The sequence below is a fragment of the Pseudomonas sediminis genome (assembly GCF_039555755.1).
Lineage (GTDB): Bacteria > Pseudomonadota > Gammaproteobacteria > Pseudomonadales > Pseudomonadaceae > Aquipseudomonas > Aquipseudomonas mendocina_D.
In genome coordinates, this window is sequence record NZ_CP154631.1 from 3,907,246 (window position 1) to 4,019,521 (window position 112,276).

General features: G+C 61.8%; 106 protein-coding genes, 1 tRNA gene and 3 pseudogenes (2 of these 110 running past the window's edge). 74 read left to right on the top strand and 36 right to left on the bottom strand.

Annotation, left to right across the window (positions count from 1 at the left end):
• The 5 genes and pseudogenes from AAEQ75_RS18350 to AAEQ75_RS22060 all read left to right on the top strand — a co-directional run.
• Positions 1 to 678 carry the 3' portion of a phosphatase PAP2 family protein gene (locus AAEQ75_RS18350; RefSeq protein ID WP_343350031.1) on the top strand. It extends 48 nt beyond the left edge of the window, so the window shows 678 of its 726 coding nt (coding positions 49-726); its start codon lies beyond the left edge, outside the window; the stop codon is at positions 676 to 678.
• The gene (locus AAEQ75_RS18355; protein ID WP_125836419.1) at positions 675 to 1,355 is read left to right on the top strand and encodes a dual specificity protein phosphatase family protein; all 681 of its coding nucleotides are present in this window, start codon (positions 675 to 677) and stop codon (positions 1,353 to 1,355) included. The genes AAEQ75_RS18350 and AAEQ75_RS18355 overlap by 4 nt, the downstream gene beginning before the upstream one ends.
• 4 nt (positions 1,356 to 1,359) lie before the next feature.
• Positions 1,360 to 1,710 (top strand): hypothetical protein, encoded by a 351-nt coding sequence (locus tag AAEQ75_RS18360; protein WP_125836418.1) that lies wholly within the window; start codon positions 1,360 to 1,362, stop codon positions 1,708 to 1,710.
• 135 nt (positions 1,711 to 1,845) lie between these two features.
• Positions 1,846 to 2,613 (top strand): annotated as a pseudogene (locus AAEQ75_RS22055) (MCP four helix bundle domain-containing protein); the annotation flags it as partial.
• Complete coding sequence (locus AAEQ75_RS22060; RefSeq protein ID WP_372237981.1) at positions 2,608 to 3,471, top strand: methyl-accepting chemotaxis protein; 864 nt, start codon at positions 2,608 to 2,610, stop codon at positions 3,469 to 3,471. The pseudogene AAEQ75_RS22055 and the gene AAEQ75_RS22060, both read left to right, overlap by 6 nt.
• 58 nt (positions 3,472 to 3,529) lie before the next feature.
• Here AAEQ75_RS22060 and fabB read toward each other — a convergent pair whose 3' ends face one another.
• The 3 genes from fabB to AAEQ75_RS18380 form a co-directional block, all read right to left on the bottom strand.
• On the bottom strand, positions 3,530 to 4,750 hold the full coding sequence (gene fabB, locus AAEQ75_RS18370) for a beta-ketoacyl-ACP synthase I (RefSeq protein ID WP_125836618.1): 1,221 nt from the start codon (positions 4,748 to 4,750) through the stop codon (positions 3,530 to 3,532).
• Between the two features lie 11 nt (positions 4,751 to 4,761).
• A complete protein-coding gene (gene fabA, locus AAEQ75_RS18375) occupies positions 4,762 to 5,277 on the bottom strand; it encodes a 3-hydroxyacyl-[acyl-carrier-protein] dehydratase FabA (RefSeq protein WP_106732153.1) in 516 nt (171 codons plus the stop codon).
• 484 nt (positions 5,278 to 5,761) lie between these two features.
• On the bottom strand, positions 5,762 to 7,660 hold the full coding sequence (locus AAEQ75_RS18380) for a response regulator (RefSeq protein WP_177432907.1): 1,899 nt from the start codon (positions 7,658 to 7,660) through the stop codon (positions 5,762 to 5,764).
• A gap of 282 nt (positions 7,661 to 7,942) precedes the next feature.
• Between AAEQ75_RS18380 and AAEQ75_RS18385 the strand changes: the two genes are divergently transcribed.
• The 11 genes from AAEQ75_RS18385 to AAEQ75_RS18435 all read left to right on the top strand — a co-directional run bounded on the left by AAEQ75_RS18385 (position 7,943) and on the right by AAEQ75_RS18435 (position 17,546).
• Positions 7,943 to 8,965 carry an NAD(P)H-dependent glycerol-3-phosphate dehydrogenase gene (locus AAEQ75_RS18385; RefSeq protein ID WP_125836616.1) on the top strand — a complete coding sequence of 341 codons (1,023 nt, stop codon included), beginning with the start codon at positions 7,943 to 7,945 and terminating at the stop codon, positions 8,963 to 8,965.
• 29 nt (positions 8,966 to 8,994) lie between these two features.
• Positions 8,995 to 9,342 carry a DUF4389 domain-containing protein gene (locus AAEQ75_RS18390; protein WP_106732157.1) on the top strand — a complete coding sequence of 116 codons (348 nt, stop codon included), beginning with the start codon at positions 8,995 to 8,997 and terminating at the stop codon, positions 9,340 to 9,342.
• Positions 9,339 to 9,797 carry a phosphohistidine phosphatase SixA gene (gene sixA / locus AAEQ75_RS18395; RefSeq protein ID WP_125836615.1) on the top strand — a complete coding sequence of 153 codons (459 nt, stop codon included), beginning with the start codon at positions 9,339 to 9,341 and terminating at the stop codon, positions 9,795 to 9,797. The genes AAEQ75_RS18390 and sixA overlap by 4 nt, the downstream gene beginning before the upstream one ends.
• 182 nt (positions 9,798 to 9,979) lie before the next feature.
• On the top strand, positions 9,980 to 11,647 hold the full coding sequence (locus AAEQ75_RS18400) for an AMP-binding protein (protein ID WP_125836614.1): 1,668 nt from the start codon (positions 9,980 to 9,982) through the stop codon (positions 11,645 to 11,647).
• A 53-nt stretch (positions 11,648 to 11,700) separates the two neighbouring features.
• Positions 11,701 to 12,144 (top strand): hotdog fold thioesterase, encoded by a 444-nt coding sequence (locus tag AAEQ75_RS18405; protein ID WP_099523817.1) that lies wholly within the window; start codon positions 11,701 to 11,703, stop codon positions 12,142 to 12,144.
• Positions 12,145 to 12,202: 58 nt separating this feature from the next.
• The gene (locus AAEQ75_RS18410) at positions 12,203 to 13,006 is read left to right on the top strand and encodes an AraC family transcriptional regulator (RefSeq protein ID WP_106732161.1); all 804 of its coding nucleotides are present in this window, start codon (positions 12,203 to 12,205) and stop codon (positions 13,004 to 13,006) included.
• Between the two features lie 41 nt (positions 13,007 to 13,047).
• Positions 13,048 to 13,680, top strand: coding sequence for a LysE family translocator (locus AAEQ75_RS18415; RefSeq protein WP_125836613.1), 633 nt, complete (start codon positions 13,048 to 13,050; stop codon positions 13,678 to 13,680).
• Positions 13,681 to 13,779: 99 nt separating this feature from the next.
• A complete protein-coding gene (locus tag AAEQ75_RS18420) occupies positions 13,780 to 14,583 on the top strand; it encodes an alpha/beta fold hydrolase (RefSeq protein ID WP_099523823.1) in 804 nt (267 codons plus the stop codon).
• Positions 14,580 to 15,443: an alpha/beta hydrolase gene (locus AAEQ75_RS18425; RefSeq protein WP_125879291.1), complete on the top strand. Its 864-nt coding sequence runs from the start codon at positions 14,580 to 14,582 to the stop codon at positions 15,441 to 15,443. The genes AAEQ75_RS18420 and AAEQ75_RS18425 overlap by 4 nt, the downstream gene beginning before the upstream one ends.
• Before the next feature lie 139 nt (positions 15,444 to 15,582).
• Positions 15,583 to 16,386 (top strand): DUF4892 domain-containing protein, encoded by an 804-nt coding sequence (locus tag AAEQ75_RS18430; RefSeq protein ID WP_343350034.1) that lies wholly within the window; start codon positions 15,583 to 15,585, stop codon positions 16,384 to 16,386.
• Between the two features lie 74 nt (positions 16,387 to 16,460).
• Positions 16,461 to 17,546: an AI-2E family transporter gene (locus AAEQ75_RS18435; protein WP_343350035.1), complete on the top strand. Its 1,086-nt coding sequence runs from the start codon at positions 16,461 to 16,463 to the stop codon at positions 17,544 to 17,546.
• On the opposite strand, the gene AAEQ75_RS18440 is transcribed toward AAEQ75_RS18435, so the two are convergent.
• Positions 17,547 to 18,557 carry a patatin-like phospholipase family protein gene (locus AAEQ75_RS18440; protein WP_179576450.1) on the bottom strand — a complete coding sequence of 337 codons (1,011 nt, stop codon included), beginning with the start codon at positions 18,555 to 18,557 and terminating at the stop codon, positions 17,547 to 17,549. It abuts the gene before it with no gap.
• Between the two features lie 233 nt (positions 18,558 to 18,790).
• Between AAEQ75_RS18440 and AAEQ75_RS18445 the strand changes: the two genes are divergently transcribed.
• From AAEQ75_RS18445 to AAEQ75_RS18480, 9 genes and pseudogenes are all read left to right on the top strand, one after another.
• A complete protein-coding gene (locus AAEQ75_RS18445) occupies positions 18,791 to 19,069 on the top strand; it encodes a hypothetical protein (RefSeq protein ID WP_099523833.1) in 279 nt (92 codons plus the stop codon).
• Entirely contained in the window at positions 19,069 to 19,674 is a 606-nt protein-coding gene (locus AAEQ75_RS18450; RefSeq protein WP_343350036.1) for a flavin reductase family protein, read from the top strand. Before AAEQ75_RS18445 ends, AAEQ75_RS18450 begins: the two co-directional genes overlap by 1 nt.
• Positions 19,675 to 20,906: 1,232 nt before the next feature.
• Positions 20,907 to 21,005: pseudogene (locus AAEQ75_RS22065) on the top strand (HAMP domain-containing protein); the annotation flags it as partial.
• A gap of 198 nt (positions 21,006 to 21,203) precedes the next feature.
• Entirely contained in the window at positions 21,204 to 21,911 is a 708-nt protein-coding gene (locus tag AAEQ75_RS22070; RefSeq protein ID WP_430523468.1) for a methyl-accepting chemotaxis protein, read from the top strand.
• Positions 21,912 to 22,006: 95 nt separating this feature from the next.
• Positions 22,007 to 22,924: an AAA family ATPase gene (locus AAEQ75_RS18460; RefSeq protein WP_003460516.1), complete on the top strand. Its 918-nt coding sequence runs from the start codon at positions 22,007 to 22,009 to the stop codon at positions 22,922 to 22,924.
• On the top strand, positions 22,924 to 23,880 hold the full coding sequence (locus tag AAEQ75_RS18465) for a DUF58 domain-containing protein (RefSeq protein WP_343350038.1): 957 nt from the start codon (positions 22,924 to 22,926) through the stop codon (positions 23,878 to 23,880). The genes AAEQ75_RS18460 and AAEQ75_RS18465 overlap by 1 nt, the downstream gene beginning before the upstream one ends.
• Positions 23,877 to 25,862: a transglutaminase TgpA family protein gene (locus AAEQ75_RS18470; RefSeq protein WP_343350040.1), complete on the top strand. Its 1,986-nt coding sequence runs from the start codon at positions 23,877 to 23,879 to the stop codon at positions 25,860 to 25,862. Before AAEQ75_RS18465 ends, AAEQ75_RS18470 begins: the two co-directional genes overlap by 4 nt.
• A 72-nt stretch (positions 25,863 to 25,934) precedes the next feature.
• Entirely contained in the window at positions 25,935 to 26,705 is a 771-nt protein-coding gene (locus AAEQ75_RS18475) for a CHAD domain-containing protein (RefSeq protein ID WP_343350041.1), read from the top strand.
• A gap of 106 nt (positions 26,706 to 26,811) precedes the next feature.
• On the top strand, positions 26,812 to 27,609 hold the full coding sequence (locus AAEQ75_RS18480; protein WP_343350042.1) for an acyl-CoA thioesterase: 798 nt from the start codon (positions 26,812 to 26,814) through the stop codon (positions 27,607 to 27,609).
• A gap of 149 nt (positions 27,610 to 27,758) precedes the next feature.
• On the opposite strand, the gene AAEQ75_RS18485 is transcribed toward AAEQ75_RS18480, so the two are convergent.
• Together AAEQ75_RS18485 and AAEQ75_RS18490 are read right to left on the bottom strand one after the other, a co-directional pair.
• Entirely contained in the window at positions 27,759 to 29,222 is a 1,464-nt protein-coding gene (locus tag AAEQ75_RS18485; RefSeq protein ID WP_343350043.1) for a methyl-accepting chemotaxis protein, read from the bottom strand.
• Between the two features lie 98 nt (positions 29,223 to 29,320).
• The gene (locus AAEQ75_RS18490) at positions 29,321 to 30,133 is read right to left on the bottom strand and encodes a TatD family hydrolase (protein WP_143507490.1); all 813 of its coding nucleotides are present in this window, start codon (positions 30,131 to 30,133) and stop codon (positions 29,321 to 29,323) included.
• A gap of 259 nt (positions 30,134 to 30,392) precedes the next feature.
• Here AAEQ75_RS18490 and AAEQ75_RS18495 point away from each other — a divergent pair, with 259 nt between their 5' ends.
• Positions 30,393 to 31,808, top strand: coding sequence for a transglycosylase SLT domain-containing protein (locus AAEQ75_RS18495; RefSeq protein ID WP_143507491.1), 1,416 nt, complete (start codon positions 30,393 to 30,395; stop codon positions 31,806 to 31,808).
• A 105-nt stretch (positions 31,809 to 31,913) separates the two neighbouring features.
• Positions 31,914 to 32,348, top strand: coding sequence for a DoxX family protein (locus tag AAEQ75_RS18500; protein ID WP_256837092.1), 435 nt, complete (start codon positions 31,914 to 31,916; stop codon positions 32,346 to 32,348).
• 63 nt (positions 32,349 to 32,411) lie between these two features.
• Here AAEQ75_RS18500 and AAEQ75_RS18505 read toward each other — a convergent pair whose 3' ends face one another.
• Positions 32,412 to 33,347, bottom strand: a complete 936-nt coding sequence (locus AAEQ75_RS18505) for a LysR family transcriptional regulator (protein ID WP_143507493.1) — start codon at positions 33,345 to 33,347, stop codon at positions 32,412 to 32,414.
• A 149-nt stretch (positions 33,348 to 33,496) separates the two neighbouring features.
• On the opposite strand from AAEQ75_RS18505, the gene AAEQ75_RS18510 reads away from it, so the two are divergent.
• Both AAEQ75_RS18510 and AAEQ75_RS18515 read left to right on the top strand, forming a co-directional pair.
• A complete protein-coding gene (locus AAEQ75_RS18510) occupies positions 33,497 to 34,726 on the top strand; it encodes an acyl-CoA dehydrogenase (RefSeq protein ID WP_343350046.1) in 1,230 nt (409 codons plus the stop codon).
• A gap of 108 nt (positions 34,727 to 34,834) precedes the next feature.
• Positions 34,835 to 35,113, top strand: a complete 279-nt coding sequence (locus AAEQ75_RS18515) for a hypothetical protein (protein WP_343352498.1) — start codon at positions 34,835 to 34,837, stop codon at positions 35,111 to 35,113.
• A gap of 33 nt (positions 35,114 to 35,146) precedes the next feature.
• Here the strand turns inward: AAEQ75_RS18515 and AAEQ75_RS18520 are convergent.
• Together AAEQ75_RS18520 and gltA are read right to left on the bottom strand one after the other, a co-directional pair.
• Positions 35,147 to 35,296: pseudogene (locus AAEQ75_RS18520) on the bottom strand (IS3 family transposase); the annotation flags it as partial.
• 103 nt (positions 35,297 to 35,399) lie between these two features.
• Positions 35,400 to 36,683: a citrate synthase gene (gene gltA / locus AAEQ75_RS18525; protein WP_037000858.1), complete on the bottom strand. Its 1,284-nt coding sequence runs from the start codon at positions 36,681 to 36,683 to the stop codon at positions 35,400 to 35,402.
• 363 nt (positions 36,684 to 37,046) lie between these two features.
• Between gltA and sdhC the strand changes: the two genes are divergently transcribed.
• From sdhC to sucD, 9 genes are all read left to right on the top strand, one after another.
• Positions 37,047 to 37,421: a succinate dehydrogenase, cytochrome b556 subunit gene (gene sdhC / locus AAEQ75_RS18530; protein ID WP_099524365.1), complete on the top strand. Its 375-nt coding sequence runs from the start codon at positions 37,047 to 37,049 to the stop codon at positions 37,419 to 37,421.
• Positions 37,415 to 37,783: a succinate dehydrogenase, hydrophobic membrane anchor protein gene (sdhD, locus tag AAEQ75_RS18535; protein WP_037000860.1), complete on the top strand. Its 369-nt coding sequence runs from the start codon at positions 37,415 to 37,417 to the stop codon at positions 37,781 to 37,783. Before sdhC ends, sdhD begins: the two co-directional genes overlap by 7 nt.
• 3 nt (positions 37,784 to 37,786) lie before the next feature.
• On the top strand, positions 37,787 to 39,559 hold the full coding sequence (sdhA, locus tag AAEQ75_RS18540) for a succinate dehydrogenase flavoprotein subunit (RefSeq protein ID WP_003459985.1): 1,773 nt from the start codon (positions 37,787 to 37,789) through the stop codon (positions 39,557 to 39,559).
• A gap of 11 nt (positions 39,560 to 39,570) precedes the next feature.
• The gene (locus AAEQ75_RS18545) at positions 39,571 to 40,278 is read left to right on the top strand and encodes a succinate dehydrogenase iron-sulfur subunit (protein ID WP_003459986.1); all 708 of its coding nucleotides are present in this window, start codon (positions 39,571 to 39,573) and stop codon (positions 40,276 to 40,278) included.
• Positions 40,279 to 40,526: 248 nt separating this feature from the next.
• Positions 40,527 to 43,358 carry a 2-oxoglutarate dehydrogenase E1 component gene (locus AAEQ75_RS18550; protein WP_125873749.1) on the top strand — a complete coding sequence of 944 codons (2,832 nt, stop codon included), beginning with the start codon at positions 40,527 to 40,529 and terminating at the stop codon, positions 43,356 to 43,358.
• A 64-nt stretch (positions 43,359 to 43,422) separates the two neighbouring features.
• A complete protein-coding gene (gene odhB / locus AAEQ75_RS18555; RefSeq protein WP_125873748.1) occupies positions 43,423 to 44,652 on the top strand; it encodes a 2-oxoglutarate dehydrogenase complex dihydrolipoyllysine-residue succinyltransferase in 1,230 nt (409 codons plus the stop codon).
• Between the two features lie 66 nt (positions 44,653 to 44,718).
• The gene (lpdA, locus tag AAEQ75_RS18560; RefSeq protein ID WP_125873747.1) at positions 44,719 to 46,155 is read left to right on the top strand and encodes a dihydrolipoyl dehydrogenase; all 1,437 of its coding nucleotides are present in this window, start codon (positions 44,719 to 44,721) and stop codon (positions 46,153 to 46,155) included.
• Positions 46,156 to 46,394: 239 nt separating this feature from the next.
• Complete coding sequence (gene sucC, locus AAEQ75_RS18565) at positions 46,395 to 47,561, top strand: ADP-forming succinate--CoA ligase subunit beta (RefSeq protein ID WP_125873746.1); 1,167 nt, start codon at positions 46,395 to 46,397, stop codon at positions 47,559 to 47,561.
• Positions 47,561 to 48,448: a succinate--CoA ligase subunit alpha gene (gene sucD / locus AAEQ75_RS18570; RefSeq protein ID WP_059392427.1), complete on the top strand. Its 888-nt coding sequence runs from the start codon at positions 47,561 to 47,563 to the stop codon at positions 48,446 to 48,448. The genes sucC and sucD overlap by 1 nt, the downstream gene beginning before the upstream one ends.
• A gap of 117 nt (positions 48,449 to 48,565) precedes the next feature.
• Here the strand turns inward: sucD and AAEQ75_RS18575 are convergent, their stop codons facing one another.
• Positions 48,566 to 50,665 (bottom strand): TonB-dependent receptor family protein, encoded by a 2,100-nt coding sequence (locus AAEQ75_RS18575; protein ID WP_343350048.1) that lies wholly within the window; start codon positions 50,663 to 50,665, stop codon positions 48,566 to 48,568.
• A gap of 196 nt (positions 50,666 to 50,861) precedes the next feature.
• Between AAEQ75_RS18575 and AAEQ75_RS18580 the strand changes: the two genes are divergently transcribed.
• From AAEQ75_RS18580 to AAEQ75_RS18595, 4 genes are all read left to right on the top strand, one after another.
• The gene (locus AAEQ75_RS18580; protein WP_343350049.1) at positions 50,862 to 51,983 is read left to right on the top strand and encodes a gluconokinase, GntK/IdnK-type; all 1,122 of its coding nucleotides are present in this window, start codon (positions 50,862 to 50,864) and stop codon (positions 51,981 to 51,983) included.
• 49 nt (positions 51,984 to 52,032) lie between these two features.
• Entirely contained in the window at positions 52,033 to 53,310 is a 1,278-nt protein-coding gene (locus AAEQ75_RS18585; protein ID WP_343350050.1) for a TRAP transporter large permease, read from the top strand.
• A 57-nt stretch (positions 53,311 to 53,367) separates the two neighbouring features.
• On the top strand, positions 53,368 to 54,381 hold the full coding sequence (locus AAEQ75_RS18590) for a TRAP transporter substrate-binding protein (RefSeq protein WP_343350051.1): 1,014 nt from the start codon (positions 53,368 to 53,370) through the stop codon (positions 54,379 to 54,381).
• 178 nt (positions 54,382 to 54,559) lie between these two features.
• On the top strand, positions 54,560 to 55,579 hold the full coding sequence (locus AAEQ75_RS18595) for a LacI family DNA-binding transcriptional regulator (protein WP_343350053.1): 1,020 nt from the start codon (positions 54,560 to 54,562) through the stop codon (positions 55,577 to 55,579).
• A 29-nt stretch (positions 55,580 to 55,608) separates the two neighbouring features.
• On the opposite strand, the gene AAEQ75_RS18600 is transcribed toward AAEQ75_RS18595, so the two are convergent.
• The gene (locus tag AAEQ75_RS18600; protein WP_343350054.1) at positions 55,609 to 56,613 is read right to left on the bottom strand and encodes a lipase secretion chaperone; all 1,005 of its coding nucleotides are present in this window, start codon (positions 56,611 to 56,613) and stop codon (positions 55,609 to 55,611) included.
• A gap of 84 nt (positions 56,614 to 56,697) precedes the next feature.
• Positions 56,698 to 57,651 (bottom strand): triacylglycerol lipase, encoded by a 954-nt coding sequence (locus tag AAEQ75_RS18605; protein WP_343350056.1) that lies wholly within the window; start codon positions 57,649 to 57,651, stop codon positions 56,698 to 56,700.
• A 513-nt stretch (positions 57,652 to 58,164) separates the two neighbouring features.
• Between AAEQ75_RS18605 and AAEQ75_RS18610 the strand changes: the two genes are divergently transcribed.
• Complete coding sequence (locus AAEQ75_RS18610) at positions 58,165 to 58,473, top strand: hypothetical protein (protein ID WP_017676783.1); 309 nt, start codon at positions 58,165 to 58,167, stop codon at positions 58,471 to 58,473.
• Between the two features lie 78 nt (positions 58,474 to 58,551).
• Here the strand turns inward: AAEQ75_RS18610 and greB are convergent, their stop codons facing one another.
• Genes greB through AAEQ75_RS18625 form a run of 3 tightly spaced genes read right to left on the bottom strand, consistent with a single transcriptional unit; the run spans position 58,552 to position 62,291 of the window.
• Positions 58,552 to 59,049 (bottom strand): transcription elongation factor GreB, encoded by a 498-nt coding sequence (gene greB, locus AAEQ75_RS18615; protein ID WP_343350057.1) that lies wholly within the window; start codon positions 59,047 to 59,049, stop codon positions 58,552 to 58,554.
• Positions 59,050 to 59,103: 54 nt separating this feature from the next.
• On the bottom strand, positions 59,104 to 61,608 hold the full coding sequence (locus AAEQ75_RS18620) for an ABC transporter permease (protein WP_343350058.1): 2,505 nt from the start codon (positions 61,606 to 61,608) through the stop codon (positions 59,104 to 59,106).
• On the bottom strand, positions 61,608 to 62,291 hold the full coding sequence (locus AAEQ75_RS18625) for an ABC transporter ATP-binding protein (protein WP_143507507.1): 684 nt from the start codon (positions 62,289 to 62,291) through the stop codon (positions 61,608 to 61,610). Before AAEQ75_RS18625 ends, AAEQ75_RS18620 begins: the two co-directional genes overlap by 1 nt.
• Before the next feature lie 11 nt (positions 62,292 to 62,302).
• Between AAEQ75_RS18625 and AAEQ75_RS18630 the strand changes: the two genes are divergently transcribed.
• The 3 genes from AAEQ75_RS18630 to AAEQ75_RS18640 all read left to right on the top strand — a co-directional run bounded on the left by AAEQ75_RS18630 (position 62,303) and on the right by AAEQ75_RS18640 (position 64,308).
• Positions 62,303 to 62,908, top strand: a complete 606-nt coding sequence (locus AAEQ75_RS18630; protein ID WP_343350059.1) for an arylesterase — start codon at positions 62,303 to 62,305, stop codon at positions 62,906 to 62,908.
• 90 nt (positions 62,909 to 62,998) lie between these two features.
• Complete coding sequence (locus tag AAEQ75_RS18635; protein WP_099524330.1) at positions 62,999 to 63,280, top strand: hypothetical protein; 282 nt, start codon at positions 62,999 to 63,001, stop codon at positions 63,278 to 63,280.
• A 71-nt stretch (positions 63,281 to 63,351) separates the two neighbouring features.
• Entirely contained in the window at positions 63,352 to 64,308 is a 957-nt protein-coding gene (locus tag AAEQ75_RS18640; RefSeq protein ID WP_343350060.1) for a L,D-transpeptidase family protein, read from the top strand.
• Positions 64,309 to 64,458: 150 nt separating this feature from the next.
• Here AAEQ75_RS18640 and oprI read toward each other — a convergent pair whose 3' ends face one another.
• Positions 64,459 to 64,710, bottom strand: coding sequence for an outer membrane lipoprotei OprI (gene oprI / locus AAEQ75_RS18645; protein ID WP_003239826.1), 252 nt, complete (start codon positions 64,708 to 64,710; stop codon positions 64,459 to 64,461).
• A gap of 270 nt (positions 64,711 to 64,980) precedes the next feature.
• Here oprI and AAEQ75_RS18650 point away from each other — a divergent pair, with 270 nt between their 5' ends.
• The gene (locus AAEQ75_RS18650; protein WP_343350061.1) at positions 64,981 to 66,354 is read left to right on the top strand and encodes a GntP family permease; all 1,374 of its coding nucleotides are present in this window, start codon (positions 64,981 to 64,983) and stop codon (positions 66,352 to 66,354) included.
• Positions 66,355 to 66,500: 146 nt separating this feature from the next.
• A complete protein-coding gene (locus AAEQ75_RS18655; RefSeq protein ID WP_099524325.1) occupies positions 66,501 to 66,773 on the top strand; it encodes a GNAT family N-acetyltransferase in 273 nt (90 codons plus the stop codon).
• Positions 66,774 to 67,035: 262 nt separating this feature from the next.
• On the opposite strand, the gene AAEQ75_RS18660 is transcribed toward AAEQ75_RS18655, so the two are convergent.
• Both AAEQ75_RS18660 and AAEQ75_RS18665 read right to left on the bottom strand, forming a co-directional pair.
• Entirely contained in the window at positions 67,036 to 68,112 is a 1,077-nt protein-coding gene (locus AAEQ75_RS18660) for a 3-deoxy-7-phosphoheptulonate synthase (protein WP_179576477.1), read from the bottom strand.
• Between the two features lie 195 nt (positions 68,113 to 68,307).
• The gene (locus tag AAEQ75_RS18665) at positions 68,308 to 68,721 is read right to left on the bottom strand and encodes a PilZ domain-containing protein (RefSeq protein WP_099524323.1); all 414 of its coding nucleotides are present in this window, start codon (positions 68,719 to 68,721) and stop codon (positions 68,308 to 68,310) included.
• On the opposite strand from AAEQ75_RS18665, the gene AAEQ75_RS18670 reads away from it, so the two are divergent.
• The 5 genes from AAEQ75_RS18670 to cysB all read left to right on the top strand — a co-directional run bounded on the left by AAEQ75_RS18670 (position 68,720) and on the right by cysB (position 72,675).
• Positions 68,720 to 69,106, top strand: coding sequence for a thioredoxin (locus AAEQ75_RS18670; RefSeq protein ID WP_343350062.1), 387 nt, complete (start codon positions 68,720 to 68,722; stop codon positions 69,104 to 69,106). The two genes, AAEQ75_RS18665 and AAEQ75_RS18670, sit on opposite strands and share 2 nt — an antisense overlap.
• Positions 69,106 to 70,062 carry a putative 2-dehydropantoate 2-reductase gene (locus AAEQ75_RS18675; protein WP_343350063.1) on the top strand — a complete coding sequence of 319 codons (957 nt, stop codon included), beginning with the start codon at positions 69,106 to 69,108 and terminating at the stop codon, positions 70,060 to 70,062. Before AAEQ75_RS18670 ends, AAEQ75_RS18675 begins: the two co-directional genes overlap by 1 nt.
• A 2-nt stretch (positions 70,063 to 70,064) precedes the next feature.
• Positions 70,065 to 70,970, top strand: coding sequence for a 5'-nucleotidase (locus AAEQ75_RS18680; protein ID WP_106732375.1), 906 nt, complete (start codon positions 70,065 to 70,067; stop codon positions 70,968 to 70,970).
• Positions 70,971 to 71,093: 123 nt separating this feature from the next.
• On the top strand, positions 71,094 to 71,594 hold the full coding sequence (locus AAEQ75_RS18685; protein WP_106732374.1) for a universal stress protein: 501 nt from the start codon (positions 71,094 to 71,096) through the stop codon (positions 71,592 to 71,594).
• Between the two features lie 106 nt (positions 71,595 to 71,700).
• Positions 71,701 to 72,675, top strand: coding sequence for an HTH-type transcriptional regulator CysB (gene cysB, locus AAEQ75_RS18690; RefSeq protein WP_037003999.1), 975 nt, complete (start codon positions 71,701 to 71,703; stop codon positions 72,673 to 72,675).
• Positions 72,676 to 72,738: 63 nt separating this feature from the next.
• Here cysB and AAEQ75_RS18695 read toward each other — a convergent pair whose 3' ends face one another.
• Positions 72,739 to 73,359, bottom strand: coding sequence for a phosphoadenosine phosphosulfate reductase family protein (locus tag AAEQ75_RS18695; protein ID WP_343350064.1), 621 nt, complete (start codon positions 73,357 to 73,359; stop codon positions 72,739 to 72,741).
• A gap of 175 nt (positions 73,360 to 73,534) precedes the next feature.
• On the opposite strand from AAEQ75_RS18695, the gene thrH reads away from it, so the two are divergent.
• Positions 73,535 to 74,152 (top strand): bifunctional phosphoserine phosphatase/homoserine phosphotransferase ThrH, encoded by a 618-nt coding sequence (thrH, locus tag AAEQ75_RS18700; RefSeq protein WP_106732373.1) that lies wholly within the window; start codon positions 73,535 to 73,537, stop codon positions 74,150 to 74,152.
• Between the two features lie 52 nt (positions 74,153 to 74,204).
• On the opposite strand, the gene pabB is transcribed toward thrH, so the two are convergent.
• The 4 genes from pabB to AAEQ75_RS18720 form a co-directional block, all read right to left on the bottom strand.
• Positions 74,205 to 75,563 carry an aminodeoxychorismate synthase component I gene (pabB, locus tag AAEQ75_RS18705; RefSeq protein WP_343350065.1) on the bottom strand — a complete coding sequence of 453 codons (1,359 nt, stop codon included), beginning with the start codon at positions 75,561 to 75,563 and terminating at the stop codon, positions 74,205 to 74,207.
• Between the two features lie 182 nt (positions 75,564 to 75,745).
• Positions 75,746 to 76,732, bottom strand: a complete 987-nt coding sequence (locus AAEQ75_RS18710) for an alpha-L-glutamate ligase-like protein (RefSeq protein WP_179576483.1) — start codon at positions 76,730 to 76,732, stop codon at positions 75,746 to 75,748.
• A 4-nt stretch (positions 76,733 to 76,736) separates the two neighbouring features.
• Complete coding sequence (locus AAEQ75_RS18715) at positions 76,737 to 78,263, bottom strand: inactive transglutaminase family protein (protein ID WP_343350066.1); 1,527 nt, start codon at positions 78,261 to 78,263, stop codon at positions 76,737 to 76,739.
• 5 nt (positions 78,264 to 78,268) lie between these two features.
• On the bottom strand, positions 78,269 to 78,802 hold the full coding sequence (locus tag AAEQ75_RS18720; protein ID WP_343350067.1) for an ATP-dependent zinc protease family protein: 534 nt from the start codon (positions 78,800 to 78,802) through the stop codon (positions 78,269 to 78,271).
• A 304-nt stretch (positions 78,803 to 79,106) separates the two neighbouring features.
• On the opposite strand from AAEQ75_RS18720, the gene AAEQ75_RS18725 reads away from it, so the two are divergent.
• From AAEQ75_RS18725 to prpF, 5 genes are all read left to right on the top strand, one after another.
• Positions 79,107 to 79,829, top strand: coding sequence for a GntR family transcriptional regulator (locus AAEQ75_RS18725; protein WP_343350068.1), 723 nt, complete (start codon positions 79,107 to 79,109; stop codon positions 79,827 to 79,829).
• Positions 79,826 to 80,713: a methylisocitrate lyase gene (gene prpB / locus AAEQ75_RS18730; RefSeq protein WP_106732368.1), complete on the top strand. Its 888-nt coding sequence runs from the start codon at positions 79,826 to 79,828 to the stop codon at positions 80,711 to 80,713. Before AAEQ75_RS18725 ends, prpB begins: the two co-directional genes overlap by 4 nt.
• Before the next feature lie 119 nt (positions 80,714 to 80,832).
• Positions 80,833 to 81,990 carry a bifunctional 2-methylcitrate synthase/citrate synthase gene (gene prpC, locus AAEQ75_RS18735; RefSeq protein ID WP_256836922.1) on the top strand — a complete coding sequence of 386 codons (1,158 nt, stop codon included), beginning with the start codon at positions 80,833 to 80,835 and terminating at the stop codon, positions 81,988 to 81,990.
• Between the two features lie 14 nt (positions 81,991 to 82,004).
• On the top strand, positions 82,005 to 84,614 hold the full coding sequence (acnD, locus tag AAEQ75_RS18740) for a Fe/S-dependent 2-methylisocitrate dehydratase AcnD (protein WP_343352429.1): 2,610 nt from the start codon (positions 82,005 to 82,007) through the stop codon (positions 84,612 to 84,614).
• Between the two features lie 177 nt (positions 84,615 to 84,791).
• Entirely contained in the window at positions 84,792 to 85,979 is a 1,188-nt protein-coding gene (gene prpF / locus AAEQ75_RS18745) for a 2-methylaconitate cis-trans isomerase PrpF (protein WP_343350070.1), read from the top strand.
• A gap of 66 nt (positions 85,980 to 86,045) precedes the next feature.
• On the opposite strand, the gene ppsR is transcribed toward prpF, so the two are convergent.
• Both ppsR and AAEQ75_RS18755 read right to left on the bottom strand, forming a co-directional pair.
• Positions 86,046 to 86,864, bottom strand: coding sequence for a posphoenolpyruvate synthetase regulatory kinase/phosphorylase PpsR (gene ppsR / locus AAEQ75_RS18750; protein WP_036999666.1), 819 nt, complete (start codon positions 86,862 to 86,864; stop codon positions 86,046 to 86,048).
• Positions 86,865 to 86,900: 36 nt separating this feature from the next.
• Positions 86,901 to 87,098, bottom strand: coding sequence for a hypothetical protein (locus AAEQ75_RS18755; RefSeq protein WP_143507629.1), 198 nt, complete (start codon positions 87,096 to 87,098; stop codon positions 86,901 to 86,903).
• Here AAEQ75_RS18755 and ppsA point away from each other — a divergent pair.
• From ppsA to AAEQ75_RS18795, 8 genes are all read left to right on the top strand, one after another.
• Positions 87,045 to 89,417, top strand: coding sequence for a phosphoenolpyruvate synthase (ppsA, locus tag AAEQ75_RS18760; RefSeq protein WP_343350072.1), 2,373 nt, complete (start codon positions 87,045 to 87,047; stop codon positions 89,415 to 89,417). The genes AAEQ75_RS18755 and ppsA overlap by 54 nt on opposite strands.
• Positions 89,418 to 89,570: 153 nt before the next feature.
• On the top strand, positions 89,571 to 90,560 hold the full coding sequence (locus AAEQ75_RS18765; RefSeq protein ID WP_343350074.1) for an alpha/beta fold hydrolase: 990 nt from the start codon (positions 89,571 to 89,573) through the stop codon (positions 90,558 to 90,560).
• A gap of 121 nt (positions 90,561 to 90,681) precedes the next feature.
• Positions 90,682 to 91,170: a ribonuclease E activity regulator RraA gene (gene rraA, locus AAEQ75_RS18770; RefSeq protein ID WP_343350075.1), complete on the top strand. Its 489-nt coding sequence runs from the start codon at positions 90,682 to 90,684 to the stop codon at positions 91,168 to 91,170.
• Positions 91,171 to 91,174: 4 nt separating this feature from the next.
• Entirely contained in the window at positions 91,175 to 92,161 is a 987-nt protein-coding gene (locus AAEQ75_RS18775) for a zinc transporter ZntB (RefSeq protein WP_343350076.1), read from the top strand.
• A 49-nt stretch (positions 92,162 to 92,210) separates the two neighbouring features.
• Positions 92,211 to 92,462 (top strand): CrfX protein, encoded by a 252-nt coding sequence (locus tag AAEQ75_RS18780; RefSeq protein WP_172825358.1) that lies wholly within the window; start codon positions 92,211 to 92,213, stop codon positions 92,460 to 92,462.
• 1 nt (position 92,463) lies between these two features.
• Entirely contained in the window at positions 92,464 to 93,288 is an 825-nt protein-coding gene (locus AAEQ75_RS18785) for a mechanosensitive ion channel family protein (RefSeq protein ID WP_024308380.1), read from the top strand.
• Between the two features lie 82 nt (positions 93,289 to 93,370).
• Positions 93,371 to 93,961 (top strand): RNA polymerase sigma factor SigX, encoded by a 591-nt coding sequence (gene sigX, locus AAEQ75_RS18790; RefSeq protein ID WP_013715733.1) that lies wholly within the window; start codon positions 93,371 to 93,373, stop codon positions 93,959 to 93,961.
• 108 nt (positions 93,962 to 94,069) lie between these two features.
• Positions 94,070 to 95,050, top strand: a complete 981-nt coding sequence (locus tag AAEQ75_RS18795) for an OmpA family protein (protein ID WP_099524260.1) — start codon at positions 94,070 to 94,072, stop codon at positions 95,048 to 95,050.
• A 114-nt stretch (positions 95,051 to 95,164) separates the two neighbouring features.
• On the opposite strand, the gene cobA is transcribed toward AAEQ75_RS18795, so the two are convergent.
• From cobA to AAEQ75_RS18845, 10 genes are all read right to left on the bottom strand, one after another.
• On the bottom strand, positions 95,165 to 95,908 hold the full coding sequence (gene cobA, locus AAEQ75_RS18800; RefSeq protein ID WP_343350078.1) for a uroporphyrinogen-III C-methyltransferase: 744 nt from the start codon (positions 95,906 to 95,908) through the stop codon (positions 95,165 to 95,167).
• Between the two features lie 81 nt (positions 95,909 to 95,989).
• A complete protein-coding gene (locus tag AAEQ75_RS18805; protein ID WP_343350080.1) occupies positions 95,990 to 98,707 on the bottom strand; it encodes a molybdopterin-dependent oxidoreductase in 2,718 nt (905 codons plus the stop codon).
• Between the two features lie 61 nt (positions 98,708 to 98,768).
• On the bottom strand, positions 98,769 to 99,095 hold the full coding sequence (gene nirD / locus AAEQ75_RS18810; RefSeq protein WP_343350081.1) for a nitrite reductase small subunit NirD: 327 nt from the start codon (positions 99,093 to 99,095) through the stop codon (positions 98,769 to 98,771).
• A complete protein-coding gene (gene nirB, locus AAEQ75_RS18815) occupies positions 99,092 to 101,548 on the bottom strand; it encodes a nitrite reductase large subunit NirB (protein WP_343350082.1) in 2,457 nt (818 codons plus the stop codon). Before nirB ends, nirD begins: the two co-directional genes overlap by 4 nt.
• A gap of 591 nt (positions 101,549 to 102,139) precedes the next feature.
• Positions 102,140 to 102,586 carry a thioesterase family protein gene (locus AAEQ75_RS18820; RefSeq protein ID WP_343350084.1) on the bottom strand — a complete coding sequence of 149 codons (447 nt, stop codon included), beginning with the start codon at positions 102,584 to 102,586 and terminating at the stop codon, positions 102,140 to 102,142.
• Between the two features lie 37 nt (positions 102,587 to 102,623).
• Positions 102,624 to 103,313: a polysaccharide lyase family 7 protein gene (locus tag AAEQ75_RS18825; RefSeq protein WP_343350085.1), complete on the bottom strand. Its 690-nt coding sequence runs from the start codon at positions 103,311 to 103,313 to the stop codon at positions 102,624 to 102,626.
• A gap of 97 nt (positions 103,314 to 103,410) precedes the next feature.
• A complete protein-coding gene (locus tag AAEQ75_RS18830) occupies positions 103,411 to 104,202 on the bottom strand; it encodes an ABC transporter ATP-binding protein (RefSeq protein WP_099524244.1) in 792 nt (263 codons plus the stop codon).
• 180 nt (positions 104,203 to 104,382) lie between these two features.
• Positions 104,383 to 105,234 (bottom strand): nitrate ABC transporter permease, encoded by an 852-nt coding sequence (gene ntrB, locus AAEQ75_RS18835; RefSeq protein WP_256836906.1) that lies wholly within the window; start codon positions 105,232 to 105,234, stop codon positions 104,383 to 104,385.
• Between the two features lie 12 nt (positions 105,235 to 105,246).
• Complete coding sequence (locus AAEQ75_RS18840; protein WP_343350086.1) at positions 105,247 to 106,530, bottom strand: CmpA/NrtA family ABC transporter substrate-binding protein; 1,284 nt, start codon at positions 106,528 to 106,530, stop codon at positions 105,247 to 105,249.
• Positions 106,531 to 106,907: 377 nt separating this feature from the next.
• Positions 106,908 to 107,222 (bottom strand): hypothetical protein, encoded by a 315-nt coding sequence (locus tag AAEQ75_RS18845; protein ID WP_012018520.1) that lies wholly within the window; start codon positions 107,220 to 107,222, stop codon positions 106,908 to 106,910.
• 147 nt (positions 107,223 to 107,369) lie between these two features.
• Here AAEQ75_RS18845 and AAEQ75_RS18850 point away from each other — a divergent pair, with 147 nt between their 5' ends.
• Positions 107,370 to 107,762, top strand: a complete 393-nt coding sequence (locus AAEQ75_RS18850) for a hypothetical protein (protein ID WP_099524235.1) — start codon at positions 107,370 to 107,372, stop codon at positions 107,760 to 107,762.
• Between the two features lie 120 nt (positions 107,763 to 107,882).
• On the opposite strand, the gene AAEQ75_RS18855 is transcribed toward AAEQ75_RS18850, so the two are convergent.
• Complete coding sequence (locus AAEQ75_RS18855; RefSeq protein ID WP_343350087.1) at positions 107,883 to 108,572, bottom strand: crotonase/enoyl-CoA hydratase family protein; 690 nt, start codon at positions 108,570 to 108,572, stop codon at positions 107,883 to 107,885.
• Between the two features lie 186 nt (positions 108,573 to 108,758).
• On the opposite strand from AAEQ75_RS18855, the gene AAEQ75_RS18860 reads away from it, so the two are divergent.
• The 6 genes from AAEQ75_RS18860 to galU form a co-directional block, all read left to right on the top strand.
• Positions 108,759 to 108,977, top strand: a complete 219-nt coding sequence (locus AAEQ75_RS18860) for a hypothetical protein (RefSeq protein WP_343350088.1) — start codon at positions 108,759 to 108,761, stop codon at positions 108,975 to 108,977.
• 90 nt (positions 108,978 to 109,067) lie between these two features.
• Positions 109,068 to 109,157, top strand: a tRNA-Ser gene (locus AAEQ75_RS18865).
• 301 nt (positions 109,158 to 109,458) lie between these two features.
• Positions 109,459 to 109,755, top strand: coding sequence for a type II toxin-antitoxin system MqsR family toxin (locus AAEQ75_RS18870; RefSeq protein ID WP_256835715.1), 297 nt, complete (start codon positions 109,459 to 109,461; stop codon positions 109,753 to 109,755).
• A 2-nt stretch (positions 109,756 to 109,757) separates the two neighbouring features.
• A complete protein-coding gene (locus AAEQ75_RS18875) occupies positions 109,758 to 110,159 on the top strand; it encodes a type II TA system antitoxin MqsA family protein (RefSeq protein ID WP_256835714.1) in 402 nt (133 codons plus the stop codon).
• 312 nt (positions 110,160 to 110,471) lie between these two features.
• Positions 110,472 to 111,833: a UDP-glucose dehydrogenase family protein gene (locus AAEQ75_RS18880; RefSeq protein ID WP_256835724.1), complete on the top strand. Its 1,362-nt coding sequence runs from the start codon at positions 110,472 to 110,474 to the stop codon at positions 111,831 to 111,833.
• A gap of 42 nt (positions 111,834 to 111,875) precedes the next feature.
• Positions 111,876 to 112,276, top strand: partial view of a UTP--glucose-1-phosphate uridylyltransferase GalU gene (gene galU, locus AAEQ75_RS18885; protein ID WP_179576505.1) — the 5' portion only. The gene runs 439 nt beyond the window's last position; only the first 401 of its 840 coding nucleotides appear in the window; its start codon is at positions 111,876 to 111,878; its stop codon lies beyond the right edge, outside the window.

Below are 112,276 nucleotides of genomic sequence, written 5' to 3' on the forward strand. Positions count from 1 at the left end.
CTGCTGATGGCGTTGCTACTGCTGGTCGACCCCAGCCCTGTGGATTTCGCCCTCGCTCATCTGTTCTACGAGCCCGGCCAGGGGTTCATCGGCCGTAGCAGCTTTTGGCTCGAAGACATCCTGCATGACCGCGCCAAGCAGGCGGTGATCGTGCTGGGTGTGCTGGCCATCGCCGGCTTTGCGCTCAGCCTGCTGCCGACGCGCTTGCGTGCCTGGCGCCGTCAGCTCGGTTATCTGGTGCTGGCATTGGGGCTGTCGACCTCGGTGGTTACGCCGCTGAAGACGCTGACCGGCATGCATTGCCCCTGGAGCCTGAGCGAGTTCGGTGGCCAGGAGCAGTTCACACCGCTGCTCGCTGAACGCGCGCCAACAGCCAACCCCGGGCGTTGCTGGCCAGGCGGACATGCCTCGGCCGGGTTCTCACTGCTAGCGCTGTTTTTCGCGCTGCGCGATCGCCGCCCACGCGCTGCGCGCATCGCGCTGGTCGTCGCGTTGGGGCTGGGCTCGCTGTTTTCTCTGGGGCGCATGTTGCAGGGCGCGCACTTTCTTTCGCACAACCTGTGGACGCTGCTGATCGACTGGGTGATCTGCGTGCTGACCTATCGCTGGCTACTTTACCGCGCTCCGCTGGCGCAACGTCCGTTTCAAGAAACCGTCTGGGGAGAAACCTGCCGATGAACAAACTCGTACAGGGCCTGCGCCTGACGCTGGCCGCACTGGTATTCGCGGGTGCATTGCTGGCGCTGCCACTGAGCATGGCCTGGGGTGCGACGACTTCGCCGGCACCCGTGCAGGGCGTACGCCCGGCCAACTGGGCACAACCCTTGGATACCCGTATCAACCTCTATCGCATGGCCCCCGATCTGTACCGCAGTGCGCTGCCGACGGCGAAAGACTGGCCGCAACTGCAGGCACTCGGTGTTACTACGGTGATCAACTTCTATCAGCATGGCGACGATCAATGGCTGGTCGACCCGCGCGTCCAGCAGGTTCATCTGCCGCTGCGCACGGACCGTATCGATGACACCGACGTCATCGAGGTGCTGCGCAGCATCCGCCAGGCACAGGGGCGCGGCACGGTGCTGATTCACTGTAAGCATGGGCAAAATCGCACCGGGTTGATCGCCGCGCTGTATCGCGTCATCTATCAGAACTGGAGCAAGGAACAGGCCCTGGCAGAAATGGCCGGCGGCGGCTTCGGTGGCGAGGAGCGTATGGGCGACGCCGAACGTTATCTGCGTGACGCCGATATTCCAGCGTTGCGTTCGGCCCTGGCCTCTGGCGCCTGCAGCACCAGCCCCTGGGCGATGTGTGCGCTCAAGGATCGCCTGCTGGGTGTGATCGAAGGAGCATGACGCCATGCGCCTCACACGCTTGCTGGTCTGCGTGCTTGCACTACTGAACCTGTTCGGTTGCCAAAGCCTGCGCGAACAGATGCTGGCGGCCAATTATCCGCCGGCCTTCGTCGACGGTTTCGAGGCCGGCTGCAGCAGTGGGCGTTCGGCAGTCGGACCGCTGGGTCAATTCGACAAGGACGTACCGCGTTATATGGCCGAGCCACTCTACACGCAGGGTTGGGATGACGGGTTTCGCCAGTGTGAGGACGTGCAGCGCATCGATGACTGGCAGGCGCGACGGGAGGAGCGGTGGCGCGATGATGAATGGCGTCAGCATGTCGACCAGGCGATGGCCAAGGCGCTGCGGCGCTAGATTTTTCGCTTGTCCTTATAAAGTGCGCGGAAATAAAGCCGATAAGCAACACGGGATCGGCGCAATCTCACCCGATTCCTAGCCAGGTATGGCCAGGGATGACTCGAATTCTGCGCGCAATAGGAGTTTCACGACATGTCGCTGCGTAATCTTTCAATCGCTCCACGGGCTGCTTTGGGGTTCGGCCTGGTGGCTTTGCTGGTGTTATTGCTCGGGGCATTTTCACTGTTCCAGATGACCGAGATGCGCAAGCAGTCCGAGGCCGTCGATCAGGACTGGCTGCCTAGCGTGATGGGGCTCGCCGATGTAAATCAGGACATCTTGCGTCTGCGTGCCATCACCCTGCGGTTGATGCTCAACCGTGAGCCTGATGAGCTGCAGAGGAACCTGCGCCTCGCTGATGAACTGCGTACCGAGTTGAGTGCGGCTGACTCCTCATACGAAAAGCTCATTTCCGGTAGCGAAGAGCGTGGTCTTTACGAAGGTTTTCGCCGTGCCGAAGTGGCCTACTTGCAGGAGCAGGGCAAGATTGTCGCCTTCGTTCGCCAAGGTAACTTCGACGATGCCATCGCCGTGACCCGTGGCACGCTCAATCAGCATGCCGATGACATGACGCGATCTCTCAGAGATCTTTCTGAGCTGAACCGTAAGGGCGCTACAGAGGCGGCTCGCGAAGCCGGGCGGGTGTTCGATTCGGCGCGTACCTGGGTGGTGGTGATGATGGTGTTGGCGGCGCTGGCCACCGTGGTTTTGGCGCTGTTGCTGACCCGCAGCATCGTCGCGCCGCTGACGGAAGCGGTGCGTCTGGCCGAGGTGGTGGCGTCGGGTGATCTGACCCAGAACATCCACGTCGAAGGTCGTGACGAGCCTGCACAGTTGCTCAATGCGCTGAAAAGCATGCAGCAGAGCCTGCGTACCACTATTCAAAGCATTTCCGACTCGTCCAACCAACTGGCTTCGGCCTCCGAGGAGCTGCATGCAGTGACCGAGGATTCCACTCGGGGCCTGCACCAGCAGAACACCGAGATCGAGCAGGCCGCTACTGCGGTGAACGAGATGACAGCAGCGGTCGAGGAGGTGGCGCGCAACGCCGTCAGCACGTCCGAGGCCTCGCGCGAATCGAACGTCACTGCGCAGCAAGGACGTGAGCAGGTGCGCCAGACCGTCGACTCCATTGGTCAACTGGCAGCTGATGTCACCACCACTTCAGGCGAGGTCGAGCAATTGGCTGAGCGTGTGCACGAGATCAGCAAGGTGCTCGATGTGATTCGCTCCATCGCCGAGCAAACCAACCTGCTGGCGCTCAACGCTGCTATCGAGGCCGCGCGGGCCGGCGACGCCGGGCGCGGTTTCGCCGTGGTTGCCGACGAGGTGAGGGCGCTGGCGCACCGTACGCAGCAATCCACCCAGGAAATCGAGCAGATGATCGGCGGCATCCAGAGCGGTACGGATCGCGCCGTCAGCGCCATGCAGAGCAGCAACGGCCGAGCCCGTTCCACGTTGGAGGTGGCCCAGGCTGCCGGTGTTGCGCTGGAGCAGATCACCCAGGCGATTTCCTCGATCAACGAGCGCAACCTGGTGATCGCCAGTGCGTCGGAGGAGCAGGCACAAGTGGCCCGCGAGGTGGATCGCAACCTGGTCAACATTCGCGACCTGTCGATGCAGACCTCGGCGGGGGCCAATCAGACCAGTGCGGCGAGTCAGGAACTGTCGCGCCTGGCGGTCGATTTGAACAATCTGGTGGCGCGCTTCAAGGTTTGAGGCGAGCCAGAAACGAAAACGGCGCCCGAGGGCGCCGTTTCCTTTACCGCAGCAGCAGTTACTTGCCGGTCCAGCGCTTGAGCACCAGGGTGGCGTTGGTGCCGCCGAAGCCGAAGCTGTTGCTCATCACGGTATCGAGCTTGGCGTTCTCAACGGTGCTGAGCTGGATCGGCATATCAGCCACTTCCGGGTCGAGTTCGTCGATGTTGGCCGACGCGGCGATGAAGTTACCTTCCATCATCAGCATGCAGTAGATCGCTTCCTGCACGCCGGCAGCGCCGAGGCTGTGACCGGACAGGCTCTTGGTCGAGCTGATGGCTGGGGCCTTGTCGCCGAACACAGCGCGCACGCCTTTGATTTCCGCAACGTCGCCAACCGGCGTCGAGGTGCCGTGGGTGTTCAGGTAATCGATCGGGGTGTCGACAGTGGCCAGCGCCTGCTGCATGCAGCGGATAGCACCTTCACCGCTTGGGGCGACCATGTCGTAGCCATCGGAGGTCGCGCCGTAGCCGACGATTTCCGCGTAGATCTTGGCGCCACGGGCCAGAGCGTGTTCCAGCTCCTCGACCACGACCATGCCGCCACCGCCGGCGATGACGAAACCGTCACGCTTGGCGTCGTAGGCGCGCGAGGCTTTTTCCGGGGTCTCGTTGTACTGGGTGGAGAGGGCGCCCATGGCGTCGAACAGGCAGCTTTGGCTCCAATGTTCTTCTTCACCGCCGCCGGCGAAGACCACGTCCTGCTTGCCCAGCTGGATCTGCTCCATGGCCTGGCCGATGCAGTGTGCGCTGGTGGCGCAGGCCGAGGAGATGGAGAAGTTGACGCCCTTGATCTTGAACGGAGTGGCCAGGCACGCGGATACGGTGCTGCCCATGGTGCGAGTTACACGGTATGGGCCGATGCGCTTGACGCCTTTCTCGCGCAGGGTATCGATGGCTTCCATCTGGTTGACGGTGGAAGCACCACCGGAACCGGCGATCAGACCGGTACGCGGGTTGGAAATCTGCTCTTCGCTGAGGCCGGAGTCCTTGATCGCCTGTTCCATGGACAGGTAGGCGTAAGCCGCAGCGTCGCCCATGAAGCGGAACAGTTTGCGGTCGATCAGCTCTTCCAGATTCAGGTTGACCGAACCGGAGACATGACTGCGCAGGCCCATTTCGGCGTACGAGGGGTTGAAACGGATGCCTGATTTGCCCGCGCGAAGGCTGCCGGCAACGGCTTCTTTGTCATTGCCCAGGCAGGAAACGATGCCCAGACCGGTGATCACTACACGACGCATGTGCAAGTCCTTCAGAAACTGTCGGTGGAGGTGAACAGGCCGACGCGCAGGCCTTCGGCGCTGTAGATCTCGCGCCCGTCGACGGCCACGGTGCCATCGGCGATGCCGAGGATCAGCGAGCGGCTGATGGTGCGCTTGATGTGAATGTTGTAGGTGACCTTCTTGGCGGTCGGCAGTACCTGACCGAAGAATTTCACTTCGCCGCTACCCAGGGCGCGGCCGCGGCCGGGGTTGCCTTGCCAGCCGAGGTAGAAGCCGACCAGTTGCCACATGGCGTCGAGACCGAGGCAGCCTGGCATTACCGGGTCGCCCTCGAAGTGGCACGCAAAGAACCACAGGTCCGGATTGATATCGAGCTCAGCGACGATTTCGCCCTTGCCGTACTTGCCGCCGGTTTCGCTGATGTGAGCGATACGATCGATCATCAGCATGTTTGGGGCGGGCAGTTGCGCGTTCCCCGGGCCGAACAGTTCGCCGCGGCTGCAGGCGAGCAGGTCTTCCCGGGTGTAGGCGTTTTGTCTTGTCATGCGAGCTCCTCAATTGTCCCCACGCTTCTAAGGCTGGGCGAATCGTCCTGGCCGGCGACGTCTTTCTAAATGTAGGCGTCTGCCGGCAGCCTAGTCATAGACTGTTGCGTTGTGGTGAAAGTCACAGCGCAGTGAGTACAGTTGTACTCTGCTGGTTCTGCATTGTCACATTAGGGTCTGCTCCCGTTTCATTCGCGAGCCGCGTTGCTGCGAGAAATGGCCCCCGGTTAGGCGCAGGACGCCGGTAATGGCCGCCCCTTGCCAAGTCCTGCAACAACAGCGGGGGCCATTTCCCGTGCAACCCGAAGGGCCGGGCCTGTTTTGTCGCGATGCGGCGTTACTCGATGGCTCATTTGGGCGACCAAACTTCGCATCTCGCGCCTTGCCTCGCGACAAAACAGGCTCCGGCGCGACCGCGAATGAAACCGGAGCAGACCCTCGCAGTTTCCCCTTGTAACGCCGGCTTGTCACGGGCGCTACTCGCCTATGGTCGGGGTGACAGCCAGCGCAACAGAATGCGTTGCAAGTCTGCTCGTTTGAACGGCTTTGCCAGGTAATCGTTCATTCCCGCTTCCAGGCAGGCTTCGCGGTCACCCTGCAGGGCATTGGCGGTCAGGGCGATGATCGGCACCTGTTGGCATTGCTGGAGTTGGCGGATCTGCCGCGTCGCCTCGTAACCGTCCATCAGCGGCAGTCTGCAATCCATCAGGATGGCGGCGTAGTCGTGCTGGCTGCAGTTTTGTACGGCCTGCTGACCATCGCCGACCAGACTGACCTGATAGCCCAGGCTGCGCAGCATGGCTTCGATGACCGTCTGGTTGACCGGGTTGTCTTCCACCAGCAGCACTGCCTGGCCGTCGCCGCTGCTCAGGCTCTGATTGTCACTGCTTTGTGCCTGCTCGCTGCGGGCCAGAAAGGGTAAAGGTATCTCCAGGGTGAACACCGAGCCTTCGCCCAGTCGGCTTTCCGCGCGCAAGGTGCCGCCCATGCGCTCGGCCAAGGTGCGAGCGATCGGCAGGCCGAGGCCGGTGCCGCCGTAACGGCGGGAAATCGAGGTGTCGGCCTGCTGAAAGGCGTCGAACATGTGTTCCAGGCGCTCGTCGTCGATGCCAATACCGCTGTCGCGCACGGCGCAGGTGAACCACAGCACTTGGTCGTCCAGCTGCTGCCAGCGGGTTTGCACACGAATCTGGCCTTCTTCGGTGAACTTCAGTGCGTTGCCGATCAGGTTGACCAGAATCTGCCGGATGCGAGTGGGGTCGCCTTGCATCTCCAACTGCTCCAGGCCTGGCTGGTTTTCCAGCAGCAGTTTCAGGCCGCGTTGCTGGGCGCTGTGCTGGAACACCTGAACCGAACCCTGCAGTAGCTCCAGCAGGCTGAAAGGGATGGCCTCGAGCTCCAGTGCGCCGCGTTCGATCCGCGAGAAATCGAGGATATCGTTGATCACCTTGAGCAGGTGTTCGGTGGATTCGGTGGCCAGGGCGGCGTATTCGGTTTGCTCGTCATTCAGGCTGGTGGTTTCCAGCAGTTGCAGCATGCCCAGTACGCCATTCATCGGCGTGCGCAGTTCGTGGCTCATCATCGCCAGGAAGTCGGATTTGGCGCGGTTGGCCTGCTCGGACTCCTCACGCGCCTGGATCAGCTCGGCAATCGCCTTTTGCTGCTCGTGACCGCTCTGCTCGAGGGCGCAGGCGAGGTTGTTGATGTGCCGGGCGAGGTCGGTTAGCTCGTCATTACCGCGCTCGATCAGCGAAGGTCGATAATCGCCGCTCTGGATGCGTTCCAGAGCTTGGCTCATGGCGCTCAACGGCTGCGCCAGACGCCTGGCCAGGCGCCTGGCGAGGAGAAAGGTCAGCAGCAACGCCAGCAGCGACAGAATCCCGGCCTTGAACAGTATCTCCTGCTGGCGCGTGTTGAAGGTGTCGTTGGACATGCCCACTACCACCCGGCCCAGGTAGCCGTCGCCGAGTGTCTTGCCCAAAGGTGGCAGCGCTTGCGTGCGGGCAGGCTGGCCTTGCAGGCGAATGGGGGCCTGGAACACCTCGACTTGCGGCGTGCTATGGCCTTGTTCCTTGGGGCGTTCGACATACACCAGGATATTGTCGTCACGGTCGCGCACTTCGGCGAAGCGCACGTCGGGGGTGCTCAGGATGGCACGCAGCAGGCTTTCCAGTGTGTTGAGGTTGTCGTTGAGCACGCCGTATTCGGTGGCCGGCGCCAGTTGATTGGCGATCAGCTGGCCGATATGGCCCTGCTCCAAGCGCAGGTCCTGCAGGCGGGTGAAGGTGAGGAAGCCGGTCAGCAGCAGGGTCAGCAGCAGGGCCGGGCCGACACTGATCAGCTGGGTGCGGGTGTGAATGTTCCAGCCGCGACGCTGGTTCATGGCTCTACCATCCTTGGAAAGCGGCGCTGCTGCCTGACGAGAGGTGCAGGGTGGGGGCAAGGGGCTGCCTGTGGGCACGAATCGTCCTTGGCAATTAACGTCGATCCAGCATGTTAACCGACCCCACGCGCTTTGCCAGCGCCAGGTGTCTGCACTCTGCGGTAATTCTCGTTTGCCCCACCTAACTGACGGCCAGCGCTGAACTTTTGCCCTGGCCGGGCACTCTCGGCTCCGTATAATGCACGCAGACCGCCATTACCAATGGCCTCATTCGGAAGACCTATGACACAGCTCCAACCCATTGCCGTACTCGGCGGCGGCAGCTTCGGCACCGCTCTGGCCAACCTGCTGGCAGAGAACGGCCAGCGCGTCCTGCAATGGATGCGTGACCCCGAGCAGGCCGAGCAGATGCGCCAGAGTGGCGAAAACCCGCGCTACCTGAAGGGGGTCAAGCTGCATAGCGGTATCGAGCCGACCAGTGACCTCAGTGGTGTACTGCAGCAGGCCGAGCTGGTGCTGGTCGCATTGCCTTCCAGCGCCTTGCGCGATGCCCTGCAACCGGTGGCGCCACTGCTGGCAGGCAAGATGCTGATCAGCACCACCAAGGGCATCGAAGCCAAGACCTTCAAGCTGATGAGCCAGATTCTCGAGGAGATCGCTCCCGAGGCGCGTATTGGCGTGCTGTCCGGGCCGAATCTGGCCAAGGAAGTGGCTGATCACGCGCTGACCGCGACAGTGATCGCCAGTGAAGACGAAGAGCTGTGCTCGCGCGTGCAGCAGGCCTTGCATGGCCGGACCTTCCGCGTCTATGCCAGTGCCGACCGTTTCGGCGTCGAGCTCGGCGGCGCGTTGAAGAACGTTTACGCCATCATGTCCGGCATGGCGGCGGCGCTGGGCATGGGTGAGAACACCAAAAGCATGCTGATTACCCGTGCCCTGGCGGAAATGACCCGTTTCGCGGTCAAGCTCGGCGCCAACCCGATGACCTTTCTCGGTCTGGCTGGCGTCGGCGACCTGATCGTCACCTGTTCGTCACCGAAAAGCCGCAACTATCAGGTCGGCTTCGCCCTGGGCGAAGGCCTCAGCCTGGACGACGCGGTGCAGCGCCTTGGCGAAGTCGCCGAAGGGGTCAATACGCTGAAGGTACTCAAGGCCCGTGCCGAAGAACTGGACGTCTACATGCCGCTGGTCGCTGGCCTGCATGCCATCCTCTTCGAGGGGCGTACGCTGGCTCAGGTCATCGAATTGCTGATGCTCGGTGAACCCAAGACCGACGTCGATTTCATCCCCACTGCAGGTTTCTGAACCCGATAGCCAATCAAGGAGAGTGACTCATGAGCGATGAAAAGCAGGAGTTGGCGCGTGAATCGATTCTGTTGCGCATTCTGTGGATGGTGATCTTTCTCATCATCTGGCAGTTGGCCGAATTGCTGCTCGGCGCCGTGGTGCTGCTGCAGCTTGGTTATCGTCTGTTCTACGACGCGCCGAACGCCAGCCTGCTTGGCTTTGGCGACAGCCTCAGCCAGTACCTGGCGCAGATCGGTCGTTTCGGCACCTTCAATACCGATGAAAAACCTTGGCCGTTCGCCGATTGGCCAACGCCGCGTGCGCCTGAAGGCGAAACCGCGCACAGCATTCCTCCTGCGCCGCATCCTGTGCGCGATGAGGAGCCAAAGCTGTGAGGTTATGGCTGCTGCGCCATGGTGAGGCCGAGCCACAGGCGGCCAGTGATGCTGCTCGCGAGCTCACCGCTCATGGTCGCAAGGAAGTGCAGCAGGCCGCGGCTCAGCTCGCCGGCCGGCCGTTGACGGCCATCGTCGCCAGCCCCTATGTGCGTGCCCAGCAGACTGCCGAGCTGGTACGCAGCGAACTGGGGTTCACTGGCAAGATAAACACCGTGACCTGGCTGACGCCCGATAGCGATCCCCGTGAAGCCCTGAAGTATCTCGATGAGCGTGAGCGCGCAGAGGTGCTGCTGGTCAGCCATCAACCGCTGATTGGCGCGCTGGGTGGGCTGCTGGTACACGGTCACCGGCAGGAACCGCTGCCCATACGCACCGCCAGCCTGGCTGAGCTGGAAGGTGATATCCCGGCTGCCGGGCTGATGGAGCTTCTGGCGCTGATCCACCCCCGTTGACCCTTCGTTCTGTGGCGCCGCTTGTGGCGTCACAGCTGCGTCGTGCCTGGCCTGTCGCTTCTTGGCGGCAAATGTTCCAGGCGAGAAACATTTCTTAACTTGCACCTCTTTTGTCTGCGTGGAATATTCAACCAAGCAAGTGCTTGGTTGATTCCTACAAAAACAACAAAGGAGGAAGCCCTGTGGCTGATGCAATCCGTTTGCCGCTCGAGCTGTTTTACGAACGTGAAGCAAGGCACCCGAACAAACGCTACATGGTGCAACCTTTGGGGGGCGGCCAGCTGCTGGAGCTGAGCTGGGCCGATGTCGGTGAGCAGGCTCGTCGCGCAGCCAGTTGGTTGCGCAGTCGCGAGCTGCCACAGGGTAGCCGCATCGCCATCATCTCCAAGAACTGCGCGCACTGGATCGTTGCCGATCTGGCGATCTGGATGGCGGGCCACGTTTCGGTACCGTTGTATCCCAACCTGACTGCCGACTCGATGCGCCAGGTGCTGGAACATTCAGAAGCTGCTCTGGCCTTCGTCGGCAAGCTCGATGATTGGGCGTCGATGGCGCCGGGCCTGCCGCAGGGGTTGCCGACAGTCAGCCTGCCGCTACATCCGCAGGGCAGCTTCGACTACAGCTGGGATGACCTGCAGCGCAGCGCGCCTATTCAGGATGACCCCAAGCCCGCAGCCAACCAGCTGGCCACCATTATCTACACCTCAGGCACCACTGGCACGCCCAAGGGCGTGATGCACAACTTCTCCAATTTCGGTTTTGCCGCCAGCAACGCCATCAAGCTGTTCGGTGTGGGCGAGGATGATCGGCTGATCTCCTATCTGCCGCTGTGTCACGTGGCCGAGCGCATGTTCGTCGAGTTAGCGTCCATCTACGCGGGGCAGACGATCTTCTTTGCCGAGAGCCTGGATACCTTTCTGGAGGATCTCAAGCGCGCGCGGCCGACCGTGATGTTCGGCGTGCCGCGTATCTGGACCAAGTTCCAGATGGGCGTGTACAGCAAGATGCCGGCGCAGAAGCTCGAGCGCCTGCTGCGGCTGCCAATCATCGGCCATTTCATCGGTCGTAAGGTACTCGCCGGCCTTGGCCTGGACGCCATTCGCTACGCGCTGTCCGGCGCTGCGCCAGTGCCTGAAACACTGCTCAACTGGTATCGCCGCCTGGGCATGGAGATCCAGGAGGTTTATGGCATGACCGAGAACTGTGGTTACTCCCACGTCTGTTTGCCAGGCAAGTTCAAACAGGGCTGGATTGGCCAGAACAACCCGGGTGTCGAGGTGCGCATTGCCGAGGATGGCGAAGTTCAGGTGCGCAGTGGCGCGACCATGCAGGGCTACTTCAAGGACCCGATGAAGACCGCCGAGACGCTGACTGACGACGGCTTTCTGCGTACCGGGGACAAGGGCGAGCAGGACGCCGAAGGTAACCTGCGTCTTACCGGGCGTATCAAGGAAATCTTCAAGACCAGCAAGGGCAAGTATGTCGCGCCGGCACCGATCGAAAATCGCATCGGTGAACACTCGCGTATCGAGCAGGTGTGCGTGGTCGGCGACGGCCTGCCGCAGCCCATCGCTCTATGCGTGCTCTCCGATGTAGGGCGCCAGGAGGCGGCCAATGACAGCCGCGATGAGCTTGAAAGCAGCCTCAAGGCCTTGCTCGCCGAGGTCAATGGTCGTCTCGATCATCATGAGCGGCTGCAAGGCCTGGTACTGGTCAAGGAGGTCTGGGCGGTGGAGAACGGTTTCCTCACCCCAACCCTGAAGATCAAGCGCGCGGTTATCGAAGGCACCTACGGCGAGCGTTTCGCCGAATGGCAGCAGCGCAGCGAAGCCGTGCTCTGGCACGATTGAGTATCAGTGGGCCGGGCTGACCGGCCCGGTTTCAACGCACAAGGGACACGCTCATGGGATTGTGGCAACGAACGCCCGATATCGATGCACTCAACGCGACCTTGAAAAATAGCATCGGCGAGGTGCTGGACATTCGTTTCGACGCCTTCGACGACGAATCGCTCAGCGCCAGCATGGTGATCGACTCGCGCACTCATCAGCCATACGGCCTGCTGCACGGTGGCGCCTCGGTGGTGCTGGCGGAAACCCTCGGCTCCACCGCCAGCTACCTGTGCATCGACAGCAGCCGTTTCTACTGCGTCGGCCTGGAGGTCAATGCCAACCATCTACGCGGTTTGCGCAGCGGGCGCGTGCATGCAGTGGCGCGGCCAGTGCATCTGGGCCGCACCACGCATGTCTGGGATATTCGCCTGAGTGGCGATGACGGCAAGGCCAGTTGCATCTCGCGGCTGACCATGGCCATCGTGCCTCTGGGTGAGCAACCGCCGAAACTATAATTTTCGGCCTGCAATTTCATCCAAGATTTGCCTGATCCATGGCGCTACAGTACGCGCCATGGATCACATCACTCACATTCAAAGCAGCTTGCCCGGCGTTCGTCTGATCGACGCCGAGTACCGCCGCTTCGCCTTTCCTCGGCATTTTCATCTGGAATACCACGTCGGCCTGCTGATCCAGGGGCAGCATCGCTACGCCTATGGCGGTGAGCGCCGGCATGTCGGGGCAGGGGACGTGTTGTTGATGGCGCCGGAAGGGATTCATGACGGCGCCTGCCTCGATGGCCAGAGTTACCGCATTCGGGTGATGGCGTTCGATCCCTCCTGGTTGGATGAAGCCAGTCGCACCCTGAGTGAGGGGCGTCAAGGCGCGCCGAGACTGATCACCAGCAGTTTGCGTCACCCCCTGTTATCGCTGCATCTGCAGCGCTTTCACGCGGCGATGCTGGACGGCTCGCAACTGGCCCAGGAAGAAGCGCTCTGGCAGGCGTTGGCCCATTTGCTGGAGATGGGTTCGACGTTGCGTGTCAGCGAGCCGCATCGCGTTTTCGATCCGCGCACCTGGCAGCGGCTGCGCGACTGGCTGGAAAGTCGTCTGGACGATCCGCCTTCGTTGGATGAAATCGCCGCTTTCTGCGCCATGAGTCCGTGGCAGGCGTTGCGGCGTTTCCGCGAGCACACCGGCCTGCCACCGCATCAGTGGCTGACGCAGCTGCGTTTGCAGCGGGCATTGCCGCTGGTGCTGGCCGGTGAGCCTCTGAGCGAGATCGCCTTGCGCCTGGGCTTCTACGACCAGGCGCATTTCTCACGCTTGTTCCGCCGCACCTACGGTCTGCCACCGGCGCGTCTGCGTCAGGGCTGAGCCACTCACACATCGCGTTTTTCATGTTCCTGGAGATCACCATGCAGGAGACGTCCGTCTTGCTGTCGCTGGCTGCCGTGTTCGCGGTGGCCCTTATCAGTCCCGGCCCGGATGTGGCGCTGGTGGTGCGCACCGCCCTGCATCAAGGGCAGCGTGCAGGTTTGCTTAGTGCGCTTGGGCTAGCGTGCGGCATTCTTCTGCATGGCACGCTGGTGCTCAGTGGCGTGGCTTTGCTGCTCAGTCGCACCGAATGGTTGTTCGACCTGGTGCAGGTCGGCGGCGCGCTTTATCTGGGGTGGCTGGGCATTGGTGCGGTGCGGGCCTGGTGGCGCGGCGGCGCCGGGCCAACACGGTTGGAGGGCGAACTGGCGCCTTCGCTGTTCGGTCCCTGGCTGCGCGGTGTATTCACCAACCTGGGCAACCCCAAGGCACTGGTGTTCTTCCTGGCGCTGCTCAGCAGTCTGGTGCCGGCGGACATGTCGCTGCCCGGCAAGGTGGCCTGTGCTGCTCTGTTGTTCGGCCTGAGCCTGTTCTGGTTTGGCCTGCTCGGTATGACCCTGAGCCGACCGCTGATGCGTCAGCGGCTGCTGCAGGTGGCGCCGACCATCGACTTCGTTTGCGGCCTGGTATTTCTGCTGGTGGCGGCCAGTATCGTCGGACGTCTGCTGCTGTAGCTCTTACCATTGCGCCGCCATCAATGGCCGTTACGGTCATTGCCACTGCTGCGTAGCTGCCGGAGAATCCAGGCATATTCGCCTTCTCGAGTTTGATGCATGCCGCAGCCGGTCTTTTTCGCTCATGCCAACGGCTTTCCGTCCGCCACCTACGGCAAACTTTTCGCCGCGCTGGCGCCGGATTTTCAGGTGCAGCACCTGGAGCAGCACGGTCATGACTCGCGTTTTCCGGTCAATGACAACTGGTCGAATCTGGTCGATGAGCTGATCCATCATCTTGAGGACGGCGGCGAGCCGGTTTGGGGCGTTGGCCATTCGCTCGGCGGCGTGCTGCACTATCACGCCGCTTTGCTTCGCCCCGAGCTATATCGTGGGGTAGTGATGCTCGATTCGCCGGTGCTGACGCTGGCTGACCGCATGGTGATTCGCGCCGCCAAGCGCTTTGGTTTCATCGATCGCATCACGCCTGCCGGCCGTACCCTGGGGCGCCGCGAAGCCTTTGCCGATCTTGTCGAGGCGCGCGATTACTTCGCCGGCAAGAGCCTGTTCCGCCGCTTCGATCCCGAGTGTCTGGATGCCTATGTCAGTCACGGTCTGCAACGGGCGGAGCAGGGGCTGCGCCTGAAATTCGACCCGGCCACCGAGATCAGCATCTATCGCAGCGTGCCGCATACCTCGCCGGGTAGGCCGCAGCAGCTGGCTGTGCCGCTGGCCTTGGTGCGTGGCCGCCACAGTAGAGTGGTATTACCGCATCATGCGCATCTGCTGCGGCGCATGCCGCGGGCCGAATATCACAACCTGCCGGGCGGACACATGTTCCCGCTGGAGCGCCCTCAGGCGACTGCCGACCTTTTGCGTCAGCTGTTCACCCGTTGGGCTGGTAGCCAGGAGCAACGTGCATGAGCATGGGTTTCGAGGAAGTTCGTCTGAGTTTGCCGCATATCGAGCTGGCCGCTCATCTCTACGGGCCGGAGGACGGTGTGCCGGTGCTGGCGCTGCACGGTTGGCTGGATAACGCGGCGAGCTTCGCGCGGCTGGCGCCGAAGCTCGAGGGGGTGCGCATCGTCGCCCTGGACTTCGCCGGTCATGGTCACTCCGAGCATCGTTCGGCTGGCGCCGGTTACGCGCTATGGGACTATGCCTTTGACGTCCTGCAGGTCGCCGAGCAGTTTGGCTGGGAGCGATTTTCCATCCTGGGTCACTCCATGGGCGCGATCACTGCGGTGTTGCTGGCAGGGGCGATGCCGGAGCGGATCGCGCGCTTGGCGCTGATTGACGGGCTGGTGCCTTATACCGGTGAGGCCGAACAGGCGCCGGAAAAGCTGGGTGAAGCGCTGCGCGCCAGGCAGGCGCTCACCGACAAGCGCAAGCCGGTGTATGCCGAGATGGCGCGTGCTGTCGAAGCTCGTATGAAGGGCGTGGGGGCGGTCAGTCGTGAGGCGGCCGAACTGCTTGCGCAGCGAGGGTTGATGCCGGTGCCGGGCGGTTACACCTGGCGTACCGATAGCCGCCTGACTCTGCCGTCGCCGCTGCGTCTGAGCTGGGCCCATGCCCAAGCGTTCGTTCGCGCGCTGCAATGCCCGGTCAGCCTGGTGTTGGCGGAGCAGGGCATGATGGGCGCGCAGTCGGCCGTGCGCAGCTTGCTGCAGGATCTGCCGTTCGAGGTGCACCGTCTGCCCGGCGGGCACCACCTGCATCTGGATGATGAAGCCGGCGCGCAGCTCGTAGCGGATTGTTTCAATCCATTCCTGCGCTTGCCTTGACTTGCCTGCAGTCGTGGGGAAAGGTGTGGCGGTCTGCCATGGAGGATCGCATGATCGACCCGTTAAACGTCGCCAATCGCTGCTCAGCAAGCCCGTCTGCCGCTTCCCTTCAACAGGTTTCCACTCGATGACGGGGCGCATGAAGCTGTTCTCGGCAGCGCTTGCCACCTTTTGCAGTGGGGCCGTGCTGGCAGCCGATCTGCCTGGCAGTCGCGACCTTGAGGTATTGCCGCGTTTCCCCGCCAGTCACATCGTCGCCTTCAAGGAAGCGTCCGATGTCGAGCGCATCTACCCGCAAGGCTCCATTCGCCGCATCAGCGGGCGGTTGCGCTATGAGCGTGAGGTCCTGGTGCAGGGCCAGCACAGTGCGGTGACCTACGAGCTGCCGCGCACCCATAGTGCCGATCAGGTCTTCACCGAAGCGCGGGAAACCCTGCTGGAGAAGGGCGCGGAACTGCTTTACTGGTGCCAAGGCCGTGAGTGTGGCGCGAGCAGCTTGTGGGCCAACTCGGTGTTCGGTAATGCCACGCTGTATGGCTCCGACGACCAGCAGGCGTATGCACTGTTGCGCCTGGCCGAGCCGAACCACGAGAGCTTGCTGGCGCTGTACAGCATCACCCGTGGAAATCGCCGCGCTTATCTGCATGCCGAGCAGCTGGATGCCGAAGCTCCTCTGGGGGTATTGCTGCCGACGCCCGCGACCTTGCTGCGTCAGTTGCGTACCGATGGGCAACTGAAACTGCCCGACGAAGCCAAGGCCGACAGCGCCTGGGTGGAAGTGCTGGCGCGCAGTCTCAACCTCGACAGCACCTTGCGCGTCAGCCTCGCCGGTAGCCACGCCGAAGCCTGGCGCGAGGCGTTGATCGAGCAGCGTGTGCGCGAAGCCCGCCTGGAGTTGGGTGAAAGTTCGGATGAAACACTGAGCGTGCGTTTGTTGCGTTAAGCTAGCACTCGCAATCGCCATAACAGAGCGCCCGTAAGGGCGCTTTGTCGTTTCGTCGAAGGGAGTTTCGCTTGATGGCCACTAATGATCGTCTGCTGGTGCAGATTCTTCTGCTCGGCCTGCTGGCCGCCAGCCTCTGGGTGCTGGCACCATTCTGGTCGGCGTTGTTCTGGGCCGCCGTGCTGGCCTTTGCCAGCTGGCCGCTGATGCGTCTGCTGACGCAGTTGCTCAATGGGCGCATGTCGCTGGCGGCGGGCATCCTGACCGGCGTCTGGGTGATCATGGTGGCGGTACCGCTGGTGTGGCTGGGGTTCAACCTGGCTGACCATATCAAGGATGCCAACGCGTTGGTCAAGGATCTGCAGGTCGAAGGTCTACCGCCACCGCCAAGCTGGCTGGGCAGTATTCCGCTGGTCGGTGATCGCCTGGTGGAGCTGTGGCGCACCATCGATCAGCAGGGCGCAGCCTTCTTCGACACGCTGCGGCCCTATCTGGGGCAGGTTGGCAACTGGCTGGTGGCACGTAGTGCGAAGATCGGTGCGGGCATGGTCGAGCTGGCCCTGAGCCTGGTGCTGGTGTTCTTCTTCTACCGTGACGGGCCGCGCCTGGCGGTGTTCGTGCACAGCCTGCTGGAACGACTGATCGGCGAGCGTGCCGATCATTATCTGGAGCTGGTCGCTGGCACCGTGCAGCGGGTGGTCAACGGCGTGATCGGTACCGCCGCCGCGCAAGCCGTGCTGGCTTACATCGGTTTCGTCATCGCCGGGGTGCCGGGCGCCCTGGTGCTGGGCCTGCTGACCTTCGCCTTCAGCTTCATCATGATCCCTCCGCTGATCTGGGGCCCTGCTGTGGCCTGGCTGGTGTGGGAGGGCGAGATCGGCATGGCGATCTTCCTGGGTATCTGGGGCTTTTTCATCATCAGTGGGGTGGACAACATCCTAAAACCCTACCTGATCAGCCGTGGCGGCAACCTGCCGCTGGTGGTGGTGCTGCTCGGCGTATTCGGCGGCATTCTGGCCTTCGGCTTCATGGGCCTGTTCCTCGGCCCGACCTTGCTGGCGGTGGCCTACAGCCTGCTCAGCGACTGGGTGGCGGACAAGGCGCCGCCGGCTGAAGCAGTGGTCGATAAACCACTGCCGGGCGAGGAAACACGCGGCTGATCAGCCGCGTTCGCTTTCGTATTTATCGAGGGTGTCGCGAGCGATCTGCCGACCCAGCATGATCAGCTCCGGCGCCTTGTAGAACTCGAAGAAGCGGCAGGCACGCTTGGGCACGTTGATCAGGATGTCCGGCGGGTAGCCGGCGATCTTGTACTGCGCCAATGAGGTCTGCATCACCTCGAAGCTCTGGTTGACCAGTTCCAGTAGTGACGCTGGCCCGCTGAATTCGGCTACGCGTGAGCCGCTGGCGGATTTTGGCGCGGGTTCATCGTCCTCTTTGCGACTAGGCGCCGCGGCCGGGCTGATGTCATCGGCAAGGCCCTGCTCCTCGGCGAGCAGCAGGGTTTCGTCCTCGCTCTTGCGGCGAAAACTGGGCAGACGCGAGCCGAGCGACGTCATCAACTGGTCGATGCGCCCCTTGAGAGCGGCAGGCCGTTCGATCACTGGCAACTGGTAGTGATTCTGGTTGGTGGCGTTGAGGTTGACCGCGATGATCAGGTCGCAGTGGCTGGACACCACCGGGACGATCGGCAACGGGTTGAGCAGGCCGCCGTCGACTAGCATGCGCTTGCCCTGGATGACCGGGGTGAACAAGCTCGGGATCGCCGCCGAGGCACGCATCGCCTGATGCAGGCAGCCTTCCTGGAACCAGATTTCCTGCTGGTTGGTGAGATCGGTGGCGACGGCGGTGAAGGGGATGGCGAGGTTTTCGATATCCACGTCGCCAACGATTTCCTGAATGCGCCCGAACACGCGCTCACCGCGAATCGCACCGAGACGGAAGCTGACATCGAGCAGGCGCAGCACGTCGAGATAATCCAGGCTTTCCGTCCATTCACGGTATTCGCGCAACTTGCCGGCAGCGAAAATACCGCCGACCACCGCGCCCATTGAGCAGCCGGCGATGCAGCCGATTTCATAACCGCGCGCTTGCAATTCCTCGATCACGCCGATGTGCGCATAGCCGCGCGCACCTCCCGAGCCCAGCACCAGCGCCACTTTCTTGCTCATCGATAACTTCCCTCTGTGAAGGCTCCGACCTTACTCGGGCGCTGAGGCTCAGCCAAGGGCGCGTTTGCTAGAATCTGTCGGCTGACGCTTCGCAGGGGCGATGGGCTCGCCATCCGTTCGTCGGCGCCGGTATGATCGGGCAAGCGAAGCGGCGGGCACCGGGCACTTTCCCCATGCCGCAGCGTCATAGTCTGGGCCAACCCGTAGTCATATCCGTTCGAGGAGTGTGGTCGATGAAACACTGGATCTGTTTGCCGCTGCTTGCGGTGACGCTCGTCGGCTGTGCCGGCAAGACCGTCTACCGTGAGACCTGCGCCAATCAGCTGGATGCCGCCTGGAAGGAACTGAGCATCGCCGAGGCCGAAGGCTTCGCCGGTACCGTGAGCTATTCCAAGGCATTCTCTCTGCTCACCGCTGCCAAGACCCAGCAGCAGTTCGAAGCCTACGCAGGCTGTACCAGCAAGGCCGAACGTGCGCGCTTCTACATTCGTGAATCGCGAGCGGGGCGTTGATGCAACTCGATTTCGCCGATCTGAGCCCGCTTGAGGCCTACCGCTGGCTGGCCTCCAGTGTCACCCCGCGGCCCATCGCCTGGGTTTCGACCCGTTCGGTCGACGGCGTGGCCAACCTGGCGCCGTTCAGTTTCTTTCAGGTGATCAGCGACAACCCCCCGACCTTGCTGGTCAATGTCAACACTCGCGATGACGGCAGCCTCAAGGACAGCCTGCGCAATGCCCAGGCCAGTGGCGAACTGGCGATCCAACTGGTCAGCTTCGCCCAGGCCGAGGCGATGAACGCCAGTGCTGCGATCCTGCCTCATGAGGTCAGCGAGTTCGCCCACTGTGGCATCGCCAGCCAGCCGTGCGAGCGCATCGACGTGCAGCGCGTCGTTGGCGCAGCGGTGACCTTCGAATGCCGCGTAGCGCAGATCCAGCCCTATCCGCCGCAACAGCCCAATTGCCACCTGATCTTCGCCGAAGTACTGCTGGCGCATATCGATGATGCGGTGCTCAACGAGCAGGGGCGTATCGACCCGCTCAAGCTCGATCTGGTCGGTCGCCTGGGGGGCAGCGCCTACTGCCGTACACGTGACCTTTTCCAGATGCAGCGGCCCTGAACCCGTTCTGAAAACGACGTCCAGTTAACTCTCCCGGCCATCTTGGCGTCTGCTGGCTTGTCGCCAGTAGCGCTGCGCTCCTATGTTCCAGAATCGTCAGGCCGTTGAAAAACGTAGGCGAGGCAGGCAAGACAAGGAAAAAACGGCCGAAAAAGCGCAGTTTACGAATTGTAAATGAGCATTTTGAGGCCGTTTTTGACGCCGTATTGCCAACGTAGGTAGTTTTTCAACAGCCTGTTTGGGCTGGCTGCAGTAGGCAGGGGGGTGTCATGGGTGGCTCATTGAGCAAGCGGCTGGCCAGTCTGAGCACGGCCAGCAAGTTGATGCTGGGTTTTGCTCTGGTATTGATTCTGACCGCTCTGGTGGCTGTTACTGGTCTGCTGGCGTTGCGTGAAGTCAGTGCTGGCGCCGAGCTGCAGCAACGCATGAGTGCGCTTGGCGAGCAGGTGCTGCGCATGCGCCAGAGCGAGCAGGCGTTCGCGCTGAGTGGCAACAGCCAGCACGCCGAGCGGCTGGCAGAGCAGGCTGAGAGCATTTTGCAGGCCGGACAGGCACTGCAAGGTGAGCTCGATAGCGACACGGCTGCCATTTTGGCGCAGGTCGAGCCTGCGCTGGCCGACTACCGCAGCGCTTTTGCCCGCTACGTTGAACTCACCGACAACATGCAGCTGTCCCTGCAAGCCGCTGACTGGCTGGTGGTCAGCGCGGCCAACAGTCTGGATCTGCTGCAGGAGGGGTTGGCCGAAGATGGCGCCGACCTGCTCAAGAGCACTCAGGGTGAGCGCGGTGGCGACTCGGTTGCGCAGGCTGGCAAGGTCAGCAAGATCCATCAGTTGCTGCTGCAGGCGTTGGATCAGGCACGCCAGCGTCTGGAGGCCAGTCGGCGCAGCGATAGCAGTGAGCAGGCGGAAATTGCCCAGGCCGGCGAGGCGCAAGCCCTGGCTGCCGAGTTGCGCGATGCGCTGGATGATCCCGGCTATGCCGCGGTGCTTGGTGAGGTGGTGGTCAATGTCGACTCCTTCAATGAGCGCCTGAAGGAATACGCCACCCAGTTGCAGCAACAAAAACAGGTATACGGGCAACTGGTTGCTCAGGTCGAGCAGTTGCTGCAGCGGGTCGAGCTGGCCCTGGAAACCCAGCGTCAGGCCATGCACGCCGAGCGTCAGGCCAGCAGTGGCCTGATCATCGCGGCGGCGGCCCTGGCGCTGCTTTTTGGCCTCAGCGCGGCAATCATGATCAGCCTGGCCATCGTGCGTCCGCTCAAGCGAGTGATCGGCCTCGCTGAATCCATCGCCGCTGGTGATCTCAGTGTGCGCATCGAACAGGATCGTCGTGACGAGATCGGTCAGTTACTCGCTGCCATGCAAGGAATGTCCGCCAACCTGCGCGATATGGTTGGTCGCCTTCAGGGGGGCGTGGCGCAGATTTCCAGTTCTGCCCAGACCCTCTCGACAACTGCCGAACAGACGCGCCAGGGCGTCAATGGCCAGAAGCTGGAGACCGACCAGGTTGCTACCGCCATGAGCCAGATGACTGCCACGGTGTATGAGGTGGCGCGCAATGCCGAAGCGGCAGCGGCTTCCACCGAGCAGGCTGACCAGCGAGTCGGTGCAGGCAGCCAGGTGGTGCGTCAGACCCTGCAGCGTATCGAGCAATTGGCTCGCGCCATGGGCGCCACTACCGAGAGCATTCAGCGTCTGAGCCAGGACACTCAGCGTATAGATGCCGTACTCGAGGTGATCAAGAGCGTGGCCGAGCAGACCAACCTGTTGGCGCTCAACGCAGCCATCGAAGCGGCGCGTGCCGGAGAACAGGGGCGTGGTTTTGCCGTGGTTGCCGATGAGGTACGAGCGTTGGCAAAACGCACTCAGCAATCCACGGCGGAAATCGAGTCGCTGATAGCGGCCTTGCGCGGGGGCAGCCGCCGCGCGGTGACCGACATGGAGCAGAGCGCCAGCCTGGTGAACCTCACGGTTGGCGACGCTAGCCAGACCGAAGGCGCCCTGACTGCCATTGCCGAGGCGGTGAGCCTGATCTCGGAGATGAACCAGCAGATCGCTGCTGCAGCGGAGCAGCAAACCGCCGTGGCCGAGGAAATCAACCGCAGCGTCACCTCGATCCGCGATATTGCCGATCAGTCAGCTACGGCCATGGACGAAACCGCTGCGTCGAGCATCCAGCTGGCTGAGCTGGGGCGGGAGCTGCAGGGCATGGCAGGGCACTTTCGCCTGACATAGCGTCTGCCCTCACAGTTTCGTGAGCAAACTTTGCATAGAGCTATGCCACGCCTTGGCGCCCCAGTAGCATCGGTGCTCTGCATAAGGAGCCAACGATGCGAACCAAACTCGATGCCTGTCTCGACTCGGTCAATCAGGTATTGCTGGGCAAAGAGGCGCAGGTGCGCCTGGCCCTGACCTGCCTGCTGGCGCGTGGTCACCTGCTGATCGAAGACCTGCCGGGCATGGGCAAGACGACCCTCAGCCATGCCCTGGCGCGCGTGCTGGGGCTGAGCTTTCAGCGTATCCAGTTCACCTCTGACCTGCTGCCGGGCGACATTCTTGGTACCTCGGTATTCGACAAGGACAGCGGGCAGTTCGTCTTTCATCCCGGGCCGATCTTTGCTGAGCTGGTGCTGGCGGACGAGATCAACCGCGCTACACCGAAGAGCCAGAGTGCGTTACTCGAAGCCATGGAAGAAGGGCAGGTGACCATCGAGGGCGCGACCCGGCCGCTGCCCGAGCCGTTCTTCGTCATCGCCACGCAGAACCCGGTCAGCAGCGGCGGCACCTTCGCCTTGCCCGAATCCCAACTCGATCGCTTTCTCATGCGTCTGTCACTGGGCTATCCGGCGCAAGCGGCGGAGCGGGCTTTGCTGCTGGGCGATGCCCGGCGTGATCTGTTGCCGCGTATGGAATCCATTCTCGACCATGCCGAACTGGCCCGTCTGCAGGCGCAAGTGCCCAAGGTGCGTGCCAGTGATGCGCTGATCGACTATGTGCTGCGCCTGGTCGAGGCGACGCGCAGTCAGCCGCAGTTCGCCTGGGGTTTGTCACCGCGCGCCAGTCTGGCGTTGTTGGCTGCAGCGCGGGCCTGGGCGCTGCTGGCCGAACGTGATTACGTGATTCCCGAAGATGTGCAAGCGGTGCTGCCGTCGGTAGTGGGGCACCGTCTGCGCGAGCGCGCCGACCCTACCGGTCATGGTGGCGGCAGTCTGGTGCAATGGTTGCTGCGCGAAGTGCCGGCGCTCTGATGCGTGCAGCGCTGAAGCCGCTCTGGCGGCGCTGGTTGGCCAGGCGTATTCCGCCAGCGGCCAGCGTGCGTTTGAATCAGCGGCGCATTTTCATTCTGCCCAGCCGGGTCGGGGCTGTGTTTGCCGTGGCACTTCTACTGATGCTGCTGGTGGGCATCAATTATCAGAACAGCCTGGCCTATGGCCTGACCTTCCTGCTGGTATCGGTGTTCGTCGTCACCATCCTGCATACCTACCGCAATCTGGCCGGGCTGGTGCTCAAGGCTGGTGGTGGCGGGGCAGTGTTCGTCGGCGAGCAGGCGCGCTTTCGCGTGCGTCTTGAGAGCCCTGAGCGCGAGCACCAGGCCGTGGCGCTGGGCTGGCCACCGTCTGAGCTGGTGGTGCGCGATGTGCCGCGCCAGGGGCAGACCGAAGTGGATTTGAGCCAGCCAGCCGTGCGGCGTGGCTGGCTGCGACCCGAGCGTCTGAGGGTGGAAAGCCGTTTTCCGTTGGGCTTGCTGGTGGCCTGGAGCTGGGTCGATCTGGATCAGGCTGTGCTGGTCTACCCGCGGCCGTTGGAGGGGGAGCTGCCGTTGTCGGCGGGCCTGGGCGAAGAGGAGGAGGAAGAGGGCATGCGCGCGCGCGGCCAGGGCGCCGACGACTTCCAGGGCCTGCGCGAGTATCAGCCGGGCGATTCGAAACGGCGTCTGGACTGGAAGGCCTATTCACGTGGTCAGGGCCTGCTGGTCAAGGATTTCGGCATGCTCAGCGGCCGCGATCTATGGCTGGACTTCGACAGTCTGGGTGGCGACAGCGAAATGCGTTTGTCGCTGCTCTGCTACTGGGTGCTGCAGTTCACCGAGCGGCAACAGGCATTCGGCTTGCAACTGCCTGGGCAGGTAATCGCCCCTGATTATGGTGAGGGGCATCGCGATGCTTGCCTGCGCGCCCTGGCGTTGTTCGGAGTGCGCGCATGAGCAGCCTGCCGGGTATTCCGAGGGTCGCTCTGACCTGGTTGCTGATCGCCCAGGCGCTGGTGATCATGCCGCATCTGGTGCATTTACCGCTGTGGATGATCGCGCTTTGGCTTGGCGCTGCCGCTTGGCGTGTGCAGATCTTTCGCATGCGTGCGCGCTATCCCAATGGTTGGGCCAAGGGCGGCCTGGTGCTGCTGGTGTTGGCTGGCATCCTGCTTTCGCGCGGCACGCTGGTGGGGCTGGATGCCGCGTCGGTGCTGCTGATCGCCACCTTCACCCTCAAGCTGCTGGAGATGCGCACGCGGCGTGATGCGCTGGTGCTGATCTTCCTCGGTTTCTTCTGCGTGGTGACCGCCTATCTGTTCGAGGACGGCATTCTTGCCGCGCTCTACAGCCTGCTGCCGGTTACGGCGCTACTGACCGCGCTGGTCGGCCTGCAGCACAGTGGTTTTGCCGAGCGCCCCTGGCCACCCCTGCGCTTGGCGGGTGGCTTGGTGCTGCAAGCGATACCGCTCATGCTGTTGCTGTTCGTGTTCTTTCCGCGCATGGGGCCGTTGTGGTCGCTGCCAATGCCCAGCGACAAGGGCGTCACTGGACTGTCGGACAGCATGGAGCCGGCAGATATCGCCGAGCTCAGTCGTTCCTCGGCACTGGCCTTTCGCGCCAGCTTCGAGGGTGAGGTGCCGGCGAGAGGGCAGCTGTATTGGCGTGCTTTGACGCTGGAGCGTTTCGATGGCAGACGCTGGTCGCAATCCAGTTACGCTGATGTACCCGTCACGCCGCAGTGGAGCAAGGCTGGCGAGTCGCTCGATTACAGCATCATCATGCAGCCCAGCGGCAAGCGTTGGCTGTACGCCCTGGATGTTGGTGAGATGGCGCAGGACAGCGGGCGGATGATGAACGACTTCCGTTGGCAGAGGCTGCGTCCGGTAGATCGGCCCCTGCTGTACCAGGTGCGTTCCTGGCCTGAGGCAGCACGTGAAGCATCGGCCGAGCCACCCGGTTTGCGCCAGGCACTGCAACTGCCCGAGCAGGGCGACCCGCGCAGTCGCGTCTGGGCGGCTGAGCTGAAGGCAAAGTACCCGCAGAGCGATGCGCTGGTGGCCGCAGTGCTGCAGCATTTCAACCGTGAACCCTACGTCTACACGCTGCGCCCGCAGCCGCTGGGCAGCGACAGCATCGACGATTTCCTGTTCAACACCCGGCGTGGTTTCTGCGCGCACTATGCCGGCGCCATGACCTTCGTTCTGCGTGCCGCGGGTATCCCCGCGCGGGTGGTCGCCGGTTATCAAGGCGGCGAGCTCAATCCCAATGGCAACTACATTCAGGTACGCCAGTTCGATGCCCATGCCTGGGTCGAGTACTGGCAGCCGGGCCGTGGCTGGCGCAGCGTCGATCCGACTTTTCAGGTAGCGCCGGAACGTATCGAGCAAGGGTTGGAAGAGGCCTTGGCCGAAGAGGATGGTTTTCTTGACGATCAACCCTTCTCGCCACTGCGCTACCGCGAGCTGGCCTGGCTCAATCAGCTGCGCATGAGTTGGGAGAGTCTCAATTACGGCTGGCAGCGCTGGGTGCTGGGTTACCAGGGTGAACAGCAGCTGAAACTGCTGCAGAACTGGTTCGGCAGCCTCGATTGGCAGCGTCTGGCGATCGCTCTGGTGGGCACTGGCGCGCTTTTGATTGGCCTGCTGGCGCTGTGGCTGCTCAAACCCTGGCAACAGCGGCCTGATCCGCAACGCCAGGCGTTTCGCAAGTTCGAGCGGCTGTTGGCGCGCCATGACGTGCGCCGGGAAGCGGGTGAGGGCGCACGCTCCTTCGCGTTGCGCGCGGCGCGGCACTTGCCCGAGCAGGCGGAGCAGATCGAGACATTTGCCCGATGCTTCGAGCAGCAGCGCTATGCCGGCGGGCCAGCGTCACGTGATGCTTTGCGGCAAGCACTGAGTGATTTGCACAGAGCATTACCCTGGCGCTTGTCGCGTTAGCGACCAATGGCCACTTGCTTGAGTGGGTGGTGGGGCTGTTAGCTTGATGCATCTTCGTTTGGAGGAGCGAGCATGAGCGATTTCATCGAGCATTGCCTGGGCCGCGTCCTGGCTCTGCAAGTGCGGTTGTATGCCTGCCAGGCACGGCTGGCCGACTGTACCGACACCGAGGCATTGCACGATTTACGCATCGCCCTGCGGCAATTGCGCAGCCTGTTGCGTCCGTTACGCGGTTTGCCGGCTATAGATGTTCTGGAGCAGGGAGCAGCGGTGCTGGGCCGCCTCAGCGGGCCACTGCGTGATCGCGAAGTCCTGGTCGCCGAGTTGGCGCGCATGGGACTTGCCCATCTGGCGCCTGTCGATGAGGCGCAGCGCGCCGCAGGCTACGCTGCCATTGCCAGTAGTCGCGAGTTGGCGGACCTGATGCTTTTGCTCGACGGCTGGCCGGCGAATTGGCGTGAGGCCGCCAGACAAGGCCAGTTGAGCGATATAGACAAGCTCATCCGGCGTCGCCTGCGCCGTCAGCAACGACAACTGGCCCGTGCGTTGCGCGATCCGGCGCATGATCGCCACCGCCTGCGCCTGTTGATCAAGCGCGTGCGTTACGCCGCTGAAACCTACCCCGCACAAAGTCGTTTGAGCAAGGCGGCGCAGCTCAGGCTCAAGCGTGCGCAAAGCGCGCTGGGCGACTGGCACGATCGGCTGCAGTGGCTGGCACAGGCCGATGCGATGGTGTCCCTGGAACCTTGCCGGGCCATCTGGCTGCAGGCTCTGCTGACTGCAGAGGGGCGCGCCGATGATGCCTTGCTGGCGCTGTATGGCGACCTGCCGAACGCAGACTAAGGTGTCATTCTCGCCGCAAATATGACCGAATAGGCATCCTTGCCGACTATCGTTTAATCGTCAGCATCCCCTAAGATCGTCGCCATCGATGAATGCCGAGGTGCATATGATCTTTTCCGAAATGCTTGAGGCGGTGCGCCGCGATCCCGATGCCGTGGTGATCCCGGCTGAGTGGGGGCAGGGCCGCGCCAGTTTCGGCGGCCTGGTGGCGGCTCTGGCGTTCGAGGCCATGCGCGCCAAGGTGCCGCAGGGTCGTCCGGTGCGCTCGCTGGCTATCACCTTCGTCGGCCCCGTGGCGCCGGATGTTCCCGTCAGTTTTCAGGCCGAGGTGCTGCGCGAGGGCAAGGCGGTCAGCCAGATGTTCCTGCGCGCGGTTCAGGACGGGCAGGTGGTGACCGTGGTGCAGGGCAGCTTTGGCGCGTCGCGCCCTTCGGCGATTGCCGTGGAGGCGCTTGCCGCGCCGCAGATCACGCCGGTGGAGCAGTGCCAGGAGTTGCCCTATGTGCGCAACGTCACGCCGGAGTTCACGCGCTTTCTGGCCATGCGCTGGGGAATTGGCGGCATGCCTTTCAGCAACACGCCATCGCGGCAGATGGGCGGCTGGGTGCGTTTGCGTGGTGAGCGCGAGCCGCAGCCGCTCAGCGAGGCGCACTTGCTGGCACTGGTCGATGCCTGGCCGCCTGCGGTGCTGCCCTATCTGAAAAGCCCGGCGCCGGGCAGCTCGCTGACCTGGACCATCGAGTTCGTCCAGCCGCTACGCACTCTCAGCAGCGAAGACTGGTGCCTGTATCGCGCAGACATCGAATATGCCCGCGATGGTTACGGGCACGTAGCGGCGGCGATGTGGACCCCCGCAGGTGAGCTGATCGCCCTGAGCCGGCAGACCGTCACCGTCTTTGGTTGAATCAGTGGCGTCAGGCAGCGCTTCAGTAACAGGCGCTTCAGGGCAGCGCCCCTGTTGGTGAGAGGCTCTGCGGGCTCGGCCGTGGGCTTGCCGCACCAGGGAGGTTTCCAGCAGGCACGAGCCGCATATGCGATTGCCTGGCAGGGTCTTTACAGGCGTAACTGGCCGATAGCCTTGTTCAGCTCGCCCGCCAGCTGTGCCAGTTGCTGACTGGTGGCGGCCGATTCGAGGGTCTGGCCGACGGTCTGCTCGGTCACGTCACGGATGCCCACCACCGAGCGGCTCATTTCTTCGGCCACCTGGCTCTGCTGCGTGGCAGCCACGGCAATCTGCGTGTTGCTGTCGCGCATCAGGGCCACGGCGGCAGTGATGGCGGCCAGCGATTCCCCGGCCTCCTGCGCCAGTTGCACGCAGTAATTGGCGTTTTCCGAACTTTCGCGCATGAATTCGACAGCGTCGCGGGTGCCACCCTGCAGGTTGCCGATCATCTGGGTGATTTCGTCGGTTGAGTCCTGCACGCGCTTGGCCAGGTTGCGCACCTCGTCGGCGACCACGGTGAAGCCGCGGCCCATTTCACCGGCGCGGGCGGCCTCGATGGCGGCATTGAGGGCGAGCAGGTTGGTTTGCTCGGCGATGCCGTGAATCACGCCGACCACGCGACTGATGTGCTGACTGTCTTCGGCCAGGCGCTCGATGCTGCCGGCGCTCTGGCGCACGCCTTGCGACAGCGCTGCGATGGATTGCTCGACACGTTCGACCACCTGCTGACCAGCGCGTGCAAGCTGATCGGCATTAAGCGACTGGTCGCGAGTGGTGCCGGCGTGGTCGGCAATATGTTGAACGGTGGCCGACATTTCGTTGATTGCGGTAGCAGCCTGGTCAGTCTCGCTCTGCTGGCTGAGCATGCCCTGGCGCACGGCCCCCATGCGCTCGGCCATAGCGCGGGTGCTGCTGTCCAGCTCGCAGGCCACCTGGCCGACGGTGCCAACCACGCGCTGGTAGCCGGCTTGCATGGCGTTGAAGGCAGCGGCCATCTGGCCGACCTCGTCACGGCTGTCCAGCGGCACGCGCAGGGACAGATCCCCGCTGCGTTCGGCTTGCAGCATCACATCCTTGAGGGTGTTGAGGTGACTGAGCAGAAAGCGTATCAACAACTGCGAGGCAGCCAGCAGTAACAGCATCAGCACGGCGACGGCGATGGCATAGGTCAGCGCGTGCTGGGTGAACAGGTCGAGCAGGCTGGGTGCGCGCACCATGATCACCAGATCACGTCCATCGCCGAGGGTGATGCGCTGTGCACCGACCACCGGCGAATCACCGAATAGGGCGTCATGCGACAGTGCCTGCCAGCCGCTGGCGTCAGGAGCTCCCTGAGCGCCCGGCAGGCTGCCTTGCAACACCTGGATATTGGCTGCGTTGGGCAAGGTGGCCTGCTCTGGCCACTGCTGCAGCACGCGCGCTTGGGACACGGCTGCCTGGCGCGCATCGGCGCTGCGCGCCTGCTGCTCGATGTGCAAGGCGAATAGCACCAGGATCAGGCTGATGACGAGGACAACGGCGTTGACCGCCCAGAATTTGTACTTAAGAGAAAGATCGCTGATCCAGGCGCTCATGTTGTTGTTATCCGTCTCGCTGCGTTCTATTGGCCAAGTGCCAGTAGTATGCCTTGACTGGCAGCCAGAACCTTGACGTCAATCAATGCTCTGGTGCCTTAGTCTTCCACTATGGCTGGCATACCGAAGAACGCTCGCGCACAGGTTGTGGTCTGTGCTGCCAGGGTTTCCTCGCTTTGCCCGCGGTGCAGCGCCACCTCGCGCAGCACCTCGCCGAGAAAGGCGGGCTCGTTACGCCCGCTCTTGGGTTTGGGGCGCAGGCTGCGCGGCAGCAGGAAGGGCGCATCGGTCTCCAGCATCAGGCGCTCGCCGGGGATGTCCCTAAGCAGCGGGTGCAGATGCGTGCCGCGACGTTCGTCACAAACCCAGCCGGTGATGCCGATATGCAGGTCTAGATCGAGATAGGCATAGAGTGCACGGCGCTCGCCAGTGAAGCAGTGCACCACCGCTGCCGGCAGCTGATCACGATAGCCACGCAGTATCTCCAGCAGACGCTGGCTGGCTTCGCGCTCATGCAGAAACACCGGCATTTGCAGTTCGACGGCCAGGGCCAACTGTTCTTCCAGGGCTTTTTCCTGCGCCGGACGCGGCGAGAAGTCGCGATCGAAGTCCAGGCCGCATTCACCCACAGCGCGTACTTGCGGCTGCGCCAGCAGCGCCTTGAGAGTATTACTGCTGGCGCTGTTCCACGAGCTGGCATCATGCGGGTGAACCCCGGCGGTACTGAACAGACGTTGGCCACTGCTATCCAGCTGTCGGCAAAGTGCGAGGCTCGCCTCGCTTTCATTCAGACTGGTGCCGGTCAGCACCAGCTGACACACGCCGGCTGCGTAGGCACGTTCGAGCAGCGCCTCGGCCTGCACAGCGAGGCTGGGGTGGGTGAGATTGACGGCAATATCGATGAGTTGCATGGTGCCACCTGTTGAACGCGAAAGGGCAGAATAGCAGAAGCCGTCCATTCGTCAGGAAGTCGATTTAAAACAATAACTTGTTCGCCATTTTTAAGGTTGATGCAAGGTTTTGGGGTGGCGCTGTGACGCTTGGCTGTGCCAATCTCCGCGCCCCTGCCAGCTTTGGGAACTTGTTCGGCGGGCGTAAGGTCTGTCGCGCATCGGCGAGCAGCAGGCCACCAAGAGGCTGCGGCGGCCAACCGCCTTCCCTGGAGAATCGATGTCGCGATTGCTGCTGATCCTGTGTCTGTTGGCCATGCTGCCGCTGCCGGTCAGCGCACGCCTGGCTGGCCCGCCCGAGGTTGGCAGCCAGACTCGCAGTACCCGCGATCTGCCGGCGATTCGTAGCAGCGGTGAGTTGCGTGTGCTGGTCAATCAGAGCCGCAACAGCTCGGGCTCGGTCAAGGGCCAGAGCATCGGCGTGGAGTACCACCGCCTGCGTGCGTTCGAGCAGTACCTCAATCGCAATTCCCGTGATGGCCGCAACCTCAGGCTGAAGATCATCCCCAAGGCCAAGGATCAGTTACTCGGCGCCCTGCAGCGCGGCGAGGGCGATGTGGTCGCGCCCGGCGAATTGCTCAATGTGCGCACCGGGCATGATGTCAGTGCCAGCACGGCGATTCGCCGTGAGGTACCACTGGTGTTGGTCTCCAAGCAGGGCAATCGGCATTACCGCAGCCTTGAACAATTGGCCGGGCGTAGCCTCTCGTTACCGGCGGGTAGCGCCGTGGGCGAAGCGCTGAGGTTGATCAACCAGCAACTGGCAGATCGCAAACTGCCGCCCATCGTGGTCGAGTGGGTCGACCCCAGTCTGGCCGTCGAAGATGTACTGGAAATGGTCCAGGCCGGCATCTTCGAACGTACTGCGGTAGAACTGCCGATCGCCGAACGTTGGGCCAAGGTGATGCCCAAGTTGCGCGTCGACAAGCATTTGATCCTGGCGCGCGATGGCGACATGAAATGGTTCGTGCGCCCCGATGCGCCGATGCTGCGTGCCAGCATCGACCGTTTCTTCAGCAGCTATCAGAGCCCGGCCGACCAGGATGCGGCGTTTCAACGTGTCTATCGCCGCCTGTACAAGGTGCATTCACCGCTGGGACGCGCCGAGCGACAGCGGCTGGAGAAGGTGCGTCCGGTGTTGCAGCAGCATGCCGAGCAGCAGGGCTTCGATTGGCTGATGCTGGCCGCGCTGGCATTCAAGGAGTCGACGTTGAACCCGTCGGCGCGCGGTGCCAGTGGCGCAACCGGTCTGATGCAGATCACCCCGGCGGCAGCGCGCAGTGTCGGGGTAGGCAGCATTCAGAGCATCAACGACAACGTTCAGGCCAGCAGCAAGTACCTGGCGATGATTCGCCGCAATTTCTTCAATAGCCCGCAGCTCAACGAGCGCGAGCGTATGGCATTCGTGCTGGCCGGATACAACCTGGGCCCGCAACGGGTGCAGAGTCTGCGTGCCGAGGCGCGCAGGCGGGGCCTGAATCCCAATCAATGGTTCTTTCAGGTCGAACGTGTGGCTATGGAACAGATGGGCATGGGTGTGGTGAGTTATGTGAACGCGGTGAATAAGTACTACCTTGCTTATGACCGTGAACGCTATTTGCTCGAACCGCAGGGACGGCGTCTGACGGCCAAATAGATATCTATTTATTCGATTTTTATAAGCGGTATTTTGCTATTTTTTAATCGAATAAATTGGATATTCTGTGCGCCATCCAACCCACACACCAAAGGAAGCCTTGCAATGAACAACCTGATCAAAAGCATTACCGACAGCCAGGCCGGTTTGGGTATCACCATCCTGCGCATCGTCGCCGGCATTACCTTCGCCGCCCACGGCTCGCAGAAACTGTTCGGCTGGTTTGGTGGTTATGGTCTGGCGGGTGTTGCGCAGTGGATGGAGAGCATCGGTCTGGCTCCGGGCTACCTGATGGCGCTGATGGCCGGTAGCGCCGAGTTCTTCGGCGGCGTGGCGCTGATCATCGGCCTGCTGGTGCGCCCGGCGGCGGCGGTGCTGGCGGTAACCATGCTGGTAGCGATCTTCACCGTGCATCTGGCCAATGGCTTCTTCATGAGCAATAACGGCTATGAGTTCGCCCTGGCGCTGCTGGCCATCAGCGTGGCGCTGGTATTCGAAGGTGCCGGCAAGCTGTCGGTCGATGGCAAGCTAGCGCGCTGATTCAGCCCGGCAGCAAACGAGAAGGTCCGCCAATGCGGGCCTTGTTGCGTTTGTCTTTAACGATCAGGCCGTAGCAGCCTGCTCGGCTTTCTTCTCCTGGGCGACCACCTGTTGCGCTAGCTCGATCATCTGTTCACGCATCCAGCGGTTAGCCGGATCCTGGTCGGTGCTTTCATGCCAGTACAGGTGGGTTTCCAGCGTCGGCACGTCGCCGACCGGCAAGGTCACGTGGTGCAGGTTATGGCGACGGGCAAAGCGCTCCGGCACGGTCATCACCATGTCGGTCTGCTGCATCACGCTGCTGGCCATAAGATAGTGTTGCGAGCGCAGGGCAATCTTGCGCTGGATGCCCATCTTGCCCAGCGCCAGGTCGACGTATCCGAGGCCGCTGCGGCGGCTGGAGATGTGGATGTGGGTGAGCGACAGGTATTCGTCGAGGCTGATCTTTTCCTTGGCCAGCGGGTGGCCAGGGCGCATGGCGCAGACGTAGCGATCATCGAGCAGCTTGACGTGACGAACCTGCGGGTCGGTGTTCAATGGCGCGTCGACGGCGAAGTCGAGCCGGCCGGCTGCCAACTCCTTGGTGGTTTCGCGGCGCTTGGCCAGGAAGCTCTCGATGCACACGCTCGGCGCCAGGCGACGCAGGCGCTGGAATAGCGGCGGCAGAAGAATCTGCTCGGATAGGTCGGTCATGCTGATGCGGTAAGTCTTGCCGGCCTGCTGTGGGTTGAAGGTGCGGCTTTCCTGCACTGAAACGCGCAGCAGCTGCAGGGCGTTACGCACCGAACCGATAATGTTCTGCGCCATGGGTGTCGGCACCATACCTTGGGCGGTGCGCACGAACAGCGGGTCGTTGAAGGTTTCGCGCAGGCGGGCGAGGGCATTGGACACCGCCGGCTGGGTGATGCCGACGATCTGTCCGGCACGGGTCAGATTGGCCTCGGTGTAGATAGCGTCGAAGACGATGAAGAGATTCAGATCCACCTTGGTCAGGTTCATGCCGGCAGTGCTCCAGGGGCGTCGATATCAGTCGATCATATATCGGTTATGAATGTTCATACACGCTGAAAATAGGTTCGATAAATCTTATGCGCTGTTCTAGCATCATTTCCACAACCTCTCACCCTTTGTCACAAACAGGTAACCCCATGGATTTCGCCTATTCCCCGAAGGTTCAAGAGTTGCGTGAACGTGTCAGCGCATTCATGGAGGCGCACGTTTATCCGGCCGAAGCGGTATTCGAGCAGCAGGTTGCAGAAGGCGATCGCTGGCAGCCGACCGCGATCATGGAAGAGTTGAAGAACAAGGCTAAAGCCGAAGGTCTGTGGAACCTGTTCCTGCCCGAGTCCGACTATGGCGCGGGGCTGACCAACACCGAATACGCGCCGCTGGCCGAGATCATGGGGCGCTCGCTGATCGGCCCGGAGCCGTTCAACTGCGCCGCGCCGGACACCGGCAACATGGAGGTGCTAGTGCGCTACGGCAATGAGGCGCAGAAGCGGCAGTGGCTGGAGCCGTTGCTGTCTGGCGAGATTCGCTCCGCCTTCGCCATGACCGAGCCGGGCGTGGCTTCCAGCGACGCCACCAACATGCAGGCCAATGCCCGTCGCGAAGGTGACGAGTGGGTGATCAATGGCCGCAAATGGTGGACCTCCGGTGCCTGCGACCCGCGCTGCAAGGTGATGATCTTCATGGGCCTGACCAACCCGGATGCGCCGCGTCACCAGCAGCACTCGATGATTCTGGTGCCGATGGATGCGCCGGGCGTCACCGTGCTGCGGCCGCTGCCGGTGTTCGGCTACGACGATGCGCCGCACGGCCACGCCGAAGTGCTGTTCGAGAACGTCCGTGTACCTTACGAGAGCGTGCTGCTCGGTGAGGGGCGTGGCTTCGAAATCGCCCAGGGCCGCCTAGGCCCAGGCCGTATCCACCACTGCATGCGTTCGATCGGCATGGCCGAGCGTGCGCTGGAACTGATGTGCAAGCGTGCCGTAAGCCGTACCGCTTTCGGCAAGCCGCTGGCACGCCTGGGCGGCAACATTGACCACATCGCCGATTCGCGCATGGAGATCAACCAGGCGCGCCTGCTGACCCTCAACGCGGCTTACATGATGGATACGGTCGGCAACAAGATCGCCGCCAGCGAAATCGCTCAGATCAAGGTGGTGGCGCCAAACGTCGCGCTCAAGGTAATCGACCGGGCGATCCAGATGCACGGCGGTGCCGGTGTCTCCAACGACTTCCCGCTGGCTTACTGGTACGCCATGCAGCGCACTCTGCGTCTGGCCGACGGCCCGGACGAGGTGCACCGTGCGGCCATCGGTAAGTACGAGATCGGCAAGTACGTGCCGCGTGACGTGATGAAAGCCAGCCGCTGATGCAGTGGCGTGTCTAGTCTTGAAATAGATTTACACCGTTTTGACTAGATTTGCGGTACCTAGAACGCCCGATGCATCGCATCGGGCGTTTTGTATTGTGCGCCCAGCATGGGCGCACTCCTGCGGGGCAAGTCCCGCCGTAAGTTGATCACAGCGAACGAGGTGAATCGCAACTGCGTGAGGGTGAGCGAGCGTGGGGAGGAAGCGTGGAGCGTAATCTGCGAGCCGATGAACAAGAACCGGAGAGAAGGCGCTATGGAGCAGGGCGAGCGGGCAATGAACCGCAAAGCTCTGGTGATCAAGGCGAAGTGGCGTAGATCCGGCGGTTGTGCAGAGAAGGAGTACGTTCTTACCTGGGGAGATCTCGCCTCGATCCTGAAAGGGTAACGGCATCGAGCCGGAGCGAGAAGTCAGCATATGTAACCATACCAAAACAGTGGACCGGCCTTGGATACCATACCGTTCCTGGGCCTGCTGATAGGTCAGCTCGCCTTTTTCAACCTGATCGACCGCCGCCAATTTAAAAGTCAGCGAGTAAACACGCTGCGTACGCTTAACACCTTGCACCATCGAGATCTCCAGCCCCTCGGGACGAAGGTGTAAGCCTTATTCAGGACGGGACACGGGCAATAAAAAGGCTGCCATTGGCAGCCTTTTCCGTTTCGCGGTGCTATCAGTCGCGGTTAGCCGGCAGATCACGCTGCTCGTAGCCGGTGTACAGCTGGCGCGGACGGCCGATCTTGTAAGGACCCGAAAGCATTTCCTTCCAGTGCGAGATCCAGCCCACGGTACGTGCCAGGGCGAAGATAACGGTGAACATCGAGGTCGGAATGCCGATGGCCTTGAGGATGATGCCCGAGTAGAAGTCCACGTTCGGGTACAGGTTGCGCTCTTTGAAGTACGGATCGGTCAGGGCGATCTCTTCCAAGCGCATGGCCAGTTCCAGCTGCGGGTCATTGGTGATGCCCAGCTCGCCGAGGACTTCGTCGCAGGTCTGCTTCATCACGGTGGCGCGCGGGTCGCGGTTCTTGTAAACGCGATGACCGAAGCCCATCAGCTTGAACGGGTCGTTCTTGTCCTTGGCCTTGGCGATGAACTTGTCGATGTTGGAAACGTCACCGATCTCGTCGAGCATGGCCAGTACGGCTTCGTTGGCGCCGCCGTGTGCCGGGCCCCACAGCGCAGCGATACCGGCTGCGATACAGGCGAACGGGTTGGCACCCGAGGAGCCAGCCAGACGTACGGTGGAGGTGGAGGCGTTCTGCTCATGGTCGGCGTGGAGGATGAAGATCTTGTCCATCGCCTTGGCCAGCACCGGGCTGATCGGTTTGATCTCGCACGGGGTGTTGAACATCATGTGCAGGAAGTTTTCCGCGTAATTCAGGTCATTGCGCGGGTACATCATGGGCTGGCCCATGGAGTACTTGTAGGTCATGGCGGCTATGGTCGGCATCTTGGCCACCAGGCGCATGGCCGACACTTCGCGGTGCTGCGGGTTATTGATGTCCAGCGAGTCATGATAGAACGCGGACAGGGCGCCAACTACGCCACACATGATGGCCATTGGGTGGGCATCGCGGCGGAAGCCGTTGAAGAAGGTCTTCAGTTGCTCATGAACCATGGTGTGGTTCTTGATGGTGCTGACGAACTGGGCCTTTTCTTCCTTGCTCGGCAGTTCGCCATTGAGCAGCAGGTAGCAGGTTTCCAAGTAGTCGGATTGCTCGGCGAGCTGCTCGATGGGGTAGCCGCGATGCAGCAGGATCCCTTGGTCGCCGTCGATATAGGTGATCTTCGACTCGCAAGAGGCGGTCGACATGAAACCAGGATCAAATGTGAACCGACCCGTGGCGGTCAGGCTCCGCACATCGATTACATCGGGACCAACAGTGCCGGTCAGAACGGGCAGTTCGACGGGGGCATTGCCCTCGATGATCAACTGCGCTTTTTTGTCAGCCATATGTGGCCTCCTAGTTATGCTTGAAATCATCAGACAGCCCCCCACGCAGGGCCCGCACCACTATAGTGGGATAAATCCGAAAGTCAATTTGCGAGAACCCAGGCAGTAGAAGGGTTTGAGCGCTATTTTCAGCGAAAAAAGGCCGCTATTTACGCCATTTGTTTAAAGGCTGCAATGCGCTTTTTGGGGGAGGGCATTGCATTGTCATTAGTCTGCTAACTGTCTATACTCTGCGGCCGACCGCCACAGGCTTTAGGGCCGTGTCATGGCGGTTGTCACTCATTGGGTGATGGGTACCTTGCCAGTGCACTTCCCAACAACTTTGCCCTGATCGTTAGGGGCTCTCAGTGTGATAATAAAGCCGTGAATAGCCAACGACCTGTAAACCTAGACCTTCGGACTATCAAGCTTCCGATCACCGCTTACACGTCCATTCTTCACCGTATCTCCGGTGTCATCCTCTTTGTCGGTATCGCCATTCTGCTGTTTGGCCTCGACAAGTCGCTGACCTCCGAAGAGGGCTTCGCCCAGGTGAAAGAATGCCTGACCAGCCCGCTGGCCAAGTTCGTGATCTGGGGTCTGTTGTCCGCTCTGCTGTACCACCTGGTGGCCGGTGTACGCCACTTGATCATGGACATGGGCATCGGTGAGACGCTGGAAGGCGGCAAGCTGGGCTCGAAAATCGTCGTCGTAGTGGCGGCGGTAGTGATCGTGCTGCTGGGGGTGTGGATATGGTAACTAATGTCACGAATTTCTCGCGTTCGGGCCTCTATGACTGGATGGCTCAGCGCGTTTCTGCGGTCGTTCTCGCGGCTTACACGCTGTTTCTGCTGGGCTATGTGATCTGTAATCCAGGTATGGGCTACGCCGAATGGCATGGCCTGTTCTCGCATACCGCAATGCGCATCTTCAGCCTGCTGGCCCTCGTTGCACTGAGCGTGCACGCCTGGGTTGGCATGTGGACCATTTCCACCGACTACCTGACGCCGATGGCGCTGGGCAAGTGGGCGACTGGTGTGCGTTTCCTGTTCCAGGCCGTGTGTGGCATCGCCATGTTCACGATGTTCGTCTGGGGCGTGCAGATTCTGTGGGGTTTCTGATTCATGGCTAGCATCCGTACTCTTTCCTATGACGCCATCATCGTTGGTGGTGGCGGCGCTGGCATGCGTGCCGCGCTGCAACTGGCTCAGGGCGGTCACAAGACTGCCGTGGTCACCAAGGTGTTCCCGACTCGTTCGCACACCGTTTCCGCTCAGGGTGGCATCACCTGCGCCATCGCTTCGGCCGACCCGAACGATGATTGGCGCTGGCACATGTACGATACCGTCAAGGGTTCCGACTACATCGGTGACCAGGACGCTATCGAATACATGTGCTCCGTCGGCCCGGAAGCGGTGTTCGAGCTTGAGCACATGGGGCTGCCGTTCTCCCGCACCGAGCAGGGCCGCATCTATCAGCGTCCGTTCGGTGGTCAGTCCAAGGGCCCGGATAACCCGACTCAGGCTGCCCGTACCTGCGCCGCTGCTGACCGTACCGGTCACGCCCTGTTGCACACCCTGTACCAGGCCAACCTGAAAGCCGGCACCTCGTTCCTCAACGAGTGGTACGCAGTCGATCTGGTGAAGAACCAGGACGGCGCCATCGTCGGCGTCATCGCCATCTGCATCGAAACTGGCGAAACCGTCTACATTCGCTCCAAGGCCGTGGTTCTGGCCACTGGTGGTGCTGGCCGTATCTACGCCTCCACCACCAACGCCCTGATCAACACCGGTGACGGCGTGGGCATGGCCCTGCGTGCCGGCGTGCCGGTGCAGGACATCGAAATGTGGCAGTTCCACCCGACCGGTATCGCCGGCGCTGGTGTACTGGTTACCGAAGGCTGTCGTGGTGAAGGTGGTTACCTGATCAACGCCCATGGCGAGCGTTTCATGGAGCGTTATGCGCCGAACGCCAAAGACCTGGCTGGTCGCGACGTGGTTGCTCGCTCCATGGTCAAGGAAGTCATCGCCGGCAACGGCTGTGGCCCGGACAAGGACCACGTACTGCTGAAGCTCGATCACCTGGGCGAGGAAGTGCTGCACAGCCGCCTGCCGGGTATCTGCGAACTGTCCAAGACCTTCGCCCACGTCGACCCAGTAGTCGCTCCGGTACCGGTCATCCCGACCTGCCACTACATGATGGGCGGCGTGCCGACCAACATTCATGGTCAGGCCATTACTCAGGACGCCAACGGCAACGACAAGATCATCGAAGGTCTGTTCGCTGTAGGTGAAGTGGCGTGCGTGTCGGTGCACGGTGCCAACCGTCTGGGCGGCAACTCGTTGCTCGACCTGGTGGTATTCGGCCGCGCCGCTGGCCTGCATCTGGAAAAAGCGCTGAAAGAAGGCGTGGAAGTCCGTGGCGCCAGCGAAACCGACATCGAGCAGTCGCTGTCGCGTCTGGCTGGCGTCAACGAGCGCAGCACTGGCGAAGACGTCGCCCCGCTGCGTAAAGAGCTGCAACAGTGCATGCAAAACTACTTCGGTGTATTCCGTACTGGCGAATACATGCAGAAGGGCATCCAACAACTGGCCGACCTGCGTGAGCGCATCGCGAAAGTCAAAATCGCGGACAAGAGCCAGGCGTTCAACACTGCGCGTATCGAAGCGCTGGAACTGCAAAACCTGCTCGAAGTTGCTGAAGCGACCGCGGTCGCGGCCGAGGCTCGTAAAGAGTCCCGTGGCGCCCACGCTCGTGAAGACTTCGAGGAGCGCGACGATCAGAACTGGCTGTGCCATTCGCTCTACTTCCCGGGCGAGAAGCGCGTAGCCAAGCGTGACGTGAACTTCGCGCCGAAGACCGTTCCGGCATTTGAACCCAAGGTTCGGACTTATTAAGGGTGACTGATATGTTGCAAGTCAGTGTTTATCGCTACAACCCGGAGAAGGACGCTGCTCCGTTCATGCAGGACTTCCAGGTCGACACCGGCGGTAAGGACATCATGGTCCTCGACGTGCTGGCGCTGATCAAGGAGCAGGACGAGGGCTTCTCCTACCGTCGTTCCTGCCGTGAAGGCGTATGCGGCTCCGACGGCATGAACATCAACGGCAAGAACGGCCTCGCGTGCATTACGCCGATCTCCGCTGCTGGCCTCAAGGGCGGCAAGCTGGTGATTCGTCCGTTGCCAGGCCTGCCGGTCATTCGTGACCTGGTCGTCGATATGAGCATCTTCTACAAGCAGTACGAGAAGGTGCAGCCGTTCCTGCAGAACGATACGCCGGCTCCGGCCATCGAGCGACTGCAGACTCCGGAAGAGCGCGAGAAGCTCGACGGTCTGTACGAGTGCATTCTGTGCGCATGCTGCTCGACCAGCTGCCCGTCGTTCTGGTGGAACCCGGACAAGTTCCTCGGTCCCGCTGCACTGCTGCAGGCCTACCGCTTCCTGGCCGACAGCCGTGACACCAAGACCGCCGAGCGTCTGGCTTCGTTGGACGATCCGTTCAGCGTGTTCCGTTGCCGTGGCATCATGAACTGCGTGAACGTCTGCCCCAAGGGTCTGAACCCGACCAAGGCGATCGGTCACGTGCGTAACATGCTGCTGCAGAGCGGTACCTGATTCGCAAGTTGCTATACCTGTAACACCTGCGAGTCCGGCATGAGTCGGCCTCGCAGTAAAGCCAGAGCCGCAGCCCACAAAGCTGCGGCTCATACTCGAAAAATATGACGACCAGCAGGGGCATCCGGGCTGGTACCCGGACTATCTGCGGAACCCAAGTGGCTTCATCCGAGTCGCAGCATCATGACTTTGATTAAGGCTATGCGGTATTCACGCCGGTGGTGTCCCCTTACCGAGGGTGACCAAGCATGCAAGAAAGCGTGATGCAGCGCATGTGGGACAGTGCCCACCTATCCGGTGGCAACGCTGCCTACGTGGAAGAGCTCTACGAGCTCTACCTGCACGATCCCAACGCTGTGCCAGAAGAGTGGCGCACTTACTTCCAGAAGTTGCCGACCGACGGCAGCGCTGCAACGGACGTATCGCATTCGACCATTCGCGATCATTTCGTCCTGCTCGCCAAGAATTCGCGTCGTGCCCAGCCGGTTTCCGCCGGGGCCGTCAGCAGCGAGCACGAAAAGAAGCAGGTGGAAGTGCTGCGCTTGATCCAGGCCTACCGCATGCGTGGCCATCAGGCCGCCCAGCTTGACCCTCTGGGTCTGTGGGTGCGCACTGCGCCGTCTGACCTGTCGATCAATCACTACGGCCTGACCGACGCTGATCTGGACACCACATTCCGCACTGGCGAGCTGTATATCGGCAAGGAAGAGGCAACGCTACGCGAAATTCGCGATGCGCTGCAGCAGACATATTGTCGCACCATCGGTGCCGAGTTCACCCACATCGTCGACTCCGGTCAGCGCAACTGGTTCGCCCAGCGCCTGGAAAGCGTGCGCGGTCGTCCGCAGTTTTCCGCCGAAGTGCAGGCGCATGTGCTTGAGCGCGTCACCGCTGCCGAAGGTCTGGAAAAATACCTGGGCACCAAGTACCCGGGCACCAAGCGTTTCGGTCTGGAGGGTGGCGAAAGCCTGATCCCGCTGCTGGACGAAATCATCCAGCGTTCCGGCTCCTACGGCACCAAGGAAGTGGTCATCGGTATGGCCCACCGCGGCCGTCTGAACGTCCTGGTCAACACCTTCGGCAAGAACCCGCGCGACCTGTTCGACGAGTTCGAAGGCAAGAAGACCGAAGGTCTGTCGTCCGGTGACGTGAAGTACCACCAGGGCTTCTCCTCCAACGTCATGACCGCAGGTGGCGAAGTGCACCTGGCGCTGGCGTTCAACCCTTCGCACCTGGAGATCGTTTCTCCGGTGGTCGAGGGTTCGGTGCGTGCTCGTCAGGATCGTCGCAGTGATGCCACTGGCGACAAGGTACTGCCGATTTCCATCCACGGTGACGCGGCTTTCGCCGGTCAGGGTGTGGTCATGGAAACCTTCCAGATGTCGCAGACCCGCGGCTACAAGACTGGCGGCACCATCCACATCGTGATCAACAACCAGGTCGGCTTCACCATCAGCAACCCGCTGGATGCGCGCTCCACCGAGTACGCGACCGACGTGGCCAAGATGATCCAGGCGCCGATCTTCCATGTGAACGGCGATGATCCGGAAGCCGTGTTGTTCGTTACGCAGCTGGCTGTCGACTACCGCATGCAGTACAAGCGTGACGTGGTCATCGACCTAGTCTGCTACCGTCGTCGTGGTCACAACGAGGCCGACGAGCCGAACGGTACCCAGCCGCTGATGTACCAGCAGATCGCCAAGCAGCGCACCACCCGTGAGCTGTACGCCGATGCACTGATTGCCGCCGGCGTGCAGAGCAGCGACGACGTGCAGGCCAAGATCGACGAGTACCGCACTGCACTGGACAACGGTCAGCACGTGGTCAAGAGCCTGGTCAAGGAGCCGAACAAGGAGCTGTTCGTCGACTGGCGTCCTTACCTGGGTCATGCCTGGACCGCGCGTCATGACACCCGTTTCGATCTGAAGACCCTGCAGGATCTGTCTGCCAAACTGCTGGAAATCCCTGAGGGCTTCCTGGTTCAGCGCCAGGTGGCGAAGATCCTCGAAGACCGTCAGAAGATGGGCGCAGGCGGCTTGCCGATCAACTGGGGCTTCGCTGAGACCATGGCCTATGCCACGCTGCTGGTCGAAGGTCACCCGATCCGCATGACCGGCCAGGACATCGGCCGTGGCACCTTCTCCCACCGTCATGCGGTGCTGCACAACCAGAAGGACGCCTCGACCTACGTTCCGCTGAAGAACCTGTACGAGGGCCAGCCGAAGTTCGAGCTGTACGACTCCTACCTCTCCGAGGAAGCGGTGCTGGCCTTCGAATACGGCTACGCCACCACCACGCCGAACGCGCTGGTGATCTGGGAAGCCCAGTTCGGCGACTTCGCCAACGGCGCTCAGGTGGTATTCGACCAGTTCATCTCCAGCGGTGAAACCAAGTGGGGCCGCCTCTGCGGTCTGACCGTTCTGCTGCCGCACGGCTATGAAGGGCAGGGGCCTGAGCACAGCTCGGCGCGTCTGGAGCGTTACCTGCAACTGTGCGCCGAGCACAACATGCAGGTCTGCGTACCGACCACCCCGGCGCAGGTCTACCACATGCTGCGTCGCCAGGTGATCCGCCCGCTGCGCAAGCCGCTGGTGGTGCTGACGCCGAAGTCGCTGCTGCGCCACAAGCTGGCCATCTCGACCCTGGAAGATCTGGCCGAAGGCTCCTTCCAGACCGTGATCGGCGAGATCGACGCGCTGGATCCGAAAAAGGTCGAGCGTCTGATCCTCTGCAGCGGCAAGGTCTACTACGACCTGCTGGAGAAGCGTCGTGCCGAGGGGCGCGACGATACCGCCATCGTGCGTATCGAGCAGCTCTATCCGTTCCCGGAAGACGATCTGGCCGAAGCGCTGGCGCCGTACAAGAACCTCAAGCACATCGTCTGGTGTCAGGAAGAGCCGATGAACCAGGGCGCCTGGTATTGCAGCCAGCACCACATGCGTCGCGTCGCTACTGCACACAAGAAGTCGCTGCTCCTGGAGTACGCCGGTCGTGATGCCTCGGCTGCGCCAGCTTGTGGTTATGCGTCGATGCACGCCGAGCAGCAGGAAAAACTGCTGCAGGACGCCTTTACTGTTTAACGCCTTCATCCGGCAGGTGGCGAGTGCCACCTGCCGGTAAACCGAATTTAAGGAAACGCATACAATGGCTATCGAGATCAAAGCCCCAACCTTCCCGGAATCGGTTGCCGACGGCACCGTGGCCACCTGGCACAAGAAGCCGGGCGAAGCGGTCAAGCGCGATGAGCTGATCGTCGACATCGAAACTGACAAGGTCGTGATCGAAGTACTGGCCGAGGCCGATGGTGTCCTGGCTGAAATCATCAAGAACGAAGGCGATACCGTTCTCTCCAACGAGCTGCTGGGCAAACTGACCGAAGGTGGCGCTGCCGCCGTCGCTCCGGCTGCTGCACCGGCCGCTGCCGCTGCGCCGGCCCAGGCTGCTGCTCCGGCTGCTGTTGCTGGTGACGACGCCATCCTCTCGCCCGCCGCGCGTAAGCTGGCCGAAGAGAACGGCATCGACCCGAACAGCATTGCCGGCACCGGTAAAGGTGGCCGTGTGACCAAGGAAGACGTGGTCGCTGCCGTCGAAGCCAAGAAGAACGCCCCGGCTGCCGCTGCCAAGCCTGCCGCTGCCCCGGCTGCTGCCGCTGCTGTCGTCGCCACTGGCGACCGCACCGAGAAGCGTGTGCCGATGACCCGTCTGCGCGCCAAGATCGCCGAGCGTCTGGTCGAAGCCCAGTCCACCATGGCCATGCTGACCACCTTCAACGAAGTAGACATGACCGAAGTCATGGCCCTGCGTTCGAAGTACAAGGACCTGTTCGAGAAGTCCCACAACGGCGTGCGTCTGGGCTTCATGTCGTTCTTCGTCAAGGCAGCTACCGAAGCGCTGAAGCGTTTCCCGGCAGTCAACGCCTCGATCGACGGCAACGACATCGTTTATCACGGCTACGCCGACATCGGTGTTGCCGTGTCCAGCGACCGTGGCCTGGTGGTGCCGGTATTGCGTAACGCCGAGCAAATGAGCCTGGCTGAAATCGAGAGCGGCATCGCCACCTTCGGCAAGAAAGCCAAAGACGGCAAGCTGTCGATCGAAGAAATGACTGGCGGCACCTTCACCATTACCAACGGTGGTACCTTCGGTTCGATGATGTCGACCCCGATCGTCAACCCGCCGCAGGCTGCGATCCTGGGTATGCACAACATCGTTCAGCGCCCGATGGCGATCAACGGCCAGGTGGTGATCCGTCCAATGATGTACCTGGCGCTGTCTTACGACCACCGCCTGATCGATGGTAAGGAAGCCGTGACCTTCCTGGTAACCATCAAGAACCTGCTTGAAGACCCGGCTCGCCTGCTGCTGGAAATCTAAAAGCCAGTCTCCTCCACGGCGGCCCTGTTCTCAGGGCCGTCCGGTTTATTCGAGAAGGAATACGTTATGACCCAGAAATTCGACGTGGTAGTCATCGGTGCCGGCCCTGGTGGCTATGTAGCCGCCATCAAAGCAGCGCAACTCGGTCTGAAGACCGCCTGCATCGAGAAGTACCAGGGCCAGGACGGCAAGGTCGCTCTCGGCGGCACTTGCCTGAACGTCGGTTGCATTCCGTCTAAGGCGCTGCTGGACAGCTCCTGGAAGTACCACGAAGCGAAAGACGGCTTCGCCGTGCATGGTATCGAAGCCAAGGGCGTGACCATCGATGTCCCGGCCATGGTGGCGCGCAAGAACACCATCATCAAGAACCTCACCGGCGGTGTTGCCGGCCTGTTCAAGGCTAATGGCGTGACCCTGCTCGAAGGCCACGGCAAGCTGCTGGCTGGCAAGCAAGTCGAAGTGACCGGCACCGACGGCAAAAGCCAGGTGGTTGAAGCTGCTCACGTGATCATTGCCTCCGGCTCCAAGCCGGTCGAGATCCCGCCGGCTCCGGTCGATCAGGACGTGATCGTCGACTCCACTGGCGCCCTGGAATTCCAGAGCGTACCGAAGAAGCTGGGCGTCATCGGCGCTGGCGTGATCGGTCTGGAGCTGGGCTCGGTATGGGCTCGCCTGGGTGCGGAAGTGACCGTTCTGGAAGCCATGGACAAGTTCCTCGCGGCCGCCGATGAGCAGATCGCCAAGGAAGCCCAGAAGACCCTGACCAAGCAGGGCCTGGACATCCGTCTGGGTGCTCGCGTTACCGGTACCGAGGTCAAGAAGAAGCAGGTTACCGTCACCTTCACTGACGCCAATGGCGAGCAGAAGATTGTGTTCGACAAGCTGATTGTGGCCGTGGGCCGTCGCCCGGTGACCACCGATCTGCTGGCTGCCGACAGCGGCGTGACCCTGGACGAGCGCGGCTACATCTTCGTCAACGACCAGTGCGAAACCAGCGTTCCGGGCGTATACGCCATCGGTGACGTCGTGCGTGGTGCCATGCTCGCGCACAAGGCCTCGGAAGAGGGCGTGATGGTTGCCGAGCGCATCGCTGGCCACAAGGCGCAGATGAACTACGATCTGATCCCGTCCGTGATTTACACCCACCCGGAAATCGCATGGGTCGGCAAGACCGAGCAGCAACTGAAGGCCGAAGGCGTTGCAGTCAACGTCGGTACCTTCCCGTTCGCTGCTAGCGGTCGTGCCATGGCGGCCAACGACACTGGCGGTTTCGTCAAGGTTATTGCTGACGCCAACACCGACCGCGTGCTGGGTGTTCACGTGATCGGCCCAAGCGCTGCCGAGCTGGTACAGCAAGGCGCGATCGGCATGGAATTCGGCACCAGCGCCGAAGACCTGGGCATGATGGTCTTCTCCCACCCGACCCTGTCCGAAGCGCTGCATGAAGCGGCCCTGGCAGTGAACGGCGGCGCGATTCACATCGCCAATCGCAAGAAACGCTAAGCGTTAGTGGCCGACTCGTTCGGCCACTCGAGTTGTTGTAAGCCGCCGTGGTAGGCGGGGCGTCGTGTAATCGCCCCATCGCTACGGCGGTGTTTGCAAGCAGAACCACGTCGCGTGGCCCGCGTCGAGTCCAACTCGCAGCGCAAGCCCCCGACGGACTGCTTCGGCAGTCACAGGTGGCGCGGTATCACAAGTACAGCGCCGAATGCGCAATACCTAAACGAAGACGGTAGACAAGCATGAATCTTCACGAGTATCAGGGTAAGCAGCTGTTCGCTGAATACGGCCTGCCCGTATCCAAGGGTTTCGCGGTAGACACCCCGGAAGAAGCCGCAGAAGCCTGCGAAAAAATCGGCGGCAGCGAGTGGGTCGTCAAAGCTCAGGTCCACGCTGGTGGCCGCGGTAAAGCCGGTGGCGTAAAGCTGGTCAAGAGCAAAGAAGACGCCAAGGCCTTCGCCGCCAACTGGCTGGGCAAGCGTCTGGTGACCTACCAGACTGACGCCAACGGTCAGCCGGTCAGCAAAATCCTGGTCGAATCCTGCACCGACATCGCCAAGGAACTGTACCTGGGCGCTGTAGTGGACCGCTCCAGCCGTCGCATCGTGTTCATGGCTTCCACCGAAGGTGGCGTGGACATCGAGAAAGTGGCCCACGAAACTCCTGAGAAGATCCTCAAGGCCACCGTTGATCCGCTGGTTGGCGCGCAGCCGTTCCAGGGCCGCGAGCTGGCTTTTCAGCTGGGTCTGGAAGGCAAGCAAGTCGCTCAGTTCGCCAAGATCTTCGTAGGTCTGGCCAAGCTGTTCAAGGATCACGATCTGGCTCTGCTGGAAGTCAACCCGCTGGTCATCAAGGCCGACGGCGACCTGCACTGCCTGGACGCGAAGATCAACATCGACGCTAACGCCATGTACCGTCAGCCGAAGCTGAAGACCTTCCACGATCCGTCGCAAGACGATCCTCGTGAAGCCCACGCTGCCAGCTTCGAGCTGAACTACGTGGCCCTGGAAGGCAACATCGGCTGCATGGTCAACGGTGCCGGTCTGGCCATGGGTACCATGGACATCGTCAACCTGCACGGCGGCAAGCCAGCCAACTTCCTCGACGTAGGTGGCGGCGCAACCAAAGAGCGCGTGACCGAAGCCTTCAAGATCATCCTGTCCGACAGCAACGTTGCTGCCGTTCTGGTGAACATCTTCGGCGGTATCGTTCGTTGCGACATGATTGCCGAAGGCATCATCGGCGCAGTGAAAGAAGTCGGCGTTAAAATCCCGGTGGTCGTCCGCCTGGAAGGTAACAACGCTGAGCTGGGCGCCAAGGTCCTGGCTGAAAGCGGCCTGAACATCATCGCGGCAACCAGCCTGACCGACGCTGCTCAGCAAGTCGTCAAAGCTGCGGAGGGCAAGTAATGAGCGTCCTGATCAATAAAGACACCAAAGTCATCTGCCAGGGCTTCACCGGCTCGCAGGGTACTTTCCACTCCGAACAAGCCATCGCCTACGGCACCAAGATGGTTGGCGGCGTGACTCCGGGCAAGGGCGGCACCACTCACCTGGGCCTGCCGGTGTTCAACACCGTGAAAGAAGCCGTTGAAGCCACTGGCGCTGACGCTTCGGTCATCTACGTTCCGGCTCCGTTCTGCAAAGACTCGATCCTGGAAGCTGCATTCGGCGGCATCAAGCTGATCGTCTGCATCACCGAAGGCATTCCTACCCTGGACATGCTGGATGCCAAAGTCATCTGCGACGAGCTGGGCATTACCCTGATCGGCCCGAACTGCCCGGGCGTGATCACTCCCGGCGAGTGCAAGATCGGCATCATGCCGGGTCACATCCACCTGCCAGGCAAAGTCGGCATCGTGTCCCGTTCGGGCACCCTGACCTATGAAGCCGTGAAGCAGACCACCGACGCCGGTTTCGGCCAGTCCACCTGCGTGGGCATCGGCGGCGACCCCATCCCGGGCTCCAACTTCATCGATATCCTGAAGCTGTTCCAGGAAGACCCGAAGACCGAAGCGATCGTCATGATCGGTGAGATCGGCGGTTCGGCTGAAGAAGAAGCGGCTGCCTACATCAAGGCCAACGTCACCAAGCCTGTAGTTTCCTACATCGCTGGTGTGACCGCTCCTCCCGGCAAGCGCATGGGCCACGCTGGCGCCATCATCTCCGGTGGCAAGGGCACTGCAGACGAGAAATTCGCTGCACTGCAGGACGCTGGTGTGAAAACCGTGCGTTCCCTGGCTGACATCGGCAAGGCTCTGGCCGAGCTGACCGGTTGGGAAGTCAAGAAGGCCTAAGCCTTCGCTGACTGCACGCAAAAGGCCACCTTCGGGTGGCCTTTTCTGTTTTTGAGCTGTATTTGCTGGCGTCCTATCCCGCAAGAGGGGTGGAGACGCGAGCCTCAGTTGCCAGCCTCATTCGAACTGGTACTGCATGCCAGCGCCGACATGCCAGGCGCGCTCCGGGCCTGGTTCGTAGTAGCGGCCGTTGCTGTCGCCGACGATCACCGAGCCGATGTATTCGCGATCCAGCAGGTTGTCGATGCGCAGCACCTGGTTGAAGGTCATTGCACCAACTTTCTGTTCGAAGCGTGCCTGCCAGTTGAACAGTGCGTAGCTGGGCGCGGTCTTGGCTGTGTTGCTGTCTTCGACATACAGCTGGCTGCGGTACAGGCCTTCGATGGCGGTGCTGAACCAGTCCAGCGGTTGCCAGGCCAGCTCGCCAAACAGCGTGCGCGCGGGAATGCCTGGCAGGCGATTGCCCGACTCGATCAATCGGCCGTTGCTGGTGAAATTCTTGCTGTAGGTGGCGTCGATCTGCGTATAGGCGAGGTTGGCGCGCAAGGTGTCGCTCAGGCGGCTTTCCAGGGCCAGTTCGACGCCGCGGCGGCTAGTCTGGGCGGCGTTCTGGAAGCGTGATCGGCCGCCGCTGGCTGATTCGACCACCAACTCGTCGTCGGTATCGATCTGAAACAGCGCCACTTGCAGGCTGGTGGCCTCGGCCAGGCGTGCCTTGAGGCCGACTTCTACCTGTTCGCTGGTGGCCGGTTGCAGGTCGAAGCCGAAGCTGTTGTCGGGGCCGGAGTAGGACAACTCGTTCAGCGTCGGCGTCTCCACGCCCTTGCCCCAGCTGGTGTAAACATTCAGTCCTGGCAGCAGGGCGTAACTGGCGCCCAGGGTCGGCGTCAGTTCGCGGTAGGTCACCGAGCCACTATCGTCGCCATTGCTCAGGAAGCGGTCGTCCACGTCAAATTCCACCTGGCTGTGACGCAGGCCGGCCTGCAGCTCTAGCTTGCCCAGTTGCCAAGCGGCCTGGACGTAGGGCGACAGGCTGGTGACCTCGTTGTGCTCGTCGCGGCGCAGGTTGCCTTTTACGCCCAGGGTGCCGCCGGCGAAGTTTTCAAAACCCTGGCGGTCGTCTCGCGAATAGTCGTAATCCAGGCCGGTGGTGACGGTCATCAGGCTGTTGCCCAGGTCGAACGACTGAATCCAGCGGTTGCCGATGCCGTGAAAGCGGCGCTCGAAATCGATAACACCGCCCGAGTGCTTTTGGTCAGGATCTCTTGGTGGCAGTTGGGCGAGTCTTGGAATCGACTGGTACTGAATCACCCGTCGCGTACCGCTATATAGCGTGCTTTGCCAGGTGCCGGCGGCAAAGCTGCGCTCGTAGTTGAGCGCAAACTGACGATGATCGACGGCCTTGCGTGTATCAAACTCCATTGCGCTGGGCGCGGCGCTGCGGCGGTCGCTCTGCACCTGAGCCCAAGTCAGACCTTGCGGGTCTTGCGTGTCGTTCTGATCCAGCTCGCTGAAGCTGAGGCTGAGCTTGCTGACATCGTCCGGATACAGGATCAGCTTGGCGAAGGTCTTGTCGAGGATGGCGCCGCTATGGTCGCGGTAGCCGTCGGTCTCGAAGTGCGAGCGGTTGATGATGAAACCAGCCTTGTCGTTGCCACCTTCGGCTGCGACGCGGGTGCGACTGGTGCCGTAGGCGGCTTGCGAGGTGTCGAGTGACAGCTTGGGTGGACCTTCGCCATCACGCGAGAACAACTGGATGACCCCGCCAGAATTGCTGCCGTAAACGCTGGCGAAGGGGCCGCGCAGCACCTCGATACGTTCCAGGGTGTCGAGGTCGAAGGTCGCGGCCTGGCCTTGACCGTCGGGGTTGGACAGCGGCACACCGTCAGCCAGCAGCTTGATACCGCGAATGCCGAAGGCCGAGCGGGCGCCGAAGCCGCGCGAGGATATCTGCAGGTCCTGCGCATAGTTCTGCCGGTTCTGCACCACCAGCCCCGGCACGCTGCCGAGCGCCTCGGACAGGTTGACGCCTGGTTTGCCGAGGGTGGCCTGTTCGGCATCAATGCGGTTGACGGAGAAGGGCAGTTGCCAGCCACTGGCCTGATAGCGGCTGCCGGTGACCACCAGCGGGTCGGCTTGGTAGGTGGCGTCTTCGGCCTGCGCAGTGAGTGACAAGAATAATGGAGGCAACCAGAAGCAGGGGCTCAGCCGATACATAAGCGAAATGTCTCTCTTGGGGCCGGTAGGCGATCTTGAACGTGTCAGCCAGCAGCGGGCCATAGCTGAACGATCGTCATTAATGAAAATGCTCTACGAAATGTTGCCAGGGGAGGGTTGTCGAACGATTTGGATAGCGCTAACATTCGGCTCAAACAATGAGCGGTACCACCTTGATGGTGCCCATGGAGTTCCCATGCAACAGCAGCCTCCCGCACTGCCTGCCCGTACCACCCTGGTGGTCATGGGGGTCAGTGGCTCCGGCAAGAGCGAGATCAGCCAGGCAGTCGCCACTGCCCTCGGTTGGCGTCATATCGAAGCCGATCATTTCCACCCCCCTGAGAACGTAGAGCGCATGCGCGCGGGCACCCCGCTGAGCGACGAAGACCGTCGCCACTGGCTGGATGCACTGTGCGAGCAGATGCTGGCCGCGCAGGCCGCCGGTGAGTGCTTCGTGCTGGCCTGCTCGGCGCTCAAGCGCGCTTACCGCGAGCGCTTGCGTCAGGCGGTCCCGGGGTTGCAGTTCGTGCACCTGGATATCGATCACGCGACCGCTGTGCAGCGCGTGGGTGCTCGGCCCAGCCATTTCATGCCGACTTCGCTGGTTGACAGCCAGTTCGCCACTCTCGAAAGCCCGGCAGGTGAACCATACGTACGTGTCGTCGATGCGCAGCAGTCGCGACAAGCGTTGGTGGCCGAGATCCAGACCTGGGTACGTCGCGAGGCGGCGGAGGCCGTGTCGAGCCAGGCTCAGGATATGCTCGACAGCGAAATTGATAGCGCTAACCAAGCGGCTCAGCTAGGTGCCGAACCGATTTATGAAGGGCGCATCGCGCGTATGTTCGATCGCCTGACCGATGGAATGATGGCGGTGCTGATGGCCTTCATGGTGGTGGCGGTGTTCACCAACGTGGTGCTGCGCTACGCATTCGGCACGGGTTGGCCTGGCGCAGAAGAGTTGTCGCGGCTGGCCTTCGTCTGGCTGGTATTCGTCGGCGTGGCCTCTGGGATGCGGCGGGGTGAGCTGATGACATTCCGCATGGTTCGCGACCGCTTCCCGTTATTGGCGCAGCGACTGGTGGATTCACTGAGCTGGATTCTCGTGGCAGGAGCGAGCCTGCTCTCGGCCTTGGGCGCCTGGAATCAGGTGCAGTTCGGTTGGGGCAACGTCAGTACGGTGGTTGGTTACCCAGTGGTGCTGGCGATGCTACCGGTGCTGGCGAGCATGCTGGTGCTGGCGATTCTCGCCGTGGTGCAGTTGATCAACCTCTGGCGGCGTACGCCGCAGCCGGCCCTGAGTCAGGCGCACGTCGAATGATGCTGGCTCCATTCCAACAAGACGGGCACTGCCCACCGAGGACCTGCCGATGACTGTCGCGGTATTTCTTTCTTCCCTGCTGGGGTTCATGGCATTCGGCATGCCCATCGCCTTTGCCCTGATCCTTACCGCGGCCGTACTGATGTGGTACCTGGATTTCTGGGACGTGCAGCTGCTGGCGCAGAACCTGCTGGCCGGCGCTGACAGCTTCCCGCTGCTGGCGGTACCTTTCTTCATTCTGGCCGGCGAGCTGATGAACGCCGGCGGCATTTCCCGGCGCATCATCGCCATGGCCCAGGCCTACTTTGGCCACCTGCGCGGAGGCCTCGGTTACGTTGCCATCGCCGCTGCCGTGCTGCTGGCCAGTATGTCCGGTTCGGCATTGGCCGATACTGCGGCGCTGGCCACCTTGCTGTTGCCGATGATGCGCCAGCGCGGTTATCCCGTGCATTCCTCGGCTGGCCTGGTAGCCGCTGGCGGCATCATCGCGCCGATCATTCCGCCGTCGATGCCGTTCGTGATTTACGGTGTGGTCACCAACACCTCCATCAGCCAGCTGTTCATGGCGGGGCTGGTGCCGGGGCTGATCATGGGCGCAGGCCTGATCGTCGCCTGGACGCTGATCGCCCGCGGTTTCACCGAGCCCACGCCGCCCAAGGCCACCGCTGCCGAGCGTCGCCGTGTGCTGGTCGATGGCGCTGCTGCCTTGATGTTGCCGGTGATCATCGTTGGCGGTCTGCGCTTCGGCATCTTCACGCCCACCGAAGCGGCGGTTGTCGCTGCGGTGTATGCCCTGGCCGTTTCCACCTTGCTCTACCGTGAGCTGAGCTGGAGCGACCTGATGGAGACCCTGACCCGCGCCAGCCGCACCACGGCGTCGGTGATGTTCCTCTGTGCTGCGGCCACGGTGTCCGCCTACATGATCACCCTGGCCCAGCTGCCGGACGAGATCGGCGCCATGCTCGGGCCACTGGCTGATCATCCAAGACTGCTGGTACTGGCGATCATGTTGCTGATGATCGCGGTAGGCATGGTGCTCGACCTGACGCCGACCATCCTGATTCTGGCACCGGTACTGGCGCCCATCGCGATCAAGGCCGGTGTCGATCCGGTGTACTTCGGCGTGATGTTCGTACTGATCGGCTCCATCGGCCTGATCACCCCGCCAGTCGGCACGGTACTCAACGTCGTTGGCGGTATCGGCAAGTTGCGTATGGAAGTGCTGGTACGCGGCGTCATGCCGTTCTTCCTGATCTATCTGATCATCGTCGCGCTGCTGGTGGCATTCCCGTCCATCGTCACCGTGCCGTTGGCCTGGTTGCGCTGAGTTGACCCAGCGGCGCTGGCGCGCCGTCATCATTCACAACAATAAGAGGTAGTCCCGATGAAACGTCCACTGCTCGCCATCCTCACTGCTGCCATGCTGTGCAGCCCGCTCGCCAGTTTCACCGCCCATGCCGATGACGTGCGTTCGCGCATGATCCGCTTCGGTTACGGTCTCAACGAGAACAGCAATCAGGGCCGTGCGGCCAAGCTGTTCGCCGAAGAGGTGGCCAAGGCTTCCGACGGCAAACTCAAGGTGCGCACCTTCGGCGCCGCTAGCCTGGGTTCCGATGACCAGATGCAGAGCGCACTGATCGGTGGCGCGCAGGAAATGATGGTCGGTTCGACCGCGACTCTGGTGGGTATCACCAAGGAAATGGCGGTGTGGGACACGCCGTTCCTGTTCAGCAGCGCCGAGCAGGCCGATGCCGTGCTCGACGGCCCGGTGGGCCGCCAGGTCATGGACAAGCTGGAAGAGAAAGGCCTGGTCGGCTTGGTGTACTGGGAAAACGGCTTCCGTAACCTGACCAACAACAGTCGCCCGATCAGCAAGCTGGAGGACTTCTCCGGGGTCAAGTTGCGCGTGATGCCCAACCCGGTGTTTCTCGAGACCTTCAAGCTGATGGGCGCCAACGCGGTGCCACTGCCGTTCTCCGAGCTGTTCACCGCGCTGGAGACCAAGGCCGTCGACGGCCAGGAAAACCCCTTCAACACCATTCTTTCCTCGAAATTCTACGAAGTGCAGAAGTACCTGACCGTGACCAACCACGTGTATAGCCCGTGGATCGTCACCGTGTCCAAGCGCTGGTGGGATGGTCTGTCACAAACCGAGCAGAACATTCTGCTGGAGGCGGCGAAGAAGGCGCGTGACTTCGAGCGTAAGGACACCCGCGAGGAAGCAGCCCGTGCCCTGGCCGAGCTGAAAGACAAGGGTATGCAGATCAACGAAGTGGAAGCGGCGCAAGTGCAGCGCATGCGTGAGCAGGCTGCACCGGCGATCCAGAAGGTCGTCGACACAGTCGGTCAGCAACTGTTCGATCAGGTGCAGACTGAGGCCGAAAAGGCCGCTCTATAAGGGCTTGCCCAGAATTGGCGCGTTCAGTGCGCCGCTGATTTTGGGTGGGTTCGCAGTTTCGCGGGGCACGCAGGTGGTATCGCTCCTTGCATGGTGACGTTACCCCGGGCGGCGTGTCCCGCGCTTTATTCACCGGCGGGGCTGGTAGAATCGCCCACTGGTAAACAATGGAGGCGCTATGACTCAACGCCGTCGCCGGTCCGCCGAACGCGTCACCCTGTCCGATGTGGCCAAGGCAGCAGGCTGTTCGCTGATGTCTGCCTCGCGCGCCCTGTCGCAGCCGGGGCGGGTTTCCGATGCGCTGCGCGAGCAGGTGATGCGCGCGGCCCAGTCGCTGGGCTACGTGCCCAACCCTGCCGCGCGGGCGCTGGCCAGTTCGCGTTCGAACCTGGTGGCGGTGGTGATTCCGTCGCTGTCCAACTCGGTGTTCGTCGATACCGTCGAGGCCATCCAGCGTGTGCTGATGCCTGCCGGCTTCGAGATGATGATTGGCGTCAGCCACTATCGGGTGGAGGAGGACGAGCGTCTGCTGCGCTCCTACCTGGCGCACCAGCCAGCTGGCCTCTTGCTTACGGGGTTCGAGCGCAGCGATGCGGCGCGGGAAATCCTCGGCGTCAGCAGTTGCCCGTTGGTAACGCTGATGGAGCTGAGCGAGGAGCCGGAGGACTACTGCGTCGGTTTCTCTCAGGTAGACGCTGGCGCCGCCATGACCCGTGCCCTGGTGCAGCGTGGTTACCGCCATATCGCCTTCGCCGCGGCGCAGCTCGATCCGCGTACCTTGCAGCGTGCCGAGGGCTATCGCCAGGTGATGCAGTACCTCAATCGCCACGACCCGGCGCTGGAGCTGCTGACACCGCAGTTGTCATCCATCGGCCTGGGCGCCGAACTGCTCGACCGCCTGCTGGCGCAGCAGCCGCAGATCGATGCGGTGTTCTTCAACAACGACGACCTGGCCATGGGTGCGCTGTTCCGCGCCCGGCAACTGGGGTTGGATGTGCCTGGGCGTCTGGCTATCGCCGGCTTCAACGACCTGCCTGCGGCGGCCTGGATGCATCCGGCCTTGAGCACGGTGCGTACCACCCGGGGGCGTATCGGCGAGCTGGCGGCGAACATGCTGTTGGCGCTGATGCGTGGCGAAATGCCGGAACAGCACTGCATTGACGTCGGTTTCGAACTGGTGATGCGCGACAGCGCCTGACGCTACTGCTTCTCGCTGGCGGCTGCCAATTACTCGGCGGCATCCAGGCGCAGGCGTTCACGCTCATCGAAACGTTCGGCGGCCAGTGCCTCGATGGCCGCACGTTTGTCACCCGCGCTGAGGCCTTCGCTGGCATCGATTCGCGCTTTCTCTGCGAGATAGCCATCCAGGCGTTTCTGCCAGTTCTGCCGCTGGCTATCCAGCGCCTCCAGACGCGTGGTGGCTTCGGCGCCGACCAGTTGCTGACGCATCTGGCGGATCTGCGCGGCGCTGGCGCCCTCGGCCTGCAGTCGGGCCGTGTTCTGCCGCAGTTCCTGTTGCAGTTGTGGCAATACGGCATCCTGCAGCTCTTCCGGCAGGGAGGTGCGCAGGCGGTCGACGGCAACGCCTTTTTCCTCTGCGCTCATTTTGCCGTCGTGCTGGATAGCCAGGCGTTCCAGGGTGAAGCGGTTGTAGCTTTCCTCACGGGCGAAGAAGGCCAGGTGTGTCTCGTTGTCGAACAGACGCGCACGCAGCGCTTGTACGGCAGTTTCGCGCTGGCGCATGGCATCCAGGTTGGCCATTTGCGGCAGGTCGCGCTCCAGCATCACTAGCTCGCGCTTGTAGCTCAGGTATTGCTCCAGCAGCGTCTGTGCGCGGGTTCGCGCCGGTTCCTGCAATTGGCTGTCGATGTAGCTGCGCAGGCGTGAAACGCTGGCATCCAGGCTTTCTTCGCCGATGCTGGCAAGGAAGTAATCGAAGATCCGCCGGATATCTTCGCTGATGATCAGGTTGCCGGTGGCATCCACGCGAAAGCGGCCGTCGACTTCGGTGCCTACGAAGGAGCTGGGCAGGGCCAGCTTGCTGATCTTCTTCTGCTTCTGCGCGTCCTCGACGCTCGGGGCCATTGCCTGGGCAGTCGGCTGCGGCGCGGGCGGCCTAGCCGTGGCGGCGGGAGGGGTGAGGTGGGTGGTTTGGTGTCCGGGTTGCAGGTAGAGCATCAACGCCAGGCTGGCGGCGATCAGTAGAGGTAGGATGAACAGGGCTTTCTTCACAGCAGCTTCCAGTAAGGTGTCGGACCGGGATTAGAGCTGATGCCTCGTAGGGTGCGACGTACACACCCTACGAGGCTTGGCTGTTTAGAGCCCGGCGTTCTTCAGGCGGTTGGCGTGCTGGCGGTAGACCGTCACCGGGTCGGTCTCGAACAGGCTGGTCAGGCCCAGGGTCTGGTTGACCTCGTCGAGGTGGTTCATCCGGTAGTTGTCACGAATTACCTGGCCCATGCGCGAGCTGCAGCGGCCGACCAGGCCGTCGTTGGCTTCGTTGCCGAAGGTCAGCGAGGAGGCGCCCATCAGCAGGTCGCTTGGGTCGAGCAGGTTGGTCAGCGGGCTGGTGCCGCTCCAGGAGTAGTAACGCACGCCATTGACGCTGTAGGCGCCTTCGCCGCAGGCGCTGGTGGGAATGCCTTGCGGAAACTTGGCATTGAAGCGCGCTGCGCCCTGGCTGTTGAGCGATTCCAGTGAGCCCAGTGCATTCTGTGGCGTGGTGCTGGAGCTGCTGGAAAGGAAGTTGATCAGCGTCCCCAGGCCGTTGACGATACCCACCAGCAGCGGCGTGGCGACCGGGCCGGCGGGGCCATCGCTGATGCCCTTGAGGAAGTCGGCGGCGGCCGAACCCTTGTGCGGCGCGCCGACGCTGGTAACCGATGCGACCAGGTCCGGGCGTACGGCTGCGACGTAGCGGGTGGTCGGGCCACCGTGGCTGTGGCCGATCAGATTGACCTTGCCCTTGCCGCTGATGGCGACGATATCCTCGACCTGCTGCAGTAATTGCTCGCCGCGTGCTTCGGAGGTGTCCAGCTGGCTGACTTCGGTGACATAGACGCTGGCGCCATCGCGGCGCAGAGCGGCCGGGATACCGTACCAGTAGTCGACGCCGAGGATGCTGTCGAAACCGAGCATGCCGTGCCCGAGGACGATGGGGTATTTGGTCTGGGTATAGCCGGATGAACCGAACCAGAAAGCCTGGGTCTGGCCGCTGGCGAGCAGGCCGGTACCGAGGCAGAGGGCGAGCAGGGTTTTATTGTTTTTCATGGGCGCTCTCGATGGATTTTGTTGAGGCAGTCAGCTGCTTCCAGCAACACAGATCACGCCCATCCCGTGGCGCGTACGGCGCAAGAACGATAGCAGGAAGCATGCCAGCGTCGCTGAATCACAAGCGAGGCCTCTAACTCGGGACTTTTGTTGATATTGGTGCGAACTGGCGGCGATATCGCTGGCTAAGTTCTGTTACGTGTCGACACGCAAGATCATGCGAAAAGCCTCGACTCATCTATTCATCGTGTGATTTTTGAGGCGGTGGCGGGGTGGTTTAGAAGGGGGATAGTGGGCCGATTAGCCACCGCCCAATCGAAGGTTGGGGGTAACGCTGGGTGCGCCTTGACAGTTTGCCGTGGGCTTCTCTAGGATGCGCGCTGCGCCGATTTAAACAGCTACTTGCGGGGCGCCACAGGGTGTTGTCATCAGCGCCTGAAATTCCGCTAAAGCGCTGGTTCGGTGTCGCCTCTCACCGCTGCCCAGCGGGATTCTCGAGGCGGAGACGCGACCATGATCTGTCCCCAACCCCTTATTCGCCTGGCGCCCATCACTTCGGGCCTGCTGCTGCGCAATCCGCGCGTGCTGCTTGGCGGCAGTCACCAACCTACCTTGCTTCGCTATCTCGAAGGCTGGCCCAAGCGCTGGGCCGGGTCACGTGCCTTTCGCATTCAGTTCGTGCAGAACGGTGAGTCGTTGAGTCGCTTCGCGCGGGATAGTTTTGACCTGGCGGTGATCCAGGCGCCGAGCGCCGAGGACCTGGCGCAAACCGTCGGTGAGCTGGTGCGTGTGGCGCGCCAGGGGCTGATCACCCGGCGGTAGTCGGGTTGCGAAGCCGGCCATCTGCGTAGGAGCGAGCCCTGCTCGCGAAGCGCTTCAAGCACCAGTGTTCGCGAGCACCTAGAGGTAATCGATCTCGACTATGTAGCAGGTCTTCTCGCCACTAGGGCTGTGCACGCGAACCTCGGCATCCAGTTCCTTGCCAACCAGGGCGCGGGCCAGTGGCGAGTCGATGCTGATCAGGCCTAGCTTCAAATCCAGTTCGTCGGGACCAACGATACGGTAGCGCGACTGCTCGCCGTCCTCGTCCTCGATGGTGACCCAGGCGCCGAAGTACACCTTGTTCGGATCGGACGGCTTGTCGCTGACGACCTTGAGCTTCTCAAGGCGCTTGGTGAGAAAGCGCACGCGGCTGTCGATCTCGCGCAGCATCTTCTTGCCGTAGGTGTATTCGGCGTTCTCCGAGCGATCGCCCTGGGCCGCGGCCTCGCTGACTGACTGCGTCACCTGTGGCCTGCGCACATGCCACAACTCATGAAGTTCGGCGCGCAGACGCGCTTCGCCTTCGGGCGTGATCAGTGGTGTACCGGCAGGGCGAGGGGGGCGATAGCGGCTCATGGTGTTCAGGATCTGAAGAGGGGCGCCAAGTCTAGCAAACCCCTCTCAGGGTTCTCAGCTTTCACGTAGCACGCTCAGCGGGCTGGCATTGAGTGCGCGCCGGGTGCCGAGAACACCGGCCAGACCGATCAGTAGAGCGCCGATTACAGGCAGCAGAAGCAGCCAGGGGTGCGGTTGCCAGCTCATATCGAAGGCGTAGCGGTAGAGCAGGAAACTCACCAGCTCACAGCCCAGCGCGGCGAGCAGGCCGGCGGCTGCGCCGAGCAGGCCGAACTCGGCACGTCGGGCGCTGATCAGCAACTTGCGCTCGGCGCCCAGAGCACGCAGCAGTGCACCCTGACGAATACGTTCATCCAGGGTCGCCTGCAGTCCGGCCAGGAGCACGGTAATGCCGGCGGCGAGCACGAACAGCAGCACGTACTCAATGGCCAGGGTGACCTGGGCGAGTATGCTGCGCAGCTGTGCAAGCAGGGCATCGACCTGCAGCAAGGTGACGCTGGGGAAAGCGCGGCTGAGCTTGATCAGTTCTGCATCCTGGCCAGGTGGCAGGTAGAAGCTGGTCAGGTAGGTGGCAGGTAGATCCTGCAGGGTCTGCGGCTCGAAGATCATGTAGAAGTTCGGCTGGAAGCTATCCCAGTCCACCTGGCGCAGGCTGCTGACCTGCGCCTCGCGCTCGATGCCGCCGACGTTGAAGCGCAAGCGGTCGCCGAGCTTCAGCTGCAGACTTTCGGCCAGCTCGGCCTCGACGGAGACGCCAGGCAGATCGCTGGTATGCTCGGCCTTCCACCAACTGCCGGCGGTGATCTGGTTGTCAGGCGGCAGCTGCTCCGCCCAGGTCAGGCTCAGGTCGCGTTGGATGGCGCGTTCGCCGCGGCTTTCCTTGGTCACCAGTTGGCGTACTGGTTCGTCGTTGATCATGATCAGGCGACCCGGTACCACCGGATACAGCGGCGCTGGGTGTGGCGACAGTTCGGCCAGGCGCGCGGCGAAGGCATCGCGCTCGGCCGGCAACACGTTGAGCGCGAAGTGGTTGGGCGCATCTTCCGGCAACTGGTCCTGCCAGGTGTCGAGCAGCTCGCCGCGCAGCAGGGCGATCAGCGCCATGGCCAGCAGGATCAGGCCGAAGGCCAGCGATTGCCCTGCTGCGGCGAGCGGGTGGCGCAGCAGTTGGCCGAGGCCCAGGCGCCAGGGCAGGGAGGCACGCTGCAGCAGGCGGCGCAGGCTTTGCAGACCGAGCAGTAGCAGACCGCCGAGCAGCAATGCGGCGAGTAGACCGCCACCCAACAGTGCCAGCGTCAGTTTCAGATCCAGGCTCAGGCGCCACATGATCAGGCCCAGCGCAACCAGCGCCGCGCCATAGACCAGCCAGGAACTGGCCGGTACCGGCAGCATGTCGCGGCGCAGGACGCGTAGCGGCGGCACGCGGCCGAGCGCAGCCAGCGGCGGCAGGGCGAAACCGGCCAGTGCCACCAGCCCGGTGGCCATCCCGGCCAATGCAGGCCACAGATTGGCAGGTGGCAGGTCATCAGGAATCAGGCCACGCAGCAGATAGAACAGCACGTGCTGGCCAGCCCAGCCCAGCAGCGCGCCGATCACGCAGGCAACCAGCCCGAGCAGCGCCAGTTGCAGGCCGAACAGTGCCAGCGCTTCGCGTCGCGACAGCCCGAGGCAGCGCAGCAGGGCGCTGGCGTCGAAGCGCCGTGCGGCGAAGCGTGCCGCCGACAGTGCCACCGCGACGCCGGCGAGCAGCACCGCCGCCAGACTGGCCAGGTTCAGATAGCGTTCGGCACGGCCGAGGGCGCCACCTACCTGGCGATTACCGTCGCGGGCGTCGTCCAGGCGCTGATTGGGCTCCAGACCGGCTTCTACGGCCTGGCGGTAGGCGGCCAGGGCGTCGGCATCGCCGCGCCAGAGTTCGCGGAAGCGCACGCGACTGCCAGGCTGCACCACCTCGGTGGCGGCAAGGTCGTCCAGGTGCATCAGCACGCGCGGCGTCAGGCTGTAGAAATCGCCAGCGGTGTCGGGGTCATAGGTCAGCACTCGGCTCAAGCGCAGGGTCTTGGACCCTATTTCCAGTTCATCGCCAATCTTCAGGTTCAGCGCGACCATCAGGCGTGCTTCGGCCCAGACTTCACCGGGGTGCGGGCTGGAACCCGCTTCCTCTGGTGCGTAGGGTTCGGCTGCGCTCCTCAGTTCACCACGCAGCGGATAAAGGCTATTGGCTGCCTTGACGCTGGCCAACTGAATGCCATCCGCAGCGGCAACCACACTGGAAAACTCCACCGCCTGGGCGTGATCAAGACCCAGCTTGAGTCCTGCGTCTATCTGTTCCTGGCTGGCGGGTGAGCTACCGCTGAGGCGTAGATCCGCGGCGAGAAACTCGCTGGCGCGCAGCAGCATGGCGTCATTCAGGCGTGCGCTGAAATAGCCAATGGCGCTGCTCGCTGCCACCGCGACCAGCAAGGCGAAGAACAGCACCCGCAACTCGCCAGCACGGGCATCGCGTAGCAATTGGCGGGCAGCGAGCGAAAACAGGCGAGTCAAGGGCACGCGCTTCATCAGGGCTCCACGCGGTCGATCAGGTGTCCGGCTTCCAGACGGATCAGGCGCTGGCAGCGGTGCGCCAGGCGCTCGTCATGGGTGACCAGCACCAAGGTGGTGCTGCGTTCCTGGTTGAGCTGAAAGAGCAGGTCGCTGATACGTTCGCCAGTGTGGCTGTCGAGGTTACCAGTGGGTTCGTCGGCGAACAGCACGTCGGGCTCGGCGGCGAAGGCCCGCGCGATGGCCACGCGCTGTTGTTCGCCGCCAGAAAGCTGGCGCGGGTAGTGGGTCAGGCGCTGGCCCAGGCCGACGCGTTCGAGCAGGGCTCGGGCGCGCTGGCGGGCATCGGCGTGACCTTCCAGCTCCAGCGGTAGCATCACGTTTTCCAGCGCGTTGAGGCTGTCGAGCAACTGGAACGACTGGAAGACGAAACCCACGTGCTCGGCGCGCAGGCGTGCACGCTGGTCCTCGTCGAGCTCGCTGAGGTTGTTGCCGGCCAGCAATACGGCGCCGCCGCTGGGCAGGTCGAGGCCAGCCAGCAGGCCGAGCAGGGTGGATTTTCCGGAGCCAGAGCTGCCGACGATGGCCAGGCTATCGCCTTTGTTCAGGTCGAGGTCGAGGTCATGAAGGATTGTCAGCTCGCCTTCCGTGCTGCTGACCACTTTGCTAAGGTTCCGCGCAGCGAGAATGCTCGAAGTCATGGAGATTCCAAATGCGTGCATGGTGGCTGAGTGGTGCCTTGGCCCTGATGTTCTGGGCTCAGGGAGCGGTTGCAGGCACCCTGCTTGTGGTCGGCGATAGTATCAGCGCCGCTTTTGGCCTGGATAGCCGCGTAGGGTGGGTTGCTTTGCTGGAAAAACGCCTTCAGGAGGAGGGTTTCGAGCACGCCGTGGTCAACGCGTCGATCAGCGGCGATACCAGCGCAGGCGGCGCCGCGCGGCTCTCTGCGCTGATCGCGGAGCATAAGCCGGAACTGGTCATCATCGAGTTGGGTGGCAACGATGGCCTGCGCGGGCAGCCTCCTGCGCAATTGCAACAGAATCTTTTTGAAATGGTTCGGCAGTCTCAGGAAGCAGGCGCCAAGGTGCTCATTTTGGGGATGCGTCTGCCGCCAAACTACGGGGCGCGCTACACCACGGCTTTCGCCCAGGTGTTTGCTGATTTGGCGGAGCAGAAGAAGGTGCCGCTGGTGCCGTTTTTCCTCGAGGGCGTTGGTGGCGTGCCGGGAATGATGCAGGCCGACGGCATTCACCCGACCGAGTCTGCGCAGGCGGTGCTGCTGGACAACGTCTGGCCGACTTTGAAACCCATGCTTTGAGCGCCTGTGGATGTCGGAAAACTGAGTAGGCAGAGGCTTTTCCGCCTCAGGCCTTTCGGCTAATGTGGCCGGCCTGTCACGGAGCCCCAGATGCCGCGTCCCGCCTGGTCCCTTTATGCCTACCAACTGATCGAGCCGGATGAGCAGCTGGATCTGTTCGCCTGTCGTGAGGTGCGTGTGCACCTGGTGGCTCGTCAGTTGCGCCTGGGTGGGCATGCTGATCGCACATTGTGTGGCGGTTTGTTGCCGGCACAGCCGCGTTGGCGGACCTTGGAAAAGGCCTGGCTGCGTGATCGTCGCTTGTGCCCAGCCTGCCTAGCGACATTCGAGGCCCAGCGTCAGGGACTGTGCTCGAATTGGGCAGATGGCTGACGCCTGCCCGGCTTGCAAATCGCGGTGTACAATCGCCGTAATATCATTCAACTCTTCAAGGGACATCCCGGATGTTGTCGCGCTTTTCTGCGGTCAACCGCTGCCTGACTCTGGTCGCACTGTGCTCCAGTGCCGCAGTGCAGGCTCTCGAACTTCCACTGCCGCCGCCAGGCGAGGATGTGGTGGGCCAGGTACAGGTGATCAAGGCCAAGTACGAGGACACCTTTGCCGATCTGGGAACGGCAAACGACCTCGGCTATCTGGAAATGGTCGCAGCCAACCCGGGCGTCGACCCCTGGCTGCCGGGCGAGGGCACCGAAGTCATCCTGCCGACACGGTACGTGCTGCCACCGGGCCCGCGTGAAGGCATCGTGATCAACCTGGCCGAGTATCGTCTGTACTACTTCCCGAAAGGGCAGAACGTTGTGCATACCTTCCCACTGGGCATCGGTCGTGAAGGCTGGGGGTCACCACTGGGTGTCGGCCGGGTAACGGTAAAGACGCCGAACCCGGCCTGGTATCCGCCCCAATCGATCCGTGATGAGCACGCTGCTGACGGCGATATTCTGCCCACTGTTGTGCCGCCAGGCCCGGACAATCCACTGGGCCCATACAAGATGACACTGTCGTTCCCGGGTTACCTGATCCATGGTTCGAACAAGAAGTTCGGTATCGGCATGCGCGTCAGCCATGGCTGCTTCCGCATGCTCAATCACAACGTGCTGGAGTTGGCGGGCATGGTGCCTGTCGGCACTCCCGTGCGCATTCTGAACGAGCCGTACAAGTTCGGCGTCAGCGGTGGCAAGGTCTATCTGGAAGCGCATGCGCCGCTGGATGATGAGGGTGATCCATCCGTCGTCGACAAGCACACGGCGGTGATCAACGCACTGCTCAAGCGTGACGAACTCAGCGGCCTGCGTCTTGACTGGGAGATGGTTCGTGAAGTGGTTGCTGCCGAGGACGGCATGCCGGTGCCCATCGCGGCACAGACCGAGAGCGTGGTGGCGAGCAGCGACAACCCGTTCTGATCTCTCCAGTTGCAAAAGCCCGCCTGCACGCGTGTACGCGGGTTTTTTATTGCCTGCTAATCGAGCTGTTCTGAGGGTGGCAGGTCATTAGCGGGTAATAAAAAAGCCGCACCAGTTGCCTGGGACGGCTTTCGAAAAAACGAGTCGCAATTACTTGCGGCTGGCTTTTTCCAGCATGCGCAGAGCGCGCTCGTTGGCTTCGTCAGCAGTTTGCTGAGCTTTCTGAGCGGCGGCCAGAGCTTCATCAGCCTTGCGGTAGGCTTCGTCAGCACGGGCTTGAGCGCGAGCTGCTGCGTCTTCGGTAGCAGTCAGACGAGCTTCGGTTTCTTTGGACATGCTGCTGCAACCGGTAGCCAGAACTGCGGCCAGAGCCAGAGCAGAGAATTTCAGAACGTTGTTCATCGTGTTCCCCTTGAGGTGGAGTTTTCCATAAAGAGCAATTCCCCAACTGCGGGAAATTAGCCGGCGTACATACTACCTATTACTTTTAGTAAGTAAACGGAGCCAGGGCAAGAGTTGCAGGTTTTTTTTCTTCGAGCTGGGCGCTGAAGGGTAGAGCCTGCGCGGGCTGGCTAAAAAACAGCCAGTTACGTAATCCATACAGTGTCGCGATTGTTCGAACTGTTATAACTGTCCCGACGTTGAAACTAAAACAATAAAGAGGGGATGCAGATGCTTGGGAATTTGGGGCTCTTGCTGGGCTTGGCGCTGCTTATCTTCATGGCGTTGCGCGGGGTGAACATATTCATCGCCGCATTGCTCTGTTCGATTTTGGTGGCACTGAGCAATGGCGTCGCCGTACCAGGTGCGCTGCTCGAGCACTTTCCATTCGGCCCCTTGGGTGCATTCACCTTTGCCGGCAAGTTCTTCGTGTTATTTCTCTGCGGGGCGATCTTCGGCAAGGTCATGGCTGCCAGTCAGGCGGCCAGCAGTATTGCTCAGGCCATCACCCGCGGCCTGGGTACGCAGCGCACGCTCTGGGTGGCGATGCTGGTGTGTGCGGTTCTCACCTATGGCGGGGTGGTGGTATTCGTGGTGATCTTCACCATGTATCCGTTGGGTATTACCTTGATGCGCGAGGCCAATCTACCCAAACGATTGTTCTGCGCAGCCACGGCGCTGGGTGCGGGAACCTTCACCATGACGGCCTTGCCTGGCTCACCGTCGATTCACAACGTGATCGCCGCCAGTGCGCTGGGCACCGATCTTTTCGCAGGTGCCTGGATTGGTCTGCTCGCCTCGCTGGTAATGATCGTGTTGGGTATGGCCTATCTGCAGCGCGAATGGCGTCTGGCGCGCGAGCGCGGTGAAGGGTTCGAGCCTAACGCGCAGGACGAGCGTATGCAGCAGTTGGCCGGTGCGCCGGGTAGCGGGCCGCATTGGGGGATGGCGCTGGTGCCGATCATCCTGGTGCTGGGAATCATCCTGCTGCCGCGCCTGCTCGCTCTGTCTGGTGCGGTTGTACCGGGTGAGGGGGCTCTAGGTGGATTGTTGGCCCTCAGTCAGTCGCAGCCGATTCTCTGGCCCAGTCTGGCCTTGGTGATCGCTACCGGTGTAGCGGTGGTGATGTTTTCGGCGTTGCGTCGTAATACCCTCGGCCTGCTGGGGCAGGGGGCGGATGATGCGATCATGCCGCTGCTCAATACCGCTGCGGTGATCGGCTTTGGCGGTGTGGTTACCCAGACCGCAGGTTTCGCTCAGTTCGCCCAGTGGATACTGGGGGTGGATCTGCCGCCGCTGTTGTCGGTGTTCGCATCGGTCAGCGTGGTCTCGGGGATCGTCGGTTCTTCGTCTGGTGGCCTGCAGATCTTCATGCAGACCCTGGCGCCGCGTTACCTGGAGATGGGGGTGGACCCCGAGGTGTTGCACCGGATCGCCAATATCACCGCTGGTGGTCTCGATTCGCTACCGCATTGTGGTGCAGTGATTGCGATGCTGATGATCATGGGCCTGACTCACAAGCAGGCGTACAAGGACATCTTCGTCATCACAGTACTGATCCCCGTGATTGCGGCTTTGCTCTCTATCGCAGTGTTGAGCTTCTGATTGCTCGTGGCTGGGCGCTTCGCCGACTGATAAGCTTGGCCAACTGTATAGGTCGGCAGTGGCATCAAAATTTGCGCTTTTGCCGCAGCACCGGTATGAAGTAAAAATAGATGCGCCGCTAATGGTTGGCGGCTAGAGGAGTGAAGATGAGCGAGGGTTTGTCCATCCACCATGACCAGACGAGTCACCAGTTCGTGACGACCGTCGATGGTGATCGTGCCTATCTGGCCTATATGGATCTGGGCAAGCAGACGCTGGACATCTATCGCACCTTCGTGCCCAACGGTCTGCGTGGCCGTGGCATCGCCGCCGCGTTGACCGAGCATGCCCTGCAGTACGCCGAAGGCAAGGGTTACACGGTGATTCCGTCGTGCTCGTATGTCGAACGCTACATGGAGCGACGTGCGCGTCACCAGTAGGATCGATTTGGAGACTTACAGCCCGCGCTGAGCGTCATGGTGAGCTGAAGCCCACCCTACGTGAATGCGGATACGAAAACGCCGGGCATTGCCCGGCGTTTTCATTGCTGCTGCGATCCTAGAGGGTGTTTACAAGATAGGCGAACGAAGGCAAGACAAGGCGAAAACGATCGAGAAAGCGGAGTTTACGTGCTGTAAATGAGCATTTCGAGATCGTTTTCAACGCAGTATTGCCAAGTGCAGCCATTTTGTAGACAGCCTCTTAGCCGCGAGGGCGCTTGGGCAGTACGTCCTTGAGTTTGGCGTGCATGCTGCGCAGGCTTTTCTCGGTGGTATCCCAGTCGATACAGGCATCGGTGATGGATACGCCGTACTTGAGGTCGCCGAGATCCTTCGGAATCGACTGGCTGCCCCAGCCCAGGTGACTCTCGACCATCAGGCCAACGATGGAGTTGTTGCCTTCGAGAATCTGGTTGGCCACGTTCTCCAGAACCAGTGGCTGCAGGGCCGGGTCCTTGTTGGAGTTGGCGTGGCTGCAATCGACCATGATGTTCGGGCGAATGCCGGCTTTTGTCAGTTCCTGTTCACAAATGGCAACGCTGACCGAATCGTAGTTGGGCTTGCCGTTGCCGCCGCGCAGTACCACATGGCCATAGGCATTGCCCTTGGTGGTTACGATGGATACGCCACCTTCCTGGTTGATGCCGAGGAAGCGGTGCGGGCTGGAAACCGATTGCAGGGCGTTGATGGCCACGGTCAGACCGCCGTCCGTGCCGTTCTTGAAGCCAACGGCCGAGGACAGGCCCGAGGCCATTTCGCGGTGGGTCTGGGATTCGGTGGTGCGTGCACCGATGGCCGACCAGCTGATCAAGTCCTGCAGGTACTGCGGGGAGATCGGGTCGAGCGCCTCGGTGGCGGTGGGCAGGCCCATTTCTGCCAGGTCGCGCAGCAGCTTGCGGCCGATGTGCAGACCGTCCTGGATCTTGAACGAGTCATCCAGGTAGGGGTCGTTGATGAGGCCTTTCCAGCCGACCGTGGTACGCGGCTTCTCGAAGTACACGCGCATGACCAGGAACAGGCTATCGGACAGCTCGGCAGCTAGTACCTTGAGGCGCTCGGCATATTCGTGAGCGGCCTTGATGTCGTGGATGGAGCAAGGGCCGACGACCACGAACAGGCGATGATCCTTGCCGTCGAGGATGTCACGTACCACCTGGCGACCATGGGCAACGGTCTTCAGTGCAGCATCGGTCAGGGGGATTTCGCGTTTGAGCTGATCGGGGGTGATCAGCGTTTCGTTGGAGGCGACGTTGAGGTCGTCGATCGGTAAATCAGCCATCGTGCTATTCATCGGGTCAGGTCGTCAGGTCACGGGTGCCGGCCGCCAGCGATCCCCTATGGCGGTGCACAGCTAGTTGGTGCAGGGGGAGCCGAACCTTAGCGCGTACGGGGCTGCGCGACAATGGGCGTGAAGTCCAATTAGCCTCATAGATTGGCAGTATGAGGTGGCGTTTTGCCCCTGCAGAGGGTTTATTCAGGCGAGATAGGGAAACTCCGCAGCATGCTTGGCGATCCAGTCCTGAGCGCATTGCTCGATGGCCATGGGCTGGCCTGACTCATGTTCGAGTTGTTGCCGGTAATGCTGGATCTGGCAGACCTGCTCGACCATACGCGCACGAAACAAGGTGTCTTCATCGATGAAGGCGATGCCCACCAGATAATCGCCCTCCTGCCGCCGACACCAGGCCACGACGCCGGGATAGCGGGCCTGGTCGCCTAGTAGGGGAATACGTAGCTCCACCGAGGTACCGCGACGAAACCCCCGCGACGAGTTGCACGCGACGCCGCCGAGGCTGATATTGTTCAGCCGTTGCCGGGGAATGCAGGCTTGTTTGCGCAGTACCAGTTCTACCGGCATGTCGCTTGGATGACGCAGAAACTTACGCATGAACACCGACCTTCAATGCAGGCAAACTGACATCATTGAATTCAGTATAGCGACGCAATTGGAATTGACCGATCTGGATGCTGATCGCCGCCTGCTCGACCTTCCCGGTGCGTCGCTGCTGGTGTTCACAAGCACGGGCTGTGCCAGCTGCCGCTGGGCACGTCAGGCCTTGCCTGGCATGCCGCTACCAATAGAGCGACTGTGCTGGGTCGATGCAGGGCATAACGCCGGATTGGTGACGCGCTACGAGGTATTTCACTTGCCGGCGCTGTTTCTGGTCAAGGACGGTCATTTCTTTGGCGCGCTGCACACACGTCTTACCCTTTCCGATCTGGTTACCGCCTTGGGCGAGGCCTTGCTTCGCCCGGCTGAGGAGCTTCCCTGATGTCTCAACCCCCCACGCCGCGTATTGGCATTATCGGCACCGGTGCCATTGGCGGTTTCTACGGAACGATGCTGGCTCGCGCTGGCCATGACGTGCACTTTCTGCTGCGCAGCGAGTATGGCGCGGTGGTCGAGCGAGGCCTACAGTTGAACAGTGCGGTACATGGTGCACTGAACCTGGCTCCGGTACAGGCCTACCAACATGTCGACGACATGCCACCTTGCGACTGGTTGCTGGTGGGCACCAAGACCACCGCGAATGTCGAGCTGGCGCCGCTGATTACCAACGCTGCAGGGGCAGGCGCCAAGGTGGTACTGCTGCAAAATGGCCTGGCAGTGGAAGATGAGCTGCGCCCACTGTTGCCCGACGACCTGCACCTGCTGGGCGGGCTTTGCTACATCTGCGTTCATCGTAGTGCCCCGGGCGTGATCGAACATCAGGCGCTGGGGGCGATCAACCTGGCCTATCACTCGGGCCCTCTGGCCGACGACGAAGCGCGCCTGGCGCTGGCCGAGGAGGGCGCCAGCCTGCTGCGCAGCACCGGCCTGGATTCCGCGGCGATGCGCGATCTGGCGCAAACGCGCTGGCAGAAGCTGGTGTGGAATATCCCTTATAACGGTCTGTCGGTGTTGCTCGATGCCGACACGCAGCGCCTGATGGGCAATCCCGACAGTCGTGCGTTGATCGCTGACATGATGCAGGAGGTGGTGCAGGCCGCTCAGGCGCTGGGCTACAGCATGCCGGACAGCTACGCCGACAAATTGCTGGCCGCCACTCAGCGCATGCCCGATTACCTGCCGAGCATGTACCACGATTTCGCTCAGGGCCGCGTGGCGGAACTGCATGCCATCTACGAGGCGCCATTGGCGGCTGCGGACGCAGTGGGTTTCGATATGCCCAAGGTGCGCGCTCTGTATCAGGCGCTGCGGTTCATTCAGGCTCGCCAGGAGGCCTAAATATGGGTAAGGGGCTGGGGGACAAACTGGTGCTGGCGATCTCTTCGCGGGCGCTTTTCGATCTGAGCGAAAGCCACCAGATCTACGAAAGCGAAGGCGTGGAGGCCTATCGCCGCTATCAGATAGAGCATGAAGACGAAGTGCTGATGCCGGGCGACGCCTTTCCCCTGGTGGAGAAGCTGCTGGGGCTCAATACGCGTCTCAGCGAGCAGCGCGTGGAAGTCATCCTGGTGTCGCGCAACAGTGCCGATACCGGGTTGCGTGCGTTCAACTCGATCCAGCACTACGGCCTCGGCATTTCCCGCGCGGCTTTTGTGGGTGGTCGTAGCCCTGATCCCTATCTGGCTGCCTTTGGCTGTCATCTGTTTCTGTCTACTCATGCCGACGATGTGCGTAATGCACTGAAGGCCGGTTTCGGCGCAGCCACGCTGCTTTCCGGTGGCGCGCGGCGGGCGAACAGCAACGAACTGCGCATCGCCTTCGATGGCGATGCCGTGCTGTTCTCCGACGATTCCGAGCGCGTCTACCAGAGTGGCGGTCTCAACGCCTTCCAGGATCATGAGCGCGAAGCCGCAAGGCAGGCGCTGCTGGGTGGGCCTTTCAAACCCTTCCTGGCGGCACTGCACAGCCTGCAGCAGGAGTTTCCCGAGGCAGACTGCCCGATCCGTACCGCGTTGGTCACCGCGCGTTCGGCGCCGGCGCATGAGCGGGTGATTCGCACCCTGCGGGAATGGAACATTCGTCTGGACGAATCCTTCTTCCTCGGTGGGCTGGACAAGTCGGCGGTGCTCGAAGCCTTCGCCGCCGACGTATTCTTCGACGATCAGACCGGACACTGCGAAAAGGCGCGCCAAGTGGTCGCCACTGGTCATGTCCCGCATGGGGTGAGCAATGAGTTGCTGCCCTGAGCCGATGCAGGCGCTCAAACGCCTGCATATAGCCATTCGTCCTAAATAACGCTGCCAATCTTGCTTTGTCTGATGCGCTGCTAAGCTCAATAAAGGGCCTGCGCCAGCAGTCGAGGAGGCCGCGTGATCCGTTCGATACTCTATGCCACCGATCTGGGGCTTTATGCTTCCTATGTGCTGCAGCACGCCCTTGCCATGAGCCGTAGCTTCAAGGCTGATCTGTATGTGGTGCATGCGGTTGAACCCATGGGGTTGTTCGCTGAGTCCGTACTCCAGACCTACCTGGATGAAGAAACCCTCGGGGAGCTTCGTCGCAATGGGTTGAGCACGGTCATGGCCAGCATCGAGCAGCGTGTGCTGGAGGGATTTCGCGACGAGTTGGGTGATGCTCAGCAGGATCTCGAACTGATTCGTGCTGTGCGGGTGTTGCAGGGGGACCCGCCGGCGATGATTCTTGAGGAGGCGCAGAAACTTGGGGTGGATCTGCTGGTCGTAGGCAGTCATAGCCATGGTGCGGACTTGGCCGTGCCGCTAGGTCGCACCGCCGCACGGATCGTGCAATTGTCGGAAGCACCGGTGTATCTGGTGCCCATGCTGCAACACCGTGGGCATGGGGATTTGTAAGAAGGGGTAAATAATAAAACGTTCTAGGCTGTTCTATTAAACCAATAATATGGTTATATACGGCGTTGGCGGCTGTTGGCCTGCCTTACTGCTCCGAGGGAAACATATGAAGCTTCAGCAATTGCGCTACATCTGGGAAGTTGCGCACCACGACCTCAACGTATCGGCTACCGCTCAGAGCCTGTACACCTCGCAACCAGGGATCAGCAAGCAGATTCGCTTGCTCGAGGATGAGCTGGGCGTGGAAGTTTTCGCCCGCAGCGGCAAGCACCTGACCCGCGTGACCCCAGCCGGGGAGCGCATCATCACAACGGCCGGCGAGATTCTGCGCAAGGTCGAGAGCATCAAGCAGATTGCCCAGGAGTTCTCCAACGAGAAGAAGGGCACCTTGTCCATCGCCACCACCCACACCCAGGCGCGTTATGCCCTGCCGCCGGTGATCAGCGCGTTCATCAAGCAGTACCCGGATGTCGCTCTGCATATGCACCAGGGCACGCCGACGCAGATCGCCGAGATGGCGGCCGACGGCAGCGTGGATTTCGCCATCGCCACCGAAGGCCTGGAGATGTTCAACGACCTGATCATGATGCCTTGCTATCGCTGGAACCGCTGCGTGGTGGTGCCGCAGGGGCATCCGCTGACCAAGCTGCCGAAGCTGACCCTCGAAGCGCTGGCCGAGCACCCCATCGTCACTTACGTATTCGGCTTCACCGGTCGTTCGAAACTGGACGAGGCCTTCAGCCATCGCGGCCTGACGCCCAAGGTGGTGTTCACCGCAGCCGATGCCGACGTGATCAAGACCTATGTGCGCCTGAACCTGGGTGTGGGCATCGTGGCCAAGATGGCAGTGGACGCCAAGCTCGATCCGGATCTGGTGGTGCTCGATGCCGATGACCTGTTCGAGCCCAGCGTGACCAAGATCGGTTTCCGTCGCGGTACCTTCCTGCGGGGGTTTATGTGCGACTTCATCGAGCGTTTCGCCCCGCACCTGACCCGCGACATGCTGGCCAAAGCCGTGCAGTGCCACAATAAGTCCGAGCTGGAAGAGTTGTTCAGCGGCGTCGAACTGCCGATGCACTGAAGCCTGCTCTGAAACGAAAAATGGCGCTCAATTGGCGCCATTTTCGTTTCTGCACGAGCGTGATCAGTGGCTCAGGTGCAGGCCGCACTCGCGATTGTCTTCGCCCTTGGTTGGGTCGAAGTAATCGAATTCGTTCGGCAGGTCATGGGCGACCAGGTACTGATACAGATCCTTGGACGACCAGTGCAGCAACGGAGCAACCTTGATCAGACCGTCCGGATTGATGCTGATCGGGTCCATCTGCGCGCGCACTGCGGTGTCGGTCGCACGCAGGGCGGTGAACCATACGCTCGGAGCGGTCTCGCGTAGGGCGCGGGCGAACGGCTCGAGTTTCACCTCTTCGGTGAACGCGGCGTGGCGCGGATCATCCAGGGCGGGTACCGGGCCATCGATGGCTTCGCGATGCGCACGCGAACGCTTGGGCAGGTAGGTGATGAGGTTGAGGTTGAGCTTGCGTGTCACTTCATCGGCGAAGCGGTAGGTGGCCTCGGTGTTGTAGCCACTGTCCATCCAGACCACCGGGATATCCGGTTTGACCTGGCTGACCATATGCAGGATCACCGCTTCGAAGGGGCGGAAGTTGGTGGTGCAGATGGCGGGTTTGCCCAGTCCGATGGCCCATTGAACCAGCTTTTCTGGCTGGTTGCCGAATTCGGCGTTGAGCGCGTCCAGGTCGAGTTCCATGGTGAGGACTCCAGATCGTGTGCGTGAGGGCGCGATGGTAGCAAAGGCAGGTTATGCGGCTAAATAACTAAGGCGCTTGATGTCCTTCATTCCAGTTATAAGCAGGTCGCATTGCGCCAACCAAGCCCAGCGGCTAGAGTGCCGGCTCCTTTTTGGCTCAACCGAGGAGTGGCCTGTGGAAATCGCGTGTCTCGACCTGGAAGGTGTTCTGGTTCCGGAAATCTGGATCGCCTTTGCGGAAAAAACCGGCATCGAGTCGCTCAAGGCGACCACCCGCGACATCCCCGATTATGACGTGCTGATGCAGCAGCGCCTGCGCATTCTCGACGAGCACGGCCTGAAGCTCAAAGACATCCAGGACGTCATCGCTACCCTGAAGCCGCTCGATGGCGCCGTGGAGTTCGTCGACTGGCTGCGTGAGCGTTTCCAGGTGGTGATTCTCTCGGACACCTTCTATGAGTTCTCCCAGCCGCTGATGCGTCAGCTGGGCTTCCCGACGCTGTTGTGCCACCGCCTGATCACCGACGAGAGCGATCGTGTGGTCAGCTACCAACTGCGCCAGAAGGACCCCAAACGCCAATCCGTTCTCGCCTTCAAGAGCCTCTACTATCGTGTGATCGCGGCCGGTGACTCGTACAACGACACCACCATGCTCAGCGAAGCCCATGCCGGCATCCTGTTCCATGCGCCGGAAAACGTGATTCGCGAGTTCCCGCAATTCCCAGCCGTGCACACCTTCGAGGCGCTCAAGCAAGAGTTCCTCAAGGCGTCGAATCGCAAGCTGAGTCTGTAACACCGATGCATGATAAACGCCGCGAAATCGCGGCGTTTATTATTTGGGGTACTTATTCGGTTGTGGCTGGCAGGCCTTCCAGCGTTTCCAGCAGCACCTTCACCTTGGTGATGGACTCCTGATACTCGGCCTGCCAGTTGGAGTCGGCGACGATGCCGCCACCGCCCCAGCAGCTGATCTTGCCGTCCTTGACCAGCAGGCTGCGAATGGCAATGGAACTGTCCATCTCGCCGCGCACGTCGAGATACAGGAGCGAGCCGCAGTAGAGCCCGCGCCGGGTCGGCTCAAGCTCATCGATGATCTGCATGGCGCGGATCTTCGGCGCCCCGGTGATGGAGCCGCCGGGGAAGCTGCAGGCGATCAGGTCCAGCGCATCCTTGCCAGGCGCAAGCTCGGCGGTGACGCAACTGACCAGGTGATGCACGTTGGGATAGCTCTCCAGGGCGAACAGCTCCGGCACTTTCACCGAACCGATGCGGCAACTGCGGCCGAGATCGTTGCGCAGCAGGTCGACGATCATCAGGTTCTCGGCGCGATCCTTGCGGCTTTCCAGCAGCTCCTGTGCCTGCGCCTGATCGTCCTCAGCGTCATTGCCGCGGCGCCGCGTGCCTTTGATCGGGCGGGTTTCCACCTGACCGTCGCTGACCTTGAGAAAGCGCTCGGGCGACAGGCTGAGAATGGCATCACCATTGCCCAGACTCTGGAATCCAGAGAAGGGGGTTGGGCAGGCCTGACGCAGTGCCAGGTAAGCGCCCCAGGGATCGCCTGCGCAGGGCGCCTGAAAGCGCTGGGCGAAGTTCACCTGATAGCAATCGCCAGCGAGGATGTAGCCCTGGATGCGATCGATCGCCTGGCGATAACGGTGCTGGTCGATAGCGGCCTGGAACGGCTGGGTCAGGTGGAAGGGCGCAGGCGCTTCGCTATGCGCTGTTTCGAACAGCTTCTGCAGGCGTTGGCGCTCTGCCTCTGGCAGTGCCGGGTGAAACAGCAGGGCGCTGGTCTCCAGCTGATGATCGCTGATCAGCGCCCAGGCGTAGAGGCCGAAGCGCGCATCTTCAAGGTCGAGATCATCGACGCTGTGCTCGGGTAGCACTTCCAGGCGGCGGCCGAAGTCATAAGACAGGTAACCGATCAAACCACCGACGAATGGCAGCTCCTGTTGCGCGGGTGCTTCGGCGGCCCCGAGGCTCTGTAATGCGCCGCGCAGGCGTTGCAGAAAATCGTTGGCCGATTCGTCGGACATGGGCGCCAGTTCTGCCAATGGCCAGGCGCTCATAAGGTCATAGCGCCCACGCTTGGCACTCGGTCGCCCGGCATCCAGCAGTACGGCACCGGGGGCCTGGCGAATGCGCTGGAAGTAGTCGCAGGGATCGGTGCGGTAGGGAAGAGGGTGCAGAGAGCAGCTGGGCATGCGTGGCAGTCGAAAGAGGCAGATGCGCGATTGTAGTCCGCAGCCTGCATTCATCCTAGGGCTTTGCCTGGCATGAAGAGGCGATTTTCAGAAGGCATGAGGTTGGGTTGAGAGGACTTGAATCAGCAGCAGCCTGGACGAACGCAGGCTGCTGCTGAGTGATGGGCTGGGCTGTTGGTCGGTCAGACTTCCTTGCTGGCGACGTGACCGAACAGCTCCTGGGAGAAGCGCACGCGCTCTTCGGCGTCTTCCTGAATGCCTTTGGCTTTCAGCTCTTCCAGACGCGCTTCCACAGCGTGGGCGCGGTGGGTCAGGCCACAGTCGTTGGCAATCTGGATGTTCAGCCCGGGGCGGGCGTTGAGCTCGAGAATCAGCGGGCCCTTGTCCTGATCCAGCACCATGTCCACACCGATGTAACCCAGGCCGCACAACTCATAGCAGCCGGCGGCGAGCTTCATGAAGCCGTCCCAGTTAGGCAGTTGCACACCGTCTACTGCGTTGGTGGTGTCCGGGTGCTTGCTGATCTTGTTGTTCAGCCAGGTACCACGCAGGGTAATGCCAGTGGCCAGATCGACACCGACACCAATGGCGCCCTGGTGCAGGTTGGCCTTGCCATTGGACTGGCGTGTAGGCAGGCGCAGCATGGCCATCACCGGGTAGCCCATCAGCACGATGATGCGGATGTCCGGCACGCCTTCGTAGCTGATGCTCTTGAAGATGGTGTCCGGGGTGACCCGGTATTCGATCAGCGCACGGTCACGGTGACCACCGAGCGAATACAAACCGGAGAGGATGCTGGAGATCTGCTGCTCCAGCTCCTCGTGGCTGACGATCTTGCCGGACACCGTCTTGAAACGATCCTCGAAGCGGTCGGCGATAACGGTGATGCCATCACCGCCAGCGCCTTGCGCCGGCTTGATCACGAAGTCATTGCGCCCGGCAATGATCTGATCGAGCTTGTCGATATCCTTCTCGGTCTCGATGACGCCGTACATTTCCGGCACATCGATGCCGGCCTTGATGGCCCGCTCCTTGGTGATGATCTTGTCGTCGACGATCGGGTACAGGTGCCGTTTGTTGTACTTCAGCACGTAGTCTGCATTGCGTCGGTTGATGCCCATGATGCCTTTGGCTTCAAGGGCCTTCCACGTCTTGATCAGGCCGAACATGGTCTTAGTCCTTGAGGAAGGCTTTGAAACGGAACAGTTCGGTCAGGCGATAACCGCGGTAGCGACCCATCGCCAGCATGAAGCCCACCAGGATCAGCAGGATCGCCGGGAAGGTGAACACGAAGTACACCAGCTCGGGCACGCTCATCAGCAGGTGCGCGATAGTGGCGGCGAACAGCGTGCCAATAGCGACCTTGAAGGCATGGCTACCGCCACGTTCTTCCCAGGTGATCGACAGGCGCTCGATGGTCATGGTCAGAATCACCATCGGGAACAGCGCAACCGACAGACCGCGTTCGAGACCCAGCTTGTGGCTGAACAGGCTGATGGCTGCGATCAGTACCACGACGAAGGTCAGTACTACCGACAGGCGCGGCAGCATCTGCAGCTTCAGATGTTCCAGGTAGGAGCGTAATGACAGGCCGAGCGCTGTAATCACGGTGAACAGGAAGATACCGAAGCCCAGTTGGGTTTCACGGAAGGCGAGGGCGATCAGCACCGGGGTAAAGGTACCCAGGGTCTGCAGGCCGCCGAGGTTGCGCAGGATCAGGATGACCAGCACGCCGATCGGGATCATCACCATGATCATGAAGGTCTGCTGGGTCTGCAGCGGCAGGCCGTACAGCGAGTACTCAAGGAAGCTGGCGTCGGTGTTCTCGTCGGTCAGTTTGGCCAGGCGGATGGCGTTCATCTCGCTGTTGTTCAGGCTGAAGCTGACTTGCGCCTGTCGGCCGCCTTCGAGGCTGACCAGATCGCCATCGCCGATCCACCAGACCAGGCGGTCGTCCGGCAGGCCTTGCTCACCGGTTTCCGGGTTGAAGTACAGCCATTTCTGGCCATTGAAACTACGCAGCCACAGCTCCGGCGACTGAGCGACTTCGGCCTGCAGGCGAATGGTGTGTACACGCTCCATCGGCACGTGGGCGATGGACAGCAGCAGGTCGACGACATTAGCCTTGTTGGCGGTGGAGGCATCACCGCCGAGCAGCAGCTTCACGTTGTCGTCGTTGACGTTGTTGGCGCGCTTGATGGTTTCGCTGATGAAGGTCTCGACATCCGCCGAGTGCTGGCGAATCGGTGCCAGCAGGGCTTCGGCTGCGATCTTCTCAGGGCCTTCGACCGGGATGCTGTCGCGGAAGATCGGGCCTTTTGCAGGTGCCTGCTCGCCGCTGTAACGCTTGGTCAGTACCAGGCGATAGTAGAGGGTCTGTTTGCCATTGGCACGGCGTGCCGACCAGGTGACACGGCGGTTGCCGTCGACACGGTTGACGCTGACGCCGTAGTTGTTGGAGATGAAGCTCTCGTTGAGGCTTACGTAATCCTGGTTCAGTGGCGGCACGAACATCTGCAGCTTCACTGGCTCACGTGGCGTCGCCTGGAATTCGACCTTGGCATCGATGTTCCACAGGTCGTCGGTCTCGTCCTCGGTCACCGGAATGCCGAGAATGAAGATTTGGTATGCCGTAATCAGAACGCCCAGAGCCACCAGGAGGGTGATCAGGACTTTCAGATGCAGGTTCAGAGAGCGCATGGGAATTACTCGCCAGGGGTTGCGTCATTGGTGCAGTCGGGTTTGCCGGCTGCATATTTAAGGCTTGGATCGACCATGGCTTCGAAGTGCTTGAGCGCTTCGGAGCCGATCAGAAGCGGGTATTGGAATGCGCTTCGGTCGGTCAAGTTCACTTCGATCGTGCGCAGGGTCTTGCCCATGCACAGTTCAAGGTCGATTACCGGGCGTGCTGTGTAGGTCTTGCCTTCATTGGGATCGAAGTCGCCAGCACGGCGTTTGATCTTGCTGATACGTGATAGCGGACGCTCGATGGTGCGCTCATGGGCGTCATCGATGGCCAGCACGAAACGCACCCAGGTTTCTCCGTCGCGCTTGAAGCGCTTGATGTCGCGTGCACTCAAGGACGCGGTTTTTGCGCCGGTATCGAGTTTGGCGGCTACCTGCAGGTCCAGTTCTTCTACGTGGATATATTCGTTCAGACCATAGATTGCCTTGCCCATGGCCAGAGCCGGGCACAAGGTCAGCAGGCAGATCAGTAAGGAGAAGGGTTTCAGTCTCATGTGTCCTTGAGAGGGTATTGCCAGGGGCAGGTGAAGGGCAGCGTCTGGCGGCATCCTGCCGTACAACGGCCTGCCGTGAAGTCTAGCAGCCATGGCAAAAGGCGATAGCCGGGCATGAATGCGCGGATTCTAACATGGAGATTTTCCGTGCCGACAGACGCTTATGTAGCTTTCTGCAAGTAAGGTCAATGCTCGCTAGCCTGGCTTGGCTGGAAGTATTGTCGACAATACTTTGGTCTGCTTTGACCTTTATGGCTTTTAGGCGTAATTTCATGGCCATTGTATCTCCGTGGTGTCGACAATAATGCTGCTTGAGTCCGAAGTGTCTACAGCACCCCAGGTGGATTCGGAAACGCTTTCCGAACATGTTTTCCGCTTGATTCAGGCTGCCATCGTCAAGGGCGAGATCGCCCCGGGTAGCAAGATTTCCGAGCCTGAGCTGGCGCGCACCTATGGCATCAGCCGTGGTCCGCTGCGTGAGGCCATCCACCGTCTGGAAGGGCAGAAGCTGCTGGTGCGCGTCCCGCATGTGGGGGCGCGGGTGGTATCGCTCAGTCATGACGAACTGGTCGAGCTCTACGAAATTCGCGAGTCCTTGGAAGGCATGGCCTGCCGTCTGGCCGCCGAGCGCATGACTCAGCACGAGATCGATGAATTGCGCCGGGTGCTGGAGCTGCATGAGCAGGACGCCGCGTTCAAGGCCGGTGTCGGTTATTACCAGCAGGAAGGCGACTTCGACTTCCACTACCGGATCATCCAGGGCAGCGGCAACCGCACCCTGGCCAAACTGCTGTGCGACGAGCTCTATCAGCTGGTGCGCATGTACCGCCTGCAGTTCTCCGCCACACCCAACCGGCCACACCAGGCCTACGCCGAACACCACCGCATTCTCGATGCCATCGAAGGCCGTGACGGCGAACTGGCCGAGCTGCTGATGCGCCGCCATATCGGCGCCTCCAAACGCAATATCGAGCGTCACTATAGAGAGACGCTCGCCACTTCATCCAAGACCCGAGGTGATTCATGACCCAGCTTTCTGCCGGCCAGCGCTTCCGCCAGGCCCTCGCCGAAGAGCAACCACTGCAGGTGATCGGCGCGATCAACGCCAACCACGCACTGCTGGCCAAGCGCGCAGGCTTTCGTGCCATCTACCTGTCAGGTGGTGGTGTCGCGGCCGGCTCGCTCGGTTTGCCGGATCTGGGCATCAACACCCTGGATGACGTGCTCACCGACGTACGCCGTATCACCGACGTCTGCGATCTGCCGCTGCTGGTGGACATCGACACCGGCTTCGGCCCCAGCGCCTTCAATATCGAGCGCACCATCAAGAACCTGATCAAGGCCGGCGCCGCCGCCGCGCATATCGAGGATCAGGTCGGCGCCAAGCGCTGTGGCCACCGTCCGGGCAAGGAGATCGTCTCCTGCGAGGAAATGTGCGACCGCGTGAAAGCTGCCGCTGATGCCAAGACCGACCCGGACTTCTTCCTCATCGCCCGCACCGATGCCATCCAGGCTGAAGGTGTCGACGCCGCCATCGAACGGTGCCTGCGCTATGTCGAGGCCGGCGCCGATGCAATCTTCGCCGAGGCGGCTTACGACCTGCCGACCTATGCACGCTTCGTCAAAGAGCTGAATGTGCCGGTGCTGGCCAATATCACCGAATTTGGCGCCACGCCGCTGTTCACCCGCGACGAACTGGCCTCGGTCGGCGTGGCCATCCAGCTGTATCCGCTGTCGGCCTTCCGCGCGGCGAACAAGGCGGCGGAAAGTGTCTACACCTCGATTCGCCAGAACGGCCACCAGAAGGATGTGATCGAGCTGATGCAGACCCGCGCCGAACTCTACGACCGCATCGGCTACCACGCCTTCGAGCAGAAGCTCGACGCGCTGTTCGCCGCCGGTAAGAAGTAAAGCGGCGCACGGATTTGCTTTGTGTAGGAGCGACTTTATTCGCGATTCGCGGATGAATCTGCTCTTACGGTTCGCTACCGCTGACAGTAAGCAGAACAAGAAGATTTGAGGAGATGACCATGAGCGCCACCGAAACCACGCCAGGCTTCAAGCCGAAGAAATCCGTCGCCCTCAGCGGCACCGCTGCGGGCAACACCGCGCTGTGCACTGTCGGCCGCACCGGCAACGATCTGCACTACCGTGGCTATGACGTGCTCGATTTCGCCAACCGCTGCGAGTTCGAGGAAATCGCCCATCTGCTGGTGCATGGCAAGCTGCCCAACGTTGCCGAACTGGCCGGCTACAAGGCCAAGCTCAAGGCGTTGCGCGGCCTGCCGGCCGGGGTCAAGGCAGCGCTGGAGCAACTACCGCCTTCGGCGCACCCGATGGACGTGATGCGCACTGCGGTGTCCGTGCTCGGTTGCCTGGCGCCGGAGAAGGATGACCACAACCATCCGGGCGCGCGTGATATCGCTGACAAACTCATGGCCTCTCTCGGTTCGGCGCTGCTGTACTGGTATCACTACAGCCACAACGGCAAGCGCATCGAGGTGGACACCGACGACGACTCCATCGGCGGCCACTTCCTGCACCTGCTGCATGGCGAGAAGCCGCGCGAGTCCTGGGTGCGCGCCATGCACACCTCGCTCAACCTGTATGCCGAGCATGAATTTAATGCCTCGACCTTCACCTCGCGGGTGATCGCCGGCACCGGCTCCGACCTGTTCTCCTGCATCGCCGGCGCCATCGGCGCGCTGCGCGGGCCGAAACACGGCGGCGCCAACGAGGTGGCCTTCGAGGTGCAGAAGCGCTACGACAGCCCGGACGAGGCCGAGGCTGACATTCGTGAGCGGGTAGGGCGCAAGGAAGTGGTGATCGGCTTCGGTCACCCGGTCTACACCGTCAGCGACCCACGCAACAAGGTGATCAAGGAAGTGGCCCGCGAGCTGTCCGTGGAGCAGGGCAATACCAAGATGTATGACATCGCCGAGCGCCTGGAAACCATCATGTGGGACATCAAGAAGATGTTCCCCAACCTCGACTGGTTCAGCGCCGTGAGCTACCACATGATGGGCGTGCCCACCGCCATGTTCACCCCGCTGTTCGTCATCGCCCGCACTGCCGGCTGGTCGGCGCACGTCATCGAACAGCGTATCGACGGCAAGATCATCCGCCCGAGCGCCAACTACACAGGCCCCGAAGACCTGAAGTTCGTACCGCTCAAGGATCGTAAATAACCATGAACGACACCGTGAATAGCCAATACCGCAAGCGCCTGCCCGGCACTGCACTGGATTACTTCGACGCACGTGAGGCGGTCGAGGCGATCCAGGCCGGTGCCTGGGACAAGCTGCCCTACACCTCGCGCGTACTCGCCGAGCAACTGGTGCGCCGCTGCGAGCCGCAGGATCTAACCGCGTCGCTGGAACAGCTGGTCTACCGCAAGCGCGACCTGGACTTTCCCTGGTATCCGGCGCGCGTTGTCTGCCACGACATTCTTGGCCAGACCGCGCTGGTCGACCTGGCCGGCCTGCGTGACGCCATCGCCGAGCAGGGTGGTGATCCGTCCAAGGTCAACCCGGTAGTACCGACCCAGCTGATCGTCGACCACTCGCTGGCCGTGGAAGCGCCGGGTTTTGATCCGGACGCCTTCGAGAAGAACCGCGCCATCGAGGACCGCCGCAACGAGGATCGCTTCCACTTCATCGACTGGACGAAAACCGCGTTCAAGAACGTCGACGTGATCCCTGCGGGCAACGGCATCATGCACCAGATCAACCTGGAGAAAATGAGCCCGGTGATCCAGGCGCGTGGTGGCATTGCCTTCCCCGACACCTGCGTCGGTACCGACTCGCACACCCCGCACGTCGATGCCCTGGGCGTGATCGCCATTGGAGTCGGCGGCCTGGAAGCCGAGACGGTTATGCTTGGTCATGCCTCGATGATGCGCCTGCCGGATATCGTCGGCGTCGAGCTCACCGGCAAGCGTCAACCTGGCATCACCGCCACCGATATCGTTCTGGCAATCACCGAGTTTCTGCGCAAGGAACGAGTGGTCGGTGCCTGGGTCGAGTTCTTCGGCGAGGGGGCGGACAGTCTGTCCATCGGCGACCGCGCGACCATCTCCAATATGTGCCCGGAGTATGGCGCCACGGCCTCGATGTTCTATATCGACGGCCAGACCATCGACTACCTCAAGCTCACTGGTCGCGAGCCGGAGCAGGTGGCGCTGGTGGAAACCTACGCCAAGACCCTCGGCCTTTGGAACGACGCGCTGAAAACCGCCGAGTACGAGCGCGTGCTGCGCTTCGACCTGGGCAGCGTGGTGCGCAACATGGCAGGCCCGAGCAACCCGCATCGCCGCTTGCCGACCTCGGCACTGGCCGAGCGCGGCATTGCTGACGAGGCCAAGCTGCAGAGCGGCAAAGTCGAAGAGGCCGAAGGCCTGATGCCGGATGGCGCTGTGATCATCGCCGCCATCACCAGTTGCACCAACACCTCCAACCCGCGCAACGTCATCGCCGCCGGCCTGGTTGCGAAGAAGGCCAACGCGCTGGGCCTGGTGCGCAAACCCTGGGTGAAGACCTCGTTCGCACCGGGTTCCAAGGTCGCCAAGCTGTACCTGGAAGAGGCCGGTTTGTTGCCTGAGCTGGAGAAGCTCGGCTTCGGCATCGTCGCCTACGCCTGCACCACCTGTAATGGCATGTCAGGCGCGCTCGATCCGGTAATCCAGAAGGAAATCATCGACCGCGACCTGTATGCCACCGCAGTGCTTAGTGGCAACCGCAACTTCGACGGGCGCATCCATCCCTACGCCAAACAGGCCTTCCTCGCCTCGCCGCCGCTGGTGGTCGCCTATGCCATCGCCGGCACTGTGCGTTTCGATATCGAACAGGATGCGCTGGGCAGCGATGCTCAGGGCAATCCGATCACGCTGAAGGATTTGTGGCCGAGCGACGAGGAGATCGACGCCATCGTCGCCGCCTCGGTGAAGCCAGAGCAGTTCAAGCAGATCTATATCCCGATGTTCGACCTGGGCAGCGTGCAGGAGGCCGAGAGCCCGCTGTACGACTGGCGCCCGACGAGCACCTATATCCGCCGTCCGCCTTACTGGGAAGGCGCGCTGGCCGGCGAGCGCACGCTCAAGGGCATGCGTCCGCTGGCGATCCTGCCGGACAACATCACCACCGATCACCTGTCGCCGTCCAACGCCATCCTGGCCGACTCGGCCGCCGGCGAGTACCTGGCGAAAATGGGCCTGCCGGAAGAGGACTTCAACTCCTACGCCACCCACCGCGGCGACCACCTGACCGCGCAGCGCGCCACCTTCGCCAACCCGCAACTGATCAACGAGATGGCCGTGGTCAACGGGCAGGTGAAGAAGGGTTCGCTGGCCCGTGTCGAGCCAGAAGGCCAGGTAATGCGCATGTGGGAGGCCATCGAGACCTATCTGAACCGCAAGCAGAACCTGATCATCGTCGCCGGTGCCGACTACGGCCAGGGATCGTCCCGCGACTGGGCGGCCAAGGGTGTGCGTTTGGCGGGTGTGGAAGTGATCGTCGCTGAAGGCTTTGAACGCATTCACCGTACCAACCTGGTGGGCATGGGCGTGCTGCCGGTGGAATTCAAACCGGGCACCACGCGACTGACCCTGGGGCTGGATGGCACTGAAACCTATGACATCGAGGGCGATATCTCGCCGCGCTGCGACCTGACCCTGGTGGTCAATCGCCGCAACGGAGAGCTACTGCGCGTACCGGTGACCTGCCGCCTGGATACCGCAGCGGATGTCAGCGTGTACAAGGCCGGCGGCGTGCTGCAGCGCTTCGCCAAGGACTTCCTCGAAGGCGCGGTGGCTTGATGTAACGACCGGCCCCTAAGCGGGCCGGTACACCTTCTGTAGGAGCGAGCTCTGCTCGCGAACGAAGCTTCTCTACGAGGCTATTCGCGAGCAGAGCTCGCTCCTACAAGAAACGGTAGCGCTCGCCCGGATGTGATCCGGGAAAACCTGCATCATCATTCTTTCAGGACTGCACTCATGGCTCATCTGCCGCAAGTGAAAATCCCCGCCACCTACATGCGTGGTGGCACCAGCAAGGGCGTATTCTTCCGCCTGCAGGATCTGCCCGAGCGTTGCCAGGTACCTGGCGAGGCGCGCGACAAGCTGTTCATGCGTGTGATCGGCAGTCCCGATCCGTATGTCGCGCAGATCGACGGCATGGGCGGTGCCACCTCGAGTACCTCCAAGTGCGTGATCCTGTCGAAAAGCACTCAGCCCGGGCATGACGTCGATTACCTCTACGGCCAAGTCTCCATCGACAAGGCCTTCGTCGACTGGAGCGGCAACTGCGGCAACCTGTCCACGGCAGCTGGCGCCTTCGCTATTCATGCCGGCCTGATCGACCCTGCGCGGATTCCCGAGAACGGCACCTGCGTGGTGCGTATCTGGCAGGCTAATATCCACAAGACCATCATCGCCCACGTGCCGATCAGTAACGGCCAGGTGCAGGAAACCGGCGATTTCGAGCTGGACGGCGTGACCTTCCCGGCAGCGGAGATCGTGCTGGAGTTTCTCGAGCCGTCGGACGATGGCGAAGAGGGCGGCTCGATGTTTCCCACCGGCAACCTGGTCGATGACCTCGACGTGCCTGGCATCGGTACCTTCAAGGCGACCATGATCACCGCCGGCATCCCGACCATCTTCGTCAATGCCGAAGACATCGGCTACCAGGGCACCGAGCTGCGTGAGGCCATCAATGGCGACCCCGCGCAGCTGGCGCGTTTCGAGCAGATCCGTATTGCCGGTGCGCTGCGCATGGGGCTGATCAAAACGACCGAGGAGGCTGCGACACGTCAGCACACGCCGAAGATCGCCTTCGTCAGTCCGCCCAAGGATTACCGCACTTCCAGCGGCAAGGATGTAAAAGCTGGCGATGTCGATCTGCTGGTGCGCGCACTGTCGATGGGCAAGCTGCACCACGCCATGATGGGCACCTGCGCGGTGGCCATCGGCACGGCGGCGGCGATTCCGGGAACGCTGGTCAACATCGCCGCTGGCGGTGGCGAGCGTGAGGCGGTGCGTTTTGGCCATCCGTCCGGCACCTTGCGGGTTGGTGCACAGGCCCGTCTGGTCGATGGTCAGTGGACAGTGACCAAGGCAGTGATGAGCCGCAGTGCGCGCATCCTCATGGAAGGCTGGGTGCGTGTGCCGGGTGGCAGCTTCTAACGGCTTAAACTAGAAAAGGCTCGAAGTATCGAGCCTTTTCTCTTTTGAAACATGAGCTTATGTTGGTTATTTAAGGCGTCGCTCAACACCTTTTTCCACCAGGATCTTGGCCGAAATCTCCTCGACCGAGAAATGCGTGGAGTTGATGAAAGCGATGTTTTCACGGCGGAACAGACCTTCCACCTCACGCACTTCGAACTCGCACTGGGCGAAGCTGGCGTAACGGCTGTTGGGCTTGCGCTCGTGGCGGATGGCGGTGAGGCGATCCGGGTCGATGGTCAGGCCGAACAGCTTGTCGCGGTACTTCTTCAACGACTCTGGGAGCTGCAGGCGCTCCATGTCGTCTTCGGTCAGCGGGTAGTTGGCGGCGCGGATACCGTATTGCATGGCCATGTACAGGCAGGTTGGCGTCTTGCCGCAGCGTGACACGCCGACCAGGATCAGGTCGGCTTTGTCGTAGTAATGGGTGCGCGCACCATCGTCGTTGTCGAGGGCGAAGTTGACCGCCTCGATGCGCTCCATGTAGTTGGAGTGCTGGCCGATGGAGTGCGACTTGCCGACGGAGTAGGAGGAGTGCGAGCTCAGCTCCTGCTCCAGTGGCGAGAGGAAGGTCGAGAAAATGTCGATCATGAAACCATTGGCGGTATCGAGAATCGCACGAATATCGCGGTTGACGATGGTGTCGAAGATGATCGGACGGGCGCCGTCCCTTTCGGCGGCGGCATCGATTTGTTGTACCATGGCGCGCGCTTTATCGACGCTGTCGATGTAGGGGCGGGTCAGTTTGGTGAACTGAATGTTCTCGAACTGCGCGAGCAGGCTCTGGCCCAAGGTTTCGGCGGTGATGCCGGTGCCGTCGGAGATGAAGAAAGCGGTACGTTTCATTTGCGCCAAAGGCCTTAAGCTGAGTTCGATTCTTGGCTATGATAGGCCGCATTTTACGCCGGGCCCACCGGGTTCGGCATTGTTACTTATACAAGGGCAAGGCCACAATCGCGCGACTTCGGTCGTTCGACATTGCGCAGCCCAATGAGCTTTTCCAATACAGTTAGTGGAGAGATCACCTTGGTAGAGTACGTAGTTTCCCTCGATAAGCTCGGCAATCACGATGTTGAGCATGTGGGGGGCAAGAACGCATCCCTCGGCGAGATGATCAGTAACCTGGCCGGCGCCGGTGTCTCGGTTCCCGGCGGTTTCGCCACTACGGCTCAGGCTTATCGCGACTTTCTCGAGCAAAGCGGCCTGAATGCGCAGATCCACGCAGCGCTCGACGCACTCGATGTCGATGACGTCAACGCCCTGGCCAAGACCGGTGCGCAGATTCGCCAATGGGTGATGGACGCCGAGTTCCCGGCTGAGCTGGACAAGCAGATTCGCGAAGCCTTCGCCACCATGAGCGCAGGTAACGACAACATGGCTGTGGCCGTGCGCTCCTCCGCTACCGCCGAAGACCTGCCGGATGCCTCTTTCGCCGGCCAGCAGGAAACCTTCCTCAACATCCGCGGCGTGGACAACGTGATCCGCGCTACCAAGGAAGTCTTCGCCTCGCTGTTCAATGACCGCGCCATCGCCTATCGCGTGCACCAGGGCTTCGACCACAAGCTGGTCGCCCTGTCCGCTGGTGTGCAGCGCATGGTGCGTTCGGAAACCGGCACCGCCGGTGTGATGTTCACCCTGGACACCGAGTCCGGCTTCCGTGATGTGGTGTTCATCACCGGCGCCTATGGTCTCGGCGAGACCGTGGTGCAGGGCGCGGTGAACCCCGACGAGTTCTACGTGCACAAGCCGACCCTGGAGGCTGGCCGTCCGGCAATCCTGCGTCGCAATCTGGGCAGCAAGGCGATCAAGATGGTCTACGGCGACGAAGCCAAGGCCGGTCGTTCGGTCAAGACAGTCGAGGTCGACCGTGCCGATCGCGCGCGTTTCTGCATCACCGATGCCGAGGTCAGCGAGCTGGCCAAGCAGGCGCTGATCATCGAGAAACACTACGGCCGCCCGATGGACATTGAGTGGGCGAAGGATGGTGACGACGGCAAGCTGTACATCGTGCAGGCCCGCCCGGAAACCGTGAAGAGCCGCTCCAGCGCTACCGTGATGGAGCGCTACCTGCTGAAAGAGAAGGGCACCGTTCTGGTGGAAGGTCGCGCCATCGGTCAGCGCATCGGCGCCGGCAAGGTGCGGGTGATCCACGATGTGTCCGAAATGGACAAGGTGCAGCCGGGCGACGTGCTGGTCTCCGACATGACCGACCCGGATTGGGAACCGGTGATGAAGCGTGCCAGCGCTATCGTCACCAACCGTGGCGGCCGTACCTGCCACGCGGCGATCATCGCCCGTGAGCTGGGTATTCCGGCAGTGGTTGGTTGCGGCAATGCTACCAGCGTGCTGAAGGATGGCCAGGGTGTCACCGTCTCCTGCGCCGAGGGCGATACCGGCTTCATCTTCGAGGGTGAGCTGGGCTTCGACATCCGCAAGAACTCGGTCGATGCCATGCCGGATCTGCCGTTCAAGATCATGATGAACGTCGGTAACCCGGATCGCGCCTTCGACTTCGCCCAGCTGCCGAACGAAGGTGTGGGCCTGGCCCGTCTGGAATTCATCATCAACCGCATGATCGGCGTGCACCCCAAGGCACTGCTGAACTTCGCCAGCCTGCCGCCGGAAATCAAGGACAGCGTCGAGAAACGCATCGCCGGCTATGGCGACCCGGTCGACTTCTACGTCGAGAAGCTGGTCGAGGGCATCAGCACCCTGGCCGCTGCCTTCTGGCCGAAGAAAGTCATTGTGCGCCTGTCGGACTTCAAGTCCAACGAATACGCCAACCTGATCGGCGGCAAGCTGTACGAGCCGGAAGAAGAAAACCCGATGCTGGGTTTCCGCGGTGCTTCGCGCTACATCAGCGAATCCTTCCGCGACTGCTTCGAGCTGGAATGCCGTGCGCTGAAGAAGGTGCGGGGCGAGATGGGCCTGACCAACGTCGAGATCATGGTGCCCTTCGTGCGTACCCTGGGCGAGGCGTCGCAAGTGGTCGAGCTGCTGGCCAGCAATGGCCTGGCGCGCGGTCAGGATGGCCTGAAGGTCATCATGATGTGCGAGCTGCCGTCCAACGCGCTGCTGGCCGAGGAGTTCCTGGAGTTCTTCGACGGCTTCTCCATCGGTTCCAACGACCTGACCCAGCTGACCCTGGGCCTGGATCGTGACTCCGGCATCGTCGCCCATCTGTTCGATGAGCGTAACCCGGCCGTGAAGAAGCTGCTCGCCAATGCCATCGCCGCCTGCAACAAGGCCGGCAAATACATCGGCATCTGCGGCCAGGGCCCGTCGGACCACCCGGATCTGGCCAAGTGGCTGATGGAGCAGGGCATCGAGAGCGTGTCGCTGAACCCGGATTCGGTGCTCGATACCTGGTTCTTCCTGGCCGAAGCGCAGCCCGCCTGATACCCGTCGCTGAACCGGAAAAGGGCGGGTCGAACCCGCCCTTTTTGCTGATCAGTCCCCCTAGCCGTCGCCAGCGATTCGCACGTCGCTCCGGCGGTTTTTTATGGGTTTCGTTCGTCTTTATGGCGCAGCGCCATTGCGGTTGTCCGATTCATGCAAAGCAGTAGTGAGCTTTTCCCCGTTGCCCTGATCAGTGCCGAACTGCGCGGTGATCTCAGCGAAGACGTCTATCTTCTCAAACCCAACAACAGTCCGGACTCCAGCGTCGAACTGGCCTTGACTCGATTGGGTCTGGCCGGTGCCGAAGATGCGCGCGGTGTGCCTGTGGTGTTGCTGCATGGCAGTTTTTCCAACCGAAGGTTCTGGTATTCGCCCAAGGGTATCGGCCTGGGCGCCTACCTGGCGCGCGCCGGCTTCGATATCTGGATAGCGGAGATGCGTGGCCATGGTCTGTCGCCGCGCAACCAAGGCTATCGCGACAACAATGTCGCGCAGTACGTGCGCTACGACCTGCCAGCCATCGCGGATTTCATCTTCGAGCAGACAGGGCAGGCTGCGCACTGGGTCGGTCACTCCCTGGGTGGGGTAATTCTGGCAGCTGCCCTGGGGGGCGGTTATCTCGAGCAGTCGCGTGCTCGTTCGGCCGCGCTGTTCGGCAGTCAGATCAGCCGCACCTACTGGCCCTTGAAGATTCCGCCAGTGGAGTGGGGCGCTCGTTTACTGCTGCTGGCCTTACCCTATCTTTCAGGGCGCCGCCTGAAGCGCGGGCCAGAAGACGAGCCGATCGGTCTGGCGCTGGAAACCCTGAGCTGGCTCAAGCTGTTCGGGCGTTTCGGCGACGGCGAGCAGGACTGGTGGGCAGGTCTCGCGCGGATGCGCGTACCGCTTCTGGGCGTGGCGGCTGTAGCCGATCCTCAGGACCCTGCCTGGGCCTGTCACAAGCTGGTGGAACAATGCAGCGCTGCGCCGAGGCAATTTCTGCTGCTGGGCAAGGACAAAGGCTTCAGCAGCGACTTCGGGCATATCGAGATGCTGGTGAGCAAGGAGGCGCAGCGCGAAGTCTGGCCGCTGGTCGAGCAGTGGCTGCAGCATCTGCAACTGCCAGGGGAATCTGCCGAGCAGGTCTTTGTCGCAGGTGTCTGAGCTGTCGTAACGTTTCTTCGGCGGGTGCTTACCGGTAATATGTGACGCCTCGTGCGTCGATGGTCATTTCCGGGGCTGTCGCTTGCTTGCCGTTCATCCATTTGTCGAAAGGAGTTCCGTCATGCATTACATCACCCCTGATCTGTGCGATGCCTACCCTGATCTGGTTCAGGTCGTCGAGCCGATATTCGCCAACTACGGCGGTCGCGACTCCTTCGGAGGGCAGATCGTCACCATCAAGTGCCATGAGGACAACTCGCTGGTGAAGGAGCAGGTCGATCTGCCCGGTCAGGGCAAGGTGCTGGTGGTCGATGGTGGTGGCTCCCTGCGTCGTGCACTGCTGGGCGACATGCTGGCCGAAAAGGCCGCCAAAAATGGCTGGGAAGGCATCGTCGTATACGGCTGCATCCGTGACGTCGACGTGATCGCGCAGACCGATCTGGGTGTCCAGGCGCTGGCCAGCCATCCGATGAAGACCGACAAGCGTGGCATCGGTGATCTGAATGTGCCGGTCACCTTTGGCGGCGTCACTTTCAAGCCGGGCGAGTACCTGTATGCCGACAACAACGGTGTCATCGTCTCCCCGCAAGCTCTGAAAATGCCGGAATAAGCTGATGCAGGATCAGGAATCGGCGCTGTTGCATGCCTTCGTCCTCGATGGTCGCGGCGGTGCGCGTAGCATCAGCCGCGATCAGCTGGACAGCTTGCAGCTGGGCGAGCATGAAAGCCTTTGGCTGCACTGGGATCGCAGCCAGGAGCAGGCACGACGCTGGCTATTCGAAAGCAGTGGGCTGGATGAGTTTGCCTGCGGCCTGCTGCTGGAAGAAAACACTCGGCCGCGTCTGTTGCCTTTGCCAAACAACGAGCTGCTGATCTTCCTGCGTGGGGTCAATCGCAATCCCGGCGCCGAGCCGGAGGACATGGTCTCGGTGCGCATTTTCGCCGATGCCCGGCGGGTGATTTCCCTGCGTCTGCGACCGCTGCTCGCGACCGACGCACTGATCGCCGATCTGCTGGCCGGCAAGGGCCCGAAAACCTCCTCCGAACTGCTTCTGGAGTTGGCTCGGCACCTGACCAGTCGCGTCGATGACCTGATCCTGGAGCTGAGTGAGCAGCTCGACGAAGAGGAAGATCGCCTCGATGACAACGAGCGCTATCTGCCCAATCACAGCCTGATGCTGCAGGTTCGTCGGCGCGCGGCCGGCCTGCGGCGCTTTCTTGCGCCGCAGCGCGACCTTTATGCCCAGCTGGCGCGCAACCGAGAGCCCTGGTTCGTCGATGATGACGATGACTACTGGAACGAGCTGAACAACCGCCTGACGCGCTATCTGGAGGAGCTCGAGCTGATCCGCGAGCGTGTCGGCCTGGTGCTTGAAGCCGAGGGGCGTCGTCTTGGCGAACGGATGAATCGCATCATGTATCGCTTCACGGTGATCACCGGCATGTTCCTGCCGTTGACCTTCCTCACCGGCCTGCTGGGCATCAACGTTGGCGGAATTCCGGGCGCCGAAAACCCCATTGGCTTCTTCATCGCCTGCGGCCTCATGGGGCTTCTGGCGCTGGTGCAACTGCTGCTTTTTCGCCGTTGGCGTTGGTTGTGATGTGTGACTCATCCGCTGGCTACTGCGTCTAGCCGTGACATCCCGTGAGGTGCGCATGCACGATCCATTCGAAGAGTCTCTACGCGATTTGCTCAAGTCCTCGCCGTCCAGTCATGACGACGATGCTTGCCTGCACCGGGTTCTCAAGACCGCCAACCGCCAGGTCGGTGCTGGTGATCTGTTCAGCCTGATGGGCCACTGGGCGCAGGCCCTGATGATCGCCCTGAACAACGGTTCGGCGCATGTCGCGCCGGTATCGCGCCGTACCCAATCCTCTGCTTCTGCTGATAAGGCCGACTGAAATGGAACTCGATCCCTGGACCCAAAGCCTGATCTCCGCGATGACCGCACTGTGGACCAAGGTTGCCGGATTCATTCCCAACCTGTTCGTCGCGCTGGTGCTGGTGCTGCTCGGCTTCGTCGTCGCCAAGTTGCTCGACACGCTGCTGTCCAAGCTGCTCGGCAAGGTTGGCCTGGACCGCCTGATGATGGGCACCGGGCTGACCAAGCTGCTGGCTCGCGTGGGTATTCACGCGTCGGTTTCGACGCTGATCGGCAAGATCGTCTACTGGTTCGTTCTGCTGATCTTCCTGGTCTCGGCCGCTGAATCGCTCGGCCTGCAGCGCGTGTCTGCAACCCTCGACGTGCTGGCGCTGTATCTGCCCAAGGTCTTCGGCGCAGCGCTGGTGCTGCTGGCTGGCGTGCTGCTCGCGCAACTGGTCAGCAGCCTGGTACGCGGCGCCGCTGAAGGTGTGGGGCTCGAATACGCCAACGGTCTGGGGCGCGTGGCGCAGGGGCTGGTGATCATCATCAGCATCTCGGTTGCCATCGGCCAACTGGAGGTCAAAACCGACCTGCTCAACAACGTCATCGCCATCGTGCTGATCTCCGTCGGTCTGGCGGTCGCCCTGGCCCTGGGGCTGGGCAGCCGCGATATCGCCAGCCAGATCCTGGCAGGCATCTATGTGCGCGAGTTGTACCAGGTCGGGCAACAAGTGCAGGTTGGTGAGGTCGAAGGCCAGATCGAAGAGATCGGTACAGTGAAAACCACCCTGTTGACCGATGCCGGCGAGCTGGTATCGGTAGCCAATCGAGTGATGCTCGAGCAACGCGTGAACAGTCGCTGACGCCAATCTGTTATTTTATGCAGCTGCCCGACAGGCGTGACCTGCCGGGCACTTTTCGTCCTGACCGTCGGCCCGACTCGTTTTGAACAAAGCTCAAGCCCTGCCCACGCGCTACGACCCCCGCGAGCTCACCGATGAAGAGCTGGTGGCGCGCGCCCACGACGAGCTGTTTCACATCACTCGTGCTTATGAAGAGTTGATGAGACGCTACCAGCGAACATTATTTAACGTTTGTGCGCGTTATCTGGGGAACGAAAGGGATGCTGACGATGTCTGTCAGGAGGTGATGCTCAAGGTTCTTTATGGCCTCAAGAACTTTGAGGGTAAGTCCAAGTTCAAGACCTGGCTCTATAGCATCACCTACAACGAATGCATTACTCAGTATCGAAAAGAGCGGCGCAAGCGTCGATTGATTGACGCCTTGAGTTTGGATCCGCTCGAAGAAGCTTCCGACGAGAAGACACCTAAAGTCGAGGAGCGAGGCGGTCTTGATCGCTGGTTGGTTCACGTCAACCCGATCGACCGCGAAATTCTGGTGCTACGTTTTGTCGCAGAGCTCGAGTTTCAAGAGATTGCCGACATCATGCACATGGGCTTGAGCGCAACGAAGATGCGTTACAAGCGCGCATTGGATCGGTTGCGGGATAAATTTTCGGAAACTTCCGAAACTTAGTTCAGCTTCCCGACCACTAAGGGAGTGGCGAAACCTGATAAAATCGCCGCCAAGTTGCCGACTGAAATTAACGGTGACTTATTAACCACCAAGATGGGGATTTAACGGATGAAAGTAAAAAACACCTTGGGCGTAGTCATTGGCTCTCTCGTTGCCGCAACCTCCTTCGGCGCGCTGGCGCAAGGCCAAGGCGCCGTCGAGGTGGAGGGCTTCGTCAATCGCTACTTCACCGACGTTCAGCGTGATTACGCGCACAACGAAGGCAACCTGTTCGGTGGCAGCATCGGCTACTACCTGACTGACGACGTCGAACTGGCGCTGTCCTACGGCGAATACCACGACCTGCGTGGCGAAGGTTCGCAAGGCAGCAAAAACATCAAGGGCAACCTGACCGACCTGAAGGCTATCTACCACTTCGGTCAGCCGGGTGTTGGTCTGCGTCCGTACGTCTCTGCCGGTTTCGGCCATCAGAGCATCGGTGATGCCAACAGCGGTGGTCGCAACCACTCCACCCTGGCTATCGCTGGCGCTGGTGCCAAGTACTACTTCACCGAAATGTTCTACGCCCGTGCTGGCGTTGACGCTCTGTACAACATCGACCAGGGCGACACCGAGTGGCAAGCTGGCGTGGGTGTTGGTCTGAACTTCGGTGGTGGCAGCAAGCCTGCTCCGGCTCCGGTCGTAGCTGCTGCACCTGAGCCGATGCCAGAGCCTGCTCCTGAGCCGGTAATGGAAGCTGTTCGCGTTGAGCTGGACGTCAAGTTCGACTTCGACAAAGACCGCGTCAAAGAAGAAAGCTATGGCGACATCAAGAACCTGGCTGACTTCATGAACCAGTACCCGCAGACCACCACCACTGTTGAAGGTCACACCGACTCCGTTGGTAGCGACGCTTACAACCAGAAACTGTCCGAGCGTCGTGCAAACGCCGTTCGTGAAGTACTGGTTAACCAGTACGGTGTTGACGGTAGCCGCGTGAGCACTGCCGGTTATGGTGAAACCCGTCCGGTTGCTGACAACGCCACCGACGCTGGTCGCGCTATCAACCGTCGCGTTGAAGCTGAAGTAGAAGCCCAAGTTAAGCAGTAATGCTTCTGGTGCTTTAAGAAAAACCCGGCCTCGGCCGGGTTTTTTCTTTTCTGGAATAAAAAGCCCGCCGAGGGGGCGACGGGCAAACAACGGCCTCGCTGGTGCGTGAAGCATTCACGCATGCAGGAGCAGGGGCATGCTGAACTGGGTGCTGGCGCGGGCGACTTCGCCGATCACCAGAATGGCCGGGCTTTTCAGAGCGAAGGCCATCGCGTCGTCCTGCATCGTTGCGAGGTGGCTGCGGCATTCGCGTTGCTCGGGCAGCGAGGCGTTCTCGATCATCGCTACCGGCATCTCATTGCTCATGCCGCCAGCGAGCAGGCCGTCACGAATGTCCGCCAACTTGGCCACGCCCATATAGACCACCAATGTCGTGCCGCTTTTGGCCAGGGCTGTCCAGTTCAATGAACTGTCATCCTGAGTATGGGCAGTGACCAAGGTGACGCCGCGAGCCACACCGCGCAAGGTTAAAGGAATACCGCAGTTGGTGGCGCCAGCCAGCCCAGCGGTAATGCCGTTGACCATTTCCACGTCGATTCCATGTTCGCCGAGCCAGTCGGCTTCCTCGCTGCCGCGACCAAAGATGCACGGATCGCCGCCTTTCAGGCGCACCACGCATTTGCCCTGGCGTGCGTAGCGCAGCATCAAACGATGGATGAAGGCCTGCGGGGTGGAGCGACAGCCGCCGCGCTTGCCTACCGAGACGATACGCGCGCTGGGGCAATGTTCGAGCACGGCCGGGTTGACCAGATCGTCGATCATCACGATCTCGGCCTGCTTCAGCGCCTTGACCGCCTTGAGCGTCAGCAACTCGGGATCACCAGGGCCAGCGCCTACCAGCCAGACTTTTGCATTCATCTTTACCACCTCTCGTTGGGTGTCGCGGGGCCGCCTAGGTCGTGCGCACCGAATTTTTTGCAGCGGTGCGCGCACCGCACCCTACGCGTGTCTCGCCACTGACTGCTGGGCCAGCAGGCGTTTGATTTCGGGTACACAGGAGCCACAACTGGTGCCGCATTTGAGCGTCTGCTTTAACCCATCCAGGTCCAGGCCGCGTTCGATGCCGACACGCACCGTGCCTTCGCTGACGTTCAGGCAGTTGCACAGGATCTTGCCGCCCAGCGTGGTGCTGGAATTGCCTGGCGGCGCGGAGACTGGCGCAAGCAGCCAGCGACGCAGGTCGGCATTGGCCTGACCTTCCAGCCACAGGCTTCTGAGCCATTCGCTGGCGGCGGTTTCACCGGCCAGACGAATGCTGACGATACGGCCATCCTCGATACGCACACGTTTGCCTACCGCACGGCGCGGGTCGTCGTAGGCCAGCACCGGTCCTTCATTCAGGCGCAGCAGCCGGTCGATCTGCGCTAACAGCTCGGGCGGCGGCGACACTGCGCTGGCGGCGCGGATCAGCAGAGCGGGGCGCTCGCGACCGGTGGGGGTGAGGCTGGCGTAGGCGAACGCTTCGAACAGCGGACGCAGCGCCTCGAAGCGGCTCTGTACGTCACCCTCGACCAGGGCGAACAGCTGCCAGGGCAGTTCCACCTTGTCCACCTCGACACCGGCATGCTTGAGCTCCGGCTGTTTGGACAGTGGATCGAAGGCCGGCTGGGTCAAGACATTGGTGCCCAGGCCTTTGAGGAAGCGGTCGCCCCAGTGCATCGGCAGCCAGGCCTGACCGGGACGCACCGACTCGTCGGCCTGCACCGGCAGGATCAGGCTGCCACGGCGGCTGCGCAGTTGGATCAGGTCGCCGTCCTGCAGGCGCCGACGCCGCAGTTCATCCGGGTGCAGGCCGAGCACGGCAGATTCGACATGGCCGAACAGGCGTGCGGCGGTGCTGGTACGGCTCATACCGTGCCACTGATCGCGCAGGCGGCCGGTGTTGAGGGTGAGCGAATAGCGCGCCTCGCGCTTTTCCTTCGGCGCGCGGTACGGGTCGGCATGGAACTGAGCGCGCCCGCTGACGGTGGGAAAATTCCCGTCGGAATAGAGGCGTTGGGTGCCCTGGTACGCGCCGACCGGGAACGGCCACTGCTGAGGACCTTGATCATCCAACAGCGCGTAGCTCAGCCCCGAGAGGTCGAGGTCGCGCTTGGCGGTCAGGTGTTTGTATTCCTCGAACAGCGCCTCGCTGCTGGAGAAGTCGAACAGGCTTGGCAGGCTGGGGCGGAGCAAAATTTCCAGGCGACGAGCAAAGTCGCAGGTGATCGACCAATCGGGCCGCGCCTCTGCGGGCGCTGGCACGGCGCGGCGCACATGGCTGACGCGGCGCTCGGAGTTGGTCACCGTGCCTTCCTTCTCGCCCCAGCTGGCGGCCGGCAGCAGCAGGTCGGCGTAGCGGCAGGTCTCGGTGGTGAAGAAGGCTTCCTGCACCACGACGAAGGGGCAGGCGGCCAGGGCCTCGTGCACTTTGCTCTGGTTCGGCAGCGACTGCGCCGGGTTGGTGCAGGCGATCCACAGCGCCTTGATGCGGCCGTCGTGCACCGCATCGAACAACTCGATGGCGGACAGGCCGGGCGTCTCCGGCAGTGCATCGACGCCCCAGTAGGCGGCGACTTCGGCACGGTGTTCGGCGTTGCCGGCCTCGCGGTGGCCCGGCAGCAGGTTGCTCAGGCTGCCGGTCTCGCGGCCGCCCATGGCATTGGGCTGGCCGGTCAGCGAGAAGGGGCCGGCGCCGGGCTTGCCGATCTGCCCGGTGGCCAGGTGCAGGTTGATCAGTGCGCTGTTCTTGGCGCTGCCGGCGCTGGACTGGTTCAGCCCCATGCACCACAGCGAGAGGAAGGAGGGCGCTCGGCCGATCAGCTCGGCGCAGCGCTGCAGATCGTCCAGACTGATGCCGCAAAGGTCGGCGGTGACTGCCGGGCTGTAGTCGCGCACCAGCTTCTTCAGTGCTTCGAAGCCTTCTGTGTGGGCGTCGATATAGGCGCGGTTGATCCAGCCCTCCCACAGCAGGATATGCAGGATGCCGTGAAACAGCGCCACATCGGTGCCGGGCAGAATCGCCAGATGCAGGTCGGCCAGCTCGCAAGTGTCGGTGCGCCGCGGGTCAATGACGATCACCTTCATCTCTGGGCGGCGCGCCTTGGCTTCTTCCAGACGGCGGAACAGCACCGGGTGGGCGTAGGCCATGTTGGAGCCGGCGATCAGCAGGCAGTCGCTCTGCTCGATGTCTTCATAGCTGCAGGGCGGGGCGTCGGCGCCGAGGCTGCGCTTGTAGCCGACCACCGCCGAGCTCATGCACAGGCGCGAATTGCTGTCGATATTGTTGGTTCCCACCAATGCTCTGGCCAGCTTGTTGAAGGCGTAGTAGTCCTCGGTCAGCAGCTGGCCGGAGATATAGAAGGCGACGCTGTCCGGGCCGTGCTCGCGGATGGTCTCGGCGAACACCGCCGCGGCATGGTCCAGGGCGCTGTTCCAGTCCGTGCGGGTACGGGCCAGGCCCTTGCCCAGACGCAGTTCGGGATGGAGGGCGCGGGCATCGAGGTCGCCGGTCAGGTGCAGGGTCGAACCCTTGCTGCACAGTTTGCCGAAGTTGGCCGGGTGGCTGGGATCGCCGGCGACGCCGAGGATCTGCTCGCCGTCGTGCTCGATCAGCACGCCGCAGCCCACGCCGCAGTAGCAGCAGGTGGAGGCGGTGACTTGAGTGGGGCTGGCCATGTTCGGAGCTCCTAGGGGGCAATACGTCTGGCGGCAGGCCGTGAGCCTACCGCCGGACGGCTCAGGCGCACTTCGCGGCGGTGTTTAGGGCCAACAGCACGCGGCCATTCTCGACCCGGGCGTGGTGCCGATGAGCGCAGCCCACGTCCGGCGCCACGGCATCGCCGGACTCCAGCTCGATCTGCCAGTTGTGCAGCGGGCAGGCCACGCGCTTGCCGTAGATCAAGCCTTGGGATAGCGGGCCGCCCTTGTGCGGGCAGCGGTCGTCGAGAGCGAAGACCTCGTCGCCTGCGGTACGGAAGATGGCGATGTCACCCTTGGGGCCGCTGACGATGCGCGAGCCGAGCAGGTTGATCTCGTCCAGGGCGCAGATATCCAGCCAGTTCATACGGTGGCCTCCTCGATTTGCACCACCTTGATGGTGTCGAACTCTTTCTTCAGTTGCGGCGTCTCGATGCGCTCCTTCCACGGGTCCTGCTCGAACGACAGGGCATAGTGCAGGCGAGCGGCCAGGGCCTTGCGATTGGCTTCGTCTTCCAGCACCGCCTTCTTGATGTGCTCCATGCCGACACGCTGCATGTAGTGCACGGTGCGCTCTAGGTAGAAGGCTTCTTCGCGGTAGAGCTGGAGGAAGGCGGCGTTGTATTCGCGCACTTCCTCGGCGGTCTTCACCTTGACGAAGAACTCGGCGACCTCGGTCTTGATCCCGCCGTTGCCGCCGATGTACAGCTCGAAGCCCGAGTCCACACCGATGATGCCGACATCCTTGATGCCGGCTTCGGCGCAGTTGCGCGGGCAGCCGGAAACCGCCAGCTTGACCTTGTGCGGCGACCACATATTGAACAGGTCGTGTTCCAGGTCGATACCGAGCTGGGTCGAGTTCTGCGTACCGAAGCGGCAGAACTCGCTGCCCACGCAGGTCTTCACGGTACGGATGGATTTGCCGTAGGCGTGACCGGAGGGCATATCCAGCTCTTTCCACACTGCCGGCAGGTCTTCCTTCTTGATACCCAGCAGATCGATGCGCTGGCCGCCGGTGACCTTGACCATGGGCACCTTGTACTTGTCGGCCACATCGGCGATGCGGCGCAGCTCAGACGGATTGGTCACGCCGCCCCACATGCGCGGCACCACGGAGTAGGTGCCGTCTTTCTGGATATTGGCGTGGGCACGCTCGTTGATCAGGCGCGACTGCGGGTCGTCCTTGGCCTCGCCCGGCCAGGTGGAAATCAGGTAGTAGTTGAGCGCCGGGCGGCAGGTGGCGCAGCCGTTGGGCGTACTCCAGTTGAGAAACGTCATGGTCTGCGCCATGGAGGTCAGGTGTTGCTCGCGAATCGCCTTGCGGATCTGCCCGTGGTTCAGGTCGGAGCAGCCGCAGATGGCCTTCTCGCTCTTGGGCTTGACGTCAGCGGCGCCGCCGACGGTGCTGATCAGTATCTGCTCCACCAGGCCGGCGCAGGAGCCGCAGGAGCTGGCTGCCTTGGTGTGCTTCTTCACCTCGTCGACCGAGAACAGCCCGTTCGCCTGGATCGCCTTGACGATGGTGCCCTTGCACACGCCGTTGCAGCCGCAGATTTCCATGCTGTCAGGCATGTTGGCGGTCTTGTCGGCGCCCTGATGGCCGACGTCGCCGATGGCACCTTCGCCAAACATCAGGTGGTCGCGAATCTCGCTGACGTTGTGGTTCTCGCGGATCTGGCGGAAGTACCAGCCACCGTCGGCGGTGTCGCCGTACAGGCAGGCGCCGACCAGCACGTCATCCTTGATCACCAGCTTCTTGTATACGCCGCCGATGGGGTCAGAGAGGGTGATGGTCTCGGTGCCTTCTCCTCCCATGAATTCGCCAGCGGAGAACAGATCAATGCCGGTGACCTTGAGCTTGGTCGAGGTCACCGAACCCTGGTAGCGCGAGTAGCCGAGCTGGGCCAGGTGGTTGGCGCAGACCTTGGCCTGCTCGAACAGCGGCGCCACCAGGCCGTAAGCGATGCCGCGGTGGCTGGCACATTCGCCGATGGCGTAGATGCGCGGGTCATAGGTCTGCAGGGTGTCGTTGACCAGGATACCGCGGTTGCAGGCGATGCCGGCGCTCTCGGCCAGCTCGCTGTTGGGGCGGATGCCGGCAGCCATCACCACCAGGTCGGCTGGGATCACCTCACCATCCTTGAACTTCACTGCACAGACGCGGCCTTCGCCGTTGTCCAGCAGCTCGGCGGTGTGCTTGGGCAGGAGAAACTTCAGACCACGGTCTTCCAGGGACTTTTGCAGCAGCTCGCCGGCGGTGCGATCAAGCTGACGCTCCAGCAGCCAGTCGCCGATATGCACCACGGTGACGTCCATGCCGCGCAGCTTGAGGCCGTTGGCAGCTTCCAGGCCGAGCAGGCCGCCGCCGATGACCACCGCGTGCTTGTGAGTCTTGGCGGTGTCCATCATGGTCTGGGTGTCAGCGATGTCGCGGTAGCCGATCACACCGTCCAGGTCCTTACCCGGAATCGGCAGGATGAAAGGGTTGGAACCGGTGGCGATTAGCAGACGGTCATATTCGGCCTCGCTGCCGTCGTCGGCGATCACCCGGCGCGCCTTGCGGTCAATCTTGACCACCTTGCGCCCGAGCAGCAGCTTGATGCCGTTATCCGCGTACCAGTTGAGATCGTTGAGCACGATCTCCTCGAAGGTCTGCTCGCCGGCCAGCACCGGTGAGAGCAGGATGCGGTTGTAGTTGGGGTGCGGCTCGGCGCCGAACACGGTGATGTCGTAAAGATCGGGAGCGAGCTTGAGCAGCTCTTCGAGGGTGCGCACACCCGCCATGCCGTTGCCGATCATCACCAGCTTGAGTTTTTGCATGCCGGCCATCTCCTGAGTCATGGATCACGGAAAAAGGTGGCTGCCAAAAATGGCAGGCCAGAAAAACAAAAAAGGCGTCCCGCTAGTCACCTAGCGAGGACGCCTTTGTCCTATCCCGTTCTATCGGGAAGCGCGCTGCTCGTCGTTGAGCCGCGCGCTTTAATCAAGTTGTACGGCTAGCAATGCAGCGCTTGTGCCAATTTGCCAAAACCGCAGATTCAGCGGGTTTCAGGGCGCGACATCACCGTACAGCGCTGCTGCGGGTGCACCTTTTCAAGGCCATGAGCGCCGATTTGGTGCGGCGCTGGCCAATCAGCGGCTGAGTTCGACCTTGCCTGCCGTATGCTCGGCCTGCATCGGCGCCTGCGTTGTGCTGGGCAAGTGGGTCGTGGTGGCGTGAGTGGGAAGGGGAAGAGTGAGGAGTGGCCAGGCGGAGAGGCTGGCGATCAGAGCAGCGCGTTGAGCGCGTTGGCGCATAGCTGGCATTGCGGTTCCTCCCAAGGTAGCTCTGCACCGGGGCTGCGCAGGGCTTTTATCGTTATGCACTAAGGCGTAGCAGATGGATTAGCAACTGTCACGCCAACAGGTCGGTTATCCGACCACACGATTGACCTTGGGGAATTTGGCGCTGAAAGTCTTTGGCATCGGCACCACCTTCGACTGCAGATAATCGAAGAACACGAAGCCGGACTTGGCCATCGCCACGAGAGTGCCATCAGCCGGACGGGTGATGCGGAAGGTGATGTCGCCACCGTACTTGTTGAAATCCATCACGCCGACTTCGAACAGCAATTGGTCGCGTGCATGAGCTTCTGCGCGGTAGGTGGTGGCCAGGTCGGTGACGATGATGCCGGTGCCTTTGCCGTCGGTTTCGCGAATGCCGAACTCGAAGAGGAAGCGCGCACGCGCCTCGGAAATCATCGAGATCATCGAGTCATTGCCCAAGTGGTTGGCGCCGTTGATGTCGGTGACGCGCACGGTCAGGTGGGTGCTGTAGCAGTACTGGTCTTCGGGGAAATCGAGGGTCAGGCGTGCCATGGTCGAGCCTTGGTCGAGGAGAGCGGCGATTGTAACCTCAGCGATGCAGGCTGTTGAGGTGGTAGAACGTGACCCGACCACCTTCGCTATCCGGGCCGTAATTGTCCTGGATGTAGGCGCCGGCCTTGAAGTACAGGTACTGCTTGCTCCAACTGCTGCTCAACTGGCGGTAGAGCGAGCCGTCGTCGCCATCTGCGCTGGCCACGCTGATGCCGATGCGTCCGCTGGGTGTGACGCGCAGGTCGTAGCCGAAGCGCTCGCCAAGCTGGATGTTCTCGGCCAGCAGAATGTTCTGCACCTCGCTGTCGCCTGGGAGGGCGCGCAGCAGTGCTTCCACCCGGCCAACACCTCGCCGATAGTGATATTGCAGCTTGAGCAAAGGGTCGTTCTGGCTGCCTGGCGCGTCAGTGCTGTGGATCTGACCGATCACCACCTTGTTGCGGCTGGGCACCTGGTCGACCTGCAGCACGGCACTTAGATAGCTGTCCGAACTGGCATGCAGCCAGTTATCGAGTGTGCCGTCGTGCTGGGTTTCGCGCAGTTCGCTACGTGGATAGCGCGCATCGGGCGTGGTCGAACCGGTAACAGGCACCCAGAAGGTCACGCTGCCGTCGGCATTGCGCCGAAAGTAACGGCTTTCATAGCCGTTATTCAGGCGTTCGGTGGTGATGGTGGTCGGTGCCGGTTCGGTGGGAATCGACAGATTCCAGGTGGTGAGATCGAGCACGGGATTCTCTGCTTGTCGGTTGAGGGCCCTTGTTCGTCCCTGCGATAGTGCAGAGGTTCAACCGCCCCGGTCCCTGTGCCAGAGCGGTTCATTGCGCTCAGGCGGCCGGGCGTTGCTGGCGCTGGTAGAGGAATTCCAGTACAGCGGTGCGGTAGGCGTGGTACTGCGGGTCATTGGCCAGCGCCAGGCGGTCGCGCGGGCGCGGCAGGTCGACGGCGAGAATTTCGCCAACGGTAGCGGCCGGGCCGTTGGTCATCATCACGATACGATCGGACAGCAACACGGCCTCGTCAACGTCATGCGTAACCATCACCACGGTGCTTTGGGTCTGCCCGACGATGCGCAGCAGTTCATCCTGCAGATGTGCGCGGGTCAGGGCATCGAGGGCACCGAACGGCTCGTCCATCAGCAGCACCTTGGGTTCCATGGCCAGGGCGCGCGCAATGCCTACGCGCTGCTTCATGCCACCGGATATCTCGTTGGGGTGCTTGTGCATGGCATGGTTGAGGCCGACCATGTTCAGCGCCTGCTCGGTGCGGGCCTTGAGCTGCGCCTTGTTTTCACGTGCACCGAAGACCTTTTCCACGGCCAGGTGGACGTTGCCGAAGCAGGTCATCCAGGGCAGCAGGCTATGGTTCTGGAACACCACGGCGCGCTCCGGGCCGGGACCGTCGATCTCGCGGCCATTGCAGATCAGCCCGCCTTCGTTGGCGTCGAGCAGGCCTGCGATCAGGTTGAGTACGGTGGATTTGCCGCAGCCGGAGTGGCCGATCAGCGCCACGAACTCGCCGCGAGCGATGCTCAGGTTGACGTCTGCCAGTGCCTGGAAGCGGCCTTTCTTGGTGTCGAAGTGCTTGCTGACAGAAGTCAGCTCCACGAATTTGTCCATCGGAGTTCTCCCGTTCTGGCGCGGTGCCCCGGATTTAATCAGAGGCACTTTCATTTAAAACAGAGGCTTGGCGTCTATTGTTGAACTGACTTGTAGGTTGCGTAGCCCGGATGCAATCCGTGGAAACGGAGATCGCGTTCCGGCTTGCATCCGGGCTACGAGTTGGTCGAACCTGCCTCTTCAGCTTGCGTAGTCAAAGCGTTTGGCGATCAACAGCAGTATCTGCTCCAGTGCCAGGCCCACCAGGCCGACGATGATGATGGCGATGAGAATGTGCTCGACGTTGAGGTTGTTCCACTCGTCCCACACCCAGAAGCCCAGGCCGATACCGCCGGTGAGCATCTCCGCGGCGACGATCACCAGCCAGGCCACGCCGATGGCCAGACGGATGCCGGTCATCAGGTGCGGCAGCACGGCGGGGAAGAGGATGCGCGTCAGTACCTTGAATTCCGACAGCTTGAGCACCCGGGCCACGTTCAGGTAATCCTGCGGCACGCTGGCCACGCCGGCTGCGGTGTTGAGGATGATTGGCCAGATCGAACTGATGAAGATCACCCAGATCGACGCCGGGCCAGCCGCCTCGAACACCAGCAGGCCGATCGGCAGCCAGGCCAGCGGCGAAACAGGGCGCAGCAAGCTGATGATCGGCGCGAGCATGCCGGCGAGAAAGGTGAAACGGCCGATGGCAAAACCCAGGGGAATGCCCACCAGGGCCGCCAGGCCGAAGCCGACCCCGACGCGGCCAAGCGAGTTGAGGATGTTCCAGCCGATGCCCATGTCATTGGGGCCGTTGTCGTAGAAAGGATCAGCGAACAGCACCAGGGCGGCTTGCCAGGTGCTCAAGGGGCCTGGCAAGCCTTCACTGTACTGCGCCAGCAGCGACCAGAAGCCGATGAAGGCGATGATGCCCAGCAGCGGGGCGATGCCAGCCTTGAACAGGTTGCCCAGTGTGGCGGCGCTTGGTAGCAAGGCCTGCGCAGAGAAGCGCGGTTTGGCGATCGGCGGCAACGGGGTTTTCAGGGGCGCATTCATGCTCACCTCCGGTCAGGCTTTGATGGCGAAGGAGTCGGCGTAGGCGGCCGGATTGCTGCCGTCCCAGACCACGCCGTCGATCAACGTGCTGCTGCGCAGCGGGCTGCTCGGTACGGGCAGATTCAGCGCGCCAGCGGCCTCGGCGTAGAGCGCGGTCTGGTTGACCTGGGCGGCCACGGCCGCGTAATCCGGCGCATCCTTGAGCAGGCCCCAGCGCTTGAACTGGGTGAGGAACCACATGCCATCGGAGTGATAGGGGAAGTTGACGCTGCCATCCTTGCAGAAGGCCATGGCGTGTTCGTCCTTCCAGCTGTTGCCGAGGCCGTCCTCGTACTGGGCGAGAAAGCGCGGCTCGATCACCTGCACCGGCGCGTTGACGTACGCCTTGCCGGAAATCAGCTTGGCGGTACTCTTGCGGTTCTCCTCGCTGGCCTCGATGAAGCGGCTGGCATCGAGAATCGCCATGATCAGTGCGCGGGCGGCATTGGGATGCTGCTCGATAAAGGCGCGGGTGGTGCCGAGCACCTTCTCCGGGTGGTCCGGCCAGATCTGCTGCGTGGTGGTGGCGGTGAAGCCGATCTTGTCGAAGATCGCCCGCGCGCCCCAGGGCTCGCCGACGCAGAAACCGTCCATGTTGCCGACGCGCATGTTGGCGACCATCTGCGGTGGCGGCACGACAATGGTCTTCACGTCGCTCATCGGGTTGATGCCGACGCTGGCCAGCCAGTAGTACAGCCACATGGCGTGGGTGCCGGTGGGGAAGGTCTGAGCGAAGGTCAGCGGGTTACCGCCTTTCTTCACGTGTTCGGCCAATTGCGCGCCATTGGTCACGCCGGCTTCGCGCAGTTGCTTGGACAGGGTGATGGCCTGGCCATTCTGGTTCAGCCCCATCAGCACCGCCATGTCCCGCTGCGGCCCGGCCAGGCCGAGCTGGGCGCCGTACATCATGCCGTAGAGCACGTGGGCGGCATCCAGTTCGCCGGTGTTGAGCTTGTCGCGCACGCCGGCCCAGGAGGCCTCCTTGCTCGGATTGATGGTCAGGCCGTATTTCTCGCCAAAACCCTGAGTGGCGGCGACCACCACTGAAGCGCAATCGGTCAGGGGAATGAAGCCTACGTTAAGCGCGGCTTTCTCCGGCGCATCGGAGCCGGCTGCCCAGGCTGCGCTGCGCAGCGAAGCCGGCGCCGACAGGCCGAGCGCGGCGATTCCGCTCACGGCGCCGGCCAGGGCGATGGATTGCTTGAGGAAGTTACGGCGGCTGGTGGCCAGGGGCTTGTTCGAATCACGATCAGTCATGGATCTAATCCTTGTCAGGCGCATAAACAAAAAACGGCGTACGCCAGGCCACCTCGATGAGAGGAAGGTGACCTGACGGACGCCGTTGTCCGTGATCCTCGGCCCGCCACCGTTGGCGTGCTACACAGGATGATTGACAGGGACATAGCAAAGGGCTTGCCAGCTTTCGTGTACGACGGCCGAGCAGGGGTATCCGGCGCCTGACAGGCGCAATAAAGATGCTGGCCTATGAATTACTGGCTATTAAAAATCAATAAGTTACATATTGCTTATGAAGTCGTTTAGCTGATTGAAAAGTGAGCCCGCGCTCGGCTCGCTCTGCATGTTTCTGAGCCATTGCCGTGCATGAGCGGGCACCGCTGAGCCTTTTTGGGTCGTCAGGAGGCTGGTTGAACGCGCGCCTCCTCGACGAAGTCGCGCAGCCAACGCAACACTTCGACGGCTTCCCAGCGAGCCGGATCGAACAGCGCGTAGGCCAACCCCTGGTAACCGACCACATCCAGTTGCCGATGGTAGCCAGCGCGCTGCAGCAGCGCCTCGATCTCGGCGAAGCAGGTGTTGAAGTGCTGACGATTGAAGGGGGTGCGGCTCTCGGTGACGATGCCCTCGAGCTGCAGTTCCTCGACCATCTCGCGTACCCGCTCCAGCGGCATTCGGTTCACTCGGTGTTTCAGCTGCAGTACGTCCAGCATGATGGCGCTCCTGTGCAATCGATCATTTACCTGTGATGCCAAGCCTAATTCAAAAGCACTGTACAAATAAACAGTATTGGTGAATAGTAAGGCCACTGCAGACCTATCCGCCCACAAAACGGGCGCCTTGCGAGAGGAGAATTGGCAATGCAACAGATGTTGATGACGATTGTGCTATCGGTCTTCCTGTACGGCTGCGCTCAGCCCCAGGTCGAGCGACCCCAAGCCAACGGTGCCTATCTGGTGATCGAGGGCGAACAGGCCTGGGCCGTACTGGTCTCCGATGGCCAGCGTGTCGAGGAGGTGGGCACGGTGCTCGACGTGATTCGACTGCCCAGCCATCACTCCAACATAGCCGCCAGTTACGTGATCGAAACGCCCAACTGCGGCAAGCTGCAGTGGCTGACCGAACGCCATGGCGCTGCAGAAGGTGAAACCACGCTGTTGCCGGCCGCCTTCAACGAGCAACTGAGCAAGCCCGGTTGCGTGCTCGCACAAGGCCTGAGCCGAGCCTGGACGGCCCTGGACTACTCCGGTTAATCCGTAGGGTGCGCCGTGCGCACCGTCATACGCCGGAGGGTTAACTGGCTAGACGCACAAAGAAAAAAGCGCCGCGACCTCAACGGAAGCGGCGCTTTTCATTTATGGGCTAGCGAGTGCTTACAGCAGGTGCTGCTTGTCCATCTCGATGGCGGCATCGAGGGTTTCCAGCAGCGCCTTGCGCACTTTCAGCTTGGTGTTCTTGTGCGCGGTCATGTTGATCTTCTTCATCTGCTGCGCCACCGCCTGAGCGGTAGCCTGCAATTGCTCGGCCGGTACCACCCTGTCCAGGAAGCCGGCATCTACCGCGCCAGCCGGGTCGAACATCTCGCCATTGATCACCGAACGGTGGAACGCAGACTTGCGCAGACGATCACGAGCCAGCTCGATACCGACGTGGTGCATGGTCATGCCGATCTGTACTTCATTCAGGCCGATATTGAACGGGCCTTCCACGCCGATACGGTAATCGGCCGACAGCAGGATGAACGCACCCTTGGCCACGGCATGACCGGCGCAGGCGACGATGATCGGGTATGGATGAGCGAGCATGCGCCGCGCCAGGGTAGAGCCAGCAGCGACCAGGTTGATTGCATTCTGCGGGCCCGAGGTCATCACCTTCAGGTCATAGCCGCCGGAAAGAATGCCCGGCTGGCCGGTGATGATGACGATGGCGCGATCCTGCTCGGCGCGGTCGAGGGCGGCATTGAACGCAGCGATCACGTCAGGCGAGATGGCATTGACCTTGCCATTGCTCAGGGTGAGGGTGGCGATGCCGTCGTCGAGTTGGTAGCTGATCAGGTCGCTCATGGCGGTTTTCCTTGTTAGAGCCTTGGGGGCGAATGTGGGCAGAAGGTACTCAGCCGCAGCGCTCTGGTAAAGCGCCGCGGCTGACTGGTTGGTCAGTGCTTTTGCCTATCGCGGCGATGCCGGATGGCAATTGGTCGAACGCAAAGCCAGGCCCTTAAGGTGAGCAGCGAACCGAAGGAGCTGCCCATGAACACCCTCTATTCCATCCTTTATATGCTTGCCGTTATCGGCCTGCTGCTGGCATCGGTCTTGCTCAGCGAAAGCCTCTACCTGCGCAGCCCATCCGGCGTGCTGCTGTTATTCGGCCTGGGCTTGTTCATGTCCCTGGGTTTTCTGCTGTTCGGCCACATTCGCTTCGACGAGCAGCCCGGCGAGAAGCACGAGGAAAACCCGCTGCGCTCTTAAGCGCATGAATCCTTTAAAAAAAATTTGCCATCGGGAAAACATTCGACTATATTAGCGCACCTCGACGGGCTGCACAGCCAATCGAGATCCGGTGAAGTGTCCGAGCGGTTGAAGGAGCACGCCTGGAAAGTGTGTATACGGGAAACCGTATCAAGAGTTCGAATCTCTTCTTCACCGCCACTTTCGCAATACCTAAAGCCCTGAGAGCTAACAAGCTTTCGGGGCTTTTTGCTTTCTGGCTTGTCGCTCTTCTCTCGGCGCAGGACGCTAATCAGCCAAGCGCTCGCTTCAATTCGATGGAGCAGGTGATTGCCTGGACCGTCGCACACGTTCGCGCAGACTAGCGAAATATCGTTGGTTAGCGGGCTCTGCCGGCTTGGATTCGGCACCAGCCAGCAACTCATTGCGTAGCTGTTGGCGTTTGTTGTTTGGCATCGACGCTCCCTTGGAAAAATTAACCTAAAAGGTTATTTTGTGCGACATGGAAAAGCGCAAACCCCATTTCAAGCTTGAACTGGTGAAGCAGGCCTTAGCTGAGCAGCGTTATCGCTTCACCCGCGTAGCCCTGGAAGGGGGCGCCGAGCTGGGTATGGAGATGGCCGACATGCTGGCCGTCATCAGTGCTCTGAGCAGCCGCGACTTTTCCAAGAGCATGACAACCTATGCGGATCATACTACCTGGCAGGACGTTTACCGACCCGATACCGAGTTCGGGCAGGTCTACTTGAAGTTCACGCTGGTGGCCGATCTGCTGATCGTTTCCTTTAAGGAGAAGTGACCATGAAATGTCCAGTATGCGGCAGGGCGGAACTGGTTCACGACACCCGCGATATGCCCTTCACCTACAAGGGGCACACCACTCAAATTACTGCAGTAGTGGCTGACTGGTGCGATGCCTGCGGCGAGTCCCTGACAGGGCCGGCTGAGAGTGAGCGCGTTATGCGTGCCATGAACGAGCTTCGCCAGCAGGTGAACGCCAAGGACGGCAATCAGGAGCTGATTCGTACGGTGCGCAAGCAGTTGCAGTTGAGCCAGCGAGAAGCGGCCGAGCTTTTCGGCGGTGGGCCGAATGCGTTTTCTCGCTATGAGCGCGGCAGCACGGAAGCACCGCAACCGCTGGTGCAGTTGTTCAAAATCCTGGGGCGGCACCCGGAGTTGATCAACGAGCTGCGTGCAGGCTGAGTGTCGAAGTCATAGTTCAGGATAGCGATGAGTCGGGCGGGACGCCCGTGTTCAGCAGATGTAGCACGACCTAGAACTCTACCGAAACGGGTTCTAACCCCTTCACCTACACAAAGCCTCTGCAGGGAAACCTACAGGGGCTTTTGCTTTTCTAGTCAGCGCATCTTTACGCAGCATCCTGACAGGGTGCGAATGAACCTCGCCTCATATCAGCGTTTCCAGCCGCTGCCTGTCATCATTCCTTCGTCGCTCCGTCATATCGCTGCCACCGCGATTGGTTGCAATCGCAGCATCGGCCAGGAGGATGCTGCGATGCAGATATGCGTGATTGGAGCAGGATACGTAGGTTTGGTGACGGCGACCTGTTTTGCCGAGATGGGCAATCAGGTGGTCTGCGTCGAGCGAGATCCGCAGCGCGTCGCAATGCTTTCGCGAGGTGAGGTGCCGATCTATGAGCCTGGCCTGGAGGCGATGCTCAAGGCGCAGTTGGCCGGTGGGCAGCTCAGCTTCACTTCGCAGCTTAAGGCCGGCACCCGCCGCGCCGAGGTGATTTTCATTGCGGTGGGTACGCCCAGTGGCGAGGACGGTTCGGCCGATCTGAGCCATGTACTGGCGGTTGCCGACGAGCTGGGTGAACGGCTCGATCATGCGTGCCTGGTCGTGGACAAATCCACGGTGCCGGTGGGCACCGCTGAGCGTGTGGCGCAGCGCATCAACGCTGGTCTGGCGCGTCGGGAGCAACGGGCGCGGGTGACCGTGGCGAGCAATCCGGAGTTTCTCAAGGAAGGTTCGGCGGTCGAGGATTTCATGCGCCCCGATCGGGTGATCGTCGGCTGTGACGACGAGCGTGGGCGCGAGCTGCTGCGCCGGCTGTATGCGCCATTTCTGCGTAATCACGACCGCCTGTTGTGCATGGGCGTGCGCGCTGCGGAGTTCAGCAAGTACGCGGCCAATGCCTTTCTGGCAACCAAGATTTCCTTTATCAACGAGATGGCAGGTATCTGCGCGCGGTTGGGCGTGGATATCGAGGAGGTACGCCGCGGTATAGGTAGCGACCGGCGTATCGGCACGCACTTCATCTACGCCGGTTGCGGTTATGGCGGCTCGTGCTTTCCCAAGGATGTGAAGGCGCTGATCCGCACTGCGGAGCACGAGGGCATCGAGCCGGGCATCCTGCGTGCGGTCGAAGCGCGCAATGCGCTGCAGAAAACGCTGCTGTTCCAGGCCTTGCGCGAGCATTTCAATGGCCACTTGCAGGGGCGGGTCGTCGCGCTCTGGGGGCTGGCATTCAAGCCCGGTACTGACGATCTGCGTGAAGCGCCCAGTCTGGTGCTGCTAGACGCACTGCTGACCGCCGGCGCCAAGGTGCAGGCTTGCGACCCTGCCGCCACGGCAGCTGTGGCTGTGCGCTATGCAGCGGCCATCGAGGCGGGGCAGTTGGTGCTCAGCGAATCCCCCTATGCCGTCACTCAGGGGGCGGATGCGTTGGTGCTGGTGACGGAGTGGAAGCAGTTTCGCCAGCCGGATTTCCCGCGTATTCGCGGCGTGATGCGCATGCCGGTGCTGTTCGATGGGCGCAACATCTATGACGCCGATCAGTTGGCGGAGCTCGGTTTTCTTTATCGTGGCATCGGTCGCCCTGCAAGCGGCAGTTGTAAGGCTAGCGCGGCTTGATAGACTGAGCGCGCATTCCAACCGTCCCCATTAGGGAGTCCCATGATCAAAAAATGCCTGTTCCCCGCTGCCGGTTACGGCACGCGCTTCCTGCCTGCAACCAAGGCAATGCCCAAGGAAATGCTTCCGGTGGTGAACAAGCCACTGATTCAGTACGGCGTCGAAGAAGCGCTGGAGGCTGGTCTGAGCCAGATCTCTATCGTCACAGGTCGCGGCAAGCGCGCGCTGGAAGACCATTTCGACGTGAGCTACGAGCTTGAACACCAGATTCAGGGCACCGACAAAGAGAAGTATCTGGTTGGCATCCGTCGCCTGATCGACGAGTGCAGCTTCTCCTACACTCGTCAGGTAGAAATGAAAGGCCTGGGCCACGCCATCCTCTGCGGCCAGCCGCTGATCGGTGACGAGCCGTTCGCCGTGGTTCTGGCCGACGACCTGTGCCT

Coding starts and splice junctions, on each gene's coding strand:
- AAEQ75_RS18425 (WP_125879291.1), top strand. CDS start 14,580: ATGAGCATGGGTTTCGAGGAAGTTCGTCTGAGTTTGCCGCATATCGAG.
- AAEQ75_RS18795 (WP_099524260.1), top strand. CDS start 94,070: ATGAAAGTAAAAAACACCTTGGGCGTAGTCATTGGCTCTCTCGTTGCC.
- AAEQ75_RS18515 (WP_343352498.1), top strand. CDS start 34,835: ATGGGCGCACTCCTGCGGGGCAAGTCCCGCCGTAAGTTGATCACAGCG.
- AAEQ75_RS18775 (WP_343350076.1), top strand. CDS start 91,175: ATGCAGGATCAGGAATCGGCGCTGTTGCATGCCTTCGTCCTCGATGGT.
- AAEQ75_RS18860 (WP_343350088.1), top strand. CDS start 108,759: ATGAACACCCTCTATTCCATCCTTTATATGCTTGCCGTTATCGGCCTG.
- odhB (WP_125873748.1), top strand. CDS start 43,423: ATGGCTATCGAGATCAAAGCCCCAACCTTCCCGGAATCGGTTGCCGAC.
- AAEQ75_RS18355 (WP_125836419.1), top strand. CDS start 675: ATGAACAAACTCGTACAGGGCCTGCGCCTGACGCTGGCCGCACTGGTA.
- AAEQ75_RS18720 (WP_343350067.1), bottom strand. CDS start 78,802: ATGAGACTGAAACCCTTCTCCTTACTGATCTGCCTGCTGACCTTGTGC.
- AAEQ75_RS18755 (WP_143507629.1), bottom strand. CDS start 87,098: ATGCTCAACATCGTGATTGCCGAGCTTATCGAGGGAAACTACGTACTC.
- AAEQ75_RS18850 (WP_099524235.1), top strand. CDS start 107,370: ATGCAACAGATGTTGATGACGATTGTGCTATCGGTCTTCCTGTACGGC.
- AAEQ75_RS18630 (WP_343350059.1), top strand. CDS start 62,303: ATGCGTGCATGGTGGCTGAGTGGTGCCTTGGCCCTGATGTTCTGGGCT.
- nirB (WP_343350082.1), bottom strand. CDS start 101,548: ATGCAAAAACTCAAGCTGGTGATGATCGGCAACGGCATGGCGGGTGTG.
- AAEQ75_RS18610 (WP_017676783.1), top strand. CDS start 58,165: ATGATCTGTCCCCAACCCCTTATTCGCCTGGCGCCCATCACTTCGGGC.
- cobA (WP_343350078.1), bottom strand. CDS start 95,908: ATGAATGCAAAAGTCTGGCTGGTAGGCGCTGGCCCTGGTGATCCCGAG.
- AAEQ75_RS18485 (WP_343350043.1), bottom strand. CDS start 29,222: ATGAGCGCCTGGATCAGCGATCTTTCTCTTAAGTACAAATTCTGGGCG.
- AAEQ75_RS22070 (WP_430523468.1), top strand. CDS start 21,204: ATGACTGCCACGGTGTATGAGGTGGCGCGCAATGCCGAAGCGGCAGCG.
- AAEQ75_RS18505 (WP_143507493.1), bottom strand. CDS start 33,347: ATGAACCTGACCAAGGTGGATCTGAATCTCTTCATCGTCTTCGACGCT.
- sucD (WP_059392427.1), top strand. CDS start 47,561: ATGAGCGTCCTGATCAATAAAGACACCAAAGTCATCTGCCAGGGCTTC.
- AAEQ75_RS18650 (WP_343350061.1), top strand. CDS start 64,981: ATGCTTGGGAATTTGGGGCTCTTGCTGGGCTTGGCGCTGCTTATCTTC.
- AAEQ75_RS18410 (WP_106732161.1), top strand. CDS start 12,203: ATGGATCACATCACTCACATTCAAAGCAGCTTGCCCGGCGTTCGTCTG.
- AAEQ75_RS18680 (WP_106732375.1), top strand. CDS start 70,065: ATGGGTAAGGGGCTGGGGGACAAACTGGTGCTGGCGATCTCTTCGCGG.
- rraA (WP_343350075.1), top strand. CDS start 90,682: ATGCATTACATCACCCCTGATCTGTGCGATGCCTACCCTGATCTGGTT.
- AAEQ75_RS18635 (WP_099524330.1), top strand. CDS start 62,999: ATGCCGCGTCCCGCCTGGTCCCTTTATGCCTACCAACTGATCGAGCCG.
- prpB (WP_106732368.1), top strand. CDS start 79,826: ATGACCCAGCTTTCTGCCGGCCAGCGCTTCCGCCAGGCCCTCGCCGAA.
- gltA (WP_037000858.1), bottom strand. CDS start 36,683: ATGGCTGACAAAAAAGCGCAGTTGATCATCGAGGGCAATGCCCCCGTC.
- AAEQ75_RS18640 (WP_343350060.1), top strand. CDS start 63,352: ATGTTGTCGCGCTTTTCTGCGGTCAACCGCTGCCTGACTCTGGTCGCA.
- sucC (WP_125873746.1), top strand. CDS start 46,395: ATGAATCTTCACGAGTATCAGGGTAAGCAGCTGTTCGCTGAATACGGC.
- AAEQ75_RS18840 (WP_343350086.1), bottom strand. CDS start 106,530: ATGACTGATCGTGATTCGAACAAGCCCCTGGCCACCAGCCGCCGTAAC.
- AAEQ75_RS18465 (WP_343350038.1), top strand. CDS start 22,924: ATGCGTGCAGCGCTGAAGCCGCTCTGGCGGCGCTGGTTGGCCAGGCGT.
- greB (WP_343350057.1), bottom strand. CDS start 59,049: ATGAGCCGCTATCGCCCCCCTCGCCCTGCCGGTACACCACTGATCACG.
- AAEQ75_RS18845 (WP_012018520.1), bottom strand. CDS start 107,222: ATGCTGGACGTACTGCAGCTGAAACACCGAGTGAACCGAATGCCGCTG.
- AAEQ75_RS18665 (WP_099524323.1), bottom strand. CDS start 68,721: ATGCGTAAGTTTCTGCGTCATCCAAGCGACATGCCGGTAGAACTGGTA.
- AAEQ75_RS18765 (WP_343350074.1), top strand. CDS start 89,571: ATGCAAAGCAGTAGTGAGCTTTTCCCCGTTGCCCTGATCAGTGCCGAA.
- sdhD (WP_037000860.1), top strand. CDS start 37,415: ATGGTAACTAATGTCACGAATTTCTCGCGTTCGGGCCTCTATGACTGG.
- AAEQ75_RS18605 (WP_343350056.1), bottom strand. CDS start 57,651: ATGAAAAACAATAAAACCCTGCTCGCCCTCTGCCTCGGTACCGGCCTG.
- pabB (WP_343350065.1), bottom strand. CDS start 75,563: ATGCCCAGCTGCTCTCTGCACCCTCTTCCCTACCGCACCGATCCCTGC.
- fabB (WP_125836618.1), bottom strand. CDS start 4,750: ATGCGTCGTGTAGTGATCACCGGTCTGGGCATCGTTTCCTGCCTGGGC.
- cysB (WP_037003999.1), top strand. CDS start 71,701: ATGAAGCTTCAGCAATTGCGCTACATCTGGGAAGTTGCGCACCACGAC.
- AAEQ75_RS18575 (WP_343350048.1), bottom strand. CDS start 50,665: ATGTATCGGCTGAGCCCCTGCTTCTGGTTGCCTCCATTATTCTTGTCA.
- AAEQ75_RS18590 (WP_343350051.1), top strand. CDS start 53,368: ATGAAACGTCCACTGCTCGCCATCCTCACTGCTGCCATGCTGTGCAGC.
- AAEQ75_RS18450 (WP_343350036.1), top strand. CDS start 19,069: ATGCAACTCGATTTCGCCGATCTGAGCCCGCTTGAGGCCTACCGCTGG.
- AAEQ75_RS18710 (WP_179576483.1), bottom strand. CDS start 76,732: ATGTTCGGCCTGATCAAGACGTGGAAGGCCCTTGAAGCCAAAGGCATC.
- AAEQ75_RS18390 (WP_106732157.1), top strand. CDS start 8,995: ATGAGCGATGAAAAGCAGGAGTTGGCGCGTGAATCGATTCTGTTGCGC.
- AAEQ75_RS18675 (WP_343350063.1), top strand. CDS start 69,106: ATGTCTCAACCCCCCACGCCGCGTATTGGCATTATCGGCACCGGTGCC.
- AAEQ75_RS18830 (WP_099524244.1), bottom strand. CDS start 104,202: ATGGACAAATTCGTGGAGCTGACTTCTGTCAGCAAGCACTTCGACACC.
- AAEQ75_RS18475 (WP_343350041.1), top strand. CDS start 25,935: ATGAGCGATTTCATCGAGCATTGCCTGGGCCGCGTCCTGGCTCTGCAA.
- prpC (WP_256836922.1), top strand. CDS start 80,833: ATGAGCGCCACCGAAACCACGCCAGGCTTCAAGCCGAAGAAATCCGTC.
- AAEQ75_RS18870 (WP_256835715.1), top strand. CDS start 109,459: ATGGAAAAGCGCAAACCCCATTTCAAGCTTGAACTGGTGAAGCAGGCC.
- AAEQ75_RS18695 (WP_343350064.1), bottom strand. CDS start 73,359: ATGGAACTCGACCTGGACGCGCTCAACGCCGAATTCGGCAACCAGCCA.
- AAEQ75_RS18670 (WP_343350062.1), top strand. CDS start 68,720: ATGAACACCGACCTTCAATGCAGGCAAACTGACATCATTGAATTCAGT.
- AAEQ75_RS18660 (WP_179576477.1), bottom strand. CDS start 68,112: ATGGCTGATTTACCGATCGACGACCTCAACGTCGCCTCCAACGAAACG.
- AAEQ75_RS18585 (WP_343350050.1), top strand. CDS start 52,033: ATGACTGTCGCGGTATTTCTTTCTTCCCTGCTGGGGTTCATGGCATTC.
- AAEQ75_RS18805 (WP_343350080.1), bottom strand. CDS start 98,707: ATGGCCAGCCCCACTCAAGTCACCGCCTCCACCTGCTGCTACTGCGGC.
- AAEQ75_RS18880 (WP_256835724.1), top strand. CDS start 110,472: ATGCAGATATGCGTGATTGGAGCAGGATACGTAGGTTTGGTGACGGCG.
- AAEQ75_RS18855 (WP_343350087.1), bottom strand. CDS start 108,572: ATGAGCGACCTGATCAGCTACCAACTCGACGACGGCATCGCCACCCTC.
- AAEQ75_RS18550 (WP_125873749.1), top strand. CDS start 40,527: ATGCAAGAAAGCGTGATGCAGCGCATGTGGGACAGTGCCCACCTATCC.
- AAEQ75_RS18875 (WP_256835714.1), top strand. CDS start 109,758: ATGAAATGTCCAGTATGCGGCAGGGCGGAACTGGTTCACGACACCCGC.
- fabA (WP_106732153.1), bottom strand. CDS start 5,277: ATGACAAGACAAAACGCCTACACCCGGGAAGACCTGCTCGCCTGCAGC.
- AAEQ75_RS18545 (WP_003459986.1), top strand. CDS start 39,571: ATGTTGCAAGTCAGTGTTTATCGCTACAACCCGGAGAAGGACGCTGCT.
- ppsR (WP_036999666.1), bottom strand. CDS start 86,864: ATGAAACGTACCGCTTTCTTCATCTCCGACGGCACCGGCATCACCGCC.
- AAEQ75_RS18460 (WP_003460516.1), top strand. CDS start 22,007: ATGCGAACCAAACTCGATGCCTGTCTCGACTCGGTCAATCAGGTATTG.
- AAEQ75_RS18360 (WP_125836418.1), top strand. CDS start 1,360: ATGCGCCTCACACGCTTGCTGGTCTGCGTGCTTGCACTACTGAACCTG.
- AAEQ75_RS18785 (WP_024308380.1), top strand. CDS start 92,464: ATGGAACTCGATCCCTGGACCCAAAGCCTGATCTCCGCGATGACCGCA.
- AAEQ75_RS18385 (WP_125836616.1), top strand. CDS start 7,943: ATGACACAGCTCCAACCCATTGCCGTACTCGGCGGCGGCAGCTTCGGC.
- AAEQ75_RS18380 (WP_177432907.1), bottom strand. CDS start 7,660: ATGAACCAGCGTCGCGGCTGGAACATTCACACCCGCACCCAGCTGATC.
- AAEQ75_RS18715 (WP_343350066.1), bottom strand. CDS start 78,263: ATGCGCTCTCTGAACCTGCATCTGAAAGTCCTGATCACCCTCCTGGTG.
- AAEQ75_RS18580 (WP_343350049.1), top strand. CDS start 50,862: ATGCAACAGCAGCCTCCCGCACTGCCTGCCCGTACCACCCTGGTGGTC.
- AAEQ75_RS18405 (WP_099523817.1), top strand. CDS start 11,701: ATGGGATTGTGGCAACGAACGCCCGATATCGATGCACTCAACGCGACC.
- AAEQ75_RS18500 (WP_256837092.1), top strand. CDS start 31,914: ATGAACAACCTGATCAAAAGCATTACCGACAGCCAGGCCGGTTTGGGT.
- sdhA (WP_003459985.1), top strand. CDS start 37,787: ATGGCTAGCATCCGTACTCTTTCCTATGACGCCATCATCGTTGGTGGT.
- AAEQ75_RS18510 (WP_343350046.1), top strand. CDS start 33,497: ATGGATTTCGCCTATTCCCCGAAGGTTCAAGAGTTGCGTGAACGTGTC.
- AAEQ75_RS18820 (WP_343350084.1), bottom strand. CDS start 102,586: ATGGCACGCCTGACCCTCGATTTCCCCGAAGACCAGTACTGCTACAGC.
- nirD (WP_343350081.1), bottom strand. CDS start 99,095: ATGAACTGGCTGGATATCTGCGCCCTGGACGAGATCAACCTGCTCGGC.
- AAEQ75_RS22060 (WP_372237981.1), top strand. CDS start 2,608: ATGCAGCAGAGCCTGCGTACCACTATTCAAAGCATTTCCGACTCGTCC.
- ntrB (WP_256836906.1), bottom strand. CDS start 105,234: ATGAATGCGCCCCTGAAAACCCCGTTGCCGCCGATCGCCAAACCGCGC.
- AAEQ75_RS18620 (WP_343350058.1), bottom strand. CDS start 61,608: ATGAAGCGCGTGCCCTTGACTCGCCTGTTTTCGCTCGCTGCCCGCCAA.
- AAEQ75_RS18595 (WP_343350053.1), top strand. CDS start 54,560: ATGACTCAACGCCGTCGCCGGTCCGCCGAACGCGTCACCCTGTCCGAT.
- oprI (WP_003239826.1), bottom strand. CDS start 64,710: ATGAACAACGTTCTGAAATTCTCTGCTCTGGCTCTGGCCGCAGTTCTG.
- AAEQ75_RS18430 (WP_343350034.1), top strand. CDS start 15,583: ATGAAGCTGTTCTCGGCAGCGCTTGCCACCTTTTGCAGTGGGGCCGTG.
- AAEQ75_RS18415 (WP_125836613.1), top strand. CDS start 13,048: ATGCAGGAGACGTCCGTCTTGCTGTCGCTGGCTGCCGTGTTCGCGGTG.
- prpF (WP_343350070.1), top strand. CDS start 84,792: ATGGCTCATCTGCCGCAAGTGAAAATCCCCGCCACCTACATGCGTGGT.
- AAEQ75_RS18445 (WP_099523833.1), top strand. CDS start 18,791: ATGAAACACTGGATCTGTTTGCCGCTGCTTGCGGTGACGCTCGTCGGC.
- AAEQ75_RS18470 (WP_343350040.1), top strand. CDS start 23,877: ATGAGCAGCCTGCCGGGTATTCCGAGGGTCGCTCTGACCTGGTTGCTG.
- AAEQ75_RS18495 (WP_143507491.1), top strand. CDS start 30,393: ATGTCGCGATTGCTGCTGATCCTGTGTCTGTTGGCCATGCTGCCGCTG.
- AAEQ75_RS18490 (WP_143507490.1), bottom strand. CDS start 30,133: ATGCAACTCATCGATATTGCCGTCAATCTCACCCACCCCAGCCTCGCT.
- lpdA (WP_125873747.1), top strand. CDS start 44,719: ATGACCCAGAAATTCGACGTGGTAGTCATCGGTGCCGGCCCTGGTGGC.
- AAEQ75_RS18625 (WP_143507507.1), bottom strand. CDS start 62,291: ATGACTTCGAGCATTCTCGCTGCGCGGAACCTTAGCAAAGTGGTCAGC.
- AAEQ75_RS18440 (WP_179576450.1), bottom strand. CDS start 18,557: ATGAGCAAGAAAGTGGCGCTGGTGCTGGGCTCGGGAGGTGCGCGCGGC.
- AAEQ75_RS18480 (WP_343350042.1), top strand. CDS start 26,812: ATGATCTTTTCCGAAATGCTTGAGGCGGTGCGCCGCGATCCCGATGCC.
- AAEQ75_RS18655 (WP_099524325.1), top strand. CDS start 66,501: ATGAGCGAGGGTTTGTCCATCCACCATGACCAGACGAGTCACCAGTTC.
- AAEQ75_RS18420 (WP_099523823.1), top strand. CDS start 13,780: ATGCCGCAGCCGGTCTTTTTCGCTCATGCCAACGGCTTTCCGTCCGCC.
- AAEQ75_RS18435 (WP_343350035.1), top strand. CDS start 16,461: ATGGCCACTAATGATCGTCTGCTGGTGCAGATTCTTCTGCTCGGCCTG.
- AAEQ75_RS18725 (WP_343350068.1), top strand. CDS start 79,107: ATGCTGCTTGAGTCCGAAGTGTCTACAGCACCCCAGGTGGATTCGGAA.